Here is a 113958-nt window from a genome sequence, read left to right as displayed (position 1 = left end):
AATAGATAAACATGACTATAGCGGGGTGGGTTCGGGTCGCCGACGCGTGAGCGGGCCACCCGGGAAACCCCGGATGGCCCGCCCGTGTCGCCGATGCGTCAGAGGTTCAGGCTCCAACTGTTGAGGTAGCCGGTGTCCAGGCTCGCCGCGTCCTGCACCCGCAGCCGCCAGGTGCCGTTCGCCGTCTCCGAGGAGAGGTTCACGGTGTACGTCTGGTCGATGTTGTCGGTGCTGCCCCCGGAGCGGTTCTGCAGCGTGTACACGCTGCCGTCCGGGGCGATCAGACTGACCACGAGGTCACCGATGTAGGTGTGCACGATGTGCACCTCGACCTTGCTCGCGGTCGACGGGGTCGCCGCGCAACCGCTGATCACGATGGTGCTCTGCACCGTCGAGTTGTCGGCGATCGGCACGTCGGTGCCGTTGCTGCCGGAGCAGCCCGGCAGCCCGTTCACCGTCACGTTCAGCGTGGTCGTGCGGGCCACCGAGGGGGCGGTGCCCACCACCGTGATCGGCACCGTGCCGCTGCCGGCGGTGGCGGCGGCGGTGACCGTGACGGTGGTCGACCCGCCGGCGGTGACCGAGGCGGGGGAGAACGACACGCTCACCCCGGCCGGCAGCGGGCCGGTCGAGAAGGTGACCGTCTCGGCGGTGCCCCGGATGACCGTGGTGCTGACGGTGGCGGAGCCCGAGGTGCCCGGGTCGAGGGTCAGCGTCGTCGGGGAGACCGCGACGGTGAAGTCGTTGGCGGCGCACGACTCGGTGCCGGTGACGTTCACCGCGGTCCAGGCGGCCATCACGGCCTTGTACTCGGTGCTGCACAGGCCGTACAGGTCGGTGGCGGCCGACAGGGTGTGGATCCGCGCGGTGTTGGTCGGCTGGGCGGTGTTCACGTAGCGGGTGTTCGACACGAAGTACGCGTCCAGCGCCCGGAACCAGATCTTCTCCGCCTTCTCCCGGCCGATCCCGGTCACCGGCGGGGCCGACCCGCACAGCGGCGAGGTGCCGTACGGGGTGACGCCGGAGCCCTCGGCCAGGTTGAAGAAGAAGTGGTTGGCCACGCCCGAGGAGTAGTGCACGTCAAGGCTGTTGGTGCTGGTCGACCAGCAGCCGTGCGACGAGCCGTCCAGCGTCGGGTTGTACATGTAGCGCAGCGGCGCGCCGGTGCCCCGGATGTCGATCTTCTCGCCGACCTCGTAGTCGCCGGGGTCGACCGGGGTGTTCGCGTAGAACTCCACCATGTTGCCGAAGATGTCGCTGGTGGCCTCGTTCAGGCCGCCGGACTCGCCGGAGTAGGTCAGGCCGCCGGGGACCACGTTCTCGGTGACGCCGTGGGACATCTCGTGGCCGGCGACGTCGAGGGCGACCAGCGGCTTGGCGTTGCCCGTGCCGTCGCCGTAGGTCATCTGCGCGCCGTCCCAGAAGGCGTTGACGTACGCGTTGCCGTAGTGCACCCGGCTCGGCACGCCGGTGCCGTTGCCGAAGATGCCGTTGCGCCCGTGCACCTCGGTGAAGTAGTCGAAGGTCGTGGCCGCGCCGAAGTGCGCGTCGACGGCGGCGGACTGCCGGTTCGAGGCCGCGCCGGTGCCCCACACGTTGTCGGCGTCGGTGAAGGTGGTGCAGGTCGACGTGCCGTTGTTCATGTCGCAGGTACGGCCGTTGCCCCGGGTCGGGTCGATCATGCTGTAGGTCGACCCGGACAGGGTGGTGTCGATCGCGACCGGGCCGGCGTAGATGCTGTTGCCGGTGCCGACGACGGACTCGATCTCGTCGTAGGAGCCGATCCGGGCCCCGGTGAGCGCGTCGCTGATCACGTGCAGCTTCGAGGGGGTCTGCCCGTCGGGCGCCCAGCCGGTGACCACGGTCTCCCAGGCCAGCCGTCCGGTCCCGCTGCTGGCGTCGACGAACAGCTCCGCCGCGCCGGTGCCGGTGATCCGGCCGGAGAATGCGGTGGTCGCCGCCTTGCCGGCCTTGGCGGCGCTGACCTTCGGGGTGGTGGCGAGGCTCAGCGGCGCGGCCAGGCCGACCGAGCTGCCGGCGTAGTCGCCGTCGGCCCCGGTGCGGATGACGACGTCGCCGCCGTAGACGCGGAGCCCGTCGTAGGTGCGGGTGTAGCGGACCGCGCCCCGGCCCTGGGCGTCGCGCCTGCTGCTGTGCACGGCGTAGCGGTCCTTCGCCGACGACCTGACGTCGCGGGAGTGCTCCTTGAGCGCGGTGTCGGCGGCGGCGACCAGCGATGGTCCCGCGGTGGAGGGCGGAGCGGCGGACGCGCCCGTGGTGGTGACCACGAGACCACTGCCGACCAGCATGGTGACGCCGGCCAGCGCTAGGGCTGATCTCAAACTGACCTCCCCGATCCGAGATGCTTTCGCATCTTTCGATGACGCGATCATCGTCGGCTGTGGAGAGTCTGGGAAGACGGTTGTCGATGGATAACCATACCGAGTTGTCCATCTTTCCGAGGTGATGGCCGGCGGGTCACCCCCCGGGGTGTTCCGTCCCGGTTACAGCTGGAACACCCCGGCAACAATCGCCGGACCGGTCAGCGCAGACCGGCGAACAGGTCGTCCTCCGGCAGTGCCGCCCCGGTGGTGTCGCGGACCCGGACGAAGGTCTCCCGGCCCATCAGCTCGACGAACCGGTCCCGGCCCATCCGCAGGAAGAAGATGTTCTCGGTCTGGCTGGCGTGGGCGGCCAGCGCGTCGAACTTCTGGTTGCCGTAGCTGCTGGTGTCCACCCAGGTGGTGATCTCGTCGTCGGGCAGGCCGAGCTGCGGCCCCGGTGCGTCCTGCGCGTCCGGCTCGGCCCACTCGACGCCCAACTCCTTCATCACCCGGCCGAACTCCGCGAACGCCGTGCGCGGCACCGTGGTCCAGTAGACCTTCGCCGGGATGTCGGTCATCTCGACGGCGGCCATGGTGATCCGGTGGGCCTGGATGTGGTCGGGGTGGCCGTAGAAGCCGTTCTCGTCGTAGGTGACCACCACGTCCGGCCGGTACCGACGGATCAGCTCCGCCAGCCGCTGCGCCGCCTCCGCCACCGGCGTGGTCCAGAACGCGCCGGGCGACTCGTTGTTCGGCCAGCCCATCATCCCGGAGTCGGCGTAGCCGAGCGTCTCCAGGTGACTGACCTTCAACGCCGCGCAGCTGGCCTCCAACTCGGCCTGCCGCATCGCCACCACCGCCGCCGGGTCGTGCCCCGGCTCGCCCGGCTTGACCCCGCCGGGGCCGTCGCCGCAACCACCGTCGGTGCAGGTCACCAACACCGTCGTGATGCCCTCCGCCGCATACCGGGCCAACACGCCACCGGTGCTCGTCGCCTCGTCGTCCGGGTGCGCGTGCACCGCCATCAGGGTCAGACCTCGCTCTACCATGCCCTCACCCTAGGCGGCCCGGCCGACGACGGTGCGTACCGGCCCGGTGCGGGAGCCGGGGGTCGGCGTCCGCCGGTCCCGCTGTTCCCGGTCGCGCACCGTCACCCGGACGCGCCACCGGGGCGACGCGCGTGGGGGGCCGCGGCGGATAATGGCTGTCATGACCACCACCCGCACCGTCCCGGGTCTGCCGTTCGCCCTGTCACCGTCACCCGAGGCGGCGTGGACGATCGTCGAGGCCGACGGCGTGGTGACCGGCTCGGCAGCCCCGCGCAGCGACATCTTCATCGACCCGGCGGCGGGTGACCCGGCGGTCGGGGCGACCCTCGACGCGGCGACCCTGCTCGGCCTGCCCCCCGACGGTGACTTCCAGTTCAGCGCCCGGGTCACCGTCGACTTCGCGGCCACCTACGACGCCGGGGTGCTGCTGCTCTGGGTCGACGAGCGGCACTGGGGCAAGCTCTGCTTCGAACTCTCTCCCGACGGCGAACCGATGATCGTCTCGGTGGTCGCCCGGGGCGCCGCCGACGACGCCAACGCCTTCGTCGTCGACGCCCGCGCGGTCTGGCTGCGGGTGTCCCGGATCGACCACGCGTTCGCGTACCACGCCTCGGTCGACGGGCGGACCTGGCGGATGGTCCGCTACTTCGGCATCGACGGCGCGGCCACCGCCGCCACGATCGGCCTGGAGGCGCAGTCGCCGACCGGCGACGGCTGCCGGGTCGTCTTCGACAACCTCCGCTTCACCCGCGACCGGCTGGCCGACCTGCGGAACGGCTCCTGACACCGGCCCCGGTCGCGGCGGGCGGCCGGGGACGTTCGACCCGCACGGCGTCGCCCCGGACGAGTTCGTCGTGCAGGCGTCGGCGGGCGGCGGTGACGGCGCGGCCGGCACGCGCGTCACCCTCGGCGAGACGCTGCCGCAGCAGACGCAGCGCGGCGGCGCGGTTGAGGCTGAACTGCCGTTCGCTGTCGACCACCACGACGGTGCCGGAAGGGCGGTGGGTCGCCCGCGCCGCCGTGCTGGCCTTGTTCCGGTGCTGACCGCCCGGTCCCCCGGTACGGCAGGCGACGACGTACACGTCGGCCTCGACGAATGCGGTGCTCGGGGTGTCCACCCGGCACGGTCGGGCGGTGACGTACCAGTTCTTCCGACCGGTCCCCGGCCGGTACGGGCTGGGCGCCTGCCAGCACAGGGTGCCCGTCCACCCGGCGGCGAACGTCGCCGCGTCGGGCCCGTCGAGCCGGAGCAGGACCGACCGGTAGGTGCCCGGTCGGTCGCCGGCGACGGACTCGACCCGATGGCTGTCCACCCCGTGCCGGGCGGCGTCGGCCGCCAACCGGCCCAGCAGCCGGGCCACCGCCCACTCGCACTCCTGTGGACCGCGCCCGGCCGACAGTAGCAGGTGGACGCTCACCTACGACCCCGCCGACGCTCGTCCCGGCGGTCCGGCCCAAGGTCGGGCGTCTTGTAGGTGACCAGCGGGACGGTGCTCGCCACCGGGGTGGCCAGGTCGTGCGCGACGAGGTCGGCGATCACCTGCTCGATGCGTTTGTAGGCCGTCGGCGCCTCCTCGAACAGCAGTTGCCGGTCGCCGCACACCACCAGCGAACCCACCGGCGTACGCCGCAACTGCGCGACGGTGTGCTTGGCACGGCCCCGGCGCAGCGCGTCGGCGCGGGACATCTTCCGCCCCGCGCCGTGCGCCACGGAGTGGTTGGCCGCCGGGCCGGCGTGCCCGGCCACCAGGTACGACGGGGTGCCCCGGGTGCCGGCGACCAGCACGTCCCGGCCGTCGCCCGGGGCCGCCCCCTTGCGGTGCAGGTACTCGCCATCGCGGACCTCGACCAGGTTGTGGCACTGGTCGACGACCGGCTCGGTGGGTTCGGCCCCCAGGGCGTGGGCGACCCGGGCGGCCAGCACACGCCGGTTGAGCGCGCCCCAGCGGACCGCCTCGTCGTGCCGCGCCAGGTAGCCGGCCGGGTCGGGGGCCGGCCCCGCGCCGTGGGCCTCGGTGTGCGCCCGCAGGATCCGCTCGCCCAGGCCCCGCGACCCGCTGTGCACGACGAGCACGAGGTCACCGGCGACGAGCCCGAGCCGGTCCGTGTGGTCCGCCGCGAGGACGGTGTCGATCCGGGCCAGTTCGACGAAGTGGTTGCCCCGACCGACCGTGCCGAGCCCTTCGACGTGACCGGCGGGCGGCCCGCCGGGCGCGACGGCCCAGGCCGGGTCGTCGGGGTCCGGCGACCGGTCCAGGTCCGGGAACCGGGCGGCGATCCGCTCGGGTACGGCCCGCTTCAGGCCGATCGGGAAGACGGCTATGCCGCACCCGATGTCGGAGCCCACCAGGTGCGGGTAGAGCACGGTCGAGGCCATCGCCGCGCCGATCGGGGCGCCCTTGCCCGGGTGCAGGTCGGGCATGGCGGCGACGTGCCGCATGCCGTCGAGTGCGGCCACCTGGTGGCACTGCCGCACGGCGTCGGACTCGATCCAGCTCTCGGGGGAGGCGAAGACGGTGACGGTGGCCGTGGTCGGGGACGGCGGGGAATGCTGTGCGGACACGAATGCTCGTTTCGGGTGACGGGAACGACGGACGGCACGCGGCGGCACGATGGCAGCCGGCGGCACGATGGCGGGCGGCGGCGCGACGGCGCGGTGGCGCGGCACGGGCGTGCGGGATGCGGGGGTGTCCGTCAGTACGTCATGCCCGTCAGCCTGGCCCACCGGACCGCTTCCGCCAACCGGTTTTCGGCCGGCCGCTCAGCCGACCGGCGTCCCCAACGGGTCGGTGAGCAGCCGGGTGAAGCCGAGTTCCGCCGCGCCGACCAGGGTGGCGTCGTCGCCGAGGGCGGACACCCGCAACCGCGCCCGGGTACGCGAGACCGGCAGGACGTTGACGGCGATCCGCTCCCGCACGTGCGCCGCCGAGCCCCGGTACACCTCCCGCAGCATCCCGCCGAAGATCACCATGCCGGGGTTGAACAGGTTGATCACGTTCGCCACCCCGATACCGAGCCAGTCGCCGACGGTCCGCAGCGCCTCCCGGGCCGCCGGATCGCCCCGGTCCGCCGCGTCGACCACCTCGCGGACCGCGTCCCGGCCGATCCGGTCGCGGGGCCGACCGGCGGCGTCGAGCAGCGCCCGCTCGCCGACCTCGGCCTCCAGGCAGCCGCGTGAGCCACACCCGCAGGGTCTGCCGTCGTACGGGTTGACCAGCATGTGACCGACCTCGGAGCCGTACCCGCCGTCGCCGCCGAGCAGCTCGCCGCCCACGATGATCCCGCCGCCGACCCCGACGTCGCCGTGCAGGTAGACCAGGTTGTCCACCCCGACGCCCACCCCGCGCCGGTGCTCGGCCACCGCGCCCAGGTGGGCCTCGTTGCCGACCAGGACCGGCAGGCCGAGATCGAGCCGGCGGGCCAGCTCCGCGCCGAACGCCTGGTCCACCCAGCCCATGTCCGGCCCGAAGCGCACCATCCCGTCGCCCGGCCGGATCATCCCGCAGTATGACGCGCCGATCCCGACGCAGGCCGCCCCCGACGCCGCCGTGGCGTGCAGCTGCCGGCCGAGGTCGGCCAGCACCCGCACGACGGTGTCCAGGTCGACGCCCGCGCGGGCCCGGCGCGCCTCGCGGCGATCCTGGATCGCCCCGCCCAGCCCCACCCGGGCTGCGACCAGCCGGTCCACCGCGATGTCGAAGGCGATCACGTAGACCCGGTCGGCGGCCGGCCGGACCATCAGGGACGGTCGCCCGGCCCGCCCGGTCAGCTCGGCGGAGTCCTCCCGCACCAGGCCGGCCGCGACCAGTTCCGTGGTGAGCGCCAGGACCGTGCTGCGGTTGACGCCCAGCCACTCGGCCAGGCCGGCCCGCGACACCGGGCCACCGAGATGCACCCGCCGCAGCAACGCCCCGAGGCTCCGGCGGCGGCTGTCACCCGGCGACTGCCCGTCCACTGTGGGACTTCTCGGCATCACGGCGGGCCCTGTCGATCGGCTGCTGACTACCCGTCGAGCGTAGTCGCCGACCTGCCGTGCGTCACCCCGCGTGCCGGGGCCGGTGACCGTCCCCACCCACCGGTGCGGGTCCCGCAGGATCGCGGTGCCCGCACCGGGCGGGCGGGTCAGCCGTCGATCCGGGTGATGTTGCGGATCTTGTTGGCCGCGTCCAGGGCGGCGACCTTGTACGCCTCGGACAGGGTCGGATAGTTGAAGACCGTGTCGATCAGGTAGTCGACCGTGCCACCGCAGCCCATCACGGTCTGCCCGATGTGGACGATCTCGGTCGCGCCGGTGCCGAACACGTGCACCCCGAGCAGCCGGCCGTCCTGCGGGGAGACGAGCAGTTTCAACATGCCGTACGAGTCGCCGACGATCTGCCCCCGGGCCAGCTCGCGGTAGCGGGCGATGCCGACCTCGAACGGGGTGGAGCTGTTGGTCAGCTCCTCCTCGGTCTTGCCGACGAAACTGATCTCCGGAATCGTGTAGATGCCGATCGGCTGCAACTCCTGGAGTTCGCGGGCCGGCTCGCCGCAGGCGTGCTGCGCGGCCATCCGGCCCTGCTCCATCGAGGTGGACGCCAACGCCGGGAAGCCGATCACGTCACCCACCGCGTAGATGTGCTCCACGCTGGTGCGGTAGTGCTCGTCCACCGCGATCCGGCCACGCTTGTCGGCCTCCAGGCCCGCCGCGTCCAGGGCCAGGTCGTCGGTCTGCCCCTGCCGGCCGGCCGAGTACATCACCGTGTCGGCGACGATCTTCTTGCCGCTCTTGAGGACGCACAGCGCCGCGTTCTGGTGCTTCTCCACTGCGGCGACCTCCTCGCCGAAGCGGAACGTCACCGACAGGTCACGCAGGTGGTACTTCAGCGACTCGATGATCTCCTCGTCGCAGAAGTCGAGCATCCGGTCCCGGCGTTCCACCACGGTCACCTTCGTGCCCAGCCCGGCGAACATCGAGGCGTACTCCATGCCGATCACGCCGGCACCGACCACCACCATGCTGCGCGGCACGGCCTGCAGGTTGATCACCCCGTCGGAGTCGACGATCGTCCGGTCGTCGAAGTCGACGCTGTCCGGGCGGGCCGGCCGGGTGCCGGCGGCGATGACGGCCTTGTCGAAGGTGATCCGGGTGTCGTGGCCGGAGCCGCCGTCCACCCAGATCGAGTGCGGGTCGGCGAACCGGCCGGTGCCGGTGATCAGCGCGACCCGGTTGCGGGCAAGCTGGTTGCGGATCACGTCGGTCTGCCGCTCGATCACGTGCTGGGTGCGGGCGGCCAGGTCGGCGACGGTGATCTCCTCCTTGACCCGGTAGCTGCTGCCGTACAGGTCCCGCTGGCTCAGGCCGGTGAGGTAGAGCACGGCCTCCCGCAGCGTCTTGGAGGGGACGGTGCCGGTGTTGATGCACACCCCACCGATCATGTCGCGGCGGTCCACGATGCCGACCCGCCTACCGAGCTTCGCGGCGGCGATCGCCGCCTTCTGACCGCTGGGCCCGGAGCCCAGCACCAACAGGTCGTAGTCATACACGGCACCTAGCCTCGCAAGGTGCCGCAACTTCCGCCAGTCGTGATCGTCCCGGTGGCCGGGACGGGGCGCTGTTCCTATCCTGACCCGGTGGAACTGGCGTTCAGCGGTGAACTGTGGTGGTGGAAGGGGCCGGCGCCCTGGCACTTCGTCACCGTCCCCGACGACGAGTGCGCGGCGCTGTCGGCGGCGTCCGCCTCGGTCAGCTACGGCTGGGGCATGGTCCCGGTCACCGCCCGGATCGGGGCCACCAGCTGGCGGACCTCGCTGTTCCCCCGCGACGGGCGCTACCTGGTGCCGGTGAAGACCCGGGTGCGGGCGGCCGAAGGGCTCGCGGTGGGCGACCGGGTGGCCGTGCACCTCACCGTCGACGTCTGAGCACACCGGCAGCCCGCCCCGCGCGGACCCGAAACCCGCGACCGCCAGGCGGGTCGGCGCAGGTCGGCGCTACGGTGGGCCGGTCGCCCCACCGCGCCGGGCCGCCGGGCGACGCCGCACGCGACGAGGGGACAGGTGACGGCGACGTCATGACCGACTACGGACACGAGCTGCTGTTCGGCGGCTTCCTCACCCCGGACGCCCGGCAGCCGGAGCAGGTCGTCGCCCGCGCCCGGCTCTGTGAGCAGGTCGGCCTGGACCTCGTCACCTTCCAGGACCACCCCTACCAGCCGGGTTTCCTCGACACCTGGACGCTGATGTCCTACCTGGCGGCGGCGACCAGCCGGATCAGGTTGGCCGGCAACGTGCTCAACCTGCCGCTGCGGCAGCCGGTGGTGCTGGCCCGCAGCGTCGCCAGCCTCGACCTGCTCAGCGGCGGCCGGGTCGAGCTCGGCCTCGGCGCGGGCGCGTTCTGGGACGCCATCGAGGCCAACGGGGGCCGACGGCGTACCCCCGGGCAGGCGGTGGACGCCCTCGACGAGGCGATCCGGATCATCCGGGAGGTGTGGGCCGCCGACCGGCGCGGCGGGGTACGCGTCGACGGCGAGCACTACCGGGTGGTCGGCGCGAAGCGCGGCCCCGCCCCGGCGCACCCGGTGGGAATCTGGGTCGGCGCGTACAGGCCTAGGTTGCTGCGGCTGGTGGGGCGGACGGCGGACGGCTGGCTGCCGTCCCTGGCGTACCTGCCGAACGGGCCGGCCGACCTGGCCGGGCTCAACGCGCTGGTCGACGAGGGCGCGGCGGCGGCCGGGCGGGACCCCGCCGGGGTACGGCGGTTGCTGAACGTCTCCGGTCGGTTCACCGGCACCGGCGCGGGCTTCCTCGACGGGCCGCCCCGGCAGTGGGTGCGGGAGCTGACCGACCTGGCGTTGGAGCACGGCACCTCCGGGTTCGTCCTCGGCACCGACGACCCCGCCAGCATCCAGCTCTTCGCCCAGGAGGTCGCCCCCGGCGTCCGCGAGCTGGTCGCCGCCGAGCGGGCCGGCTCGACGTCGGCCACCCCGCCGCCGGGGGAGGCGACCGGCACGGCGGGGCCGACCGGGGCGACAGAACCGACCGGTGCGACGGAGCCGACCGGTGCGACGGGACCGGCGCAGGGGCGGCGGGAGACGGTCCGGGCCGGGGGCGTGGCGGGGCTCGCGGTCACCCCCACCCCCGCACCGCAGGTACGGCACAGCGACCACCGGCTCTGGGACGAGTCGACCCGGCCCGTCGCCCCGCCCGCCCCGGCCGGGCACGTCTACTCCCCACAGGCCCAGGCCGTCGGCGGGCACCTGGTCGATGTGCACGACCACCTACGCCGGGAGTTGGGCGAGATCCGCGACCTGCTCGACCAGGTCCGCCGGGGGGTGGTCTCCGCCGGGGACGCCCGGGGCGCGCTCAACCGGATGACCCTGCGGCAGAACAACTGGACGCTGGGGGCGTACTGCGCCGCCTACTGCACGTTGGTCACCCAGCACCACGGGTTGGAGGACGACGCGATCTTCCCGCACCTGCGGCGGGCCGATCCGGGGCTGGTCCCGGTGATCGACCGGCTGGAGCAGGAACACGTGGTCATCCACGACGTCGTGGAGGGCGTCGACCGGGCCCTGGTCGCGCTGATCGGGGACCCGGGGCGGCTGACCGGCCTGCAGCAGGCGGTGGACGTGCTCACCGACACCCTGCTGTCGCACCTGTCCTACGAGGAACGGAACATCGTCGAACCCCTGGCCCGGTTTGGCTTCTTCCCCGGCCAACTCTGACCGCCGCGGCTCGGGTCGTCGGGCAGGTGCACCCGTCGCCCGCGCAGCTGGTCGGGTGCCGGCGGCGGTGACCCCACCACCAGCTCAGCCCGGCGAGTCCGGCCAGGCTCACGGCGACGCCGGGCAGGAGACGGACCGCACCGGCGGCGTGGCCGGTATGGTCGACCGGCCCCCGCCGGTGTGTCGACCGGGCTGGCGGTCAGCAGGCGTCCGGCGGCGGCGCTGGTGGGGCGAGCACCTCGCTGCCGGACCAGTCGATGTACTCCTCGCTGAGGGACCGGTCGGGCTCGCCGTCGTCGTCGAGGGTGCCGTACGAGGCGTAGAACCGACCGAAGCCGTACCCGCAGGTGGTGAAGGTGGCCAGCGCCCACGGTCGGAGGTTGGCGGGCAGCTTCTCCGGATAACGGCGGTCGACGGTGACCTGGACGACGCCGAGCAGGTCGTAGGACTGCTCGAAGGTGCCGGCGTCGAGCACCCGGCACAGCGAGAATGCGTGCGGAACCCGCTGCTGCTGGTGCACCCAGCGACCCACCTGTTCCAAAACCGTTCCTTCCTGATGTTGTCGGCTTGACTTCGAGGATGCACCCGAGTCAACTTGATATCAAGAGTATCGCCATGAATACTCATCGTTGGTACTGCTGGCGGAAGGAGTGGTCATGTCCGGAGGGTCCTCGGCCTCGTTCGACAGCCGAGAAGGGTTGGCGCAGTTGGCGTCCTCACCCGTGGTACAGGCGTGGGAGTTGGGCATGCGGCTGCGTCAGCGCCGAGAGGAGGTCGGCTTCACCGCAGCGGCGGCCGGTCGCGCGATCGGCATCATCCAGGCGTACGTCTCCGGTGTGGAGGCCGGGCGGGTCAAGCTACCGGCCCGCCGGCTGGCCCAGATCGTCGAGGCGTACGAGTTGGAGCCGGAGGACGCCGCCGAGTTGGAACAGTTGCGGGCCGGGGCGGCCCGACGCGGCTGGTGGCACGAGTACTCGCAGCTCTTTCCGGCGGAGTTCCTCCGCTTCCTCGGCTACGAGGCCGGTGCCGACCAGATCCGCAGCTTCCATCCGGAGGCGATCCACGGCCTGTTGCAGACCGAGGCGTACGCCCGCGCGGTGATCCGGGGCGGCACCACCACGATCCGGTTGACCGAGGTGGACCGGCGGGTCGGGGTCCGGATGGCCCGACAGGCCCGGCTCGACGGTGAGCACCCGCTCCGGATCAGCGCGGTGCTCAGTGAGGGCGCGCTCCGTCAACAGGTCGGCGGCCCGGCGGTGATGCGCGCCCAGCTCGACCACCTCGTCCGGCTGGCCACCGAGCGGCCCGAGCAGATCGAGATCCGGGTGCTGCCGTTCACCGTCGGGGCGCACCCCGCCTTCGGCGGCCCGTTCCAGGTGTTGTCGTTCCCGTCGCCCCGGCTGCCGGACCTGGTCTGGCAGGAGAACCTGACCTCCGTCGACATCATCGACCAGTCCGTTCGGGTGACCGACTACGTGGTCACCTTCGCCGAGACCCGGGAGCTGGCGTTAGGCTCGGACGACTCGGTCGAGCTGATCCGCCGGATCGCCAAGGAGATGATGTGACCCTTCCGCAGCGTGACTGGTTCAAGTCGTCCCGCAGTTCCGACAACGCCAACTGCGTCGAGGTGCGGTTCGCCGGTGGCGAGGTGGGCGTACGCGACTCCAAGGACCGCAGCGGCCCCACCCTCGCCTTCACCGGTGGTGCCTGGGCCGGGTTCACCCGGGCGATCAGGTCGGGCGCGGCCCCGGGCCGCTGACCGTTATTCCGCCGTGCTGCCCGGCCAGCCGGGACGCCACTCGGCGGGTGACCGGGTTGCCGGCGGGCCGGCGGTGCAGGGGTGTCGGCGTTCGGTGCGGGGTGCCATAATCGGTGCGGGTGCCCGTGGCTGTCGCCATCGGCTCCGGGGGGCGCCTCCGCACCGCGCGGACGGCGTGGACCGACCCCCCTCGGAGGCCACCGTGGACACCATCTACCTCGCCGATCTCGTCGACCTGCTCGACAGCCTGCTGCAACTCGGCGCGGCGGCGCTCAGTCTCGCCGCCGCCGTCGTGGTCGTCCGTGCTGGCCGGTCGGGTCGGCAGCGCGACGACCGATCCTGACGGGTGCACCGCCCCATTGACACATCTCGTGGTCCACTCCATCGTCGGAGCAACCGCCTCCGCACCGAAGGGTTCACCTGATGGTCGACACCACGCACACGTACGTCATCGTCGGAGCCGGGCCCGCCGGCCTGCAACTGAGTTACTACCTTCAGCAGCAGGGCGCCGACTACCTGACGCTCGAACGTGGCGCCGAGCCGGGGGGCTTCTTCCGGCGGTTCCCGCGCCACCGCCGCCTGATCTCGCTGAACAAGGTGCACACCGACAGCAGCGACCCCGAGATCCGACTGCGGTGGGACTGGAACTCGCTGCTCAACGACGATCCGGAACTGCTGTTCCCGAACTTCAGCCAGGAGTACCTGCCGGCCGCCGACGACCTGGTGCGGTACCTCGCCGAGTTCCAGCGGGTACACCAGCTCCGGGTCCGCTACGGCACCACCGTCGAGCAGATCTCCCGCGACGACGACGGGTTCACCGTCCGTACCGACCGGGGTGTCGTACGGGCGCGGTGCCTGATCGTGGCGACCGGCTGGGGGCGGCCGTTCGTGCCGGACATCAAGGGCATCGAGCACGCCACCGGTTACGAGGAGATGGACGTCGACCCCGACCGGTACGCCGGCAAGCGGGTCCTGATCATCGGCAAGGGCAACTCGGCGTTCGAGACCGCCTCGTCGCTCCTGGGCAAGGCGTCGATGGTGCACCTGGCCAGCCGGCAGCCGCTGCGGCTGGCCTGGAACACCAAGCACCCGGGCGACGTCCGGGGCCAGTACGGCGCGATCCTCGACAGCTACCAGTTCAAGACGCTGCACTCGGTGCTCGACTGCACCATCGACGAGATCCGGCCTGTCGACGGCAGGTTCCGGGTCTCGATCACCTACACCCACGCGCAGGGCGAGACCGCCGAACTCGACTACCACGAGGTGCTGCGCTGCACCGGATTCCGGATGGACACCTCCCTGTTCGACGCCTCCTGCGTCCCGGACATGGTGCGGGACGGCCGGATGCCGGGCCTGCGTCCCGACTGGCAGTCGAGCAACGTCGACGACCTGTACTTCGCCGGCACCATCGCCCAGGCGCGGGACGTGAAGCACGCCTCGTCGCCGTTCATCGACGGGTTCCGGTACAACCTGCGTACCTTCACCCGGCTGCTGCGGGAGCGGTACGACGACGTGCCGCTGCCCGTGGGCACCGTGTCGGGCGAGCCGGCCTCGCTGACCAAGGTGATGCTGGACCGGGTCAACTGGAGTTCGGCGCTGTGGACCCAGTTCGAGTACCTCTGCGACGTCTTCGTCCGCGACGACGCCACGGGCGACTTCCGGCACCACGAGGACCTGCCGGAGGACTACGCCGTGCAGCGGTTCGCCGACTCCCCGCACTGCTACACCCTGGCCCTGCGCTGGGGCCGCGACGACTACGGCGACGTGTTCGCCATCGAGCGGCACCCGACCCCGGACCGGGCCCGGGAGAGCGCCTTCATCCACCCGGTGATCCGGCGGTACCGCCACGGCGAACTGGTGGCCGAGCAGCACCTGCTGGAGGATCTGCTGGCCGAGTGGCGGCGGCCGGACCGGCACGTGGAGCCACTGGTGCGCTTCCTCAGCCGGGACCTCACTGACGGATCATGATCTCGTCAAGCGGTTTGCGGGCCAGGTCGGGCACCCGCGCATCCGGCGCGGGGTACCCGACCGGCAGCACCAGGTTCGGTCGTTCCTCCGGCGGGCGTCCGCACACCTCGTTGAGGAACCGCATCGGGCTGGGTGTGTGCGTCAGGGTGGCCAGACCGACCTGGTGCAGCGCGGTGATCAGCAGGCCGACCGCGATGCCCACGGACTCCTTGACGTAGTACGGCTTGGGGCTGTGCGGCCCCTGGTGCACCTCGAACACGACGATGACGGCGGGTGCGGTCTCCAGGAACGGCTTCTCCCAGTCGGTGCCGAGCGCGGCGATCGCACCCAGCCACTCCTGCGGCGCGCGCCGCTGGTAGAAGTCGCGTTCCTCGGCCTCGGCCGCCGCGCGCAGCCGGCGCTTGCGGGCCGGATCGGTCAGTACGACGAACCGCCACGGCTGCACGTTGGCCCCGCTGGGGGCGGTCGAGGCGGCCCTGATCGCCGCCTCGATCACCCCCTCGGGTATCGGGTCGGGAGCGAAGTCGCGCACCGACCGGCGGCGGGCCATCTGTTCGGCGAACGCCTCCGCCGCGCGGACCATGTCCGCTGCCGGACGGCGTTCGAGTCGGATCGGAACGGTGGGTAGCTGGACCGTGTCGGCCATCTGTCGCCTCCCTGGCAGAGCCGCGGCCGGACCCGGTCGTGTCCCACTCCACAGTGGACGCGGGGACCGCGCGGGCCGGCTGCTCCCAGCATTTCCGAGGCGGGCCGGTTCGTCGTTACGCCAGTGTGCTGTCTTGCCCGCCGGGCCCGTCCGCGGCGGTCGCGGCGACCAGCGCGGCGACCACGTCGGTGAGCCGGCCCCTGGTGGCCGCCGCCGCCCGCTGCCGGGCCGCGCCGTCGCCGTCGACCGCCAGCCCGGCCAGCCACCGTTGCACCCGGGGGCCGTCGCCGGTCTCCTCCAACGCCGGCCGGGCCAGCTCGACCAGTTGCGCGGCGAGCACCCCGGCGGGCAGCAGCCGGCCGGTGCCGACCTCGACGCCGTGGCCGCACATCCCGTCGCGTGCCGCCCGCCAGTACGCCAGCCGCATCAGATCCGGGTCGGTGCGGGGCCCCTCGTCGCCCCGCTCGACGGCCGTCGCGGCGACCATCGCCAGGGCCCGGACCAGCGCCGCGAACCCGGCGGACTCGGCGGCGGTGATCGGCATGTCGGCCACCCGCACCTCAAGGGTGGGATGGCGGGCCGACAGCCGCAGGTCCCAGAAGATCGTCCCCGAGTCGACCATCGCGCCCGCGTCGAGCAGCAGGTCGATGTGTGCGTCGTACTGCCGGGCCGAGGTCAGGAAGGGCGGTGGCCCGGCCACCGGCCAGCGCTGCCAGGTCAGGCTGCGCCAGCTCGCGTAGCCGGTGTCGCGTTCGCGCCAGTAGGGCGAGTTGGCGGTGAGCGCCAGCAGCACCGGCAGGTGCGGACGGAGGTGGTTGCCGACCAGCACCGCCCGGTCGCGGTCCGGCTGCTCCACGTGCACGTGCACCGCGCAGATCGCCAGGTCGTCGTGCAACCCCCGGTAGGTGGCGTTGCCCCGGTCCTGCCGTGGCCCCTGGGTGATCGGCGGCGGCACCGCCGGGCCGAGCACCGGAGAACCGGTGGCGACCACCCGCAGCCCGTCCCGACCCGCCGCCGCCTGCAACGCGCCACGCGCCCCGACGAGTTGCGCGTGCAGCTCCGCCACCGCGTGGCAGGGCTCGGTACGGGTTTCGATCTGCAACTCGGTGATCTCGCCACCCACCCGGCCGCCGAGCTCCGCCCGGGCCCGGTCGACCACCGTGGCGGCCTGCGGCGTCACCTCGCCCCGCTCGGCGTCGACGACGAGGAACTCCTCCTCGACGCCGAGCCGGGGAATGGACGACCCTGACCGCTGTGCCGTGCTCATGCGCGCGTTCGACCCCTGCCCGTCGGTCGCTCGCCGACAGGGGGTAGCCTACGGCCCCACCGGCCGGACCGCGCTCAGGAGTTATCCTTCGTGGACAGTTGGTCGACCAGACCGGCCAGCAGGGCGGTACGCTCCGGCATCCGGTCGAGGCGGACGTACTCGTCGCGGGCGTGCGCCCCACCACCCACCGCGCCCAACCCGTCCAGGGTCGGCACCCCCAGCGCGGCAGTGAAGTTGCCGTCGGACGCGCCCGCCACGTGCGCCCCGGTCAGGGCCGGCAGGCCGAGCCGGTCGGCGACCGACCGGGCGGTCTCCAACAGCGGCCGGGCCAGCTCCGCCGGCATCGGATGACGGCCGATGCGGCCCTCCACCGCCACCGTCGCCTCGGGCAGGAACGGCACCAGCTCGTGGATGGCCCGGTCGATGCGTTCGAGTTCGGCACTGGTCCACGCCCGGACGTCGACCGCCAGACTGGCCAGCTCCGGCACCGTGTTGGTGGTGGTGCCCGCCGCCAGCAGCGTCGGGGTGACCGACGTGCCGCCGCTGTGCCCCGCGCCGAGGGCGCGCAGCGTGAGGATCTGGTGGGCCACCTCGACGGTGGCGTTCACCCCCCGCTGGGGTTCCACCCCGGCATGGGCGGCCCGGCCCTGCACGATGACCCGGTACACCGAGCCCCCCTTGCGGGCCACCTTCACCTCCCCCTGCGGGGTGGCCGCCTCGCAGACCAGCACCGCGTCCGAGCGCAGCGCCTCCCGCTCGATCAGCGGCCGGGACGTGCCGGAGCCGGTCTCCTCGTCGCAGGTGAGCAGCACGCCGACCGTGGAGGTGTCCGCCAGCAGGCCCAACGCGGTGAACATCTGCACGATCCCGGCCTTCATGTCGCACACCCCGGGACCGGTGGCGACGTCCCCGCGTACGGTGAACGGCCGGGACCTGACGGTGCCGATGGGGAAGACCGTGTCGAAGTGGCCGAGCAGCAGCACCCGTTGCCGGGCCGCCGGCCACAGCAGGTGCGGCAGCCCGTCCACGACGACCCGTTCGGCGGGCCGGCCGAGCACCTGCTCGCCCCAGCTGGCGAGCAGGTCGGCGCAGGACTCCAGGTGGGGCAGGTCGCCCGGGGCGGACTCGGCCGCGACCAGGTCCCCCAGCCGGTCCACCATCTCGGCGCGCAGTTTCGTCGCGGCGCCCAGCAGATCGCGCTGATGGTCCATCGAGCACTCCAGGTTCGAAGACGGTGACGGGCCCGGCCAGGCGACCCACCCACCATCGCAGCGTCGCCCGCCGACGGTCATCCGTTGCCGTGCTCACCGTCCCCGGCATCGGTCAGCCGCGCCAGCCGGCCGTACAGGTAGCGCTGGCGGGCGAGGTTCGTCGACCGTCGGGCCGCGTGCGCGTACGCGGTCCGGGCCTCGGCGGTCCTGCCGCAGCGTTCCAGCAGGTGGGCGCGGGCGGCGTGCCGCCGGGGGTCGTCGCCGACGCGGGGGTCGTCGGCCAGCGCGTCGAGCAGCCGCAGCCCGGCGGCGGGACCCCGGGCCATCGCCACCGCCACCGCGTGGTTGAGCGCCACCACCGGGTTGTCCGACATCCCCAGCAGCACCCCGTACAGGGCCTCGATCTGCGCCCAGTCGGTCGCTGCGGCGCTGGCTGCCTCGTCGTGCACCGCCGCGATCGCCGCCTGGAGCTGGTAGGGCCCGATGTCGCCGCGCGGCAGCACCGCGCTGACCAGGGCCACCCCCTCGGCGATCTGGTCGGCCCGCCAGCGGCGGCGGTCCTGCTGCGCCATCGGCACCAGCTCACCGTCCGGGCCGACCCGGGCCGGCCCCCGGGCGTCGGTGAGCAGCATCAACGCCAGCAGCCCGGTCACCTCCGGATCGTCGGGCAGCAACCGGTGCAGCAGCCGGGTCAGCCGGATCGCCTCGGCGGACAGGTCCACCCGGCACAGGCGCGGGCCGGTGGTGCCGACGTACCCCTCGTTGAAGATCAGGTAGAGCACCTGCCGGACGGCGTCGAGCCGGGCTGCGCGCTCGTCGGGTCCGGGCAGCGCGAACGGCAGCCCGCTGTCCCGGATGCGCTGCTTGGCGCGGGTGATCCGCCGGGTCATGGTCGCCTCGGGCACCAGGAACGCCCGCGCCACCTCGGCGGTGCCCAACCCGCCGACGGCGCGCAGGGTCAATGCGATCTGGGCGGCCGGCGGCAGCGCCGGATGACAGCACAGGAACAGCAGCACCAGGCTGTCGTCGCCCGGCTCCCGGTGGTCGGCCGCCGGGGCGGACCACGGCTGCGCCCGGCCGACGTCGTCCTCCCGCCGTCGCCGGGCCTGTTCGGCGCGGAGCAGGTCGGTCAGCCGCCGGGCGGCCACCGTGACCAGCCAGCCTCGGGGCTGCTCCGGCAGCCCCTCGACCGGCCAGCGGGTCGCGGCGGCCAGCAGCGCCTCCTGGACGGCGTCCTCGGCGGCGTCGAAGTGGCCGTACCGGCGGACGACCGCGCCGAGGACCTGCGGCGCGAGCACGCGCAACAGGTCCTCGACGGTGGACGGTCCCATCGCGTGAGGGTCAGCCGTCCAGGTCGTCGATGCCGTCGGCGACCGGCCGTACGTCGACGTACCCGCCCTCGGCGTCCGGGTCGACGAACCGGGCGGCGATCTGGGTGGCCCGGTCGAAGCTTTCGCAGTCGACGATGGTGAACCCGGCGAGCACCTCCTGCGTCTCCGGGTACGGCCCGTCGGTGACCACCGGCGTGCCCTGTCGCAGCCGCACCCGGCGGGCGTGCACCGGCGCGGTCAACCCCTGCCCGTCGACCAGCTCACCGGATTCGGCCAGTTCCTGGTGCACCGCCGCCATGTGCTCGTGCATCGCGGCGACCTGCTCCGGCGTCATCGGCGGCTGGGCCCCGGGGCGGCCGGCCATGGCGTCGTAGTCGCGCTGCGAGCCGTACAACATGATCATGTATTTCACGGGCTCTCCTCTCGGCCGCCGGGTGCGGCCGGACACCCGGGACGTCGGAGCCGCCGGGCCGATCCGGACACCGGCTGCGAGGCTAGTCGCCGACCGGGCGGGTGGCGACGGTCACCTACCGTGGCCTCATGACGACGATGTGGCTCGTGCTCGGGGTGGCGGCCCTGGTGATGATCGGCACGGTCGGCTGGGTCGCCTGGCGCGACCGGGCCCGCACCGTCGGGGCCGAGGACCGCACCGCCGGGCGGGACGCCCAGGCCAGACAGCACCGGTACGAGGCGGAACGCCACTTCGCCCAGAACGACACGATCCATCGGGGCCAGGAGCACCACTGACCGCCCGGCGGGGCCGACCTGGCTCACCCATGGTCAACGGGACGCCGGCCGGGCATGATCGTTCCACGGTCGGGGTACCACCGATCGCAGGACCGGCACGCCTGGGAGGCACACGGTGACGGCAGGCTCGCGACGCCGCTCGCACGGACCACTGCTCGCCGCGTTGACGGCACTGGTGGTGGCGGTCGGTTGCGCGGCCGGCGGGGTGGGGGAGAACGCTCCGCAGGAACCCCGGGAGCCGGCCCCCCGGCAGTCGTCGCGCCCGGCGGCGGCCCCCTCCTCGCCCGAGGCGGAGACCACCCGCGCCGACGGCACCACCAGCGTGGCCGAGTTCAAGAGCGACATCGCCGACGCCGTCACCATCGCCGAACGCTACTGGGCCGCCCAGTTCCGGACCTCCGGCGAGCAGTTCCGCCCGATCAGCCGGATCGTGCCCTACCAGCGTGAGGGCGAGATCTCCTGCGCCGGGCAGGCGTTGCCCCGAAACAACGCGGTCTACTGCTCCCAGGGCGACTTCATCGCCTACGACGTCAACTGGTCGGTGTCGGCGTTCCGGCAGGTCGGCGACGCGTTCGTGTTCTACCTGCTGGGCCACGAGTATGCCCACGGCATCCAGGTCCGCCTCGGCCTGCGCGCCAACTTCACCATCCAGCAGGAGTTGCAGGCCGACTGCATGGCCGGGGCCTACCTCGGCGACTCCGTACGCGACGGCACCCTGCGGCTCGACGCCGGTGACCTCGACGAGTTCCGTGAGGGGCTGCTCGCCGTCGGCGACGACCCCGACCAGCCGTGGTTCGCCGAGGGCTCGCACGGCACCGCCGAACAGCGCACCGACTGGTTCTTCCGCGGCTACGAGCGCTCCCTGGACGCCTGCAACCTGCGCTGAGGAGCAGGTCACGTCCGGCCGGTACGGCGACGGACGGTCCTGGCCCGCCTGGCAGGATCGCCCGGAGACCACCCGCGAGCGCCAGGAGGATTCCGCTGAGCAGCCCACACCCCGCCGCCGTGCTCTTCGACATGGACGGCACCCTGGTCGACAGCGAGAAGCTCTGGGACGTCGCCCTGCACGAGTTGGCCACCGTCTACGGGGGGACGCTCAGCGGCCCGGCCCGGCGGGCGATGATCGGCACCGCGATGGCCGCGTCGATGCGCATCCTCCATGACGACCTCGGCCAACCCGAGCGGGACCCGCAGGCCAGCGCCGACTGGATCAACGCGCGCATCCTGGAACTGTTCCGCACCGGGCTGCGCTGGCGGCCGGGCGCGTTGACCCTGCTGCGGGCGGTCCGCGCCGCCGGCATCCCCACCGCGCTGGTCACCTCCAGCGGCCGGCCCCTGGTCGAGGTCGCCCTGGACACCCTCGGCCGGGACAGCTTCGACGCCGTGGTCTGCGGCGACGAGGTGGACTCGACCAAACCGCACCCCGAGCCCTACCTGACCGCCGCCCGGCTGCTCGACGTGCCGATCGACCGGTGCGTGGCGATCGAGGACTCGCCGACCGGGGTGGCCAGCGCGCTCGCCGCCGGTGCGGCGGTGTTGGCCGTCCCGGCGGAGGTGCCGGTGCCGCCTACCGACGGCGTACACCAGGTGGAGAGCCTCACCTCGGCGGACCTGGAGCTGCTGGCGGCGCTGCTCGGCGAGCCACCCGGCTGAGTCGTCTGACATGACGAGGGGGCCCGCCGGCCGGCGGGCCCCCTCGCGGCGGACGGGATCAGTCGTGCGCGATCGCGCCCAGCACGTTGATCCGGGCCGCCCGCACCGCCGGCAGCACCGCCGCCACCACGCCGATGACGGCCGCCAGCAGCAGGAACAGCCCCATCTGGCCCCACGGCAGGATCAGGTCGGTGATGCCGTCGTCCTTGAGCGCCCGGACCACCGCGGCACCGAGGCCGACGCCCACCACGATCCCGAGCAGCGCCCCGAAGACCGAGATCACCACCGCCTCCACGGTGATCATCCGCATGGTCTGCGCCCGGCGCAGCCCGATCGCCCGCAGCAGGCCCAGCTCACGGGTCCGCTCCAGCACCGACAGGGCCAGGGTGTTCACGATGCCGAGCACCGCGATCACGATGGCCAGCGCCAACAGGATCTGGATCATCGTGAGCAGGCTGTCCAGCGACCCGGTCTGCTGCTCGATGAACGCGTCCCGGTCGGCCACCGACACCTCCGGGCTGTCCGCCAGCAGCGCCTCCACCTGCGGCTGCACGTCCGCCACCCGGGTGCCCGGGGCGAGCTGGATGAACCCCTGGTTGGGCTTCGGGATGGCGAAGTCCTTCACCGCCTGCGGCGGCAACTGCACCGGGCTGGTCAGCTCGGAACTCTCGTAGATGCCGCTGACCGTATAGGTGCGCGGCTCGCCCCGGGAGGCCTGCACGGTCACCGTCGACCCGACCGAGATGTTGCGGGAACGGGCGGCGTCCGAGCTGAACAGCATCTGGTCCGGGCCGAGCCGGCTGATGTCACCGGCGGTCGTCTTGGCCCCGAAGATCCGCTGCAACGCGGTCACGTCGCTGGACGCGGCCAGCCAGGTGACCTTCCCGTCGACCATGCCCATGTCGCCGTACTCGCCGTCGGCCAGCTGCACCCCGGGCAGCGCGGCGACCTTCGTCAGCACCGCCGGGTCGAAGCTCGCCGGGCGCGGACCGGTCGACGCCCCGGAGATCACCAGCTCGGCCTTGATGGTGTCCTGGGCCAGCGCGCCGATGCTGCCCTTCGCCGAGTCCAGGATCACCGTCACCCCGGTCACCAGGGCGATGCCGACCATCAGCGCCGCCGCCGTGATCGCCGTCCGGCGCGGGTTGCGGCCGGAGTTCAACCGTCCCAGCTTGCCCGGCACCGACCAGGCGAAAATCGCCCCCAGCAGGGACACCACCGGGCGGCTGATCAGCGGGGTCAGCAGCGCCACCCCGATGAAGGCGAACAGCACCCCACCCAGGATGACCGCCAGGGTGTTGTCTCCGGCGTTGCCGCTGAGCCCGAGGAACAGCAGCACCGCGCCGATCCCGGTGATCACCCCACCGGTCACGGTGACCCGGGTCAACGGCCGGTCCGGGTTGGCCACGTCCTGCATCGCCGCGATCGGCGGGATACGCGCCGCCCGCAGCGCCGGCAGCAACGCCGCCACCACCGTGATCAGCAGGCCGACCGCGAACGAGCCGACCACCGCCGACGCCGGGACGCCGATCCCGGCCAGCGTCAACCCGCCGGCCAGGTTGCCGAAGACGTACGCCAGCAGCGCACCGATGCCGATGCCGGCGCCCAGCCCCAGCACCGAGGCGATCAGGCCGATCGCCACCGCCTCCAGCACCACCGAACCGATGATCTGCCGGCCGCTGGCCCCGATCGCCCGCATCAGCGCCAGCTCCCGGGTCCGCTGCGCCACGATGATCGAGAAGGTGTTGAGGATGAGGAACGTGCCCACCAGCAGCGCGACGGCGGCGAACCCGAGCAGGATCTTGTTGAAGAAGGACAACCCCTCCTTCAGGCTCGCCGAGGCGTCCGCCGACAACTGCGCGCCGGTCTTGACCTCGAAGCCGTCGCCGAGCGTACGGGCCACGTCGTCGCGCAACGCGGCGTCGTCGACCCCGGCCGCGGCCCGGACCGTGACGTTGGTGAAGGTGTCCCGCTCGCCCAGCAGCAGCCGCTGCGCGACAGGCGTGGTGAAGGCGATCTCGTTGACCCCGCCGATCGAGTCCCGGTCACCGCTGTACCCGAACACCCCGACCAGGGTGAAGGTCTCCTTCGGCACCAGCGGGGTCAGCACCCCGACCCGGTCGCCGACCTTCACCTTGCCCGCCTGCGCCAGCGCCGCGTTGACGACGATCTCGTCGTCCGCCCGGGGCTCCCGGCCCTCCCGCAGCGTCACCAGGTCGCTCTCGCCCTGCCAGTTCGACCCGAGCTGCGGCGGCCCGAACGAGGTGACCACCTTGCCGTTGCTGCCGATCAGCTGGGCGCCGTCGGTGGTGACCACGCCGGTGGCCTCGGCCACCCCGGGCACCCCGGCGATCCGCTGCACCGTCGCCGCCGGCACCGTCGCCGGCACCTGCTCGCCCTGCATCTCGCTGAGCGCCACCTTGGGCTTGCCGGCGACGTTGACGTCGATGCCCTCGTACGCGTCGGCGAAGACCGCGTCGAACGAGCGGCCCAGCGTGTCGGTGAGCACGAACGCCCCCGACACGAACATGACGCCCAGCACCACGGCCAGGCCGGACAGCAGCAGGCGCACCTTGCGCGCCAGCAGACTCTTGAGGGTGGCCCGCAACATCAGCCGGCCACCTCGACCGGGGTGTCCAGCTTCTTCATGGTGTCCAGCACCGTGTCGGCGGTCGGCTCGATCAGCTCGGAGACGATCTGCCCGTCGGCCAGGAAGACCACCCGGTCGGCGTACGCGGCGGCGGTCGGGTCGTGGGTGACCATCACGATGGTCTGCCCGTGCTCGCGTACCGAGTTGCGCAGGAAGTTGAGCACCTCGGCGCCGGAACGGGAGTCCAGGTTGCCGGTCGGCTCGTCGGCGAAGATCACCTCGGGTCGGGCGACCAGCGCCCGCGCGCAGGCGACCCGCTGCTGCTGGCCACCGGAGAGCTGCGACGGCCGGTGCCCCAGCCGGTCCCGCAGACCGACGGTGTCGATCACCGTGTCGTACCAGGCCGGGTCGGGCTTGCGACCGGCGATCGACATCGGCAGCAGGATGTTCTCCTGCGCGGTGAGCGTCGGCAGCAGGTTGAACTGCTGGAAGATGAAGCCCACCTTGTCCCGGCGCAGCTTCGTCAGCCCCGAGTCACCCAGCCCGGTCACCGTGGTGTCGCCGATCTGCACCGTGCCCCTGCTCACCGAGTCCAACCCGGCCAGGCAGTGCATCAGCGTCGACTTGCCCGACCCCGACGGGCCCATGATCGCGGTGAACCTGCCCCGCTCGAACTCGGCGCTGACCCCCCGCAGCGCGGCGACCTGCGCCTCGCCGGTGCCGTACACCTTCCACACGTCGTTCGCCCGGGCCGCGGCCTGCGCATGCCGGCCTACCGTCGCGGTCACGTCATCTACCTCTTCCGTCTGGCTGTGTGTGCCCCCACCGCCCCCGCTGGTCGGTGGGGTCGATCCCATCCTCGGTGCCGGTCGGCGCGGATCCGTCCGACCACGGACTGACCCGGCGCGGATTTCCCGCTGCGGGTCGGCCCGGAGAACGGCTCAGGGTTGACCCTGAGCCGGCGACCGGTCGTGCCACCCCCACCCTGCGGCGGGGCCCGGCATCAAGTTCAGGATCCGACGCCACGACACGGTCAACCGCGCCACGCCGTCTTTCGTCACGGTAGGTGAGCGCGGCAACGCTGCCGTCCCCCCACCGGCCTCACCCTGGGTACGCCCCGAGGGGCACCCGGCGCCGCCCGGCTACGCCTTCGGGCGGACCAGCCCCGACTCGTACGCCAGCACCACCGCCTGCACCCGGTCGCGCAGCCGCAGCTTGGTCAGCACGTGTCCGACGTGCGTCTTGATCGTCGTCTCGCTGACCGACAGCGCGGCGGCGATCTCCGCGTTGGACAACCCCCGGGCCACCTGGACGAGCACCTCCCGTTCCCGCTCGGTCAACGTGCCCAACGCCTTCGGTGGGCTCGCCGCCGGATCGGGCAGCACGGTGGCGAACCGGTCCAGCAGCCGCCTGAGGATGCGCGGCGCCACCACCGCCTCCCCGGCCGCCACCGTCCGGATGGCGGTGACCAGATCGTCGGCCGGCACGTCCTTGGCCAGGAAGCCGCTCGCCCCGGCCCGCAACGCCCCCACCACGTACTCGTCGAGGTCGAAGGTGGTGAGGATGAGCACCCGCACCGGCAACCGGGCGTCGACGATCGCCCGGGTCGCGGCCACCCCGTCCATCCGGGGCATCCGGATGTCCATCAGCACCACGTCGGGCAGCAGCCGGCGGGACAACTCCACCGCCTCCTGCCCGTCGCCGGCCTCGGCGACGATGTCCAGGTCGTCCTCGGTGCCCAGCACCATCCGGAACCCGGTGCGCAGCAACGGCTGGTCGTCGGCGAGCAGGATCCGCACCGGCCGCCCCGGCGGGTGTCCGGCCCGCCCGTCCGGCGCGGACGGCGCAGGGCTGCCGTACGTCTGGCCCATCTGCTGTCCCCGTTCCCCCGTCACGCCGGGACCGTCCCGGCCGGTTCCACCGGAATTCTCGCGTACACCCGGAAGCCGCCACCGGGCCGAGGCCCGATCCGCAGGGTTCCACCGTAGAGCGCCACCCGTTCCCGCATCCCGACCAGACCGTGCCCGATCCGGTCGGGTCCCGGCTCCGGTCCCCGCCCCGTGTCGGTGATCTCCACGGTCAGGCCGCCGCCGTCGACGCCCAACCGGACGGTCGCGGTGGCCGTCCCGGCATGTTTGAGCGCGTTGGTCAACGCCTCCTGGGTGATCCGGTACACCGTCAGCGAGACTCCCTCGTCGACCGTCGGCACCGGCTCGGTGACCTCCAGGACGACCGGCAGCCCCGCCTCGCGTACCTGCTCCACCAGCGCGGTGATGCCGGCCAGGCCGGGCTGCGGGGTGAGGTCGGCGGCGGGCTCCGTGTCGGTGCGCAGCACGTCCAGCAGCCGGCGCATCTCCCGCAGCGTGACCCGGCTGGTGTCCTCGATGGTGGTGATCGCCTCGTCGGCGGCGGCCAGGTCGCGGTGCAGCACCCGCCGTGCCCCGGTGGCCAGCACCCCCATCACGCTGACGTGGTGGGCGACCACGTCGTGCAGTTCCCGGGCGATCCGTCGCCGCTCGTCGGCCACCGCCTGCTCGGCCAGCGCCCGCTGGTTGTCCTCGGCCGCCCGGGCCCGCTCCCGCAGCGCCCGCAGCGAGGTGCGCCGGGCCCGCACCGCCCGCCCCACCGCGTAGGCGAGCAGAGCGGTGAGCAGGTTGTTGAGCACCAGGTACGCCGGACCGACGTCGAGCCCGGTGTCCAGCGGGGTGACCACGTTGAGGGTGGCCACCGGCACCCAGAGCAGCACCGTGGCGACCACCGCCGGCAGCACCGTCCGGTGCACCGCCGTCGTGTACGTCAGCACCAGGAACGTCAGGCTCTGCGTGGTGGGCGCGTGCCCGAGTACCGCCGGCACCGCCAGGGTGGCCAGCGCCGCCACTACCGCCGGCCACGGGGCGATCCGGCGCAGCACCACCGGGGCCGCGCACAGCACGCTCCAGGCCAGCGCGGACGGCAGCTGCCGGGGCCAGAACTCGCGCGGGGTGAGCAGGACGAAGGCGACCTCCACCAGCACCAGCGCGGCGGCGAACAGGGCGTCACCGGCCAGCGGCCGGCGTACCCACCACCGCTCGGGTCCCTCGGTCATACCGCGACGCTAGCCGCCCGCCGGGGCGTCCGGTCGTCGCCGACGGTGAACCTCGTCTCCTCCTCACGGAGGAGCCCGCCTCCGCCGGGCGGGTGCCGGCGCTACTCGTCGGCGCCCGGGGTGGCCGGTCGGGACCGGGCGTCGCGCAGCGGGTCGGCCGCCCCGGCCCGCTGCGGGAACGGTGGCGGGGTGCCGCCGAACGTCGGGCAGTGCGCCTGGTGGTTGCACCAGTCGCAGAGCCGGCTCGGCCGGGGACGGAAATCCTGCCGCGCGGTGGCCTGCTCGATGGCCTGCCAGAGCGCCACCACCGTACGCTCGAACCGCAGCAGCTCGTCGGCGTCGGGGGAGTAGTCGCAGACCTCGGCGTCCTTGAGGTAGAGCAGGCGCAGCACCCGGGGCACCACGCCCCGGGTGCGCCACAGCACCAGCGCGTAGAACTTCAACTGGAACAGCGCCCGCGCCTCGAACGCCTCCCTCGGCGCACCGCCGGTCTTGTAGTCGACCACCCGCAGTGCCCCGTCGGGAGCCACGTCGAGCCGGTCGAGGTAACCCCGGATGAGCAACTCGTCGTCGACCACCGCGGAGATCAGGCTCTCCCGCTCGGCGGGCTCCAGCCGACGCGGGTCCTCCACCGCGAAGTAGCCCTCCAGCAGGGCCGCCGCCGACCTGAGGAACTCGGCGGTGCCCGGCTCGTCGCCCGGGTCGAACAACCCGGCCAGCTCGGGCTGCTCGGTGACCAGCCGGTCCCACTGCGGGCCGACCAGGTCACCGGCGGCCTGCGGGGTGCGCCCGCCCGCCGGCAGGTCGAACAACCGCTCCAGCACCGCGTGCACCAGGGTGCCCCGGGCCTGCTCGACGCTGGGCCGCTCGGGCAGCCGGTCGATGCTGCGGAACCGGTAGAGCAACGGGCAGGTCTTGAAGTCGGCCGCCCGTGACGGCGACAGCGAGGCCCGGACCGTGGCGGGCAGCGCCGCCGGAGGATGCTGCTGGTCGATCACCGGTTCCGCCGTCATGCCCCGAAGGTTAGGACACCGGTGTGACAGGGCCGTGCTCGCCGCACCGGGCATGATCGGGTCGGCGCGTAACATCGGGGCGGTGCAGTCCCGTCCCCGCCCGCCGCGTCGGCCCCGCAGCGGCCTGACCGTCGGCCGGGTGTTCGGGGTGCCGCTGCACCTCAACGTGTCGATGCTGCTGCTCACCCTGCTGGTGACCGTCACCTACGCCGAGTTCGCCCGGGACCGGCTCGGCCTGTCCCCGCTCGGCGGCTACCTGATCGGTCTGGGCTTCGTGGTGTCGCTGCTCGGTTCGGTCCTGCTGCACGAGCTGGGGCACGCGCTGACCGCCAGGCGTCACGGCATCGGTGTGCGCGGGATCACCCTGGAACTGCTCGGCGGCTACACCGAGATGGACCGGGACGCCCCCACCCCCCGGGTGGAGCTGCTGGTCTCGCTGGCCGGCCCGGCCGTCTCGGCGCTGCTCGGCGGGCTCGCCGTGGCCGCCACGCTGGCCACCCCCGACCACACCCTGGCCCATCAGCTCGCGCTGCAACTGGCGTTGAGCAACATCATCGTCGCCGTGTTCAACGTGCTGCCCGGCCTGCCCCTGGACGGCGGCCGGGCGCTGCGCGCCGTGCTGTGGCGGATCACCCGCGACCGGCACCGGGCCACCGAGGTCGCCGGCTGGGTCGGGCGGGCCGTCGCGGTGGGCACCGCCGGGCTGGTCGTGCTGCTCACCGTGCAGCGGGTGCTGGTGCCGCTGGCGCTGCCGCTGATGCTGCTGGTCGCGGTCACCCTCTGGCGCGGTGCCGGACAGTCGATCCGGTACGCCCGGATCAGCCGCCGGGTGCCGCTGCTCGACCTGGCCCGGCTGGCCCGCCCGGTCGTCGCCGTACCCACCGGCACGCCGCTGGCCGAGGCGCAGCGCAGGCACGCCGAGCAGGGCCCGCCCGGGTCCGCCGTGCTGGTCGTCGACGGCGCGGGCCGGCCGGTCGCCCTGGTCGACCCGGCCGCGGCGGACGCCGTACCGGTGCACCGGCGGCCCTGGCTCGGGGTCGACGCGGTGGCCCGGCCGCTGGCCGCGCTGCCGGCGGTGCCGCTCGGTCTCGACGGCGAGCGGCTGATGGCGGCCGTCCAGGCCCACCCGGGCGCACGCTACGTGGTGACGTCAGGCGAAGATGTGGTCGGCGTTCTGCACACCGCGGATCTCGCCCAGGTCCTCGAACCCACACGGAAGACGAACAGGTGACCGCAGCACATCCCCCCACCCTCCCGGCCCGCAACGGCACCCCGCCGCCCCCCGCCGTCGCGGAACTCCCCCCGGTGCACCGGGGCCCGTTCCGCCCCGGTGACCGGGTGCAGCTGACCGACCCGAAGGGGAGGATGCACACCGTCACCCTGGAGCCCGGCAAGGAGTTCCACACCCACCGGGGCATCCTGTCGCACGACGCGCTGATCGGGCGGCCCGACGGCAGCGTGGTCAGCACCGCCGGCGGCGGGACGGCGTTCCTGGCGCTGCGTCCGCTGCTGTCGGACTATGTGCTGTCCATGCCGCGCGGCGCCCAGGTGATCTATCCGAAGGACTCGGCGCAGATCGTCGCCATGGGCGACATCTTCCCCGGCGCCAAGGTGCTGGAGGCCGGTGCCGGCTCGGGGGCGCTGAGCTGCTCCCTGCTGCGCGCCGTCGGCACCGGCGGTGAGCTGCACTCCTACGAGGTGCGCGACGACTTCGCCCAGATCGCCCGGCGCAACGTGGAGGCGTTCTTCGGCGCGCCGCACCCCGCCTGGCGGCTGCACGTCGGCGACGTCGCCGACTGCCCGGAGACCGGTTTCGACCGGATCATCCTGGACATGCTCACCCCCTGGGAGACCCTCGACATGGTCGAGCGGGCGCTGCTGCCCGGCGGGGTGTTCATCGGCTACGTGGCGACCACCCCGCAGCTGTCCGAGCTGGTCGAGGCGCTGCGCGAGCGGGGCGGCTGGACCGAGCCGCGGGCCTGGGAGTCGCTGGTGCGCGACTGGCACGCCGAAGGGCTCGCCGTCCGCCCCGACCACCGGATGATCGCGCACACCGCGTTCCTGGTCTCCGCGCGTAAGCTCGCTCCGGGCGTCACCGCGCCGCCGCGCCGCCGCAAGCCCAGCAAGGGCGCCGAGGCGTACGCGGAACGCAAGCAGGCGCTGCGGGAGGCGGCGGCGGCCCGGGAGGCGGCGGCACAGGCCACCGCCGCCGCGTCGGCCACCGCAGCCGACGGGGTGGACCGGCCGTGACGGCGGATCGGAGCTGCTGGGCGTGAACGGGCAGAACCCGACGGCCGGTGCGGGCCGACGGTGTGACCGCAGGGAGTGCGCATGAGTCGGCCGGGCTTCGGCGGCGGTGAGCTGCCGGCCGTGTTCCCCGACTGGTCGCCGTACCAGGATCTGGAGTCGGCGGCGCGGGCCTACCTGCGTGACCCGGACATCGCCCTGGAGGCGCTCGGCGGCGTGCTGCGGGGCGCCTCGGTGCTCGGCTTCACCCTGGAACGGTTCGTCAACGAGGTCAACGGGGTGTGGCAGGAGGTCGTCGTCTGCGACGGCAGCCGGCTGGTGCTCTGGCACGGCGAGGACGTGCCGCCGGGGGAGGGGCCGCCCGGGTCGATGACGTCGTCGCTGCGGGTGGTGCCGGTCTCCACGGTCACCGAGGTGGGCTGCCGGCGGCGGCTCACCCGGGCCGAGAACGGCGAGGTCCGGGTGGACAGCATCGACGTCTACCTGCTGCTCACCTCGCTGGACGAGGCCCCGCCCGGCGACGACATAGTCGGCGCGCCCCGGCACGACGCGCTACGTTTCGGCAAGACCCTCGACGACGGCGGGGCCGGGCAGATCGCCCGGCTGGAGGAGTTCGCCCGGCTGGTCGCCTCGGTGGTCGGCCGCCCGCTGCTGTAGCGCCGTGACCGGGCCGGGGGCGACGCCGGGGCCACCCCGGCCCGGGAGCCGGTCGTCGTCGGCTCAGTCGTCCTCGGCCTCCGGGCCGGCGACCTCGACGCCGTCGCTGCCACGCACCACGTGGATGCACTCGCCCGGGCACTCCTTGGCGGAGTCGATCACCTCCAGCCGCAGGTGTTCCGGCACGTCGACCCGGCTGCCGGGGGCGAGCCGCAGCTCACCGTCGACGCCCTTGACGTACGCCAGGCCGTCGACGTCGAACTCGAAGACCTCCGGTGCGTACTGCACGCAGAGCCCGTCACCCGTGCAGAGGTCCTGGTCAACCCAGACCTGCAACTGGTCGGTAGCGACGTCGGTCACCCGGCACCCCCCATGTTCTCCCGTCCCACTCCCCGACGGTACCCGAACGGCCGGACCTGCCCCTCAGGCGTCCCGTGGCGATCAAGGTTCGGTGACGAGGGCGTTGCGTGGGACCGAATCGGCCTCATAGCGGCTAGTGTTAGGGCAGAACGTTCAAGCCCCCCGGGGAGGTGGGACGTGGCACGCAGTGACGACGCGGACTCGCGCGCCGCACGGTGGGAGAAGGAGGCCCACGATCTCTCCACGCAGGTCGCGTTCCTTCAGGAGGAACTCGCTCTGGTGCGGCGCAAGTTGACCGAAAGCCCCCGACACGTCCGGCAGCTCGAAGAGCGGCTGGCGGCCACCCAGGCACAGTTGGCGCGGCTCACCGAGAACAACGACCGGCTCGTGAGCACCCTCAAGGAGGCTCGCGCGCAGATCGTGACGCTCAAGGAGGAGATCGACCGGCTGGCACAGCCGCCGTCCGGTTACGGCGTCTTCCTCGCGCGACACGACGACGGCACGGTGGACATCTTCACCGGCGGACGGAAGCTCCGGGTAGCCGTCTCACCCTCACTGGACGCCGAGGAGTTGCGGCGCGGCCAGGAGGTCCTGCTCAACGACGCGCTCAACATCGTCGACGCGTTCGGCTACGAGCGGGTCGGTGAGGTGGTGATGCTCAAGGAGATCCTCGCGGGTCCCGAGGGCGCTCCGGGTGACCGGGCGCTGGTGGTCTCGCACTCCGACGAGGAGCGCATCGTCCATCTGGCCGACACCCTGATCGGCTCCGCGATCAGGGCCGGCGACTCGCTCATGATCGAGCCCCGCTCGGCGTACGCCTACGAGCGGATCCCGAAGAGCGAGGTCGAGGAGTTGGTGCTGGAGGAGGTGCCCGACGTCGACTACACCGACATCGGCGGCCTCCAGTCGCAGATCGAGCAGATCCGCGATGCGGTGGAGCTGCCCTTCCTGCACGCCGATCTGTTCCGGGAGCACCAGCTCCGGCCGCCGAAGGGCATCCTGCTCTACGGTCCGCCGGGCTGCGGCAAGACGCTCATCGCCAAGGCGGTGGCCAACTCGCTGGCCAAAAAGATCGCCGAGCGGTTGGGCAAGGACCGGCACACCAGCTTCTTCCTCAACATCAAGGGCCCGGAGCTGCTCAACAAGTACGTCGGCGAGACCGAGCGGCACATCCGGCTGATCTTCCAGCGGGCCCGGGAGAAGGCCGGGGAGGGCACCCCGGTCATCGTGTTCTTCGACGAGATGGACTCGATCTTCCGGACCCGTGGCTCCGGTGTCTCCTCCGACGTGGAGAACACCATCGTCCCGCAGCTGTTGAGCGAGATCGACGGCGTCGAGGGCCTGGAGAACGTGATCGTGATCGGCGCCTCCAACCGGGAGGACATGATCGACCCGGCCATCCTGCGCCCCGGCCGGCTCGACGTGAAGATCAAGATCGAGCGTCCGGACGCCGAGGCGGCCAAGGACATCTTCTCCAAGTACATCCTCGCCGGGCTGCCGCTGCACGCCGACGACCTGGCCGAGCACGGCGGTGAGCCGCAGGCCACCGTCGCGGCCATGATCGACGCGGTCGTCCTGCGGATGTACTCGGAGACCGAGGAGAACCGCTTCCTCGAGGTCACCTACGCCAACGGCGACAAGGAGGTCCTGTACTTCAAGGACTTCAACTCCGGCGCGATGATCCAGAACATCGTCGACCGGGGCAAGAAGATGGCGATCAAGGAGTTCCTCACCTCCGGACGCAAGGGGCTGCGGTTGCAGCACCTGCTCGACGCCTGCGTCGACGAGTTCCGGGAGAACGAGGACCTGCCCAACACCACCAACCCGGACGACTGGGCCCGGATCTCCGGCAAGAAGGGCGAGCGGATCGTCTACATCCGTACGCTCGTCTCCGGCGGCAAGGGCACCGAGGCCGGCCGTTCCATCGAAACCGCGAGCAACACCGGCCAGTACCTCTGACCGGACGACCGGACGGGCCCGCGACGCGACGCGTCGCGGGCCCGCTGGCGTCGGCGTCACCCACTGTTAACCGCGCCACCCCGCGCCGGGCGGGTGGAATGCCGGACTCGTCGCTAGACTTCCCCCACCGCTAGTCGACTCCGAGGAACCGCGTGCCGCCCGAGCTGTCCGTCGCCGATCCGCCGCTGTCCCCGGCAGTGGATCGCACGCCCCCCACCGTCCCGACGCCCCGGCGGGGCCGCAGCTGGCGGTGGATACCTATTCTGCTGGCCGCCCTCGTCGCCGCCTGGGCCGTGCCCGTCGCCGGGCACGCCCTGCACCGGGAGTGGCTGCTCCCGCCGATCGTCCTGGTCGCCACGGCCAGCCTGCTGCGCGGTGGCCGCACCCTGCTCGACCGGCTGATGCTCGCCCTGGGCCTGCTGCTCGGCCTGACCACGATCGCCGGCCTGGTCTTCCCGGTCTGGCCCTGGGGGATGCGGCCGGTGCCGCTCACCGGGACCGCCCTCACCGCGCTGGTCCTCGCCGCCGCCGCGCTACGCCGCCGTCCCCGGCTGCCCCGACCCGGCTGGGCCGACCTGTTCCCGCTGGCCGGTGCCGCCGCCATGGTGTTCTACCTGCGGCAACCCTGGCAGCGGGCCACCGACCTCGCCGACCGGCTCACCGTCCTCGGCGCGGGCGAGGACAACTGGCGGCACCTGGCGCTGTTCGACGCGATGGGCCGCCTCGACGGCTACACCTTCGTGGACCCGGCCGCCGCCCGGGAGCAGATCACCGCCCAGCTCGTCTACTACCCGCAGGGCTGGCACCTGGCCACCGCCCTGCTCGACGGTTTCCTGACCCCCACCGGGCCGCGCGTCGACGATCTCGTCGCCCACTACTTCGGCTGGACCGTCGCCGGCTTCGGACTGTTCACCCTCGTGCTGATCTGGGCGGCCCAACGGCTGGCCGGCCCGATCCACCTGCTGCACCGCACGGTGCTCACCGTGGTCGTCGGCGCGCTGGTGCTCGGCACCCAGCTGCCGCGACTGCTCAACGCCGGCTACCCCACCGAGGTGCTCGGCCTGACGCTGACCGTCCTGATCGCCACCCTGGTCGCCCGCCCCGTGCCCGGCACCCGGGAACAGGTCGTGCTGCTGTGCGCCCTGCTCGCCGCCGTCGGGTTCACCTACTACCTGTTCCTGCCGGCCGCCGCCGTGCTGGTCCTGTGCTGGGTGCTCACCCACTGGCGGGAGGCGCTGCGCCGGTGGTTCACCGTGCTGACGGTCGGCCTGGCCGGGGCCGCGCTGGCCCTGATCGCCCCGCTGCTCGGCGTGCTGCGGGCCGGGCAGACCGAGGCGCTGGTCATCGGCTCGTCCCAGGCCGTCGAGGGCTGGCGGGCGCTGATCTGGCTCGGCGGCATCGTCGGGGTGGCCCTGCTCGTCCAGGTCGCCCGCGCCGATCCGGCGTGGCGGCGCTGGCTGCTGGTCTGCGTCGTCGGCGCGGCCCTGCCGCTGACCATCGCGCAGATCAACACCGACGCCGGGGTGACCCCTGGCTACTACTTCGTCAAGGGCACCCACCTGGCCACCGCGTTGCTCATCGTCGGCACCGCCGGGGTGGTCCGGCTGCTGCCGGTGCCCCGACCCGCCCTGAGCTGGCGAGGGGTCGGCAGCACCACGGCGGGGGTGCTCGCCGCCGCGCTCACCATGACGGTCGCGGTGGCACTGTGCGGGGTGACCGGCTGGCACCGCAGCCTGCTGGTGGTCGACGAGCAGACCTGGGCGCAGCGGTGGGTCCACCAGGACCTCACCCTGCCGTCCCGGGTGGCCTGGGTGTGCGCCGACGCCCAACAGCGCTATCCCGAGGTGCCGGGCACCACCACCCTGGTCATCGACCGGGGGCCGATGCGGTCCTACCTGATCTCGCTGTGCCTGTCGGCGTTGCACGGCACCACGGCGGCCACCGATCCGGGCATCTACAGTCTGCCGTTCCTCGAACCGGACCGCACCGACATCATCGTCCGCCGGGTGGCCGGCCCGATCCGGTTCATCACCTCCGACCCCAAGGGTGAACGTCGGGTGCACCGTATGCTGCGCGACGAGCCCGCCCTGCGGCACCGGTTGAGTTGGGTGCCGTTGACGGTCCCCGAGTGCGACGTGGCCCCCTCCGACGAGCCGCCTCCGCCGACCCTGGAGACCGCGACTCCCGACCCGGCCGAAGCGGCGTGCCCCCTTCCCCGGTGAGGCGGACTACGCTCGACGTGACGGCGGACCGGGTGAGGCGAGCGGAGCAGGTAGGTCGATGAGCGTCAGAAGGATCATGGGCACCGAGGTCGAGTACGGGATCTCCGTGCCCGGTCAGGCCGGAGCCAACCCGATGGTCACCTCGTCGCAGGTGGTCAATGCGTACGGTGCGCGCCCGGAACTCAACCGGGGCGGCCGGGCCCGGTGGGACTACGAGGAGGAGTCGCCGCTGCGCGACGCCCGGGGGTTCACCTACTCCGGGGCCGCCTACGACCCGGCGGAGGCGCTCGCCGACGAGGATCTGGGCCTGGCCAACGTGATACTCACCAACGGTGCCCGGCTCTACGTCGACCATGCCCATCCGGAATACTCCACCCCCGAGGTGACCACCCCCCTCGACGTGGTCCGGTGGGACAAGGCGGGGGAGCGGGTGATGGCCGAGGCGGCCCGGCGGGCGGCCACCATCCCCGGCACCCAGCCGATCCACCTCTACAAGAACAACACCGACAACAAGGGTGCCAGCTACGGCGCCCACGAGAACTACCTGATGCGGCGGCAGACCCCGTTCGCCGACATCGTGGCGTACCTGACGCCGTTCTTCGTGACCCGGCAGATCGTCTGCGGCGCCGGTCGGGTCGGCATCGGGCAGGACGGCGGCCAGAGCGGCTTCCAGATCTCCCAGCGGGCGGACTTCTTCGAGGTCGAGGTGGGGCTGGAGACCACCCTCAAGCGACCGATCATCAACACCCGCGACGAGCCGCACGCCGACGCCGACAAGTACCGCCGGCTGCACGTCATCATCGGCGACGCCAACCTGTCGGAGATCTCCACCTATCTCAAGGTGGGCACCACCGCGCTGATCCTCACCATGATCGAGGAGAAGGCGCTCGGTGCCGACCTGGGCATCGCCGATCCGGTCGCCGAGCTGCGCGCGGTCAGCCACGACCCGTCCCTGACCCACCGGATGCGGCTGCGCGACGGGCGTCGACTGACCGCCCTGGACCTCCAGTGGGCCTACTACGAGCGGGCCCGCTCCTTCGTGGAGGAGCGGTACGGCGCGGACGCCGACGCGCAGACCCTGGACGTGCTGGAGCGCTGGGAGCGGGTGCTGGACCGGTTGGGCCGCGACGTGTTCCTCTGCGCCGACGAGTTGGACTGGGTGGCCAAGCTGCGGCTGCTGGAGGGCTACCGGGAGCGGGAGAAGCTGGGCTGGGGTTCGCACAAGCTCCAACTGGTCGACCTCCAGTACTCCGACGTCCGGCCGGAGAAGGGCCTCTACCACCGGCTGGTGACCCGGGGCTCGATGAAGACCATGCTGGACGACGAGCAGACCCGCCGGGCGATGACCGAGCCGCCGGAGGACACCAGGGCCTACTTCCGGGGCCGTTGCCTGGCCCAGTACGCCTCCGAGGTGGTCGCGGCGAGCTGGGATTCGGTGATCTTCGATGTGGGCCGGGAGTCGCTGGTCCGGGTGCCGATGATGGAGCCGGAGCGGGGCACCCGCAAACACGTGGGCGCGTTGTTCGACAGGTGCGACACCGCCAAGGACCTGCTGGAGACGTTGACCGGCGGCTGATCCGACAGGTGCCGGTGGCCCGTCGTGCGTCGGATGCCGGCGCGCGGCGGGCTTTTCGTCGCCTCCGCGAGGTAAGTTCATCGCAGGCGATCGTGGAGGAGGCACCGAGATGGCTTCACAAGAGGGCGGCCAGTCGCAGGCGGGCAAGTCGCACCAGGCCGAGGAGATCGAGGACGTCACCACCGAGGCCAACCCCGAGGTGGCGGAACGGCACGCGGAGATCACCGAGGACGTCGACGACCTGCTCGACGAGATCGACTCGGTCCTGGAGGAGAACGCCGAAGAATTTGTGCGCGGCTACGTACAGAAAGGGGGTGAATAGGGCTTAACGGGTTAAATCGGACATGCCCTATCCGCTCGACGATCGAGACGGACACCGTCGTTGCCGAGACTGCGGCGAGTGGAAGTTGCTCGATGAGTTCTGCGTGAACAGCCGTCGGCCCGATGGCCGGGGCAGCTATTGCAAGCCTTGCTTCAACCTGCGTTCCAAGGTGAGCTATGCCAAGCGGACGAGGGAGAAGCACGGCCGGGAGGTTCGCCAACCACCTGTGGTTCCGGATGGCCACCGTCGCTGCCCGACGTGTGGTGAGACGAAAGCGCTCGACGACTTTCCCCGTAACCGGTCGGGGCGCGGCGGCTACGGCCGATACTGCAAGCCCTGCCACAACGAGAAGGGTAGGGAGAGCAAGCTCCGGTTGTACGGCGGCAGTCGCGAGTACCACCTGCGTCGCCGCTACGGGATCGGCGAGCAGGAGTTCCGGGAGCTTCTCGCCGAGCAGGAAGGGGTCTGCGCCGTTTGCGGCGCGGAAGATCCTCAACATGTGGACCACGATCACCGCACCGGATGGGTGCGCGGGATACTCTGCTTCAACTGCAACGGTGGTCTTGGCCAGTTCCGTGACAGTCCCACGAGGCTGGCCAGGGCGATCACGTACCTGAGAGGAACCACGTGGCAGCGGGCTTTGATCCATCCGGGCGTCTACCAGATGTGTTCACCAACGCGGGGACGTCCTCCTTCACCTCGTTCCTGAGCAGGGTGGCCCCCGAGATGCTGCCCGGCCGACGGCCGCTGCCGCCGGGCATGGCCGCCGACCTGGCACCCCACGCCACCACCATCGTGGCCATCTCGGCCACCGGGGGTGTGGTGCTGGCCGGCGACCGCCGGGCCACCATGGGCAACCTGATCGCGCAGCGCGACATCGAGAAGGTGCACCCCGCCGACGCGTACTCGCTGGTCGGCATCGCCGGCACGGCGGGCATCGGCATCGAGTTGATGCGCCTGTTCCAGGTCGAGCTGGAGCACTACGAGAAGATCGAGGGCGCGATGCTCTCCCTCGACGGCAAGGCCAACCGGCTCGCCGCGATGATCCGGGGCAACCTCGGTGCCGCCATGCAGGGGCTCGCGGTCGTCCCGCTGTTCGCCGGCTTCGACCTGGCCGCCCGGGACCCCGCGCGGGCCGGGCGGATCTTCAGCTTCGACGTCACCGGCGGCCCCTACGAGGAGACCGGCTACGACGCGATCGGCTCCGGTTCGCTGTTCGCCAAGTCGGCGCTGAAGAAGCGCTACCGGGCCGGCCTGTCCATCGACGACGCGACCCGGCTCGCCGTCGAGGCGCTCTACGACGCCGCCGACGACGACACGGCCACCGGTGGGCCGGACCTGACCCGGCGGATCTACCCGGTGGTGATGACGGCGACCGCCGAGGGCACCCACCGGCTCACCGAGGCCGAGACGGCCACCATCGCCGAGGCCGTCGTCGCCGGGCGGATGGAGAACCCGGGCGGCTGACGCCGTCCCCACCCCCACCAGCCCCAGTCGTCAGCACAGCGCCAGAAGGAGAACCGCCGCCGTGGCCATGCAGTTCTACGCCTCGCCCGAGCAGATCATGCGCGACCGCTCCGAGCTGGCCCGCAAGGGCATCGCCCGGGGGCGCAGCGCGGTGGTCCTGAGTTACACAGGCGGGGTGCTCTTCGTCGCGGAGAACCTCTCCAGCGCCCTGCACAAGGTCAGTGAGATCTACGACCGGATCGGCTTCGCCGCCGTCGGTCGGTACAACGAGTTCGAGAACCTGCGCCGCGCCGGGGTGCGGATGGCCGACCTCAACGGCCTGAGCTACGACCGGCGGGACGTGACCGGCCGGGCGTTGGCCAACGCGTTCGCGCAGACCCTCGGCGCGATCTTCACCGAGCAGTCCAAGCCGTTCGAGGTGGAGATCTGCGTGGCGCAGGTCGGTGCCACGGTCGAGGAAGACGAGCTGTACCGGCTCACCTACGACGGCTCGGTCAACGACGAGCCGGGCCGGATGGCGATGGGCGGTCAGGCCGAGGCGATCACCGGCGTGCTCAAGTCCGAGCACCGCCCCGACCTGTCGCTCAGCGAGGCGGTCAGGGTGGCCATGAAGGCGCTGAGCAGCGTCGGAGGCGAGGGTGGTGCGGCCCGGACGATCGCCCCCAACCAGTTGGAGGTGGCGGTCCTGGACCGCGGCCGGGTGGGGCGTACCTTCCGACGGATCACCGGCGCGGCGCTGACCGCGCTGCTGGAGGGCGACGCGGCAGGTGACGCCGCGCCGGCCGACGGCCGGGCCGCGACCCCGACGGTGCCGACCGAGGAGGCGCACAAGCCCACCACCTCGGCCGGCTCGGCCGACCTGGAGGGTCAGCCCCAGGAGAAGCCGGAAGCGTGACGGTGACACGGGTCGGGGCCGGGGTGACGAGAACCCCGGCCCCGACCCGTGGATGCCATCCGCCATCCGCGCCGACGCACCGCCGCCCGCCCACCGGTGCCGGCACCGGCACGCACCGGTGGCGGCGGGTCGACGGTCAGGCCCTGCGCAGCAGCGGCTTCGCCAGCGCCCAGTAGCCGGCGGCGATGACGTTGAAGATGCCCATGCCGGGCGGCGACTCGACGTTCGACGGGTCGACCGTGGCGGTCATCAGCTCGGCGATGACGCCGTCGGGGACGATCCGCTCCTGCTGGAGGCGGCGACGCCGGGCCCGCACCCAGGCCCGGTTGGTCCACAGCCACCCCCAGCCGCGCGTCTTCTCCCGGCTCCAGCCGCCGAGCAGCGCCGCCACCAGCATCGCCGCCTCGGTGAGCAGCAGTATCGGGGCCAGCACCACGAGCGTCCGCGTCTCGTACGCGGTGAGCAGCGAGATCAGCCGGTTGCGTTCCAGCAGGTAGTGCTTGAGCTTGTTACGGGAGAACTCGTAGTGGTGCACCACCACGGCGTCCGGGACGTACTCCTGGCGCAGTCCGCGCTGCCACAGCCGCAGGCTGATCTCGGTGTCCTCGTGGTAGGCGAAGTACTCGGCGGCGAAGCCGTCCAGCTCCTGCCAGAGCGCCCGGTTGATCACGAAGCAGCAGCCGCTGATCGACGGCACAGTGGTACGCCGGGCGTGCGCGCTGGCCGGTTGGCCGTTGCCGCCGGCCCAGGACAGCCCGATGTAGTGCAGCGGGTTGCCTGACGTGTTGATCAGGTCGGGGTTCTCGGCGAGCCGGATCGAGGCCATCACCGCGCCCACACCCGGCTCACCGGCCACCGCCACCGTACGGGCCAACGCGTCGGGGGCGACGACGGCGTCGGAGTTGACGAAGGCCAGCCACTCGCCGGTGGCCTCGGCGGCACCGACCCGGCAGCCGCCGGAGTAGCCGGTGTTCTCCTCCGGCCGGACCACCCGCACCCCGGCGAGGCCCTTGACCACGTCGATGCCGTCACCGGTGCAGCCGTTGTCCACCACGATCAGCTCGATCTCGACGTCGACGCTGGCCAGCACGGCGCGGGCGGCGTCGACCAGGTAGGGCTCGGCGCCGTAGGCGAGCATCACCGCGGACACCTGGGGGCGGGACATCTACAGACCTCCGGAGACGCCGGCGGCCACCACGTCGTCGAGCGGCCGGCCGGGGGTGGGGGTGGCCGGGCGGGCGCCCCGGCGCAGCAGCAGGACGGCCATGGTGGCGGCCACCACGACGGAACCGACGGCGTAGGCCAGCTCGACGCGGAGCGCGACCGGGGCCGGGACGGCCGTGACGGCGAGCAGGGCGGCCACCCCGATCGTCCACGACACCGCCTGGGCGCGGTGCCTGTCGAGGGCGAGCAGCGCCTGACCGAGCACCATCGCCCACAGGTAGGCGAGGGTGCCGACGGCCAGCCAGGCGAAGTCGCCGTGGCCGAGCACGCCGGGGGCGTCGAAGAGCCGGTGCACCAGCCACGGGCCGAGCGCCACCGCGCCGACCGCCCCGGCGACGCCGAGGGCGGTGACCACGCCGAGCGCCCGGCGCAGCAGGCGGCGGAAACCGGTCACGTCGCCGGTGGTGGCGGTGGTGGCCAGGCCGGGCAGCAGCGACGCCTGCATGGAGCCGAAGACGAACAGCGGGATCCGGACCAGCACCAGGGCGGAGAGCAGCGCACCGGCGGTCGCCACGTCGGCCGGGTCGAGCAGCCGGGCGTTGATCACGCCGACGTTGACCACGACCTGGGAGAGCAGGCTGGAGACGGTGAGCAGGCCGAGGCCGCGCAGCAGGGTGCCCCAGGCCACCGGGACGCCGCCGCCGACGGCCCGCAGCACCGGCGGCAGGGTCACCAGCACCGACAGCAGCGGGGCGACGACCAGCACCGCGCCGTACCAGACCGGGTCGGTGACGCCGCTGACGCCGAGGCCGGCGACCAGCGCGATGCGTACCCCGCCGTCGACCCCGAGCTGGGTGCCGTACCAGGGGAAGAGTTGCAGGCCGGACAGCACGCCCCGGGTGGTGTACGCCACGGCCATCGCGACCAGCGCGCCGATCAGCACGGCGACCATCGTGGCGTCACCGGCGAAGAGCCGGTCGGTGAGCGCCTGGCGGCCGACGAGGGTGGCCACGACCAGCAGCGCCAGCACGACGGCGGCGACGGTGGCTCCCCTGGCCAGCACCGGGCCGGGGGGCAACCCCTGGCTGCGGCGGGCGGCGACGACGCGGGCGACCTCCTGCTCGACGGGGATGAACACGCCGATGCCGAGGGTGAACACGATCGACCAGAGCACCGACAGCGAGGAGTAGTCGGCGCGGTCGAGGGCGTGTCCGGCGACCGCGAGGTGCACGTAGGAGGCGAGCCCGAGCAGGGCGAGCCCGCCTCCGACGGCGAGGGTGCCGGGCGGGACGAGGTGGAGCAGCCGCCGCATCACCGGCGGATGAGCGCCAGCGTGAGTACCGCGAAGGCCCGGCCCAGGTAGATCATCGCCTTGGCGGGGGAGTGGCTGGGGGTGCCGGCCATCCGTTTGCGCATCGCCACCGGCACCTGACGGATGCGGTAGCCGCGCCGGGCGGTGTGCACCAGGGTCTCCACCGTGTCGCCGAGGTACTCGGCCGGGTACCAGCCGGCGAACATCTCGATGACCCGCCGGTTGGCGGCCCGGAACCCGGACGTGGTGTCGGTCAGCCGGGTCTTGGCCACCCGGGAGAGCACCCCGGACAGCATGACCATCGCCCAGCGGCGGGGCCCGCGCACGGAGTAGTCGCCCTCACCGGCGAACCGGGCACCGATGACCAGGTCGTTGTCGTCGAGCAGGTCGACCAGCTTGGGCACGTACCGGGGGTCGTGCTGGCCGTCGGCGTCGATCTGGATCGCCACGTCGTAGTCGTTGTCTCGGGCGTAGCGGTAGCCGAGCCGCATCGCCCCGCCCACCCCGAGGTTGTACGGCAGCTTCGCGACCCGGGCCCCGGCGGCGGCGGCCACGGCGGCGGTGCGGTCGGTGGAGCCGTCGTCGACCACCAGCACGTCGACGCCGGGCAGTTCGCCCCGGACCTCGCCGACGACGTCGGCGATCGACCCGGACTCGTTGAGCGCCGGGATGATGATCAGGACGCGCTTGCCGTTAACCATCGTGGGACACCAGTTCGTCTCGGGTGGCTGCGGTGAGCTGGGCGCCGTCGGCGAGCCGGGCGGCGCGCTCCGCGTCGATCTGCGCGCGGAGCAGGGCGAAGTCCTCGGCCAGGGTCCGGGTCTCCTCCTCCAGCGCGCTGACCTCCCAGCTCAGGTGCACGCAGACCAGCAGCAGGAAGACGATGCCGAGGAAGAGCACCAGGCTGACGCCGGAGACCACGCCGAAGAAGCCGGCCACGTTGTCCAGCAGGCGGGGGAACAGCGACAACGGGATGACGATGACCAGCACGCCGAGCCAGAGCATGCCGTACTTCTCGCGGAGCTGCCGGCGGCGCAGCAGCTCGACGATGGCGGCGAGCAGGATCAGGCCGGTCAGACCGGTGACGAGGGTGAGCTTCATGCGACCTTCCACGGGGCGGGTGCAGTCGGGGAGGCGAAGGCGTCGGACAGCGCGTCGTGCCAGTCCGGCGGCGGGGGCAGGCCGGCCTCGGCCCACCGGTCGTGCCCTAGCACACTGTACGCGGGTCGCGCGGCGGGACGGGGAAACCGGTCGCTGGTGGTGGGTCGGATCCGGTCCGGGTCGAGCCCGGCCAGCGTGAAGGCGGCGCGGGCCAGCCCGTACCAGGTGGTCTGGCCGGTGCAGGTGCCGTGATAGATCCCGGCGGGTGCCCGGTCGGCCAGGGCCGCGTCGGCGAGCGCCACCAGCCGGGTGGCCAACGCGTACGACCAGGTGGGCTGGCCGTGCTGGTCGTCGACCACGTCGAGGTGCTGCCGGGTGGCGGCCAGGTCGAGCATGGTGGTGACGAAGTTGCGTCCGTGTGCGCCGTAGAGCCAGGCGGTCCGCACCAGGTAGCCGGTTTCGGGGAGAAATCGGACCACGGCCCTTTCCCCGGCGAGCTTGCTGCGGCCGTAGGCGTTGACCGGGTCGGTGGGGGCGTCCTCGGCGTACGGGGTGTCGGCGTCACCGGCGAAGACGTAGTCGGTGGAGACGTGCAGCAGCCGCGCACCGTGCCCGGCGCAGGCGCGGGCCAGGTGGGCCACGCCGTCGCCGTTGATCGCGGTCGCCGCCGCCTCGTCGCGTTCCGCGCCGTCGACGTCGGTCCACGCCGCGGCGTTGAACACCACGTCGTGCCCGGCGACCGCGGCGTGCACCGCCCCGGCGTCGGTGACGTCGAGGTCGGCGCGGGTGGCGGCGGTCACCTTGAGGTCGCCCCGGGTGGCCAGCACGGCGAGCAGGTCCCGGCCGAGCATGCCACCCGCGCCGGTGACGAGGACCCGGGTCATGCGGCCGGTGCCGTCTTCAGCGGCTCCCACCAGGCCCGGTTGTCCCGGTACCAGGCGACGGTCCGGGTCAGGCCCTCGTCGAGGCCGATGCTCGGGGCGTACCCCAGCTCGGTGTTGATCTTGCTGATGTCCAGCGAGTAGCGGCGGTCGTGGCCCTTGCGGTCGGTCACCGGGACGACCCGGTCCCAGCCGGCGTCGCACGCCTCCAGCAGCCGCCCGGTCAGCTCCTTGTTGCTCAGCTCGGTGCCGCCGCCGATGTGGTAGACCTCGCCGGAGCGGCCGGCGTGCGCCACCATCGCGATGCCCCGGCAGTGGTCGTGCACGTGCAGCCAGTCCCGCACGTTGCCGCCGTCGCCGTAGAGCGGCACCGTCCCGCCGTCGAGCAGGTTGGTCACGAACAGCGGAACGACCTTCTCCGGGAACTGGTAGGGCCCGTAGTTGTTGGAGCAGCGGGTGACCACCACGTCCATCCCGTGGGTCCGGTGGTAGGCCAGCGCCAGCAGGTCGGAACCGGCCTTCGAGGCCGAGTACGGCGAGTTCGGGGCCAGCGGCCAGGTCTCCGTCCAGGACCCGGAGTCGATGGAGCCGTACACCTCGTCGGTGGAGACGTGCACGAACCGGCCGGTGCCGTGCCGCAGCGCCGCGTCCAGCAGGGTCTGGGTACCCAGCACGTTGGTGGTGACGAACGGCGCGGCGCCGGCGATCGACCGGTCGACGTGCGACTCGGCGGCGAAGTGCACGACCACGTCCTGGCCGGCGACGACCTCGTCGACCGTCGCCGGGTCGCAGATGTCGCCCCGGACGAACCGCAGCCGGGGGTCGTCGCGCACCGGGGCGAGGTTGTCCAGGTTGCCGGAGTAGGTCAACTTGTCCAGCACGGTCACCGTCGTGGGCTCGATCGCGGGCACGCCGGACGCGTCGCCACCGGGCACGCCCAGCAGCATCCGTACGTACTCCGACCCGATGAATCCGGCTCCGCCGGTGACGAGAATCCTCACGGGGACGGAAGTGTACGCGCATCGGCCCGCAGCTCCGGGGACCGTGACCCCGGTGTCCGGTTCGCGCCGGTCCCGGTAGGCTCCCCCAGTGCGTGGAATCCTTCTCGCTGGTGGCACCGGGTCCCGGCTGTGGCCGATCACCCGGGCGGTGTCCAAGCAGCTGATGCCGATCTTCGACAAGCCGATGGTCTACTACCCGCTGTCGACGTTGGTGATGTCCGGGGTGCGGGAGATCCTGGTGATCACCACCCCGGAGGACCAGGAGCAGTTCCAGCGGCTGCTCGGCGACGGCAGCCAGTGGGGGCTGCGCCTGGAGTACGTCGCCCAGGCCCGCCCGGAGGGCATCGCGCAGGCGTTCGTGCTCGGCGCGGACTTCATCGGCGACGACTCGGTGGCGCTGGTGCTGGGCGACAACATCTTCCACGGCGTCGGCCTCGGCCGGCAGTTGGCCGACAACGGCGACCTGGTCGGCGGGCGGGTGTTCGCCTACCCGGTGGCCAACCCGCAGGCGTACGGCGTGGTCGACTTCGACGGCGACGGCCGGGTGCTGTCGATCGAGGAGAAGCCGGCCCGGCCGAAGTCCCGCTACGCCGTGCCCGGCCTGTACTTCTACGACAACCGGGTGGTCGAGATCGCCGGCAAGCTCACCCCCAGCGCCCGGGGCGAGCTGGAGATCACCGCGGTCAACGAGGCGTACCGGGAGGCCGGCGAGCTGTCGGTCACCGTGCTGGACCGGGGCACCGCCTGGCTGGACACCGGCACCTTCACCTCGATGATGCAGGCCGGCGAGTTCGTCCGGGTGATCGAGGAACGGCAGGGCATGAAGATCGGCTGCGTCGAGGAGGTCTGCTGGCGGGCCGGCCTGATCGACGACGGGCAGCTGCGCGCGCTGGCCGAGCCGCTGACCAAGAGCGGTTACGGTGACTACCTGCTGGGTCTGCTGGCCGACAAGCACGACGAGGCGGTGCTGCGCGCGGCACAGTCGGGAACGGAGGGGGCGCGGTGAAGATTCGTCCGCTGAGCATCGAGGGCGCCTGGGAGGTCACCCCGCAGCAGCACGGTGACCCACGCGGCCTGTTCATGGAGTGGTACCGGTTCGACCAGCTCGCCGAGGCGGTCGGCCATCCGCTGCGGCTGGCCCAGGCCAACCTGTCGATCTCCGGACGGGGTGTGGTGCGCGGCATCCATTTCGCCGACGTCCCGCCCGGGCAGGCCAAGTACGTCACCTGTGTGCGGGGCGCGGTGCTCGACGTGGTGGTGGACCTGCGGACCGGTTCGCCGACCTTCGGCCGTTGGGAGGGCGTCCGGCTGGACGACACCGACCGGCGGGCGGTCTACCTGGCCGAGGGGCTGGGGCACGGCTTCTGCGCGTTGACCGACGACGCGACCCTCAACTATCTCTGCTCGACCACCTACAACCCGACCGGGGAGCACGCGGTGCACCCGCTCGACCCGGAGCTGGGCATCGAGTGGCCCGCCGAGGTGCCGCAACTGTCCGCCCGCGACGCGGCGGCGCCGACGTTTGCGCAGGTCAGGGCGGCAGGGACGCTGCCGGACTACGCCGCCTGCCGGGAGTTCGTGGCCGGGCTGGGGCCGGACGGAATGTCGTACTCGGACGGGATCTGAGCGACCGGAGCACACTACCTGTGCTGTGACAGTGACGAACCGGCCCTCCGGGCGGCTAGTGTCACATCATGGAGCGGCGAATCTTCGGCCTCGAGACCGAGTACGGCGTCACCTGCACCTATCGCGGGCAGCGGCGGCTGTCCCCAGACGAGGTCGCCCGGTACCTGTTCCGCCGGGTGGTGTCGTGGGGCCGGTCGAGCAACGTGTTCCTGCGCAACGGGGCCCGGCTCTACCTGGACGTCGGGTCGCACCCGGAGTACGCCACTCCGGAGTGCGACTCGGTCACCGACCTGGTCGCCCACGACCGGGCCGGTGAGCGCATCCTGGAGGGCCTGCTCGTCGATGCGGAGAAGCGGCTGCACGACGAGGGCATCGCGGGTGAGATCTACCTGTTCAAGAACAACACCGACTCGGCCGGCAACTCGTACGGCTGCCACGAGAACTACCTGGTCTCCCGGCACGGTGAGTTCGGTCGGCTGGCCGACGTGCTCATCCCGTTCCTGGTCACCAGGCAGCTGATCTGCGGGGCGGGCAAGGTGTTGCAGACCCCGCGCGGGGCGGTCTATTGCCTGTCCCAGCGGGCCGAGCACATCTGGGAGGGCGTCTCCTCGGCGACCACCCGCAGCCGGCCGATCATCAACACCCGCGACGAGCCGCACGCCGACGCCGAACGCTACCGGCGGCTGCACGTCATCGTCGGGGACTCCAACATGAACGAGGTCACCACGCTGCTCAAGGTCGGCTCGGCCGACATCGTGCTGCGGATGATCGAGGCGGGCGTGGTGATGCGCGACCTGTCGCTGGAGAACCCGATCCGGGCCATCCGGGAGGTGTCGCACGACATCACCGGCCGGCGTAAGGTGCGGCTCGCCTCCGGCAAGGAGGTCAGCGCGTTGGAGATCCAGCAGGAGTACCTGGCGCGGGCCACCGAGTTCGTGGAGCGTCGCGGCGGCGACCAGACCGCCAAGCGGGTGGTGGAGCTGTGGGGGCGGGTGCTGAACGCGGTGGAGAGCGGCAACCTGGACCCGGTGGCCCGGGAGATCGACTGGGTGAGCAAGCTCCGGCTGATCGAGCGCTACCAGCGCAAGCACGACCTGCCGCTGTCGCACCCCCGGGTGGCGCAGATGGACCTGGCCTACCACGACCTGCGTCGGGGCCGGGGCCTGTACGGGCTGCTGGAACGGCGTGGCCAGGTGGACCGGGTGGCCACCGATCCGGAGATCTTCGAGGCCAAGGAGACCCCGCCGCAGACCACCCGGGCCCGGCTGCGTGGCGAGTTCATCAGGCACGCCCAGGAGAAGCGGCGTGACTTCACCGTCGACTGGGTGCACCTGAAGCTCAACGACCAGGCGCAGCGCACCGTGCTCTGCAAGGACCCGTTCCGGGCGTACGACGAGCGGGTGGAGCGGTTGATCGCGAGCATGTGACCGGTGGGCCGGCGGTCGGTGACGGCCGCCGGCCCACCGGTACGCTGGCGGGGCGATGAACGATTCCGAATCCGCCGACCGCGAGCGCGGCGACACCCAGCGGCTCAACTGGATCGACCGCCGCCGGGCGAAGATCCGCGACGAGATCGCCCGCAACCGCCGGGGCGAGTACACCGTGCCGACCTGGGTGTTGACCGTGGCGCTGGTGGTCATCGTGGTCGGCTGGCTCGCGTTGATCTTCCTGGTCGGCTGACGCGGGGCCGTCGCGGTCCCCCGCCGTGCACCGCCCGGTGGGGTCGCCGCCGACCGATCGAGCAATCTGGAAGATGAGCCGGCCGCCCGGTGCTGGCACCCTGGTGCGACGGCGGCCCGTCGGAGGCGGCCGACGAATCAGGGGGTGCCGGTGGCGCATATCGATCTTGGTCTCGACGAGAAGGCGTTCCCGGGGATCACCGGGCCGATGCGCTACCGGCCGGAGACCGCGAAACCGCTGAACGAGCTGGCCGAGGTGCTGTTGCGCGCCCCGCACCCGACGCTGACGCCCGGCGAGCGGGAACTGATCGCCGCCTACGTCTCCGGGCTCAACGAGTGCCGGTTCTGCTGCGCCTCCCACTCGGCGTTCGCCGCCGCCCAGCTGCCCACCGGGATGACCCTGGTCGACCAGGTGCGGGCCGACCCGGACACCGCGCCGATCAGCGCGAAGCTGCGGGCCCTGCTCCGCATCGGCGCGGCGGTCCAGGCCGACGGGCGACAGGTCACCACCGAACTGGTCGAGGCGGCCCGCGCCGAGGGCGCCACCGACCTGGAGATCCACGACACGGTGCTGATCGCCGCCGCGTTCTGCATGTTCAACCGGTACGTCGACGGGCTGGGCACCTACGCCCCCGAGGGTGAGGGCTACGAGGCGACGGCCGCGCGGATCGTCGAGCACGGCTACACGGCCTGACCACGGGGTCGACCGCCCCGGCGGGCGGTGCCGGGACCGGTCAGCCGAGCAGCGCGGCGGCGTGCCGGCCGGCGGCGGCCGCCGCGAGGAAGTAGGCGTGGTCGGCGTCCAGACCCCGGCCCATCGTGGACAGTCGCACGGGCAGGGCGCGCAGCGCGGCGTCCAGGCCGGTGGTGCCGACCCGGACCAGGGTGTGCCGGTCGGCCAGCGGGGCCAGCGCGGTGTCCACCTGGGCCGCCAGCTCCGGTGGCAGGCCGTCCGGCACCACCAGCTCCGCCGGGGCCAACGCCACCCGGCCGTACGCGGTGAGGCTGTGGTGCGACACCCCCTGGTGCCGGGGGCGGGCGTCGGCGTCGGAGATCCGCAGCGAACCGACAGGCCGGCCACCCAGCACCGCCACCGCGTTGACCGCCTCGCCGACGGCGACGCCGGAGAACCCCCACCGGGTGCCGGTGCCCAGGTTGCCCGGCCCCTGCGCGACGATCGCCACGTCGGCGCGGAGCACGTGCCGGGCGGCCAGCAGGCCGGTGTGCAGGGTGGCCGCCTCCAGGTCCCCGCCGAACGCCTGCCCGACGCTGACCGTGCCGACCAGCGCGTCGCGTAGCCCGTCGAGGGTGCGGGAGAACCAGGCCGGCAGCGCGCCCCCGTCGGTGAGCAGGTAGGCCACCCGGGCCCGGGGGGCGTCGGCGTGGATGCCGGCGAGGATCGCCGGCAGGGCGGAGTGCAGGTCGGCGGTGACCACCGGCAGCCCGTCCAGGTCGTCGACGGCGGCGAGCAGCGCGTGGTGCGGCGACGCCTCCTCGTCGACCCCCAGCATGATCGGCTGCAACGGGGTGTACCGGGCCTTGACCAGGTGACCGGCGTCGCGGGTGTCGCCGGCCTGCGGCGGGTCGGCGGGCAGCCGGTCGGGCAGGGCGACCACCAGGGAGTACCCGCCGGTGCCCAGGCCCATCAGCAGCGCGCCGGCGTTGAGCAGCACCCGGTCGCCGGGGACGGGGTCGCCGACCAGCTCCGGGTAGGCCAGCGCGCGCATGCTGGCCCCGTCGGGCAGGGCGACGTCGAGTTCCACCGCGCCGGCCCACCGTCGCCGTACCGCCGTGACCGTCCCGGACCGCCATCGCACCATGCCCGGCACGCTATCGCCGACCATCCGGCCGGCCGCGTCCGGGGCCGTGGCCGGTCAGCCCCGCCCGTCCGGCTCCTGATCGGACGGCCCGTCGGCCGGTCGCGTGCCGCCGGCCGGGCCGGGGTACGCCGTGCCCAGCGGTGCGTCGCCCACCGGGCCGGGTTCCTGCTGGGTACGCCGGGCGTGGCGGCCGGTGACACCGGGCAGCGACGGGGTGGGATCGAGGAAGACGTACCCGATCTCCGGGTAGCGGTCGGTCAGCCGCCGTTCGGCCTCGTCGGCGGCGGCCTCGATGTCGGCCCCGGTCGCCTCGTCCCGGAAGTCGACCTTGGCGGCCACCAGGATGTCGTCCGGGCCGAGTTGCATGGTCAGCAGGGTGTCGACCCGGTCCACCGTCGGCAGGCCGGCCAGCTCGCGTTCGATCTCGCGGTGCAGCCGTTCGGGCACCGCCCGGCCGACCAGCAGCGAGATGTTGCTCCTGGCCAGGATGGCGGCGACCACGAGCAGCAGCAGGCCGATCAGGATCGAGGCGATGCCGTCGAACAGCTCGTCGCCGGTCCACTGCGACAGACCCAGCCCGACCCCGGCGATGAGCAGGCCGATCAGGGCGGCGCTGTCCTCCAGGAACACCGCCTTGACGGTGGTGTCGGCGGTCAGCCGCAGGAACCGGCGCGGGGTGGTCCCCCAGCGGCGGGACTCGCCGCGCACCTGGCGGACCGCGCGGGCCAGCGACACCGACTCGATGGCGAAGGAGACCGCCAGCACCACGTACGAGATCAGGTAGTCGCCGCTGTGTTCGTGGACCAGGATGGTGGTCACCCCGTGGGTGATGGCGAAGCCGGCACCGGCCACGAAGGTGAACAGCGCGGCCAGGAACGCCCAGACGTAGCTCTCCTTGCCGTACCCGAACGGGTGCCGGACGTCGGCGGGCCGGGCCCCCCGGCGCAGCGCCAGGTAGAGCAGCACCTCGGTGGTGGTGTCGGCGACCGAGTGGGCCGCCTCGGAGAGCATCGCCGCGGAGCCGGAGAGGATCCCGGCGACCAGTTTCGCCACCGCGATGGCGAGGTTCGCCGCCCCGGCCACCACCACCGTGCCGACGCTCTCGTTCTTGACTGCGGCTTCCGACATGCGGTCACCGTAGTTGCGTGAACCCGCCTCCGCCCGCAGCGGCCGGCGGGTCGTGCCCCGGTGATCAAGAGCTTTACGTCAATTTGATCTTTACGGATGACGCGAACCTCTTGATCACCGCAGCTGGACGGGGCGGGTGGGGCAGGACGGGGCGGGGTGGGGCGGGGATCGTGGTCGGGTGGGGCGGGCCCGGTCCGGCGTGGGTGCACGGGTATCCCGTCCGGGCTGCTAGCGTTCACCCCGTGTCGCGGAGTCGTACCGAACGCCTGGTCAACCTGGTGATCTGTCTGCTGTCCACCAGGCGGTTCCTGACCGCCGCGCAGATCGCCGCGACCGTGCCCGGCTACGAACACGATCCGGACGACGCCCGGGAACACGAGGCGTTCCAGCGTAAGTTCGAGCGGGACAAGGCGGAACTGCGCGAGCTGGGGGTGCCGCTGGAGACCGGGACGGCCAGCGTGTTCGACGCCGAGCCCGGTTACCGGATCGCCCACCGGGAGTACGCCCTGCCCGACATCCCGCTCGAACCGGACGAGGCCGCCGCGGTGGGCATCGCCGCCCGGTTGTGGCAGCACGCCGGGCTGGCCGCCGCCGCCTCCTCGGGGCTGGCCAAGCTGCGCGCGGCCGGCGTGGACGTCGATCCGCAGGCCACCCTCGGGTTGGAGCCGATGGTCACCGTCGACCCGGCGTTCGCCCCGCTCACCGCCGCCGCCCGGGACCGCCGCGAGGTCGCCTTCGACTACCGGGTGCCCGACCGGGACGCGCCGACCCGCCGCCGGTTGCAACCGTGGGGCGTGGTCTGCTGGCGGGGCCGCTGGTACGTGGTGGGCCACGACCGGGACCGGGCGGCCACCCGCTGCTTCCGGCTGTCCCGGGTGACCGGCGCGGTGCGCGTCACCGGTGCGCCGGGCGGCTACGAGCCCCCGGCCGGCGTCGACCTGATCTCGCACGTGGCCGCCTGGTCCGGGCCGGTCGAGCGGACCGGTCGGGCCACCGTGCTGGCCACCCCCGGGCGGGCCGCCGGGCTGCGCCGGTGGGCGGTGCAGTGCGTGCCCGGCCCCGACGGTGACCGGTTGGTGCTGCCCTATGCCGATCCGGAGTCGCTGGCCGGACACCTGGTCGGATACGGCCCGGACGTCCGGGTGCTGGACCCACCCGAGGTGCGCGACGCGGTGATCCAGCGGCTCAAGGAGATCGCCGTGCGGCACGACGAGTTGGCCGTGGCCGGGGGTGCCAGGTGACCCGCCCCGCCGCGCGTACCTCCGCCGACCGGCTAGCCCGGCTGCTGAACCTGGTGCCCTACCTGCTGGCCCGGCCGGGCATCGAGATCGCCGAGGCGGCCGGCGACCTGGGCGTCACCGAACGGCAGCTGCGCGAGGACCTGGAGCTGCTCTGGGTCTGCGGGCTGCCCGGCTACGGCCCGGGTGACCTGATCGACATGGCCTTCGACGGCGACCGGGTGACCATCACCTACGACGCCGGCATCGACCGGCCGCTGCGGCTCACCCCGGACGAGGCGCTGGCCCTGGTGGTGGCGCTGCGGATGCTCGCCGAGACGCCCGGGGTGGCCAACCGGGAGGCCGTCGAACGGGCCCTGGCCAAGATCGAGAACGCGGCCGGTGACCTGGTCGGCGCCCCGGTGGCCGTCCGGCTGCCCGGCGAGGGCCAGCGGGTGCAGGAGCTGCGGGCCGCGGTCGAGCGACGGCGGGCGCTGCGGATCACCTACTACACCGCCGCCCGGGACGAGAGCACCGACCGCGTCATCGACCCGCTGCGGATGCTGATGGTCGACGGCCGGGCGTACGTCGAGGCGTGGTGCCGCCGCGCCGAGGCGGTCCGGTTGTTCCGGGCCGACCGGATCGACGCGGTCGTCGAGCTGGACGAGCCGGCCGTGGTGCCGCCGCAGGCCCGCCCGCACGACCTGCGGCAGGGGGTGTTCCAGCCGTCTGCGGACCTGCCGCTGATCACCCTGCGGATCGGGCGGGGGGAGCGGTGGATCACCGAGTACTACCCGTGTGAGCGGGTCGAGGTCGACGGTGACCACTGGCTGGTGTCGCTGCGGGTGACCGATCTCGACTGGGCCCGCCGCTTCGTGCTCGGGCTGGGCCCGGACGTCACCGTCCTCGCCCCGGTCGAGCTGGCCACCCAGGTCCGCGCCCAGGCCACCGCCGCGCTGGAGGCGTACGCGACGCCCGCCCCGGCCGGCCCGGCGGGCGCGGTGACGTCCCGGTAGGCTGACCGCCGTGGTGAAGTGGATCGTGCTGGCGGTGCTGCTGTTCGCGCTCGTCGTGTTGGCCCTGGCGGTGCGCCCGGTGCTGGTGCGGCTGCCCCGGCTGCGCCGGGCGGCGGTGGGGTTGCAGCGTCGTCAGGCCGACGCGGAGGCGTTGCGGCACAGCGCCGAGGCGTTGCAGGAGCGGGCCGAGGCGTTGCAGCGGCAGACCGAGACGACCCAGCAGCGGCTCGAACTGATCAAGGCCAAGCGCGGGAACTGACCGGGGTCGAGGGCGCGAACCGATCGATGCCAGGCGCGGAGAGTGATCGACGCCGGTCGGTGAATCGCGTGCCCGCCGTCCGCCCGGCGTCCGTTTCACGCGGCTCTGCACCCGTACAGGTGGTTGACGGGACACTCAGCGGTGGTCAAGACTTCACCGGCCGGGCCGCATCAGCGGTGGCCCGGCGGGTGGCAGCAGCCCGTCGCGCACGTACGATGGGCGACGACCCCACCCTTCGACACAGAGCGACTGGAGCTTCCCATGGGTGCCCTCAAGCCGTGGCACATCGCCGTACTCGTGGTCGTGCTGATCCTGCTGTTCGGCGCGAAGCGGCTTCCCGACGCGGCCCGCTCGCTCGGCCGTTCGTTGCGGATCATCAAGGCGGAGACCAAGAGCCTGGCCGACGACGACCGCGACCTGGCCGAGAAGGCCGACGCGCAGGCCGGCTACCAGCCGCTGCCGCCCCAGCAGCAGCCCGTGCAGCAGCAGCCGTACGCGCCGCAGCCCCAGCAGCAGTACGCCCAGCAGCCTCAGCAGCAGTACGCCCCGCCGCAGCCCCAGCAGCAGCCGCTCGCCCCGCCGGTCGACCCGGTGCAGCGCGTCCGCGACAACTGACCGAAGGGCCCGATCACCGTGGCCTTCGCACTCCGTAAACGTGGCCCCAGCACCTTCGAACGGGCCTCCGACGGTTCCATGACGCTCATGGAACATGTCCGCGAGCTGCGGAACCGGCTGTTCCGCGCCTCGCTGGCGATCGTGGTGGGGCTGATCGTGGGCTTCTGGCTCGCGCAGCCCGCGTTCAATCTGCTCAAGGAGCCGTACTGCCAGCTGCCCGGTGCCCTCGACGCGGCGGGCGAGTGTCAGCAGTTCCTCCAGCTGTCACCGGCGGACGGCTTCATCCTCAAGCTGAAGCTGGCGCTCTGGATCGGCCTGATCGTCGGGGCACCGGTCTGGCTCTACCAGCTGTGGGCGTTCATCGCGCCCGGCCTGCACCGGCACGAACGCAAGTGGGCGTACGTCTTCGTGTCGATCGCGGCGCCGCTGTTCGCTGCCGGGGCGGTCCTGGCCTACCTGGTGGTGGACAAGGGCCTCGCGTTCCTGATGGAGTCCGGTGTCACCGGGCTGTCGACCCAGCTCGAGGTGACCCGCTACATCTCGTTCGTCACGAACATGATCCTGCTGTTCGGGGTGGCGTTCGAGTTCCCGCTGATCCTGTTGATGCTCAACTTCACCGGCGTGGCGAGCGCGAAGCGCCTGCTGAGCTGGTGGCGGGCGGTCATCTTCATCTGCTTCGCCTTCGCCGCGATCGCCACTCCGGACCCGGGTCCGTTCGGCATGACGCTGCTGGCCCTCTCGCTGTCGCTGCTGTACTTCGTCGCGGTCGGGGTGGCGTTCATCAACGACCGGCGCAGGAAGCGGCGCGACGGCTCCTACGCGGGGTTGAGTGACGACGAGGTGTCGCCGCTGGAGTTGGACGACGACCCGGTGGTGGCCACGCCGGAACTGGCGTTGTCCGAGCCGGTGCACGCCTCCGAGCCGGTAGCCCCGCCCAAGCCGATCGACCGCCGCTACGACGACATGACCTGACCGCCGGGTCATCCGTACCATCCGACGCCGCTCCCGCCCTGCCGGGAGCGGCGTCGCCGTCTCAGAGCACCTGGGACAGGAAGCGGCGCAGCCGGGGGTGCTGCGGTGCCTCGAAGACCGCCTCCGGTGCGCCGGCCTCCAGCACGACACCGTGGTCCATGAACGCAACGGTGTCGGCGACCGAGCGGGCGAAGCCCATCTCGTGGGTGACCACCACCATCGTCATGCCCCCGGCGGCCAGCTCGGCCATCACCCCGAGCACCCCCTTGACCAGCTCGGGATCGAGCGCCGAGGTGGCCTCGTCGAAGAGCATCACCTCAGGTTGCAGGGCCAGCGCGCGGGCGATGGCGACCCGCTGCTGCTGCCCGCCGGAGAGGTGGGCGGGTCGGGACTCGGCCTTGGCGGCGAGGCCGACCAGCGCCAACTGCGTCCGGGCCCGCGCGACCGCCTCCTCCTCGGGCAGCTTCTTGAGCCGGCGCAGGGCCAGGGTGATGTTGCGCAGCACGGTCATGTGCGGGAACAGGTTGAACTGCTGGAAGACCATCCCGACCCGTTGCCGCAGGGCGTCCGGGTCGTCGCGCAGCACGCTGCGCCCGTCGAGCAGGACGTCACCGGCGTCCGGTTCGATCAGCCGGTTGACGGTGCGTAGCAGGGTGGACTTGCCGGAGCCGGACGGGCCGATGACGCACGCCGTCGCGCCCCGGGCGACGTCCAGGTCGACGCCGCGCAGCACCCGGTTCGCCCCGAAGGCCAGGTGCACGTCGCGGACGGCGAGGCTGACCGGGGTGGTGGTCGCGGTGCCGGCGGTCATCGGGGATCCTTCCGGGTGGGACGCGGTCGCGGTAGGGCGGTCTCGCCGGCCAGGGCCAGCCCGCCGTCGTCGTCGGGGTCGGGGTCGACGGTGACCGTCCGGCCCCGGCGCAGCCGGCGGTCGATGGCGTTGACCGCATGGGTCAACGGGACGGTCAGCAGCAGGTAGCACAGGCCGGCCAGTAGCAGCGCCGACTGGTTGCCGGTGTTGGCCGCGTAGTCCTGCCCGATCCGGAACAGTTCCCGCTGGCTGGCCAGCAGGCCGAGGAAGTAGACCAGGCTGGAGTCCTTGATCAGCGCGATCAGCTGGTTGACCCAGGCGGGCAGCACCCGGCGTACCCCCTGCGGGACGATGACCAGGCGCATCGCCTCACCCCAGGAGAAGCCGAGCGCGCGGGCCCCCTCCAGCTGCGCCGCCTCCACGCTCTGGATGCCGGAGCGGAAGATCTCCCCGATGTACGCGGCGGCGATCAGCGACAGCGCCAGGATGCCCAGCGGGTACGGGTTGGGGCCCCACACCTGCATGCCGAGCGGGGCCAGGCCGACACCGATCAGCAGGATGGTGGCGGCGGCCGGCAGGCCCCGGAACACGTCGGTGTAGACCCGGGCCGGCCACCGCAACCAGCGGGTACGGGAGATGCCCGCCACGGCCAGCGCCATGCCCAGCACCGAGCCGAGCAGGGCGGCGGAGACCGCCAGGATCAGCGTGTTGGGCAGCCCGACGGTCAGCATCTCGGGCAGCGCCTCGCGCATGGACTCCCCGTCGAAGAACGTCTCCCACAGGGTGCTCAACGGATCCATCGGCTTCTCCTACCGCCCCGCTCGCTGGTCTGGTCGTACCGTCAGGAGGTGGCCGACGCCGACGGTGCCGCCGCGCCCGGGGCGGTGACGTCGCCGCTGCCGGGGGTGAAGCCGGCCGGGATCGGCCGCCCCGGGTAGTACTGCTGCTGGAGCCGGGTCCAGGTGCCGTCGGCGATGACCTCGTCGAGGCCCTTGTCCAGCGCCTCGCGCAGCGCGTCGTTGCCCTTGGCGACGGCGTACGCGGTGGGGGCCGGGCTCAGTTCGGTGGCCGCCACCGTGATCTTGCCGTTGCTGTCGGCGGCGGACTTCTCGCCGATTTCGGCGGGGGCGATCCAGGCGTCGGCGGTGCCGGCCTTGAGCTGGTTGATCGCCCCGTTGTAGTCGGGCACCCGCACCGGGTCGAGCTTGCGCGAGGTGGCGTAGTCGTCCTGCACGGTGCCCTGCACGACCACCACCCGCTTGCCGGCGAGCTGGTCGAAGCCGGTGAGCGGGGAGCCGGCCGGCACGTCCAGGCCGAAGTAGCCGAAGTCGTACCCGTTGCCGAAGTCGACGGTCTTCTTCCGGGCCTCGGTGACGGTGATCGAGGAGCTGCCGACGTCGAACTTGCGGTTGTTGACCTGGGAGAGCAGCGCCGAGAAGTCGGTGCCGACGAACTCGACCGTCAGCCCGACCTTGCCGGCGACGGCGACGAGCAGGTCGTTGTCGAAGCCGGTGAACCTGCCGTCCTTGAGGTAGACGTTCGGTGGGGCGTCGGTGAGCGTGCCGGCGCGCAGCACCCCCGGCTGGAGCAGGCCGTACGGGTTGTCGGCCGACTCGGAGTCGCCGCCGCAGGCGGTCAGCGCGGTGCCGGCGAGCAGGGCGGCGACGCCGAGCGCGGCGACCCGCGTCCAGGTGGCGCGGAGCAGTCGGGGGGTGGGCAGGGCAGGAAGGAATCGCACGGGTGTCTCCGGAGGTGGTCGGGCGGCGGCGGACGCGCGCCGCCGACGGGATGCCCACCGGGCATCCCGCTGAGGTGTCACGGGAAGAGGGGTTCGACTAGCGGCGACAGGAGTCGCTGTGTACCCGCATGAGGTCGACGTGTCGCCGCCTGACCAGCCGTACGCCGACGGACCGGACGCCGGGTCGGGTCACGACGGTGACGCCGTCGTCGGGCGGGGCGGGTGAATGGTTCGACACGGGTTCTCCCTGATCGGTGTCGACCTGGGTGACCAGGCCACGCTTGCACCGGGCCGTTCACCGGTGCCTGGTCCTCACCCGGAGCACCCCACCGTGGCGGAGGGTTGCCGGCCAGCGAGCCGGGGCTTGACGCTGGCGCTCATGACCTGCCCGAAATCTAGCAGCAGCGCCCCGCCGGTCGTCCACCCGTTATGACGGCCCTCACGTCCGCCCCTTACCGTCGGGCGGGTCGCGTGGTGGCCGGTGGGCGGCGCAGGACCTCGGCGTCGTAGCGGACCCGGGCGGCCTGTACGTCGGCGAGGTGGGTGGTGGCCCAGGCTTCCAGGCCGGAGAGCAGGTCGAGCAGGCTGTGGCCCAGGTCGGTGAGGGCGTAGTCGACCCGGGGCGGGACGCTGGCGTGCACGGTGCGGGTGACCAGGCCGTCGCGTTCCAGCCCGCGCAGGGTCTGGGTGAGCATCTTCTGGCTGATCCCGTCGATGTGTTCGGCGAGTTCGCCGTAACGCCGCTCGCCGTCGGCGAGGGTGAGCACGACGAGCACGCTCCACCGGTCGCCGATCCGGTCGATGACCTGCCGGCTGCCGCAGTCGCGTTGGAACGGGTCGGGTCGCATCCCCTTACTCTCCATCAGTGCGTCACAAACTTCAAGGTGCCTACTCTCCGTCGGGAAGTATCGGCTCCCACCTGCGTGTTGGCCAGTACGACAAGAACACGTCATCCGAAGGAGAGCGCCATGTCCGTCGTCGTCACCGGAGCCACCGGCCACCTGGGTCGCCTGATCGTCGAATCCCTGCTGCGTCGGGGCGTACCTGCCGGGCAGATCGTGGCCCTCGGCCGCACCGTGGACCGGCTCGCCGACCTCGCCGACCGGGGTGTCGTGGTCCGGGCGGCCGACTACACCGACCCCGACTCGCTGCGCGCAGCCTTCACCGACGCCGAGAAGCTGATGTTCGTCTCCGGCAGCGAGGTCGGCCAGCGGGTGCCGCAGCACCACAACGTGATCGAGGCCGCCCGACAGGCCGGCGTCGGTCTGGTCGTCTACACCAGCATCGCCCACGCCGACACCTCCGACCTGCTGCTGGCCGCCGAACACCGGGCCACCGAGGAGGAACTGCGGGCCTCGGGCCTGCCGTACGTGCTGCTGCGCAACAGCTGGTACCTGGAGAACTACACAGGTCAACTGGCCAACTACCTGGCCCACGGGGTCGCCGGGTCGGCCGGCGACGGCCGGGTCAGCGCCGCCACCCGGGCCGACTACGCCGAGGCCGCCGCCGAGGTGCTCACCACCGAGGGCCACGCCGGTCAGGTCTACGAACTGGGCGGCGAGGCGTTCACCATGACCGAACTGGCCGCCGAGGTGTCCCGCCAGAGTGGACGCGACGTCCGCTACACCGACCTGCCGGTGCCGGCGTACACCGAGGTGCTCGTCTCCGCCGGGCTGCCCGAGCCGTACGCCGCCACCCTGGCCGACGCCGACCGGGGCATCGCCCACGGGGCGTTGTACGTGCCGGTGGAGCACCTGGAGAAGCTGCTCGGTCGCCGGCCCACCACCCTCGCCGAGGCGCTGCGCGTCGCCGGCTGACCCGGCGGCGACGGGCGGGCACGGCACCGGATAACCGGTGGAGCGGGCCCGCCACCGGCCCGACAATGCTCGACATGGATCACCACACGCTGGTGCGGACCAGCAAACGGATCGCACTGGCCCTGCGCCACCGACCCGCCCGGTTCGGACTCGCTCCCGACCCGGGCGGGTGGGTGGCCGTCACCGACCTGCTGGCCGCCCTGCGGATCGACCGGTCCACCCTCGACGCCGTGGTCGCCGACAACGACAAGCAACGGTTCGCGGTGACCCGGGACGCCGACGGGGTGGACCGCATCCGGGCCAGCCAGGGCCACTCCTACCCGGTCGATCTGGGGCTGACCGGGCAGCCGCCACCCGCCCGCCTCTACCACGGCACCGGGGCCGCGGCCCTCGACTCGATCCGGGCCACCGGGCTCAACCGGGGCGCACGGCACCACGTACACCTGTCGCCGGACGTGTCGACGGCCCGGCGGGTCGGGGCCCGCCGGGGTGGTGCGGTGGTGGTGCTGACCGTCGACGCGGCGGCCATGGCCCGCGACGGCCACACCTTCTACCGCAGCGCCAACGGCGTGTGGCTCACCGACGCGGTGCCGCCCGCCTACCTGGCCTGACCGGCCCCTGCGGGTCACCGGTCAGTGGTTCGTGCGGAGGCGGCCGGCTCCGGGTGCGGGTATGGTGCGGATTGTCGCGCACCCCGGTGCGCCGGGCCCACCGTCGGGCCGGGGGCCGACGCGCCACGCGTCCCCGCCACCGCGGCGTGGGGACGTCCGCCGGAAAGGAGTCGCGTGATGGCAGCGCCCCCGCTCTCCCCGCACGACGCCCTGACCCGACTCGGTCGGATCCGCCTCGACGAGGTGGGGGTGGACGAGGTGTTGGGGATGATCGCCGACCTGGCCTGCCGCAGCCTGCGTGGGGTGTCCGAGGTGTCGGTGACCCTGCTGCGCGGCGGCAGCCCGCAGAGCGTCGCCGTCACCGGCGACAACGCGCTGCGGCTCGACGAGTGGCAGTACCGGCAGGGCCACGGGCCGTGCCTGGACGCCTCGGTCACCGGCGACACCCTCGTCGTGTCCGACACCGGCACCGAGGAACGCTGGCCGGGCTGGGCGATGCGGGCCGTCGACGCCGGCGTCGGCAGCGTGGTCGCGATCGGCCTGCCGATCCAGGAGGCGGTGGTCGGCGCCCTCAACCTCTACGGCACCCGGCCGCACGCGTTCGACGCCGAGACGGTGGAACTGGCCCGGACGTTCGCCGCGTACGCGGCGGTTGCCCTGGCCAACGCCCACCTCTACGCCAGCACCGCGACCCTGGCCGACCAGATGCGCTCGGCGATGGAGAGCCGGGCGGTGATCGAGCAGGCCAAGGGCATCATCATGGGGCAGCGCCGGTGCACCGCCGACGAGGCCTTCGGCATCCTCGCCAAGCTCTCCCAGGACTCCCACCGCCGGCTGCGCGACGTCGCCGCCGCCCTCGTCGGTCGGGCCACCGCCGGTAGCCGCTGAACCGTCCTGTGTCAGCGGTCGGCGGCGGTGGGCTGACCGGGCACCGGCCGGGTGACCTGCCGCACCAGCGCCTCCGCCACGTCCCGCAGCTTGCGGTTGGAGTTCTGTGACACCCGGGCCAGCAGCGCGAACGCCTCGTCGGCCGTGCACCGGCGTTGCCCCATGATGATGCCCTTGGCCTGCTCGATCACCGCCCGGTTGCGCATCGCGTCCTGCATCTGCCCGGCCAGGGTCGCGGTGCTGTCGTAGAGGTGGGCGTTGGCCAGGGCCACCGCGGCGTGGTCGGCGAACGTCCGGGCCGGTGCGGCCAGCGGGCCGAACGCGTGCGGCCGGGTGCCGTAGAGGTTGAGGGCACCCACCACCGCCTCCTGGATCGGCAGGCCCAACGACATCGACGAACACACCCCCACGGCGTGCGCCCGGGCCGCCCACTCCGGCCAGCGTCGTTCCTCGGTCATGTCCGCCACGATCAGCACCGTGCCGGTGGTGGCCGCGTCCAGGCTCGGGCCACGGCCGTGTTCGAACTGCCACCTGTCGAGCTGGAGCGCGAGCTCGCCGGTGTGGGCGGCGGTGGTCGCCTCGGTGCCGTGCACCAGGGTCACCGTCACCTCGGCGGCGTCCGGGATGCTCTCCAGGGCCACCTCGGTGATCCGGGACAGGACGGCGTCGAGGCCCATCTCGTCGTGGCGGATGGACCCCAACTGGAGGACAGCCTCGGTGAGGTCGAGCGGTGACTGCGGCATGGCGTCTGACGTCCTTGCGAACCGGCGCGAAACCACCGGCCGGAGCCGGCGGCGCGTGATGATCGGTCCATGCCGGTGGGCCGCGGGTGCAGCCGCCGGGACGGGCCGGGGACCGCGCCGCTGCTTGACGCTCACGCACGACACCCGGTGGGGGCGTCGGATGCGGAGCACCACTGTACCGGTCGGCCGGCCCGCACCGGCGATGGACACCACCCGCCGCGTCGACTTCTCGGCTGGTGTCCGGGTCGGACAGCGGGGGATGATGGGCGTCCGACAACGACAGGGGAGCGGACGGATGACGGTGGAGATCCCGCGCGACGGCCGGGTGTTGTTCATCGGCGACAGCATCACCGACGCCGGACGGGACCGCAGCGATCCCGCCGACCTCGGGGTGGGCTGGGCGATGATGGCCGCCGCCTGGTTCACCGCGCGGCACCCGGGGTGCCGGGCGACCTTCCGTAACCGGGGTGTCGGCGGTGACCGGGTACGCGACCTGCGGGCCCGCTGGGCGGACGACTGCCTGGCACTGTCCCCGCAGGTCGTGTCGGTGCTGATCGGCATCAACGACACCTGGCGGCGGTACAGCAGCGGCGAGACCACCACCGTCGAGGAGTTCACCGCCGACTACCGGCACCTGCTGGCCGGTGCCCGCGACGCGTTGCCCGGCGTCCGACTGGTGCTGATGGAACCGTTCCTGCTGCCTGTCGACGATGACCAGCGGCGTTGGCACGAGGACCTGGACCCGAAGATCGACGCGGTACGCAAGCTGGCCGCCGAGTTCGACGCGACGCTGCTGGCGGTGCAGGCGCGGTTCGACACCGCCGATGTCGACGACCGGGTGTGGACCGACGACGGGGTGCACCTGACCCCGTCCGGTCACGCCGTGCTGGCCCAGCAGTGGCTGGCGGCGGTCACCCCGGGCACCTGACCCCCGGCTGTCCCGCCCGGGGGTCAGCCGTGCCGCTGCCGCAGCCGGCGGCGGGACGGCTCGACACCCCGGCTGCGGGTTCGTGGCGCTTGCGGCCGACCCGTCCGGGCACGCCTGCGGAACGGGTCGGGCCGGCGGGGCGTTGCCACGGCCCGGGGTGATCCTCTACCGTCGGACCAGCGGTTGGCGGTGCGGTCCTTCCCAACCACCACCGCCGAGTGGCCCCGTGGCGGGCCGGGGCCGGTGGGGCCCCGGAGCCTCCTGCCGGTGGCCCGTCGGCGGTCCCGTGTGTCCTCCTGCCCTGTGCCCGTTCCGCGCCCCTGGCCCGGTTCCGGCCGTTACGGTGGGAAACACGCCGAGCCGCCCGGGAGATCCCGTGTTCCTCACGCCCCACGAGCAGGACCGCCTGCTCGTCCACGTCGCCGCGGACGTCGCCCGCCGCCGGCGCGAGCGCGGACTGCGCCTCAACTATCCCGAAGCCGTCGCCCTGATCACCGCCTTCCTGCTGGAGGGCGCCCGGGACGGCCGGACCGTCACCGACCTGATGGCCGCCGGCCGGACCGTGCTCGGCCGCGACGACGTGCTGGACGGAATCCCCGAGATGCTGGGGGAGGTGCAGGTGGAGGCGACCTTCCCGGACGGCACCAAGTTGGTGACGGTGCACCACCCGATCCCGTGATCCCCGGGGAGATCCTGCCCGGCGACGGGCCGGTCGAGATCAACGTGGGGCGGCCGGTGACCACCCTGCTGGTGGTCAACACCGCCGACCGGCCGATCCAGGTCGGCTCGCACTACCACTTCGCCGAGACCAACCCGGGGCTGCGCTTCGACCGTGCCGCCGCGTACGGGCAGCGGCTCGCGGTGCCGGCGGGGACGTCGGTGCGCTTCGAGCCGGGCGTCAGCCGTACCGTCGACCTGGTGCCGCTGGGCGGGGCCCGGATCGTGCCGGGGCTGCGCGGCGAGGTCGCCGGCCCCCTCGACCCGGGGCCGGACGCCGACGGGTCCGACCCGCGCGACGCGGAGGCGGGACGATGAGCACCGTGGACCGGCGACGCTACGCCGACCTGTACGGCCCGACCACCGGCGACCGGATCCGGCTGGCCGACACCGACCTGCTGATCGAGGTGGAGGTCGACCACTGCGTCGGCGGGGACGAGGCGGTCTTCGGCGGCGGCAAGGTGATCCGTGAGTCGATGGGCCAGTCCCGGGCCACCCGGGCCGAGGGCGCCCTGGACACGGTGATCACCGGCGCGGTGGTGCTGGACCACTGGGGGGTGGTGAAGGCCGACGTCGGGCTGCGCGACGGGCGGATCGTGGCGCTGGGCCGGGCCGGCAACCCGGACACCATGCCCGGCGTCCACCCGGACCTGGTGATCGGCCCGTCCACCGAGGTGATCGCCGGCAACGGGCGGATCCTCACCGCCGGGGCGGTGGACACCCACGTGCACTTCATCTGCCCGCAGATCGTCACCGAGGCGCTCACCTCGGGCATCACCACCCTGGTCGGCGGGGGCACCGGCCCGGCCGAGGGCACCCGGGCCACCACGGTCACCCCGAACGCCTGGCACCTGGCCCGGATGCACGAGGCACTGGACGCCTTCCCGGTGAACGTGCTGCTGCTGGGCAAGGGCAACACGGTCTCCACCGAGGCGCTGTGGGAGCAGTTGCGGGCCGGTGCGGGTGGCTTCAAGCTCCACGAGGACTGGGGGACCACCCCGGCGGCGATCGACGCCTGCCTGCGGGTCGCCGACGCGTCCGGGGTGCAGGTGTCCATCCACACCGACACCCTCAACGAGGCCGGGTTCGTGGCCGACACGTTGCGCGCCATCGCCGGGCGGGCGATCCACTCGTACCACACCGAGGGGGCGGGGGGTGGGCACGCGCCGGACATCATCACGGTGGCCGGGGAGCCGAACGTGCTGCCGTCGTCGACGAACCCGACCCGGCCGTACACCCGCAACACCCTCGCCGAGCATCTCGACATGCTGATGGTCTGCCACCACCTCAACCCGTCGGTGCCGGAGGACCTGGCTTTCGCCGAGAGCCGGATCCGGCCGTCCACGATGGCCGCCGAGGACCTGCTGCACGATATCGGGGCGATCTCCATCATCGGCTCGGATTCGCAGGCGATGGGGCGGGTCGGCGAGGTGATCACCCGGACCTGGCAGAGCGCGCACGTGATGAAGCGCCGGGTGGGCGCGCTGCCCGGCGACGGCCCGGCCGACAACCACCGGGCCCGCCGCTACGTGGCGAAATACACCATCTGCGCGGCGATGGCCAACGGGCTGGAACGGGAGATCGGCTCGGTGGAACCGGGCAAGCTCGCCGACCTGGTGCTCTGGGACCCGGCGTTCTTCGGCGTCCGGCCGCACCTGGTGGTCAAGGGCGGGATGATCGCGTACGCGCAGATGGGCGACGCGAACGCCTCCATCCCCACCCCGCAGCCGATGCTGCCGAGGCCGATGTTCGGCGCGTACGGCGTGGTGCCGGCCGCGACCAGCGTGACGTTCGTCGCGCCGGCCGCGCTGGAGGCGGGCCTGCGGCTGGACGTGCGCCGCCCGCTGGTCCCGGTGGCCGACGTGCGCTCGCGGGGCAAGACCGACCTGCCCTGCAACGGCGCGCTGCCGCGCATCGAGGTCGACCCGGACACCTTCACCGTCCGCATCGACGGGGTGGTGGTCGACCCGGAACCGGTCGTCGAACTGCCCATGGCCCAGCGGTACCACCTGTTCTGATGACCCCGTCGAGCTTGGTGCTGCTGCTGGCCGACGGCAGGTTCCCCGCCGGGGCGCACGCCCACTCCGGTGGCCTGGAGGCCGCGGTGGCGGCCGGCCTGGTCACCGACCCGGCCACCCTGGCCGGGTTCCTGCGCGGCCGGTTGGCCACCGGCGGGCTGGTCGCCGCCGCGTTCGCGGTGGCGGCGCACCGGGCCGCCGGGGTGGTCGACCGCAGGGCGACGCTGGCCCGACTGGACGCCGAACTGGACGCCCGTACCGCCGCCCCGGCGCTGCGGGCGGTCTCCCGCCGGCAGGGCCGGGCGCTGCTGCGGGCCGGGCGGGAGATCTGGCCCGGCGGCGGATTCGACGCCCTGCCCGCCGACCCGTCCGGGCCACACCAGCCGCTGGTGCTCGGCCTGGTCGCCGCCGCCGCCGGCCTGGACCCGGTGGCGGTGGCGACCGTCGCCGCGTACGGCTCGGTCACCGGACCGGCCAGCGCGGCGGTACGACTGCTCGGGCTCGACCCGTACCGGGTGCACGCGGTGCTGGCGGCGCTGGCCGTCGACTGCGACGCCACGGCGGCCCGCGCGGTCGCCACCGCCGACGATCCACCCGAGTGGCTGCCGGCCCCGTCCGCCCCGCTCACCGACATCCACGCCGAAGTCCACACCACCTGGGAGGTGCGTCTCTTTGCGTCCTGAAACCGTATCGCCGACCCCGCACGCGTCGATCCCGCACGACGAGACCGTGCCGCACACCCACCCCGAGCCGGGGGTCGACCCGCACGCCCCGCTGCCGCCCACCGCCCGCCCGCTGCGGGTCGGCATCGGCGGGCCGGTCGGGTCGGGCAAGACCGCGCTGGTCGCGGCGCTGTGCCGGGCGTTCGCCGACGAGCTGCGCCTGGGCGTGGTCACCAACGACATCTACACCACCGAGGACGCCGACTTCCTGCGCCGGGCCGGGGTGCTCGACCCGGCGCGAATCAGGGCGGTGGAGACCGGCTGCTGCCCGCACACCGCGATCCGCGACGACATCGGCGCGAACCTCGACGCCATCGACGAGTTGGTCGACGGGGTCGGGCCGTTGGACCTGGTGCTGGTGGAGAGCGGTGGGGACAATCTCACCGCCACCTTCAGCCGGGGGCTGGTCGACAGGCAGATCTTCGTGGTCGACGTCGCCGGTGGCGACAAGGTGCCCCGCAAGGGCGGGCCCGGGGTGACCGCCGCCGACCTGCTGGTCATCAACAAGACCGACCTGGCCCCGCTGGTCCGGGCCGACCTGTCGGTGATGGACCGCGACGCCCGGGCCCGGCGGGGGGACCTGCCGACGGTGTTCCTGTCCATCGTGGGCGACCCGCTGGCCACCGGGGTGGCCGACTGGGTCCGCCACGAGTTGGCCCACCATCGCGGCCGGCTGGCCGTCGCGTGATGCGCGCGGTCGCCCGGGTGGTGGCGGTGGCCGACGGCCGGGGCCGCACCGTGCTGCGCGAGCTGCGCGGCGAGTCGCCGCTGCTGCTGCGCCAGGCCGCCGCCGAACAGGGCGTCCCCACGGTGTACGTCGTCGGCGGCGCGGCCGGTCCGCTGGCCGGTGACGACCTGCGGTTGAGCGTCGAGGTGGGGCCGGGGGCGACGGTGCGGGTGCGTACCGTCGCCGCGTCGGTGGCCCTGCCCGGCCGGGCAGGGGCGGTCTCCCGGATGCGGGTCGACGCGGTGGTGCACGACGGGGGCACCCTGCACTGGCTGCCGGAGCAGTTGGTCGCGGCGGCCGGCTGCGACCACGTCGCCGAGTCCCGGGTGACCCTCGCCGAGGGGGCCCGGCTGCTCTGGCGCGAGGAACTGGTCTGCGGCCGGTACGGCGAACCCGCCGGTGACGTCGTGGTGGCCACCTCGGTCGACCACGCCGGCCGGCCGCTGCTGCGCCAGTCCCTGGCGGCCGGCCCGGCCGCTCCCGGCTGGGCCGGGCCGGCGGTGCTGGGCGGGGCGACGGCGACCGGTTCACTGCTGGTGGCCGGTCCCGCCGCCGCGTCGGGACCGGCCACCGTGGACGGCGGCGGTCAGCCCCGGGGCCGGGTGCTCCCCGCCGGCCCCGGGGCGTCCGCCGCCTGGCTGCCGCTGGCGGGCGGCCCGGCGGCCCTGCTCACCGCCACCGCCGTCGACGCGCACACCCTGCGTACCCTGCTCGCCTTCCCGGCCGACGCGCACATCCCGCCTGCCCTGCTCACCAACCCGGCCGACGGGCACAGCCCGCCCGGGGGCGTAGCCGCAGCGGGGGTGCCGGGGGCAGGTCCGCGTCGGCCCACCGCCCGCACCGGGACCGACGTGGTGCCGGTCGCCTAGCAGCCCGCACCCCGCACCTGTCACCGGCCGGGCCCCTGTCTCGCTTCCGCCCTCGGCCCGGGCGGCGCGGGGTGCGGTGGTGTCGACCGCGAGGGCTTCCTGCCGGGCGTCGCTGCCGCCCGGCGAGCGGGTCGGCGACCTGTCGTGTCGGCACCCGCGCCGGATCGCCGCCGGCCATGCTCCAGGCGGAATCCCTGGTGGACCGGGTCGTTCCGGTCAGCCGGCCCGGACCGGCTGCCGGCGGGGGTCGAGCCGGGCGACCAGGTCGACGAGCTGCCCGGTCAGCTCCGCGTCATCGATGATCCCGGCCAGCTCGACCCGGACGAGGGCGTCGATGCGCTCGTGTTCGCGCCGGCCCCGGGGGGTCAGGTAGGCCCGGATGCGTCGCCTGTCGAACGGGTCGATCCGGCGGTGCACCAGGTTCTGGTCGACGAGCTGGTCGACGATCTTGGTCAGGGTGCCCGGCGGTAACGACTCCTCGGTGGAGACCTCGCTCATCGGGTGGCCCTGCCCGTCGGCGAGGCGGCAGAGCACCCGCCACGCCTCGACGGTGAGCCCCTCGGTGGTGAGCACCGCGCCGACCCGGCGGGCGAGCAGCCGTTCGGCGCGGGTCAGCGCGCGCATCAGGTCGACGGGCGTCGTGGGATCGTCGGCCATGTCTCTCCCCGTTCGGTGGGTTGCCATGTTACCGAAGCGTCCCGGTTTTCGGTCGGGTCTGGTGGCCCGCCAGGGTTGCCGGCAATCATGTCAGCATGTCCGTGCCGGTGCCCGGCCCCCACGGCGTGCCGGAGCCGTCGCCCCGCCCGGGCGGCCCGGCCGGGGCGGCCCCCTGGTTGACCGTCGACCGGTCGGTGGTCAGTGTCGCGCTGGTCTTCCCGATGCGCGGCCCGGCCGGCATGTTCGGCCCCACCTGTGAGCTGTGCGCCCAGTTGGCGGTGGAGGAGGTCAACCGGGCCGGTGGGGTGCTCGGCCGGGAGCTGCGGCTGGTGCCGGTCGACGGCGGTGCGCCACCGGCGCAGGTCGCCGCCGAGGTGGAGGCATTGGTGTCCACGGGCGCGGTGCAGGGGGTCACCGGCTGGCACATCTCGTCGGTCCGGCAGGCGGTGGCGCCCCGGATCGCGCACCGGGTGCCGTACGTCTACACCGCGCTGTACGAGGGCGGGGAGCGTACCGAGGGGGTGTTCCTGACCAGCGAGACGCCCGACGCCCAGCTCCGGCCGGCGATGCGGCTGCTCGCCCGGGAGCAGGGGGTACGCCGCTGGTACCTGGTGGGCAACGACTACGTCTGGCCGCGCCGCACCGCGCAGGCCGCCCAGCGGTACGCCCGCGACGACGGGGCGCGGGTGTGCGGGCGGGCGTTCCTGCCGCTGGGCACCGAGGACTTCGGGCCGGTGCTGCGGGAGATCGAGCGGGCCGAGGCCGACGCGGTGCTGATGCTGCTGGTCGGCGCCGACGCCGTCCGGTTCAACCGCGCCTTCGGCCGTTCCGCACTGGACCAGCGGTGCCTGCGGCTGAGCACCCTGATGGACGAGAACATGCTGCTGGCCAGCGGTGTCGGCGGCACCCGCCGGCTGTTCAGCACGGCCGGGTTCTTCGCCGGCCTGGTCACCCGGGAGAACCTGGACTTCCACGGGGCGTTCGCCAGCCGGTTCGGGGTGGACGCGCCGCCGCTGGGCAGCCTGGGGGAGTCCTGCTACGAGGGCGTGATGCTGCTCGCCGCCCTGATCGCCCGCGCCCGCACCCTGGACGTCCGCGCCATCGGGGCGACGGCGGACGCGGTCACCTACCACGGCCCCCGGGGCGAGTTGCAGCTGCGCCGCCGGCACGTCCGCCAACGCATCTACCTCGCCGAAGCCGACGGCCTCGACTTCACCGTCCTGGCCGAACTCTGACCCCCGCGCTCCCCCTCCCGCCCGTCCCGCCCCCGGTTGTCCCCGCTTGTCCCGGTTGTTGTCCCCGGTGATCAAGAGGTTTACGTCAGTTCCAGCGCCACGGCTGACGCAAACCTCTTGATCACGCGGGCGGGGGATGGGCGGGGCGCGGGGCGCGGGGGTGGGGTGGGGGAGCGCGGGGTGGGTGGGGGAGTGGGGGGTGTTGACAGGGGGGTGGGTGGGGGTTCTAGGATGCTTCCTGCGTGAAGTAATCGCCATTCCTGCGTATTGTTGGGTTAGTCTGGTGTTGGGGTTCCGCCCCGTGTCGGGCGGGCTTTGCGCTTTTTGTGATCGGTCATCGTGCATTGTGCGGTGGCCTTTTTTGTGTGTGTCGAGATCGGTCCGGGAAACAGTCAATTAAGGGCCGGGAAACGTGGCGGCAATCAAGTGGGCAGAGGCTTTTGCTGCCCGGAAGTCCACTGCGGACCGCCGCCGTGACGCCCCACCCGTCGCGCGACGAGGCCGCCGACGTGCACCGCGACCGCACCGCCTACCAATCATTGACAGCAATATCTGCCGGCCAGTGTGGGCCGGCACGGAAACTATCCGGCGAACATCGCTCCGCAGGGAGAATGAATGTCACAGTTCCGGGGCCGCCGCATCCTGGCGGGCGCCATGACACTGATTGCCGCCGCCGCGCTCGCCGGTTGTGGCAGCAAGACCTCCGACGAGAAGTCGACAGCCGGGGTCAGCGCCGACGTGTCCGGCGACACCGTCAAGGTCGGCCTGCTCAATTCGCTCTCCGGCACCATGGCCATCAGCGAGGTCACCGTGCGGGACTCCATCATGCTCGCCGTGGAGGAGATCAATGCCGCCGGCGGCGTGCTGGGCAAGAAGATCGTCCCGGTCGGTGAGGACGGCGCGTCCGACTGGCCCACCTTCGCCGAGAAGGCCGAGAAGCTGATCTCCCAGGACCGGGTCGCCGCCGTCTTCGGCTGCTGGACGTCGGCCAGCCGCAAGGCCGTCAAGCCGGTCTTCGAGAAGAACAAGGCGCTGCTGTTCTACCCGGTGCAGTACGAGGGGCTGGAGCAGTCGCCGTACATCTTCTACACCGGGGCCACCACCAACCAGCAGATCGTGCCCGGCCTGGACTACCTCAAGGCGCAGGGTAAGAAGTCGGTCTACCTGGTGGGCAGCGACTACGTCTTCCCGCGTACCGCCAACAAGATCATCAAGGCGTACGCGGCGGCGAACGGGATGACCGTGCTCGGCGAGGACTACGCCCCGCTCGGCTCCACCGAGTTCGGCACCATCGTCAACAAGGTCCGCTCGTCCAAGGCCGACGCGGTGTTCAACACCCTCAACGGCGACAGCAACGTGGCGTTTTTCAAGGAGTACACCTCCGCCGGGCTGACCGCCGCGAGCATGCCCGTGGTGTCGGTGTCGATCGCCGAGGAGGAGGTCAAGGGCATCGGCACCCAGTACCTCAAGGACCAGCTGACCGCCTGGAACTACTACCAGACCACCCCCGGCGCGGCGAACCAGAAGTTCGTCGCCGCGTACAAGGCCAAGTACGGCGCGGACAAGCCGACCAGCGACCCGATGGAAGCCGCCTACGTCGCGGTGTACCTGTGGAAGGCGATGGTCGACAAGGCCGGCACGTTCGAGGTGGAGAAGGTCCGGGCCGCCTCCGGCGGCATCACCTTCGACGCCCCGGAGGGCCTGGTCACCGTGGACGGCCCCACCCAGCACATCGCCAAGACCGCCCGGATCGGCAAGGTCGGCGCGGACGGGCTGATCACCGAGGTGTGGAACTCGGGCCAGCCGATCACGCCCGACCCGTACCTGAAGAGCTACCCCTGGGCGAGCGGCCTGAGCTGACCGATCCCGGCCCGGGCGGGAGGCACCCCCGCCCGGGCCGACCCACCACTTCGGAGCGCGAACGTGACAGTCCTCTTCGGTCAGCTCTTCACCGGCATCAGCATCGGCGCGGTGCTGCTGCTCATCGCCCTCGGCCTGGCGCTGACCTTCGGCCAGATGAACGTGATCAACATGGCGCACGGCGAGTTCATCATGGCCGGCGCCTACACCACCTACGTGCTCCAGCAGACCGTGACCGCCGCCGGCTGGTCGCTGCTGGTGGCGCTGCCGGTCGCCTTCGTGGTGGCCGGCGTCATGGGCGTGCTGCTGGAGGTGCTGCTGATCCGCCGCCTCTACGCCCGCCCGCTGGACACCCTGCTGGTCACTTGGGGCGTCTCGCTGATGCTCCAGCAACTGGCCCGGGACGTCTTCGGCAGCCCCAACGTGCAGACCCGGGCCCCGGCGCTGCTGACCGGCAACATCTCCCTGCCCGGCGGGCTGACCGTCGCCAACAACCGGCTGTTCATCCTGGCCCTCGCGCTGGCCGCCGTGCTGGCGCTGACCCTGGCGCTGCGGCTCACCCCGCTCGGGCGACGCATCCGCGCGGTGGTGCAGAACCGCGACCTCGCCGCCGTCTCCGGCATCCCCACCGCCCGGGTCGACCGGACCACCTTCTTCATCGGCTCCGGGCTGGCCGGCGTCGCCGGGGTCGCGCTGACCCTGCTCGGGCCGATCGGCCCGACGATGGGCACCAACCTGATCATCGACGCCTTCCTGGTCGTCGTGGTCGGCGGCATCGGCCAGCTCAAGGGCAGCGTGATCGTCGCCTTCGCGCTCGGCGTGCTCCAGGCCACCGGCGAGTACCTCACCACGCTCAGCGTCGCCAAAGTGATCGTCTTCGTGGCGATCGTGGCGTTCCTCCAGTGGCGGCCCCAGGGGCTGTTCACCCTGCGTACCCGGAGCCTCGCATGACCGCCGCGCCGCTGGTCGGCACCGATCCGGCCAGCGCGGCCGGCACCCCGGCCGGCGGCCGGCGGGGCCGCCGGTTCGAGGGCCCGGCCCGGACCGCCGTCGGGTTCGCCCTCGGCGCGGCGCTGCTGTTCGCCGTGGCTCCGCTGACCCTGTCGGACTTCCGGCTGTCGCTGCTGGCCAAGTACCTGTGCGTGGCGATGGTCGCGGTCGGTATCGGCATCGCCTGGGGCCGGGGCGGCATGCTCACCCTCGGCCAGGGGGTGTTCTTCGGCCTCGGCGGCTACGCGATGGCCATGCACCTCAAGCTCGCCGACGCCGGCCCTGGCGAACTGCCCGACTTCATGCAGCTCTACGGCCAGCTCGACGAGTTGCCGCTGTGGTGGCGGCCGTTCGCCAGCCCGTGGATCGCGCTGCCGGCCACCGTGCTGCTGCCGATGGCTGTCGCGTTCGGCCTCGGCTCGCTGGTCTTCCGCCGCCGGGTGCGCGGCGCCTACTTCGCCATCCTCAGTCAGGCGCTCGCCGCCGCGATGGTGATCCTGCTCGTCGGCCAGCAGGGCACCACCGGCGGCACCAACGGCCTCACCGACATCCAGGGCTTCTTCGGGTACGACCTGGACGACCCGGTCAACCAGCGGATGGTCTACTTCATCATCGCCGCCAGCCTGCTCGCGCTGCTGGCCCTGGCCCGGCAACTCATCCGCAGCCGCTACGGCGAGTTGCTGGTCGCCGTCCGCGACGGCGAGGAACGGGTCCGCTTCCTCGGCTACGACCCGGCCGGCGTCAAGCTCGTCGGCTACGTGATCGCCGCCGGGATGGCCGGTCTGGCCGGGGCGCTGTTCGTCCCGGCGGTGGGGATCATCTCGCCCGCGCTGATCGGGATCGTGCCGTCCATCGAGTTCGTCATCGGCGTCGCGGTGGGTGGCCGGGCCACCCTGCTCGGCCCGGTGCTCGGCGCGGTGGCGGTGGCCTGGGCGCGGACCGCCCTGTCGGAACGGTTCCCGGGCACCTGGACGTACCTGCAGGGGTTGCTGTTCGTGCTGGTGGTGGCGTTCCTGCCGGGCGGCCTGGCGTCGCTGTGGGTGCTGGCCCGCAAGCGCCGGTCGGACCCGGCCGGCGCGCGGTGGTGGCGGCGGTCCCGGCCGGCGGACCCGGCCGAGGCCCGGACGGAGGTGTCGGCGGCATGACCGGTACGCAGCTCGACGGCCTGTGCGTACGCGACCTGCGGGTCACCTTCGACGGGTTCACCGCCGTCGACGGGGTCGACCTCGACGTGCCGCCCGGGGACATCCGGTTCCTGATCGGCCCCAACGGGGCGGGGAAGACCACGGTGGTCGACGCCGTGACCGGGCTGGTCCGGGCCACCGGCTCGGTCCGCTTCGGCGACCGGGAACTGCTCGGCCGGGACGTGCACCGCATCGCCCGGCTCGGCATCGGCCGGACCTTCCAGACCGCCTCGGTCTTCGAGGAGCTGACCGTGGTGCAGAACCTCGACATCGCCGCCGGGGCCACCCGGAGCTGGTGGACGCTGGCCCGCCGGCGCAACCGGATCCCCGACGAGGTGGCCGCCGCGCTGGAGACGATCGGGTTGGCCGACCGGGGTGACCAGCCGGCCGGCGCGCTGGCGCACGGGCAGAAGCAGTGGCTGGAGATCGGCATGCTGCTGGTCTCCGACGCCCGGCTGCTGCTGCTCGACGAGCCGGTCGCCGGGATGAGCCACGAGGAACGCGACGCCACCGGCGTCCTGCTGGAGACGGTCAGCCGGGACCGCACCGTGGTGGTCATCGAACACGACATGGACTTCCTGCGCCGCTTCGCCCGCAGCGTGACCGTGCTGCACGCCGGGAAGGTGCTCAGCGAGGGCACCGTGGCCCAGGTCCAGGCGGACCCCCGGGTGCAGGAGGTCTACCTCGGCGTCGACACCGCACCGGAGGCGTGATGTTGGAGTTGCGTGGGATACACGCCGGCTACGGCCGCAGCGAGGTGCTGCACGGGGTGGACGTGGCCGTCCCCGCCGACGGGGTGGCCGCCGTGCTCGGCCACAACGGCGCGGGCAAGAGCACCCTGCTGCGGGTCGCCGTCGGGCTGCTGCGCCCCCGCGCCGGCACGGTCACCCTCGACGGGGAGGACGTCACCCGGCTCGCCCCGCACCAGCGGGTCGCCCGGGGCCTCGCGTACGTGCCGCAGGGCCAGCAGTGCTTCCCGCACCTGACGGCGGCGGAGAACCTGCGGCTGGTGGCCGACGGCCGGCGCGACGGGGCCGCCGCCACCGCCGAGGCGCTGGACCTGTTCCCGGCGTTGCGGAGTCTGCTGCGGCGGCGGGCCGGGTTGCTCTCCGGCGGCCAGCGTCAGCAGTTGGCCATCGCCCGTGCGCTGGTCACCCGGCCCCGGCTGCTGCTGCTCGACGAGCCCACCGAGGGCATCCAGCCGTCGGTGGTCGCCGAGATCCAGGACCGGATCGTCGAGCTGACCACCGGGGCCGGGATCCGGGTGCTGCTGGTGGAGCAGCACCTCGGTTTCGCGTTGCGGGTGGCGACCCGGCACTACGTGCTGGAGTCCGGCCGGGTCACCGCCACCGGCGACGGTGGCCGGGACGCCGAACGGTCGGTCCGCCAGGCGCTCGCGGTCTGAGAGTGCCGGACTGATCACCGAAAGTGACATCCCCTGTAACATTGGCGTGCGTAGATGGATCGGAGTGTGCTCCAGCCGCCCGTGACGCAGGGGAGTGACTGTGCGGAATCTGCCGGCCCGGGTCCTGGGCGTCGTGACCGCGATCTCGCTCGGGGTGGTCGGCGGCCCGTCGCCGACCCCGGCCCGGCCGGCCGGTGCGCCGGCCACCGCCGCCCCGGCGGCGGACCCGGCCGACGAGCTGACCGGCGACATCGTCTTCTCCGTGCCGAGCGGCACCTTCCGGGACGCGTTCGCGGTCTCGTTGCGCACGACGGTGGCCGACGCCGAGATCCGCTACACGACGGACGGGTCACTGCCCCGCGCGGACTCCCCACGCTACGACGACACCCCGCTGACCGTCTCCGCCACCACCCAGCTACGGGCCGGGGCGTTCGTCGACGGGGTGGCGACCGGCGACCCCGGCACCGCCCTCTACGTCGAGCGGGCCGTGGACGTCAGCCTCGACCTGCCGATCCTGCTGATCGACGGGTACGGCCAGGGTGCGCCGGGACGGGAGTTCGTCGACGCCGCCGCGCTGCTCTTCGCACCGACCGGCGGACACGCGTCGCTCTCCACGCCGCCCACCCTCGCCACCCGGATCGGTTACCACCTGCGCGGCACGTCGAGTTCCCTGTTCGACAAGGCGCCCTACCGGGTCGAGTTCCGGGACAACGAGGACGACGACGTCGACCTGCCGGTGCTCGGGATGCCGGCCGAGTCCGACTGGGTGCTGCGCGGGCCCTACACCGACAAGGCGTTGATCCGGGAGGCGTTCACCTTCGACCTGGCCCGCGAGATCGGATTCCAGGCGCCCCGGTACGCCTTCGTCGAGTTCTACCACAACGTCGCGGACCGGCCGGTGGCCGCCGAGGACTACCAGGGCGTCTACCTGATCGTCGAAACCATCAAGAACGCCAAGAACCGGCTCGACCTCAAGGAGCTCGACCCCGACGACGTCACCCTGCCGGCCATCACCGGTGGGTACATCGTCAAGTTCGAGTGGCTGACGGCCGAGGAGCCCACCCTGGAGTGCCAGGGCCGGCCCGCGACCTGCTGGCACTACCTGGAGGTGGTCGACCCCTCGCCGCTGCAACCGGAGCAGCAGGCCTGGCTGACCGGGCACCTCCAACAGTTCAACGACCTGATGCAGTCCCGCGACTTCGCCGATCCGGTGACCGGCTATCCCGCCTGGATCGACGTGGGATCGTTCGTCGACTCGTTCATCCTCAACGAACTGACCCGCAACTTCGACGCCTACGCCCGCAGCTCGTACTTCTACAAGGACCGGGGTGGCAAGATCACCGCCGGGCCGCTGTGGGATCTCGACCTCACCTACGGCATCGGCGGCGGGGACAACCTGGAGACCACCGGCTGGCAGTACGAGCAGCCCCGGTGGCCGAAGCCCAACAACTGGATCAACCGGTTGGTCACCGACCCCGGGTTCATGGCGCTGGTCCGGGCCCGCTGGGCCGAGCTGCGGCGGGGCCCGCTGTCGGCCGCCGGGCTCGACGCGCGCCTCGCCGCCCTCACCGCGCCGCTCGCCAACGCCGCCGGCCGCAACTTCCAGCGGTGGCCGAACCTGACCACCGAGAAGATCGGCCCCATCGTCACCCCGACCGCCGACACGTGGCAGGGGCAGCTCGACTACCTGCGGGACTGGCTGGACCGGCGGATGGCGTGGCTGGACTCGGCCCTCTAGGCCAGCCGGATGTCGTCGCCGTCGACGGTCACCGCCCGGGGCGGCAGCGGGCTCCCGGCCGGGCCGCTGCGCACCGCGCCGTCGGCGATGCCGAAGACACTGTTGTGGCAGCCGCAGACGATGGTGCCGTCCTTGACCGAGGTGACCGTGCAGCCCTGGTGGGTGCAGGTCGCCGAGAACGCCTTGATGGTGCCCGCGGCCGGTTGGGTCACCACCACGCCCTCGGCCTTGAAGATCTTGCCGCCCCCGACCGGGATGTCCGCCACCGCGGCCAGCGCCGCCGGGGCGGGCGGCTGCTCGCCGCCCCCGGCGGGGGAGCCGCTCGCCCCGGCGGACGGCCCGGCCGGTGCGCTGCCGCCCGGCGAGGCGTCGGCCGGCGCGGCGGCCGATCCGCCGGTCTGCGGCGCCGCGGCCGGCGTGGTCGGCTCGCCATACGTCTGGCAGCCGGTGAGCAGGGCGGTCACGCCCACCCCACCGGCACCGGCCAGCACCGCCCGCCGGGACGCACACCCGGTCCCACGCTCGTCGCACATCTGCCCGTCGTTCCTCTCCCGTGCCCCGAGCCCGTCGCGCGTCACGTGCCCACCCCGAAGGTGGTGAAGTACCACAGCGACGAGGTCACCCAGATCCCCATCAGGACGGTGAAGACCAGCCCACCGACGACCGGCAGCACCCAACCGGCCAGCCCCCGCTTGGGCAGCGCCAGCATCTTCATGGTGAACACCCCGAAGAAGAGGCAGCCGAGCAGCGAGTGCAGCAGGGTCCGCAGGTCGTAGTCGGCGAAACCCAGCGCGTAGAGGCAGTGCACCGCCACCGGGACGGTCAGCAGGAACGCCACCCGGCCGCTCCACCGGTGCAGCCCACCCGCCCAGGAGGGCGAGAAGCCACCGAGCCGGCCCCACATCGCCAACGCGCTGAGCAACTGCACCACGGCGAAGAAGGCCGCTCCGGTGCCCAGCCAGACCTTGACCGTCTGGGGGCTGGAGAAGCCGGCCACGTTGACCGCGATCCCGGTGGGCTGGTGCATCCGGCCGTACGCCCCGAGGGCCACCGCGACCGCCGCCCCGACCAGCAGCGGCACGAGCAGCGAGGCGGGCGGGGCACCGGAGCCGGTGGACGGCACGCCGATCGGGGCGGGCGGGGTCACGGCGGGTGGGGGGTCGGACAGGACCCGGACGGGCGGCCCGTCGTCGAGGTCGCGTCCCACGTCGATCTCGAACCTGCGGCGTGCCGTCGTCATCACGCACCGGACCCCGGGTCGGCCACGACCGGTGACGCGGTGACGGTCCGGCCGTCGAGGATGGTGGTGCCGAACGCGGGGTCCAGCGGCGGGGCCGACACGGGCACACCGTCGCGGGTGACCACCCCGATCTGGCTGCCGTCGGGCAGCATGATCCAGCCGCCGTCGACGCCGGCGCGGCGCTGCTGGGCGGTGGCCCGGTAGAGCACCGGGTCGGGCTTGCCGGTCTGCTTGGCGGTGAACTTCCACCGGCGCTGACCCACCACCATCTCGCCGGAGGCGACGCCGTCGCCGAACGACCCGGTGAGCACCTCGCCCTTCTTGCCGGTCAGCTTCATCCGGCCGTCGGCGGCGGTGCCGTTGAGCCACACCTCCAGCTTCTTGCCGTCGCAGACGTACGCCACCGCCTTGCCGTCGGTGACGGTGATCGCGATGGTGGCGCCGCCGTCGAGTCGGCCGGTCCAGTTCGAGTCGGCCTGCTTCGCCGGTGGCGGCGTGGTCGGCGGCGTGGTCTGCGCCGGGCCGGGCTGGCCCCCCGCCGGCGCCGCCGGGGTGGCGTCCGGCTCGGCCGCCGGGTCGGCGTCCGGCTCCGCGGCCGGGGCGGCGGGCGACACCACGGCGGCCTCGGGCGGGCTCGTCGCGGGCGCGGCCGCACCGGCATCGACCGTACGCGGTGCCGCCTGGGCGCTCATCGCGAACAGGACGGCGGCCATGCCCGTCCCGGTCAGCAGGGTGAGCAACGGGGTCGTGCGCTTCATGAGCAGCTCCCTTCGCCTGGTGGTACGAAGCCGGGGCGCTGGTCGTTCAATGTCGGGACGAGAACCTGCGATCGCCGGCGGCCGGGTGCCCGGTCCATCACCGACGGTCACCGTCCCGGGTGGCCGATAGGGTGTCGGGATGGCCGCCACGATCCCGTACCGCCCCGGGGCCGGGTGACAGGTGCCGTCCGTGCCCGTCCCCACCCGACGGCGTCCCGCCGATCCGCCGCCCGTCCGCCCCGCCGGTCTCGCCCAGCGGTGTGCCCGGATCACCCGCTCGCGCCCGTTCGAGGCGGCGATCGTGGTACTCATCATGGCCAACGCGGCGGTGCTCGGGGTGGAGACCTACCCGGATCTCGGTGCGGCCCGACCTGCGCTGCACTGGCTGGAGCTGAGCTTCCGGGCCGCCTTCGTCGCCGAGATCGCCGTCCGGGTGCTGGCGTACGGGCGTCGGCCGCAGGACTTCCTGCGGCACGGCTGGAACGTGTTCGACCTGGTGGTGATCGCGGCGATCTTCCTGCCCGGGCTGCACGGCGACTCGGCGTTGCTGCGGGTCGTCCGGGTGGCCCGGGTGCTGCGCCTGGTGCGTTTCTCGCCGGGTCTGCGCACCATCGTGGCCGCGCTGTGGCGCAGCCTGCCCGGTGTCGGCGGGTTCCTCGCGCTGGCCATGGTGACCCTCTACGTCTACGGCATGGCCGGCTGGCTGATCTTCGGGCGGGCCTACCCGGAGCAGTACGGCGACATCGGCAGGTCGCTGCTGACCCTGTTCGTGCTGCTGTCCCTGGAGACCCTGCCGGACCTGGTCGAGCAGGGGTTGGCGCTGTCCCCGTGGACCCTCGTCTACTACGTCAGCTACGTGCTCATCACGGTCAACCTGCTGCTGAACATCCTGATCGCGGTCATCGTGAACTCGATGGAGGAGGCCCGCCGGTTGGAGATGACCGAGCGGCTGGCGCCCGGCTACGACGCCGACGGCGACGGGGTGCCCGACGAGGTGGACCGGATCGCCCTGACCCAGCGCCTGGACGACCTGCGGGCGGTCATCGCCGAACTGGAACGGGAGCTGCGCATCGACCGGGACGAGCCGGCGGCCCGTCACCGGCCGACCGCCGAGCGCACCGACGCCCGGTGACCGGGCGGCCCGCCCTCCGGCGGTCGTCCCCGGGCGTCGGCCGTCGATCCCGGCACTGTCCCGACGTCGCCGTCTCCCACTGGTCGGGACGGTGGCGGTGGGCGATCACGCCCTGATCATGATAGGGATGAAGGGGCGCGCGGCCGTTACCGGCCGGACGCCCCTTCGGTGATGGGCGAGGGAGGTAGGCATGCGGTTCGAACGGACGGTTCTTCCCGGGGTCGGACTCTGCCAGCGCTTCGCCACCACGAACGGCCAGTGGGCCAGCGTCATCTCCCATCCGGGCGGTCGGCGCGACATCGTGATCTACCACCCGGAGGACGGCGACACCGCCCTCGCCACGCTGGTGCTCGACCAGTCCGAGGCGCAGGCCGTCGCCGCCGTGCTCAACCAGGCGGTCACCGTCGACCACCTCGCCGAGCTGGAACGCCAGCTGCCCGGCGTCACCGTGGTGCGAATACCCGTCGCCGTGGACAGCGTCGGTGACGGAAAACGCTGGCGGGACACCGGGTTGTCCGGTCGACCGCTGTCGCTGTTGGCGGTGGTCCGCGCCGGCCGGGTCGTCCCGACCCCCGGTGACGACGTCGTCCTGCTCGCCGGGGACGAGGTGGTCGTCGCGGGTACGGAGGCGGCCACCACCTCCGCCGCGGACGTGCTCGCCGGTCACTGACCGGACCCCACGACAGACCGAACGACCAACCAGGGTGACGCCACCGTCGCGGTGGCCGCGCGACCCGGGGACGCCCGTCCCCGCGCCGCCGGTCCCGCGCAGCCCCGAGCGGGCGGGCGAGACCCGACACCGAACTTCGAGGAGGGTATGTGCTGGTCCTGGTGGCGGTCCACGCACTGGCAGCCGTGGTCGCCCCGGGGCTGGTACGCCGCTTCGGACGCCGGGCGCTCTACGCCGTCGCGCTGGCCCCGGCCGCCACGCTGGTCTGGGCGCTGACCCGTACCGGTGGGGTGCGGTCCGGTGAGCCGGTGGTGGAGACCTGGCCGTGGGTGCCCCGGATCGGCCTGGAACTGGCCCTGCGGATGGGCACCCTGTCCTGGCTGATGGTGGTGCTCGTCGGCGGGGTCGGCGCGCTGGTGCTGGCGTACAGCGCCAGGTACTTCCGCTCCGACGACCCCGGGCTGGGTCGCTTCGCCGCGGTCTTCGTCGCCTTCGCCGGCTCCATGCTCGGCCTGGTCGTCTCCGACGACCTGCTGCTGCTCTACGTGTTCTGGGAACTCACCACCGTCTTCTCGTACCTGCTGATCGGCTACGACCCGGCGAAGCGGGCCAGCCGGCGGGCCGCCATGCAGGCGCTGCTGGTCACCACCCTGGGCGGGCTGGCCATGCTGGCCGGGTTCGTGATGCTCGGCCAGCACGCCGGCAGCTACCGCTGGTCGGTCGTCGCCACCGACCTGCCCGGCGGCGGCTACCTGGTCACCGCGCTGATACTGATCCTGCTCGGCGCGCTCAGCAAGTCGGCGATCGTGCCGTTCAGCTTCTGGCTGCCCGGTGCGATGGCCGCCCCCACCCCGGTCAGCGCCTACCTGCACGCCGCCGCGATGGTCAAGGCCGGGGTGTTCCTGGTCGCGCTGCTCGGCCCGGCGGTCGCCGACGTCACCGCCTGGCGGGTGGTGCTGCTGTGCACCGGCCTGGCCACCCTTCTGCTCGGCGGCTGGGTGGCGCTGCGCCAGACCGACCTGAAGCTGCTGCTCGCCTACGGCACGGTCAGCCAGCTCGGACTGCTGATGGTGATCCTCGGGGCCGGCACCCGGGACGCCGCACTGGCCGGCGCGGCCATGGTGCTGGCGCACGCCCTGTTCAAGGCCACCCTCTTCCTCGTCGTCGGGATCGTCGACCACACCACCGGCACCCGGGACCTGGACGAACTCAGCGGGCTCGGCCGGCGCGCGCCGGCGTTGGCCGGGGTCGCCGTGCTGGCCGCCGCGTCGATGGCCGGGCTGCCGCCGATGGCCGGGTTCGTCGCCAAGGAGGCCGCCCTCGACGCGTTGCAGCACGGAGGCCCGGCGGACCTGCTGGTGCTGGCGGGGGTGGTGGCCGGCTCGGCCCTGACCGTGGCGTACACGCTGCGGTTCCTGTGGGGGGCGTTCGCCGCCAAGCCCGGTGTCGCGCCGACCGAAGCGCATCCGGCGGGCTTGTCGTTCCTCGCCGCCCCGGCGCTGCTCGCCGTCGCCGGGCTGGTCGTCGGTGTCGCCGCCCCGGCCCTCGACGGGCTGCTCGCCCCGTACGCCGACGGGTTCTCCACCGCCGGGCCGGGTTACCACCTGGCGCTGTGGCACGGCCTGACCCCGGCCCTGGGGCTGTCCGCCCTGGCGGTGGCGGCCGGTGCCGGGCTGTTCCTGCTGCTGCACCGGGGTCGGCTGCGGGCGACCCGGTGGACGCCGCTGGACGGCGCGGCCGGCTACGAACGGCTGGTCGCCGGGGTGGACCGGCTGGCGGTGGAGCTGACCGGCGCGACCCAGCGGGGCTCGCTGCCGTTCTATCTCGGGATCATCCTGGTGGTGCTGGTCGTGCTGCCCGGCGGGGCGCTGCTCACCGGCGGCCCGTGGCCCCGGCAGTTCCGCGCCTGGGACACCCCGTTGCAGGCCGTCGTCGCCGCCCTGGTGATCGTGGCCGCCGTGATGGCCGCCCGCGCGCTGCGCCGGCTCACCGCGATGATCCTGGTCGGGGTCGCCGGCTACGGCACCGCGCTGATGTTCGTCCTGCACGGCGCACCGGACCTGGCGCTGACCCAGTTCCTGGTCGAGACCGTCACCATCGTCATGTTCGTGCTGGTGCTGCGTCGGCTGCCGGTGAAGTTCTCGGCCCGGCCGATCCGCCGCAGCCGGCGCGGCCGGATCGCCCTCGGGGTCGCCGTCGGCGCGGTCGTGTCCGGGATGGCCTGGGTCGCGTCCAGCGGCCGGCTGGCCATCCCGGTCTCCGAGCGGTTCCCCGACGAGGCGGTCTCCTACGGCGGCGGCAAGAACGTGGTCAACGTGACCCTGGTCGACATCCGGGCCTGGGACACCATGGGCGAGATCGCGGTGCTGGTGGTGGCCGCCACCGGGGTGGCCAGCCTGATCTTCCGCCGCTCCCGGGACCTGGACCGGCGCAGCGCCGTCCCCGGCCCCCGACCGGCGACCACCGGCGGGCCGCGCTGGCTGACCGCCGGCTTCGAGGCGCACCGGCACTCGGTGATCCTCCAGGTGGTCACCCGGCTGCTCTTCCACGCCATCGTGCTGTTCTCCGTCTACCTGCTCTTCTCCGGTCACAACGCCCCCGGCGGCGGGTTCGCCGCCGGGCTGGTCGCCGGCCTGGCCCTGGCCGTGCGTTACCTGGCCGGTGGCCGGCGGGAACTCAACGCCGCCGCGCCTGTCGACGCCGGGGCGGTGCTCGGCGCGGGGCTGTTCCTCGCCGTCGGCACCGGCGTGGTGGCGATGCCACTGGGCGGGGATTTCCTGCAGAGCGCGGTGCTCGACCTGCACCTGCCCCTGCTCGGCAAGGTCCACTTCGTCTCGTCGGTCTTCTTCGACGTCGGCGTCTACCTGATCGTGGTCGGCCTGGTGCTGGACATCCTGCGCAGCCTCGGCGCCGAGATGGACCGCCAGCAGGAGGACGCCCACGACGACGTACGGGACAAGGAGCTGGTGTGACCCCCAACCTCACCTACATCGTGGTGGTCGGTGTGCTCTTCGCCGCCGGGGTGACCCTGCTGCTGGAACGCAGCCTCACCCGGGTGCTGATGGGCGTCATCCTGCTCGGCAACGGGGCCAACCTGCTGCTGCTCACCGGTGGCCGGGCCGGCGGCCCGCCGATCGTCGGCACCACCGACGCCGACGAGATGAGCGATCCGCTGCCTCAGGCGATGGTGCTCACCGCCATCGTCATCACCCTCGGGATGACCGCGTTCCTGCTGGCGCTGTCGTACCGCAGCTGGCACCTCAACGGCCACGACGAGGTGCAGGACGACGTGGAGGACCGCCGGATCATGGACCTGGCCGACCGGGACGAGGGGCCGGGCACCGACGACGCCGACCAGTCCGACTCCGACGACCAGCCCGACGGCGACGGCCGGCCCGACCCGGACAGCCGACGGCCTTCGCCGGCCTCAGTGGCGGCGACGGCCGGCGAGCGGGGGAGGGACGCGTGAACTACCTCGTCCCACTGCCGGTGGTGATGCCGCTGCTCGGCGCGGCCCTGACCCTGCTGCTGGCCAGCCGCCCCCGGGCCCAGCGGTGGGTCAGCCTCACCGTGCTCACCGCGACCGTGGCGGTGGCCGCCACCCTGCTCGTCCGTTCCTCGATCGACGGGCCGCTCGTCGTCGAGGTCGGCGGCTGGGTCGCGCCGCTGGGCATCGTGCTCGTCGCCGACCAACTCGCCGCGCTGATGCTGGTGGTGTCCGCCGCCGTCACCCTCTGCGTGCTGGTGTACTCCATCGGGCAGGGCATGGCCGACGGGCACGAGGACACCCCGCTGTCGGTCTACCACCCCACCTACCTGGTGCTCACCGCCGGGGTGTGCAACGCGTTCCTCTCCGGCGACCTGTTCAACCTCTATGTCGGCTTCGAGATCCTGCTGGTCGCCAGCTACGTGCTGCTCACCCTGGGCAGCACCGAGACCCGGATCCGGGCCGGCACCACGTACGTCGTGGTCAGCCTGCTGTCGTCGCTGATCTTCCTGGTGGCGATCGGGCTGGTCTACTCGGCCACCGGCACCCTCAACCTGGCGCAGCTCGTCGACCGGCTCGACGCCCTCCCCGACGACCTGCGGCTGGTGCTGCAGGGGATGCTGCTGCTCGCCTTCGGCATCAAGGCGGCGGTCTTCCCGCTGTCGGCATGGCTGCCCGACAGCTACCCCACCGCGCCCGCGCCGGTCACCGCCGTCTTCGCCGGCCTGCTCACCAAGGTCGGCGTGTACGCCATCATCCGCACCGAGACGCTGCTGTTCCCCGGTGGCCGGACGGCCGACCTGCTGCTGGTGGTGGCGGCCCTGACCATGCTGGTCGGCATCCTCGGCGCGGTCGCCCAGTCCGACATCAAACGACTGCTGTCGTTCACCCTGATCAGCCACATCGGCTACATGCTGTTCGGGGTGGGGCTCAGCTCGTCGCTGGGGCTGGCCGCCGCGATCTTCTACGTGGTGCACCACATCACCATCCAGACCACCCTGTTCCTCGCCGCCGGTCTGGTCGAACGCCGGGGCGGCAGCGCCGCGCTGGACCGCCTCGGCGGGCTGGCCCGGCTGTCGCCGCTGCTCGCCGTGCTGTTCTTCGTGCCCGCGCTGAACCTGGCCGGCATCCCCCCGTTCTCCGGTTTCCTGGGCAAGCTCGGCCTGGTCCAGGCCGGCGTGGACGACGGCGGCCCGCTGGCCTGGGTGCTGGTCGCGGGCGGGTTGCTGACCAGCCTGCTCACCCTGTACGCGATCGCCCGGGTGTGGAACCTGGCGTTCTGGCGTCGCCCGCATCCGGACATGCCCGAACCGCAGGACAGCGTGCACACCGTGCGCACCGACGGGGTGGAGCAGCCCTACCGGGGGCCGGACCGCGACGCCCACCCGGGCGCGATGCTGCCCCGCCTGATGATCGCGCCGACGGTCGCTCTGGTGGTGCTGGGGCTGGGGTTGACCGTGGTGGCGGGACCGCTGTTCGACCTCAGCTCCGACGCCGCCGACGACCTGCTGCGGCGTACCCCGTACGTCGAGGCCGTCTACCCCGGGGGGACCCCGTGAGCCACGATCCGCCGCCGCAGCGCCGCCCGGACCGGTCGCCGCCGCCCGGGGAGCCGTCGCCGCCGCTTCCCGGGGGTGGGCCGGCCCCGGATCATCCCGAGGACCGGCCGCTGACCCGGGCGGCCCGCCGCCGCAACCGGGCCGTCGCGATGATCGTGCTGGTCACCGTCTGGGTGCTGCTCTGGGGGACGCTGAGCTGGGCCAACGTGCTCGGCGGGCTGGTCGTGGGGCTGGTGGTGCTGACCGTCTTCCCGCTACCCCCGGTGACCTTCGCCGGGCGGGTGCACCCGCTGCCGCTGCTGCGCTTCACCCTGCGTTTCCTGCGTGACCTGGTGGTGGCCAGCGTCCAGATCGCGGTGCTGGCGCTGCGGTTCGGGCACCCCCCGCTGGGCGCGATCATCGCGGTGCAGTTGCGGGTCCGCTCCGACCTCAACCTGACCCTGACCGCCGAGGCGCTGTCCCTGGTGCCGGGCAGCCTCATCGTCGAGGTCGACCGGGACGCCGGCATCCTCTACGTCCACGTGCTCGGGGTGCGCGACCGCGCCGAGGTCGAACGCTTCCGCGACGGCGTGCTGGAGCTGGAGGCCCGGTTGATCGCGGCGATCGGTTCGGCGCAGGAGCAACGGCTGGTCCGGGAGCACACACCGTCCACCCTGGAAGGGAGTTCGAGATGACCGCTGTCGCCGTGATCGTCACCGTGCTGCTGGCGGTGGCCGGTGCGCTCACCCTCACCCGGATCGTCCGGGGGCCGTCGGTGCTCGACCGGGCGGTCGCCACCGACGTGCTGCTGGCGATCGTGGTGGCCGCGGTGGCGACCGAGGCCGCCTACAGCCGGGACGCTACCGCGCTGCCGATCCTGGTGGTGCTGGCCATCCTCGGTTTCGTCGGTTCGGTCAGCGTCGCCCGCTTCGCCACCCGCCGGGACGACAGGTGAGCGTCGACGCGGTGCTCGACGTGGTGGCCGCGGCCTGTCTGCTGGGCGGCGCGCTGCTCAGCCTCGCCGCCGGGGTCGCCCTGGTCCGCTTCCCCGACCTGCTGTCGCGGATGCACGCCGCCGCCAAGCCGCAGGTGCTCGGCCTGCTGCTGGTGCTGCTCGGCTGCGCGCTGCGGCTGCGGACCGGGGTGGACGTCACCACGCTGGTGCTGGTCGGGGCGTTCCAGCTGGCCACCGCGCCGGTCGCCGCGCACATGATCGGCCGGGCCGGCTACCCGCACGACCGGATCCGCACCGACCTGCTGGTCACCGACGAACTCGCCGCCCACCTCGACCGGCTGCACGCCGACCGGCGGCCCTGACCGGCGTACCCCCGGCCGTCGCGGCCGTGGTGCCCCCGGACGACGCCGGATCGTCGCGGTCCGGGCCGGGGGCGACGCCGCGGGGTCAGGGGGCCTCGACGACCTCCCGGCCGAGCGGCCAGAACGCCGCCGGGACGAGCTTGAAGTTGGCGATGCCGAACGGGATGCCGATGATCGTGACGCAGAGCGCGATCCCGGCGAGCAGATGGGACAGCGCCAGCCACCAGCCGGCCAGCAGCACCCACAGCACGTTCGCCAGCCCGGACGGCACGCCGGCCCCCGGCTTGGTGACCAGGGTACGGCCGAACGGCCACAGCGAGTACGACGCCAGCCGCAGCGACGCCACCCCGAACGGGATGGTGATGATGAGGACGAAGCAGACCACCGCCGCGACGAAGTAGCCGAGCGCCAGCACGATTCCGCCACCGAGGATGAGCCACAGCAGGTTCAGGACGAAGCGAATCATTACTCCATAGTGACCGGCGCGTGCCACCGCGTCACCGTTCCATGATCTGATGTTCCCATGATCACTCCCACTCCTCTCATGCAACTCGTCGCCGGCGTCTGGGGCTTCAAGACCCTCGCCGTCGGCGTCGAGTTCGGCCTGTTCACCCGGCTGGCCGGCGGACGGACCGTCACCGTGGCGCAGGCCGCCGCCGAGTTCGGGCTCGACGAACGCCCCGCCGACCTGCTGCTGTCGGCCAGCGCGTCGCTGGGGCTGCTGGAGCGGGCCGGCGACGGCTACCGCAACTCCGCGCTGGCCGAGCAGTTTCTGGTCGAGGGGCAGCCGTACTACTTCGGCGCCCAGGTGCGCTATTCCGACCTGCGCACCTACCTGCCCTGGCACCGGGTGGGCGAGGCGCTGCGCGGCAACCGGCCGCTCACCTGGGACCCGCAGCAGCAGGACTCGCTGTTCGACACCACCGACCCGGAGCTGGTGGCCCAGTTCTGGGACGCCATGTTCGCCACCTCCCGGTTCACCGCCCGCGCCCTGGCCGACGCGTACGACTTCGGCGCGCACCGGCGGCTGCTCGACGTCGGCGGCGGCGCGGGGGCGTTCCCGATCGAGTTCTGCCTGCGGCTGCCGCAGCTGCGGGCGACGATCCTGGACCTGCCGCACGTGTGCGTACGGGCCGGCGAGCGGATCGCGGAGGCCGGCCTGACCGACCGGATCGGCACGGTCGCCGGTGACTTCCTCGCCGACCCGGCCCTGCCCGACGGGCACGACGTGATCCTGCTCAGCATGATCCTGCACGACTGGGACGAACCGACCAACCGGGCGCTGCTGGCCAAGTGTTTCGCCGCGCTGCCGCCCGGCGGGGTGATCGTCATCAGTGAGCTGCTGCTCAACGACGAGCGCACCGGCCCGCCGGAGGCCGCCCTGATGGGCATGAACATGCTCGTCGAGACCGAGGGCGGCAAGAACTACTCCGGTGCGGAGTACCGGGCCTGGCTGACCGACGTCGGCTTCGTCGACGTGCGCACGGTGCCGTTCGAGGCCCCCGGGGCGAACGGCGCGGTGCTGGCCCGCCGCCCCTGACCGGCCCGGCCGGCGGGCCAGCACGGTCCGCCGGCCCGGCCGCCGGTCACCCCGGCTTGTACGCGGTGACCAGTTCCCACCCGCCGGGCAGCACCCCTACCCGGGTGAAACCGACCTCGGCGAGCAGCCCGGTGTAGAACTCGACCTCCCGCAGCCGGCTGACGCAGCTGTCCACCCCGATCAGGAAGTAGCTCCAGAAGAACTGCACGGCCAGCCGGTCCGGGGTGCGGAACTCCTCGGCGATCAGCAGCAGCCCGCCCGGCTCCAGTGCCGCGTACGCCTGCTCGACCAGGCGGCGGGCGACGTCGTTCGGCCAGTCGTGCAGCACCCGGACGAACGCCATCGCGTCGTAGCCCGTCGGCAGCGGCCCGGCCAGGAAGTCGCCGCCGACGAAGCCCAACCGGTCGGGATGCCCCCGGTCGACCCGGGTGGCCGCCACCAGGGGCGCCACCGCCGGTAGGTTGAACACGTCGGCCCGCAGGCCGTCGGCGGTGTCGAGGATGTGCGCGGCGAGCGTGCCGTCGCCACCGCCGACGTCCAGCAGGCGTCGCCGGTCCGACCAGAGCCGGTCGGCGTGCCGGCGCAGCGTCTCGATCACCGGGCCGAGCCCGGCGGCCATGCTGCGTTCGAAGTCGGCGGTCTGCGCGTCGGTCTTCGGCGGCCAGGCGAAGTCGTCGTCGGTCATGCCGACCTCGCCACGCAGGCTCTCGGCGAGCCGGCCGTGCAGCAGCCGCCACGGGTAGCGGTCCCGGTCCCGTTCGATCGCGTCCGGGCCGACCACCGCCAGCACGGCGTCGCGCAGCCCCGGCACCGCCCGGTAGCTGGCCCCGGCGATGTCGTCGTCGGGTTCGTGGCGGGTGACGCAGCCGAGGCTCTCCAGGCAGTCGAGGAACTTGTAGAGCCGCAGCGGGCGCACCCCGAACCGGTCGGCCAGCGCGTCCAGGCGTACCGGACCGGGGTCCAGCGCGTCGAGCAGGCCGAGGGTCAGCGCGGTCTCCAGCACGTCGACGGCCTTGGGACCGTTGACGAGCAGGCTCATCAGCGCCCGGGGGGACAGGGTGACGCTCACCGGCCCAGTTCCTCGGTCAGCGCGTCCATGAACGTGTCGACCTCGTCGAGGGTGTTGTAGACGTGTGGCCCGACCCGCAGCCAGCCCCGCCAGCTGCAGATCATGTTCCGCGCGGCCAGCCGCCGCTTGACCTGCTCGCCGTCGGGGACGTCCAGGCAGACCACCCCGCCCCGGCGCTGCGGGTCGGTGGAGCTGACCACGGTGATGTCGGCCGCCGCCGCCCGGTCCAGGACCCGCTGGGTCAGCGCCAGCGAGTGCGCCCGGATCGCCCCGATCCCGACGCCCGCCAGCAGGTCCAGGCCGACCTGGGAGATCAGCGAGGTCAACGGGTACGGCGTGCCACCGGCGAAGCGTTGCGCCCCCGCCGCCCACCCGGTCGACACCCGGAAGGTCAACGCCCGGTCGCCGGCCTGCCATCCGGTCGCCGCCGGTGCCAGCCGCTCGACCAGGTCGGGGCGGACGTAGAGGAAGGCCGTGCCGGCCCCGCACAGCCACTTGTGCGCGCCGCCGAGGACGATGTCGACGCCGAGCGCGGTGACGTCCAGCGGGACCGCCCCGACGGTCTGGAACGCGTCCACCACCACCAGCGCGCCGACGTCGTGGGCGCGGGCCACCAGCCGGTCCAGGTCGATGGTGGCCCCGGAGGAGAAACTCGCATGGGGTACGCACACCAGCAGCGTCCGCTCGTCGATGCGGGCCTCGAGGGCGTCCTCGTCGAACCGGGGTCCGCCGGTGCCGACCACGTCGAGCCGCGCGCCGTAGCGGCCGAACGCGGTGCCGATGAACGGCACCGTCGGGTACTCCAGGTCGGTGGTGACGATCCGGTCGCGCGGCGGACGGTAGTCGAAGCAGGACAGCACCCGGGCCAGCAGGGTGCTCAGGTTCGCGTCGGTGACCACGCTGCCCGGGGGCGCGCCGAGCAGCGCGGCGACCGCGTCGGCGTACCGGTCGAGGCCGACGTGCCAGCCCTGCCACACGTCGTCGCGCCAGTCGCGCAGGGTCGCCCAGTAGTCGGCGAGCACCCGTTCGACGCCCCGGGGTGCCGCGCCGGTGGAGTTGTTGTTCAGGTAGACGCAGGTTTCCAGCACCGGGAACTCGGCGCGCAGGGCGGCGTGTGCGGTGCTGTCCAGGCAACGCGCCGGGTGGGTTGCGGGTGCGCTCACTCGCAGCAGCCTCCGATCGGTTCGGTCCGGGGTGGACGGTTCTCGGTGGACACGGTGGTGAAGACCGGGACGGCGCGGACGGCCGCCAGGTAGGGGGTGCCCTCGGTGTAGCCGGTGCCGGAGCGGGCGCCGAGCATCCGGATCGCCAACCGGTGGTGGGTGCGACGCCAGGTCAGCACCGCCTCGGCGAAGGCGGCCATCTGCTGCCGTACCCGGTCGAGGTCGGGCCCGCGCAGCGATCCGGCGTGGACCGCCGCGCGGTAGGCCCGGTCGATCGACGGCTGGCCGGCCCGCACCACCTCGCGTACCTCAGGCACCGACAGGTACGCGGCGGAGTCCAACCGCTCCGCCTCCGGTGTTCGGCACAGCGACTCCATGATCTTGTACGAGCGGGACTGGATGGCGCTGGCCCCCTCGGTGTACTCGCGGAAGGTCCGGAACGCCGCCGGTTGCATGGTGGCCAGCAGGGAGAACAGCCCGCCGGCACCGCTGATCAGCTCCCTGGCGTACGCCAGCCGGCTGGCGGCCGGGCGGGGCCGGCCCGTGTCCAACGCGACGATCGCGCCCCACAGTTCCTCGGCGACCCCGGCGAAGACGCACTCGTACGCCTGGAGCACCCGGATGAACAGGTACTCGTCGTGGGAGACGTAGACCGGCAGCATGCTCAACCGCAGGGCGCGTTCCCGGCCGGGGTCGCGGCCGGTGACGGCGAGCCGGTGCAGCGCCACCGCTGCCGCGACCGGGTCCTGCCCGGTGCCCGCCCCGGCGTGACCGAGCCGGGCCAGGGCTGCCGCGACGGCGCGTACCCCGAGCCGGCACCGCTTGGCCGCCAGCGCCGGGCCCGGCCGCTGCTCGGGGAGCAGGTCGATGGCGTCGGTCGAGGCGGCCAGTTCGAAGGCGAGGGCGTCGGCGACGAGGTCGACCAGGAGCCTGTCGCGTTCCCACCGCCCGCTGCCCGGCCCGGCCCGGTCGACCTCGTCGGCCGCCCGCCCGACCGGTCCGGTCTCCGGGGACGCGGTGGGCAGGGGGAGCAGGGGCAGAGCCAGATAGCTGCGGTAGTCGTATCGGGCGTCCCACTTGTCGAGCGCCACGTCGAGGAAGGCGGACAACTCGCGGGCGGGGGTGGCCCGGGCGTTCACCCGGGCGCGGGCCTGGTCCAGCTGGACGAGAAGTTGCTTTTTGACGAAGTGTTTACCGACGCGATGAAATTCGGTGACCACTGCATGGTAGGGAAATTGCTCGGGATCGGCCGTACCGGACGACCAGCTCGTCAGCTCATGCACGAACCGCACCTCGGAGGGGTATGTGTCAGGGGGAGCGCCGACGATTTCTTCGAGTGGCGCGGCTCGTCATGCCTCGGTGGTGCCCGAATGCGCCGACACCGGGACGCCGACGCCCGTCCGGCCCGGGTGCAGCTCGGGGAAGAACCGGTGCCCGAGGAGCTTGGCGAGCACGGTCGCCGCGCTGCCCGGGGTGCCGTCGGGGGCGTGCCCGCCGACCTGTAGGGCGACCTCGTAGTGACGCGCCCGCCACCGGTGGACCTGTTCGTCCCAGGCGATCATCGCGGCGGCGAGCCGCCGGGTCGGGTCGTCCGGGGCCAGCGCGTCGAGCCGGCCGCCCCGGGTGGCGAGGTGCCCGGCGAAGGCCCGGCCGAGCTGTCGGCTCACCGTCGCGGCCTGCCGCCAGCCGGGCGACTCGGCACCGGATCCGTTGCCCAGCGCGGGTTGCATCGTCTGGAAGTCGACAGGCGACAGGTGCCGGAACATCTCCAACTGGTCGGTGACCAGCCGCACCGCGAGCGTCGCGCGGGCCAGCAGCGCCGCCGCCCCGGCCGGGTCGGCGGCCCCGGTCCGCCCGACGGCGGCGGTCAGCTCGGCCCCGGCCAGCTTCAGCCACAGCTCGGCGGACTGGTGCACCACCTGGAAGAGCAACTCGTCGCGGTGGAGCACCTCCTCCGGGCGGCGTTGCAGGGCGAGCAGCTCGTCGGTGCGCATGTAACGGGCGTAGTCCGTGGAGCCGTCGCCCGGCAGCACCGGTGACTGGTCACGTTTCACGGCTGTCCCTTCGGTAAACGCCGGCGCGCACCGGGATCGGCACTCGACAACGGCAATTATTCAACGACGAACAGCAATGTGTCACCCCCTGTTCCACAAATAGTGAGCCTCGGCCTGCCGAGCAAAAGTCCGCCTTTGCCGCCGGGCATGGGTGTGCTAACAGAACAAATTACGTGAGTCAATACCGGGGGATGCCTGACGCGTCACAGGTGTGACCGCCCTGGATGCGGTGGCCGATCGCCGGTGGTTGGGCGCGGTATTCCGGTGTCGCCGTTGCGGTGTCGCCGTCGGCGCGCGGGGGCTTGCGGCGGGAAGATTGCTCCGGGTGCTCGTTTGCGTACTTTCCGAAGTTGTGGTGAGGTCTGCCTGACTCGTCGCCGACGGTGTCGTTTCGACAGCGAAAAGTGACGGCCCGGTCGGGCCCGTCGCCCGGAAGGAGTGCCATGACCACCACGCCGACCTCCACCTCGTGCCGGGTCGACGGGTTCGGAGAGGTGTCCATCCGGCCGGTGGACCCCGACCGGGACGTCGCGGTGATCCACGACTGGGTGACCCGGGAGCGGTCCCGGTTCTGGGGCATGGGCGGGGCCAGCCGGGAGCGGGTCCGGGAGATCTACGCGTACCTCGACTCACTGACCACCCACCATGCCTACCTGGTCCACCGCAACGGCCGGCCGGCGGCGCTGTTCCAGACCTACGAGCCGGCGGCCGACCCGGTCGGCCACTGCTACGACGTACGCCCCGGTGACTTCGGCATCCACCTGCTCATCGGCCCGCCGGACGGTGGGCGGGAGCCCGGCTTCACCGGGGTGCTCCTCGACGTCTTCCTGGCGTTCGTGCTGGCCGACCCGACCCGGCTGCGGATCGTGGCCGAGCCGGACGCCCGCAACGCCCGCGCCATCGACCGGCTGGTCCGCGCCGGCTTCGTGCCGGGGCCGGAGATCGACCTGCCGGAGAAGCGGGCCCGGTTGCTCTTCCTCGACCGCGCCACCGGGGCCCGCTGACCAGGGTCGGGGCTGCCCGGTGGGGTGGCGACGTGCCCCGAACGGGGGGTGGGTGACCCGGGTCGCCATTCATCTTCCTGGTTAGGTTAGCCTCGCCTATGTGATTGGTGATCGAGTTCGCCCGGCAGGGGAGCGGCACCGCCCCACCGGCACCGCGACCCTGCCCGTCGCCCCCTGGCGGCTGTTCGACGTGCAGGTACGCGCGGCGCGTCGGCTCAGCCCGTCGTTCCTGCGGGTCACCTTCACCGGCCCGGACCTCGACCGGTTCGCCGACAACGGGTACGACCAGCGGATCAAGCTGGTGCTGCCGCTGCCCGGCCGACCCGGTGTCCACCTGCCCGGCGGCGACGACTGGTACACCCACTGGCGCGCCCTGCCCGAGCAGGAGCGCTGGCCGATCCGCACGTACACCGTCCGGGCGGTCCGGCCGCACCTGGCCGAGGTGGACGTGGACCTGGTGCTGCACGGCGACCACGGCCCGGCCGGCCGGTGGGCGCTGCGGGTCCGCCCCGGCGACGAGGCCGGTCTGCTCGGACCCGACGCCGGCTACGACGGCGAGCACGGCGGCATCGAGTTCCGCCCGCCGCCCGCCGGCCGCCTGCTGCTGGCCGGTGACGAGACCGCCGTGCCCGCGATCAGCGCCATCCTGGAACGCCTGCCCCTCGACGCCCGGGGCGAGGTGCTGCTGGAGGTGCCGGACCCGGCCGACGTCCTGCCGGTGTCCGCCCCACCCGGCGTCACCGTCAGCTGGCTGGCCCGGGCCGGCGGCGGACACGGCAGCCGGCTGCTGCCCGCCGTGGCCGCGGCGGCACAGCGGCTGCTGACCCGCACCGCCACGGTGCCCGCCGCAGCGGTCGTCGACGTCGACGTCGACGTGGCCCCGCTGTGGGAGGTGCCGACCCCGACCGCGCCCGTGCCCGTCTACGCCTGGCTGGCCGGGGAGGCCGGTGTCATCCGCGCCCTGCGCCGGCACCTCGTCGCCGAGCGGGGCATGGACCGCCACGCCGTCGCCTTCATGGGGTACTGGCGGCAGGGGCGCGTGGACCCGGCCTGAGCCGTGACCATCGGCTGTGACCCGCGTTACCTCTCGGTGGAGCGGGAATCAGACCAGCGGGTCCGGATTTGAAGCCAGGTGTGACAGTCGTACCGTCTCACGCCCGGCCGCACCACGACCGGGCGGAGCTTCCCCGATGACCGACCTCGCCCACGACCGGCTGGCCAAGGTCGCGCCGACGCCCGGAGACCTGATGACCCGCCGGCAGCGGGTCCGGCTCGTCCTCGTCCTCGGCTCGCTGATCGCCATCGGCCCGCTGACCATCGACATGTACCTGCCGGCGCTGCCCGCCATCGCCGCCGACCTGATGACCACCTCGGCGGCGGTCCAGCTGACCCTCACCGGCACGCTGGCCGGGCTCGCCCTCGGTCAACTGCTGATCGGGCCGCTCTCCGACGCCGTCGGCCGCCGGGGCCCGCTGATCGCCGGCCTCGCCCTGCACGTCGTGGCGTCGGCGCTCTGCGTCGTCGCCCAGCACATCGTCGTCCTCGGCGCGCTGCGGGTGGTGCAGGGCCTCGGTGTCGCCGCCGCCACGGTGGTCGCGATGGCGGTGCTGCGGGACCTGTTCAGCGGCACCGCCTTCGCCACCCTGCTGTCCCGGCTGCTGCTGGTGATGGGCGCCGCCCCCGTCCTCGCCCCGACCCTCGGCGGCGGGGTGCTGCGCTGGACCGACTGGCGGGGTGTCTTCGTGACCCTGGCCGTCTTCGGTGTGCTGCTCGTCGTGGTCGCCGTGATCGGCCTGCCCGAGACCCTGCCCGCCGAGCGCCGCCAACGCGGCGGCGCGTGGTCGACGGTGAGCCTGTACGGCTCGCTGCTGCGCGACCGGACCTTCGTGGGGCTGGTCGTGGTCGCCGGGCTGGCCATGGCGGCGCTGTTCGCGTACGTGGCCGGCTCGTCGTTCGTCCTCCAGGAGAGGTACGGGCTCGACGAGCAGCAGTTCGGACTGGCGTTCGGGGCGGGAGCGGTGGGCCTGATCGGCGCCGCCCAGTACAACGTACGGCTGCTGCGCCGCTACTCGCCGCAGCGCATCCTGGTCACCTCGCTGAGCATCGGGACCCTGGCCGGGCTGGCCCTGCTGGCCTTCGCCGCGACCGGGTTCGGTGGGCTGCCCGCCCTGCTGGTGACGCTGTGGGTGGTGCTCGCGGCGGCCGGACTGGCGATGCCCAACGCCCCGGCGCTGGCGCTGTCCCGCCACGGTGAGGCCGCCGGCACCGCCTCGGCCCTGCTCGGCGCGGTGCAGTTCGGCGTCGGCGCGGTGGCCGCCCCGATGGTGGGGGTGCTGGGCAACGGCGCGGTGGCGATGGCGCTGGTCGTGGCCGGGGGCATGGTGGCGGCGCTGGCGGTGCTGTTCCTCGTGGTCCGCCCGTCGCGGCTCGCCGACCTGGAACCGCCCTCGGCGGTCGTCGTCGTGCACTGACGAGGCCGGCCGGACCATTCGCCCCGTTGCCCGGTCGCGAACGAGGCGGTCGGGGCGGGGACGGTCACGGGGTGTGCGGAGGGCCGGGGACCTCGCAGAGCCGGTGGCTGTCGAAGATCTCCGTCACCCGGCGCAGGCTGACGTCGTCCCGGGCCAGTTCGACGGCGACCTGCTCCACGGCGTACAGGAAACCCCTGATGTCGGCGGGGGCGAGCAGGGCGGTGTCGGCCATCAGCGACAGGTGGATCCGCTCGGCGGTGCCGCTCGCGTCGACGTACAACGGCATCGCCTCGGCGGCGGCCCGCTGCGGCCACGCGAAGGTGGTCGTCGCGGCCAGCCCGGCCAACACCTGCGGGTCCGGCACCGGGCCGGCGGGTCGCGGTTGCAGCGACCACCTGTCGTTGAACTGCCCGCCGACCGGCAGGGGCCGCCCGGCGGCCTCGGCGGCGGCGCGGGCCACCTGAGCGGCGGCCCGGCCGTCGTGGCGGGCGTGCCGCATCGCCGCCCCCATCGCGGCACGGGCGTGCCCGACCAGGTCACCGACGCTGTCGCCGGAGACCTCCATGGCGGTACGGACCGCCTGGTTGAGGCTGGTCACGGTGTATCGCAGCTCCGGTTCCACCCGGTTGCTCTGCATGATGTCCAGCGGATAGACCGGCGTGGCGCAGAACGTGCGCACCAGCGCGTTGACGACGGCCAGCAGGGTGACCGACGTGGTGGTGCGCAGCCGTCGGGCGGCCAGCCGCAGGGCCACAGCGGCGGCGTCGGAGGCGAGTTCACCGCGCCAGTACCGGGGGCCGGCCGGGGTGACCCGCCCGGGCAGCGGATCCGCCGGCAGGCGGCGGAGCTGCTGACGCAGGTGCGCCAGCGCGTCGACGTTGAGGCGTTGCCCGTCCGGGGAGCGTTCGAAGACGGCCAGGTCGACCGGCTGCACCGCCGGTCGGGCCGGCGGCGGGGCGTCGCCGTCGGTCCTGGCCCGCAGCAGCGCGGCCAGCTCGGCGGCCAGCAGATCCGCGCCGAGGTGGTCCGCCGCCAGGTGGGACACGGCGAACATCAGCAGCACGGGGATGCCCTCGTGGGTGGCGACCGCGAACCGGATCGGCAGCTCGGTGTCGTGGGCGAACGGCCGGGTGCCGGCCCGGCCCAGACAGTCGGTGACGATGTCGGCGAAGCTGACCGGGTCACCGTCGGGCCGGTCCACGACCTCGACCTCGACCACGCCCTCGCCGAGGACGTGCTGGCTGCCCTGGCCGTCGACCCCCGGCGGGAAGAGCGTCCGCAGCGACTCGTGCCGCTGGAGCAGGTGGGAGAGCTGCGCCAGCACGTCGTCGACCTCCAGCAGCAGGGGTACGTCCAGCCACCGGGTCAGCACGAAGAACGGCTTCATCTCCGGCAGCCACTGTCGCAGGACGTCCCAGGTGCCCTGCTGGCCCCAGGTCAGGTGGGCGGTCCGGCTGCGGCCCGCGTGGAACGTCACCTCGGCGGTGCGGTGCGTGATCAATGGGGGTCCTCACGGGCGGGGATGGGCGGGGCATCAGGTCGCGGCGGGCACCGCCGCCGGCGCGGGCCGGACGAACAGCACCCGCCGCAGGCAGAACACGCTGTAGGTCAGCCCGGCCGTCCAACTGGCCACCACCGCCCACATCACGGCGTCGATGCCGAACGGTCCGTTGAGCAGCCAGGCGAACGGGATCTGTACGGCGACGAAGGCGATGAGCGTGCAGATCAGCGGTGCGGTCGTCCGGCCGGCACCGTTGAGGTAGCCGTGGATGACCACCATGGCGGTGTAGAGGAGCAGGAACGGATAGATGATCGCCAGGTAGCGTCCGGTCAGCTCCCGGGTGGCCGGATCGTCGGTGAACAGCGCGGCGAGCGGGGCGCGGGCGACCAGCACCACCCCGGCGACCAGCACCGACAGCACGGCCGTCAACCGCAGCGTGCGCAGCAGCCCCGTGCGGGCCCGGGCCAGTTCCCCCGCGCCGAGGTTCTGCGCGGCGAAGGCGGTCACCGCCCCCGAGAAGTCGAGGAACAGGATGCCGGTGAACAACTCGATCCGGGAGACGATCGTGAACGCGGCGAGGACCACCTCCCCGTAGGACTGGATGATCCCGACCAGCACCATGATCCCGACGGCGAGCACGATGTGCTGACTGGCCAGGGGCAGGCCCAGCCGGGCGGCGTCGACGAGTTCCCGGCGCAGGGCCGGCCGTGGCCCGCCGCGCCGCACCGGATGGGCGCGCGCCGCCCAGACCAGCCCGACCACCAGGGCCACCGTGCTGGCCACGGCGGTGGCCAACGCCGCGCCGACCACACCCCCGTCGAGGACGGCGACGAAGACCAGCACCAGGACGACGTTGGCGATGCTGCCGACGCCCTGCACCCACATCGCCGACCGGGAGTCACCCAGCCCACGGAAGTAGGCGCTGACCGCGGCGCTGCCGAAGATCCCGGGGAAGCCGAGCGCCAGGGTGCCGAAGAACCGGGCCGAGTCGGCGGCGAGCCGTCCGTCGATGCCCATCACCGCCAGCGCCGGATCGACCAGCAGCGTCGCCAGGATCACACAACCGACGGACCAGACGACCGTGAGCAGGGTGAGAGCGGCGACCACGTCGCGGCGACGGTCGACCTGCTGACCGCCGGTCAGGTGAGCCAACCGGATGGTGAACGCCGTGCCCAGCCCGATGAACATGGCGTTGAGCAGATAGAACAGGGGCCCGCAGGCGCCCACCACGGCCAGCCCCTCGACTCCGACGTAACGGCCGACGACGACGCTGTCGACCAGCAGGTAGCCCTGTTGCAGCAGGTTCGCCGCGGTCAGCGGCAGGGCGAAGCCGACGATGCGCCGCAGCGCCGGCCCGGTAGTCATGTCCGACATGCCACCCTCCGATCGGTGTCGTTCAGGAGGCGGTTTCCGCGAAGGCGACCAGGTCCTCGACGTGGTACGCGATCTCGGCGACGGTCCGGTCGGCGAGCAGGTCCGCGACGTCGTACTGCACGTCGTGCCGGACGGCGATGGTGTTGGCCACCGAGGCGGCCATGATGGAGTCGCCGCCCAGGTCGAAGAAATCCGCCTCGATGTCGAGCGTCGGATAGCCGAAGGCGAGGGCGAGACACTGCGCGACGGACCGCTCGACGTCGGTGTACCCGCCCTCCGGCCGGCCCGCCAACTCGACGCCCACCGCGTCGACGGTGGCCCTGATCTTGTCGGCGGCCTGTCGCAGCCGCTGCTCCAACGCCTGCATCTCCTTCTCGACCTTCGCGTCGATTTCGGTGGAGAGCCGTACGTCGTAGGAACGCAGCAGGTGGATCAGCTCCCCCCGGTAGTGCAGCTCCCCGGCGAAGAGTCGGGACCGGCCGGAGCGCAGGCCCGCGTCGAGGACGTCCAGCGCGACCCGGGTGGGCAGGGCCCGGAACATGGTGTCGCCGCTGGTGCCGTGGTCGACGGCCATGCCGATCTCCTTCCACGCGACCCAGTCCAGCGCGATCACGTGGGTCGGCCCGCCGGCCCGGCTGCGGGCCACGTTGTCCAGGTAGTAGTTGGCCGCCGCGTAGTCGGCCTGGCCGGGGGCGGGGAACACCGAGGCCACCGACGAGAAGTGCACGACGAAGTCCGGCCGGTCGTCGCCGGTGAGCTGGTCGAGCAGGAACGCGGCGTGCAGCTTCGCCCGGACCACCGCGTCGAAGTCGGCGAGGTCCCGGAACATGACGGTGCTGCCACCGGGTAGGCCGGCGGCGTGCACGATGCCGTCGATGCGGCCGTGTTCGTCCCGGACGTCGGCCACCGCGGCGGCCAGCGCGTCCGGGTCACCGGCGTCGGCGGCCACCACCCGCACCCGCGCGCCGAGTTCCTCCAGCTCCCGCACCGCGCGTACCCGTGTCGCGCGGGCGTCGCCGGCCGGCGCGGCCAGCAGCTCCCGCCACTGGTCGCGGGGCGGCAGACCGGAGCGGCTGAGCAGCACCAGGGTCACGTCGGGCTGCCGGGTGGCGAAGGCGTGGGCGACGGCCAGGCCGAGCGCGCCGGTGCCGCCGGTGACCAGGTAGGTGCCGCCCGGCCGCAGGTAGCTCTGCGGACCGTCGGTGTCGACCTGCGGCACCTCCACGAAGACCTCGTGCAGGCGTCGCCCGTCGCGCCACAGGAACACCCCGTGTTCGGGGGAGAGGATCTCCGCCCGGACCGCGTCGGGCGACACACCCGGGTCGACGTCGAGGTGGGTGACCCCGAGGTACGGGTACTCCCGGCCGATCACCTTGCCGAAGCCGACCAGCGCGCCGTTCTCCACCACCACGTCGGGTTCCCCGTCGTGGGCGCAGACCGCGCGTCGGGTGAGCACCGTCAGCTCCAGCTTGACGCCGGCCGCCATCAACGCCTTGGTCAGCTGGAACAGGCTGTGCAGGTTCTTGCCGGTCCGCAGGTCGAGCCCGGCGAGGTCGGCGGCGGGGTTGGCGTCGAAGCCGAGCGCGTGCACCAGGTGGGTGACGCCGTCGTCGTCGACCAGCTGGGCGATCTCGGCGAAGGACTCCACCGAGCGGGCGTCGAAGGGCGCGCCGCCGGGGCGTACCGGCTCGCCGAGCCGCAGCACCCGCAGGTCGTCCAGTCCGGCCGCGGCGAGCAACCGCCCGGCGTCGGTGTCCGGGTCGACCAGGGCCAGCACCCGTGCCCCGGACGTCGCCGGAACCGGGTCGGGGGCGGGGGCGAACACGACGTCGTGGGTGACCGGGTGCTCCTCCTCGACGGTGCCCAGGGACAGCTGCGCCCGCCAGGTGTCGGGGAACTGCACCCACGCGGGGGTGGTGTCGAAGGCGTACCCGGGAAGCCTGACGATCCGGCGGTTGCCGTCGGCGAGTCGACGCCAGTCCACCGGCGCGCCGGCCAGGTAGCGGCGGGCCTCGTCGCCCAGCGGGCCGTCCGGCGGCGGCGACGCCCCGTCGGCCAGCGAGGCGACCAGTTGCCGGCGCAGATCGGCGACGTCGTGGACGACGAACGCCGCCCGGTGCCGGTGCCCGCTGCGCGAGACCTGGCTGGTGTGGCAGACGTCGGCGATGTCGACGCCGTCGAGGCCGGCGGCGTCGATGAACCGCACGTACCGCTCGCCGAGGCGGACCAGGGACTTCAGGGTGGCCGCGCTGAGGGTGAACAGGAACGGTCCCGGGCCGGCGGGGGCCGCCGGTGCCTGCGCGACGTACTCCTCCAGCACGACGTGGGCGTTGGTGCCGCCGAGGCCGAAGGCGCTGACCCCGCAGCGGCGTGGGCCGTCGGGGGACTCCCACGGCCGCAGGCTGGTGGAGACGTACAGCGGCCCGGCGGCGAAGTCGAGCTTCGGGTTGGGGTTCTTGAAGTTGGCCTGCGGCGGGATCATCCGGTTGCGCAGCACCGCGATGGCCTTGATCAGGCCGATCACCCCGGAGCCCTCGAACAGGTGCCCCACGTTGGCCTTGACGGTGCCGACCGCGCAGAACCCCCGGTCGCCGGTGTACCGGGCGAAGGCGCGTTTCATCCCCTCGTGCTCGATCGGGTCACCGACCCGGGTGGCGGTGCCGTGGGCCTCCAGGTAGCCGAGGGTCCGGGGGTGCACGCCCGCGTTGCGCCAGGCGGCGTCGAGCAGGTCGGCCTGCGAGTCGGAGTCGGGGTTGGTGATGCCCTCGGTGTTGCCGTCGTGGTTGACCGCGCTGCCCTTGATCACCGCGTAGATCCGGTCGCCGTCCGCGAGCGCCTGCGACATCCGCTTGAGCACGACCGCACCGGACCCCTCGCCGAAGCCGGTGCCGTCGGCGGCCTCGTCGAAGGTGCGGGTGACCCCGTCGGAGGACTCGATGCCGATGTTGGAGTGCGGGTGCTTGACGGGGGAGAAGACGATCCGGGCGCCGCCGACCACCGCCATCTCGCAGTCGCCGGCGAGCAGCGCGTTCTTGGCCTGGTGCACGGCGACCAGGGTGGCCGAGCAGGCGGTGTCCACCACCAGGCTCGGGCCGCGCAGATCCAGCAAATGCGACAGCCGGTTCGCCAGCATCGCCGGGATGTTGCCGGTGATGGCCTGCTGGCCGTTGTTCGGGTCGACCCGGCAGATGTAGTCCAGATAGGTCGAGCCGGGGTTGACCGCGAAACCGACGAACACCCCCGTCCGGCTGCCGCGGAGCCGGTCGAAACCGTAACCGGCGTCCTCGAAGGCGAGGAACATGGCCCGCATGACCATTCGATGGTGCGGGTCGGTCAGCGTGGCCTGTCGGGGATTCATTCCGAACACGGTGTGGTCGAAGGTGTCGACCTCGTCGAGGAAACAACCGTTGTGATATTCGACGTCCGGCTCGTTCACCGGTTCGATGCTCGTCGCCCGGAGATATTTGATGTATTCGGCCAGCTTTTCCCGGCGGTTCGTGGGAAACGGTCGGGTGAGACTCGCCCCGGAACTGATGATCTGCCAGAAGGTGTCGAGGTCGTCGGCCCCGGGCACCTCGACCGACAGGCCGACGACCGCGATATCCGTGTCCATGCGGTGAATCACCTCTCCGCGATGCGGGTGAGAAATGCGCTGAGGGTCTTGCCGTTGACCTCGTCGAACCCGGTGACGCCGGCCGCGCGCAGGGTGGTGACCGCCCGGACCCACTCCACGGGGGTGGACAGCTGCCGGGCGAGCAGTTCGGCGGCGCGGTCGGTGTCGAAGACGTCCCCGGTGACCCCGGAGACCACGGGGGTGTGCCCGGGGGCGAAGTCGCAGCCGTCCAGGACGGCCCGGAACCGTTGCTCCGCCGCCGCCATCAGCGGGGTGTGGAAGGGGCCGCTGACGTTGAGCGGGACGACCCGGGCCCCGGGCAGCGCGCCGATCGCCTTGGCGGCGACGGCCAGTTCGGCGCGGTCCCCGGCGATCGTGCTCTGGGTGTCGGCGTTGAGGTTCGCCACGAACACCCGGGGCAGGCCGGTCTCGGTCAACGCCCGCCTGACGAACGACACCGGCAGGCCCTGCACCGCCGACATGCCCCCGCCGGTGACCTGGGACATCAGCTCGGCTCGCCGGTCGACCAGCCGCAGGGCGACGTCGAGGTCGAGCACCCCGGCCGCGACCAGCGCGTTGTACTCGCCGAGGCTGTGGCCGGCGAAGTACCGGTAGTGCCCGGGTCGTTCAGTGATCACCTGCTGCGCGAGCAGGGCGTTGACGAAGAACACCGCGGGCTGGGCGTAACGGGTGTCGCGCAGGCGTCGGTGCGGGTCCCGGGTGCACAGCTCCTCGATGGACCAGCCGAGGATCTCGTCGGCCCTGGCGGTGGCCTCGGGGAACAGGCCGAACAGGTCGGCGCCCATGCCGCGGCGCTGCACCCCCTGGCCCGGGAACAGTAGACAGTGCACGTGGTGTCCTTTCACGGTCGCCGGGAGGCTCGTCGGATCGACTCGAAGCGCAGCGTCCGGCCGCCGAGGCACTCCCTGGTGAACCGGCGGGCGGCGGGGCCGGGGCCACAGTCCAGCACGGTGGTGATGCCGGCGTCGGTGACGGCGTGGACGCTGGCGGTCGCCCAGTCGACCGGGCGGACCAGCACCTGCTCGACGAACTCGTCGAGCAGGTCGGCGTCGGGCGGCAGGGTCCGGGGGGCGTCCGCCGCGTACACGGGTATCCGCAGCTCACCGGCGGCGGGCAGGGGGCCGACGAAGGTCCGGTCCCGGCGTACCTGGTCGGCGGCGGCGGCCAGGTGCGGGCTGTGGAACGGCAGGGTGTTGGTGAGGAACGTCCACGTCGCCGCGCCGCCGCGGAACACCGCCTCGTGGTGGGCGTGGAAGTGCAGCAGGTCCTCGGTGTGCCCGCTGAGCACACCGGTGGTGGGGGTGTTGACCAGGCCGACCGCTACCGACCGGCCGGTGTCGCGCCGGTAGCGGTCGACCAGGGCGGCGAGATCCGCCCGGGAGGGGCCGCTGACCAGCGCCATCGGTCCGGGTCGCTGCCGTGGGTCGCCGGTGGTGGCGTACTGCTCGGTCAGCTCGGTGGGCACCTGGCGGCCGGTGGTGGCCTGGTGCCCCCGGGCGAGGCTCAACGCGACCAGCTTGAGCGAGGTCTCGGCCAGGGCGAGGAAGGCGTCCGTCCGCTTCGGTCGCAGGCCGGCGACGATGGCCGCCTGGAGCCCGATGCTGTGCCCGATGGCGGCGGTGACGGTGTCGAGGGCGGCCCGCCGGGGTTGCAGGTCGCACAGCTGGATCAGGTGGACGCAGATCCCGGCGACGACCGAGTCGTCGGTGCCGGTGGGCGGCGCGGTGGCGGGGGCGGTCAACCACCGGCGCAGCCGGCTCCCGGCGGGGACGACCGGTTCGGGTACGGGGCCCAGATGCTCCCGCAGGTCGTCGAGGGCCCGGAACATGCGGTCGAAGAAGAGTGCGTTCTCCGGTTGCGCGTGCAGCGTGCCGAGGAGGGGGAGCAGGTTTCCCTGGTGGCCACCTATTCCGTCGAAAAGGGCCAGGGTGCGCCAGGAAGGGGTGAGTATTTCCACGGGGATTCCTTGTGGGTCGGGTGGAATGCGTGCGCGGTTGACCCGACACGACGGGCAGCGGAAATGCTGCGTCGATTGCCGACGGCTGGCGGCTGATTCTGGCGGTGTTTATCTCGTCGGTGGAACTTGCACCGGGAACAATATGCGACCCATCGCGCATGGTCAATAGCTCGGTCATGTAGTGCGAACCGCCTGCCGGTGAACGGCCGTTTTTGCAGCTCAGTCGGCTTTGTGTGGCCCGAGGTGACCCGGTGTGACGAAACAATTGTCAGGCAGGAGTGTTTTGTCCCGCCGGTTCTTGTATGTGTGGCGAACCCCGTACGAATTTAACTGTCGCGTCACCGTTCATAAACTTGGTTGTGCCTACGGTGACCGGTTTCCGGGGTGCGCGGGCGGGCCGGCCCGCCCGCCGGGGGTGCGGGCCGGGAGCGCAGACGACGAACGGGGCGGGCCCGAAGGCCCGCCCCGCCGCTTGTTGGCGACTACCAGAGGATTTGAACCCCTAGACCACATCTGCAATCCGCAACCGCGCTAAGTGGCAGTCACCGAAAGCGTAGGCCCGGCTACCGGGCCGACGCAGTCGCCCTCGCGACACTCAACTGACGTTGCCGGTGCTGCGCGCACCCCCGCCCACCTGGATGGAGCCGTTGAGCGAGACGTTGTCGGTGACCGACCACAGCCGCTTCGCCGGCGCCCCCGACCAGGACGGGTTGCACAGGATCGCCGGCTCGCAGTTCTGCACCAGGTTGTCGCGGATCGCCATGATCGGGCCGCCGGCGGCGAAGGCCCAGATGCCGACGCCCGTTCCGGCGGCCACCGAGATCCGGTTGTCCGAGACGAACACGTTGCGGACACTGCCGATCTTGATGCCCCGGATCGTGCCCGCGTTGCGCCACCACGCCTTGTAGAGGTGGATGTCGTTGCCGGTGACCCGGATGGTGCGGGCCTGGATCGGCGGTCCCTTGTGGTAGGACACACCGATGTGCACGCCCTCGGCGATCTGGTCGATGCGGCAGTCGGAGACCTCGACGTCACCGACGACCGTGCCACCGCCGATCACCACCGCGCAGGCCCCCACCGACACCTCCGCCGCAGCGGTCAGCTCCTGCCGGTAGCCGCCGGCGTACCTCTCGCCGAAGGCCGGCTCCAGCAGGATCCGGTCGGCGACGCTGCGCAGGTGCCGGGCCGCCGCCGACGGGGTCTGCACCGGACGCGACGGGGGCGACGCCGCCACCGCCGCCTCCCAGGCGCCCTGGCTCAACGCCGAGTCGAACCGCAGACTCGCCCCCGGCACGGGCAACGCCACCTCGCGGCGGTCCCGGGCGATCCCGTCGGCCTCCCGCACGTCGATGCCCTCACCGACCAGGTAGTCCCGCAGCGTCTTGCGGCCCTCGTCGGTGTCGAAGATCCGCCCGGCGTTCTGCCCGAGCCGCCCCTTGAGCGAGGTGAGCTGCCGCCGGTACGAGGGCAACTGGGCCGGATCCTCGGTGGCCACGTCCGCCAGCCGCAGCACGTACGCCCCGGCGCCCTGCGCGGTACGCAGCTCCTCCTCGGTCGGTGGGCGCAGCGTGGACAGGGTCCTCCACTCGCTCAGCGGGACCATCGAGTTCATCCGCACGCCCCACCGGCCGACCCGCAACGCCGTGTTCCACTCGCCCGTCTCCAGCCGGTCGTCCCGGTCCAGGGCGAGCCGCCCCACCAGCTGGGTGGCGAGCTGACCCCGGAACTTCTCGTCCTTCACCAGCTCGGCCAGGGTCAGCGAGGCCGGCCGGGGCGGGCAGGAGAACCGGCACCGGGTGACCACGGCGTGGTCCGGGTTCACCAGCAGCACCCCCTGCTGGCCGTGACCGACGAGGAAGTCCGAGTCGAGCACCCGGACCTTCCCCGGCGCGGTGCCCTGGTCGTTGCGGACGGTCAGGCAGGTGCTCCGCGGCGACGCGCCGGCCACCCCGGTGAGCTGGCACTGGTCGATCGTCACGTCGGCGCAGTTGATCGCCGAGACCGGCCCGAGCCGCCCCGGTACGTCGGCCGGGCCGGGGGTCTCCACCGCCAGCTGCGCCACCGACACGGTGCCGCAGTTGACGAACATCAGTGCGTACTCCTGCCCCTGCACCCGGATCCGGCTCGCCGGCCCGCTGCCCAGCACCCGGATGTTGGCCCGGCCGGTGAAGGTGACCGGCACGGTGCTGGTGTAGAGGCCGGGGGCGAAGCAGATCAGCACGTCCCCCGGGGGCAGCGTGCTGAGCGCCTGCACCCAGTCGATGCCGGGTCGGATGGTGATCGTCGCCCAGCCACCGGTGGCGGACGCGGCGAGCTGGTTGATGGCGGCCTGCACGGTGGTCGCCCCGGCCAGCGACGGCCGCCCGGTCGGGTCGTACGACACCCGGTCGGCACGCGACAGCGCGCCGGTGAACGTCACCGGCAGGTGGGCCGGCTGCCCCGCCTCGTCCAGGAGCTGGGCGGTGACCTCCTGGGTGGCGGCGGCGGAGTCGAGCTGCCAGGCGCACCTGGCCCGCCCGTCGGCACCGGTCTCCACGGTGACGGTGGCGGCGGTGACCGCCCCGGCGGTGAGCCGGCCCGCCCCACCGGTGACGGTGAACCGGACCCGCGCCTTGGCGACCGGCTGGCCGCCCACGGCCACCCCGGCCACCAGGTCGTGCCCCAGCGGCACCAGGGTCGCCGGGCTGCCCGGCACCGGCACCGCCTCCTGGCCGTCCCCGCCGAGCAGGCTCAGGGTGGCCTGCCCGGTCAGCGGGGCGAACACCGGCCGGCAGTCGCGCAGCACGCTCCACTGGCTGCCGTCCCAACTGACCACGCCGATCCGGCCGTGCGCCCGACGCGGCCCGTGCGGGGTCTGCGCCACCGGTGTGGTGCCCACCCGGGGCCACTGCACGTCGTGCAGCGCCGAGCGGGCCGGAAACGACCACCAGTCACCGGTACGGAAGGTGCCCGCCGCCGAGAACCGGATCCTGATGCCGAGTTCCAGGTCCAGTTCGCCACCGCCGGCCGGCACGGTGCCCCGGCCGTCCCAGCGACGCACCCGGGGACGGGACGGGAAGTCGGCCCGGTCGAGACTGCCGGTGGCGGTGCCCGGCCGGATCACGATCCGGTCCCCCTCCACCCGGTCGACCTGCACCAGCGTGCCCGGCAGGGCGTTCTGCTCCCGGCCGTCGTCGGTCAGCTCCACCCAGGAGCCGTTGGTGAAGCCGGCGCTGCCGTCGCGGCCGGGGACCTTCACGGTCAGCACGTCGACGTCGATGCTCTCCCACGTCGCCACCGTGGCGGCGTTGTCCCGCGACCAGACGTAACCGGCCGTGCCGGGCGTCCCGCCGGTGAGGATCTCCACCCGGTAGAACTGGTTGTCCAGCCCGGTGTACGGCGAGCCGGTCGGGATCACGCAGTCCCCGCCGGAGCTGCCCGTCGGATCGGCGCGGACCGCGAGGGTGCCGGTCGAGGCGGCGGTCAGCTCCGCCCAACCGGGCGGGGTGTCCGCGCAGCCGACCGGGGTGTTCGGCGGCCCGGCCTGCAACAGCCGCACCTGCCACACGCTCCGCAGCCGGGTGGTGGTGTCCGGCCCACCGAGGGCCACCTCCCGCAGCGCCGGGTCCTCGATCGCCGTCACGTGCTGCGACCACACCTGGAGCCACGCCGCGTACACCCCCGGCGGCACCGGGGCGCCGGCGGCCAGCCAGGTGCCGTCGGTCTTGCGGACGAACGGCCCGGCCGCCGGCAGGTCCGGCTGGGCGGACACGGAGACCGCTGTGTCGTTCTCGCAGAGCACCCCGTCGAGGTAGTAGCGGCCGGCCGACAGCGTCAGGTCGGCCCCGCCGGTCAATCCGAACGCCCCGCCGACCAGCGGCGCGCCGGCCGCGCCGACCACGTCGGTCAGCGCGGTGGCCCGCAGGTGCGCCTGGATGTCCTGCTGTTCGTTCCAGTCCGCGTCCAGGTCGACCCGGCCCTGCTGCTTGCGGACGCTCGTCGCGTGCCGCCGCCGGTCGAACGTGACGCGGCTGATGTCGCCCTTCATGGTGTGGTTCCTCCGGTCGGCAGGACGGGCAGGGCAGCGGCCACCCGCCCCAGCGGCAGGTACTCCGCCAGCGCGAGGGTGAGGTTGTGCAGACGGTGCGGGGTCAGGGCACGGCGGAACGCCCCCAGCTCGGCCCCGGACTCCGCCCCGGTACGTAGCTCCGGGGCGGCGGTGGCGGCCAGCCGGCCGTAGGTGGCGTCGCCGTAGCGGGTGCTCGCCCACGCCGGACCGACCCGGGTGGCCACGTCCGGGTCGTCGGGGCGGGCCTGCTGGGCGAGATCCGGCTGGCAGCGGTAACGGCGCGGGGTGACCGACCCGGGCCGCAGGTAACTGAACCGGACGTACCCCTGCTGCCGGCGGGCCACCGTCACCGGCTGGTCGAACAGGCAGTCGGTGGCGGTCAGCACCCGCGCCGTGGTGGCACCCAGCACCGTCACCCCGGTCAGCTCCGCCGCCGCGTCCCCGGCGGCGATCGTGCCGTGCACCAGCGAGTCGGTCACGGTCAGCGGCCCGTCGGTCGTGGTCAGCGCCCCGGTCACGCAACGGTGCACCACCACCCGGGTCCGGTCGTTGCCGGCGGTGACGCCGAGCCCGGTCGCCGCCGGCCCGAGGGTGCAGTGCCGCAGCTCGACCAGACCCAGGCCCGGTCCGCCGTCATCGGGCGCGGTGACGGTCACCGCCCCGGCGACCAGCAGCCCGTCGACGGCCAGCTCACCCGGGCGGTCCCCGACGCCGACGCCGGTGACCGCGACCCCGCCGAGCAGGCAGGGCCGCACCCCGACCGGGTCGAGGTCGGTCTGCCGGCGGGGCCGGTCCGGCGGCCGGGGCCACTGTGCGGCCAGCACGCTCAACCGGCTGCCCTGCCCCACCCGCACCGACAGGTTCTCCCGGTAACGGTGGCTGTCCAGCACCACGATCCGGCCGGTGCCGCCCGGATGCGCGGCCTGGAAGTCGTGCCAGGCGGTCACCGCCTCACCCAGCGAGGCGACCACCTCCCCGGCGCGCGGCGGCTCGGTCACGCTCACCGCGAGCTGCCAGTCCACCGGCCCGTCCGCCGACCCCAGGTCACCCCGGCGCGGGTACGGGCCGGCGCCGACGTCGGCGCTGAACGCGTACCACCAGGAGACCGCGAGGCGGTGCACCGGGCGGCCGGCGGCGACGGTGATCCGGCCGCGCACCGGGTCGACCCGCACCACGCTGCCGGTCGGCAGCTCCCAGCCGGCCAGGTCGCAGATCCGCAGCAGGTCCAGCGGCACCGGGCGCAGCTCGTCGGCCGGGGTGGGCTGGATCCACACCACGAACGACGGGTCGTCGTCGCGGAACCAGCGCCGCTGCTCCGCCGACGGCGGGCTGTCCGAGGCCAACGCCGCCAACTCGTCGCGTAGCGGCCGGCGACGCAGCGGACCGGGCACGTTCGCCTCGTCGGCCCGGTGGTCGATGTCCGGCTCGGTCACCGTCGGCCCGGTCAACTGCCGGCCCACCCCCACCGGGTCGATCCACCACCTGCCGTCCGCCGGCGTCACCACAGGCGCGGCCGTCGCCCGGTCCAGCCGGTACGACGGCAACGGCCACACGTACAGGCCGATGTGCCCGATGTTGGGGCGGCCGGTACCGGTGTCCATCGCCCGCACGTCCACCGTCCGGCAGACCGTCTCGAACGGCCCACCGACCAGCTCCAACGGCGCGGCGGCCCGGATCGACGCGGTGGCCGGCGCGGCGCGGACGTGGTTGACGTGCTGGGTGGCGACCAGCCGTTCGAAGAACTCGACGACGGCGGCGCTCCAGCCGGTGTTGGCCCGGGTCAGCTCCTCCAGGGCGGCAGCGGTGCCCTTGCGCCGGCGGAACCGGATCGTGTCGGCGACCCGGGCCCGGTCGGACAGTCCGCCGCCGTCGGCCAGCGGATGCAACCGACCCGCCCCCACCAGCTCACCGAGATAGGGCACCACCCACTCGGCGCAGGTCTCCACGAACCAGTCGTCGGTGAGCTGGTCGATGTCGGTGTCCAGCACGGCGGCCTGGTCGGCCAGCACCTCCACCAGGGCGCGCAGCATCCCGCCGGCCGCCTCGTCCCGGCTGCGCAGGGCGGCCGGCAGCAGGTCCCAGATCTCCTCGACCCTCACGATGCCTCCAGCAGGGTGACGTCACCGGTGTCCACGGTGAGCAGATCGGCGGGCAGCAGCACGTCACCGACCCGACGGGCCGGCGCTGCGGTGATCACGTCGAGCCGGGACGGCGACTGCCCGGCGTCGTACAGCAGCTCCAGCACCACCGCCGCGACACCCGGCACCCGGTGCAGCAGCGCCTGCACCTCGCTTGCGCGCACCGGCTGGGCGTAGTCGCGGGCGTCGAAGCTCAACCCGGCGACCAGCGCTGCGCGGGCGGCTGCCGAGACTGCCGCGAACCGGTACCCGGGGGCCAGCAGCAGCCGCGCGGTCACCGCCACCCGGCGGCGGTGGTGGCCGAGGATGCGCACCGGCACCGTCGCCTGGCGGGCGGCGTCCAACGCCCGCAGCAGGTCGGCGCGGACCGCCGCGTCCGGCGGGATCTCCGCCCCGTCCGGGCCGGCGACGGTGAGCAGGACGAGCTGCCGGGCGTCGTCCCAGACCAGGTCCGCGCGGGCCTTGCCGATCCCGGCGAACGCGCGGGCGAAGTCGGCGTGGTCGTCCAGCGAGACGACCCGGCCCAGGGTGCGGACCGCCAGCGGCGCGTTACGGCGGGCCCGGTCCACCCCCTCCGGGTCGTCGGCCCCGGCGGCCGGCACCGGGTTGCCCACCTCCATCAGACCCAGCGGCCGCGACAGCGGGATCGTCAACCGGCCCGGCGCGAGGTCGGCCGACCGCCCGATGCCGCTGCGGTAGGTGGCCACCACGTTGTCCCGTCCGGTCGGCAGCCGGGCCCCGGTCAGGCCGTCGCCGAAGGTGACCGTGACGACGCCGTCGTCGGCCCGGCGCACGGTGTAGACCCGGGCGGCGGGGGCCTGCCCGAGCAGGACCGGCACCTCCTGCCAGCGCACCCCGTCCACCCAGACCGCGAGGGTGGTGCGGGAACCGCTGGCGGTCGCGGCCGGCACGTGGGTCAGCGGCGCGTGCCGCAGGGTGAACCGGGGGAACGCCTGCCGCGCGTCGCCGCTGCCCAGCACCTCGGCCCGGCTCTCGCCGTGGGTCGCCGGTGTCACGTTGCCCAGCACCCGGACACTGTCGCGCCGGTAACGCCGGGTCACGTTCGCGGTGAGGTCCACGGTGGTCGCGTCCCGCACCCGCAGCACCGTCACCACCTCGCCGACCGGCCCGCCGTCCGGTTCGACGCCGGTGAGCACCAGCGGCCGGCCCGGTTGCAGTCCGGGCATCGGCCGGGCCAGCTCCAGGGTCGCGGTCGCGGCCAGCGGGGCGGTCAGCGGCGCGGCGGCCGTCGGGAGCAGCCGGCTGCCGCCGAGCACGGTGGTGGTCCGCCGGGAGAACGTGTTCGAGTCGCCGCCGACCACGGTGACCCGGGTGGTGCGGGCGGCGATGCCGAAGTCGGCGACCGGCGACTCCGTCACCGCGTCGACCCGACGCACCTGCGGCACCCCGGCGGTCTCCAGCACCAGCCACGACCCGGCCACGACCGACGGGTATGACTGGTCCAGGTGCAGCGTCCGCTCGTCGGAGCCCAGCGCGGCGTCCACCCAGGTGTCCTTGCGGGTGGCGTACGCGCCCGGCAGCACCTGGTTGGTGCCCGGGTTCAGCTCGCCGACCCGCAACGCCACCGGCAGCGCCGACCACGGCTGCGCCTGGTGGCCGAAGAGCGCCGCCCGCTGCGTCAGCAGGTGCACCTGCACCTCGCGGCCCGACTGGCGCAGTTCCGTGCCGAGCTGCTGGGCGGTCACCGCCGCGTCCAACCCGACCACCGTGTACGCCGGCACCACCGCGCCGCCGTCGGACGCGGCCACCACCGCCGGCAGCACCGCCGTCGCCGAGCGGACCCGGCGCACGTCGTACCAGTCGGGGCCGAGCACCAGCAGCGCGGTGCCCGGGGTGAGCACCGTGTCGACGCCGGCCAGGTGCAGGGTGTCGTCACCGGGCCGGGGCGGGCGGGGCGCGGTGACCCGCAGGCCCACCGCGTTCAGCTCCGGGCGGGCCAGCAGCGGGGCCACCGTCTCGAAGACCTGCGGCAGCTCGCCGGGGCCGGGCACGCTCTGCGCCTGGCTGCCCACCGGGATCGGCACCCCTTCCGGGGCGCCGGGGGTGGCGGTGACGGTGAACGACAGCCAGGTCGTCGCGGCCACCCCCGGGCGTAGCTCGTAGCCGATCGCGCGGGCCAGCATCAGCACCGAACCGCGTTCGGTCGCGGTGCCGAGGAAACCCTCGTTGGCGATCCGCTCCTGGTAGAAGGCGAGCACGTCCAGGGTGGTCGCCCAGGCGTGCAGCAGCGCCACCGCCGGGTCGTCGACCTCCCGGGTGGTCAGCCCGGCCAGCTCCGGCCGGCCGGAGAGCCGGTCGACCAGCTCGGCGGCGAAGTCCGCCTGCCGGCCCAGCCGGTAGCC

107 protein-coding genes and 1 riboswitch (1 of these 108 running past the window's edge) are annotated in these 113958 nt (G+C 72.9%); of the genes, 59 read left to right on the top strand and 48 right to left on the bottom strand.

The window, feature by feature from the left end:
• Positions 1–98 precede the first annotated feature (98 nt).
• Positions 99–2342 carry a M4 family metallopeptidase gene (locus ACWCHM_RS13335; protein ID WP_454222617.1) on the bottom strand — a complete coding sequence of 748 codons (2244 nt, stop codon included), beginning with the start codon at positions 2340–2342 and terminating at the stop codon, positions 99–101.
• A 200-nt stretch (positions 2343–2542) separates the two neighbouring features.
• A complete protein-coding gene (locus tag ACWCHM_RS13330) occupies positions 2543–3373 on the bottom strand; it encodes a PIG-L family deacetylase (protein WP_204960184.1) in 831 nt (276 codons plus the stop codon).
• Between the two features lie 160 nt (positions 3374–3533).
• Between ACWCHM_RS13330 and ACWCHM_RS13325 the strand changes: the two genes are divergently transcribed.
• Positions 3534–4157: a DUF1349 domain-containing protein gene (locus tag ACWCHM_RS13325; protein WP_454222616.1), complete on the top strand. Its 624-nt coding sequence runs from the start codon at positions 3534–3536 to the stop codon at positions 4155–4157.
• Here ACWCHM_RS13325 and prfH read toward each other — a convergent pair.
• From prfH to sthA, 4 genes are all read right to left on the bottom strand, one after another.
• A complete protein-coding gene (prfH, locus tag ACWCHM_RS13320) occupies positions 4117–4791 on the bottom strand; it encodes a peptide chain release factor H (protein ID WP_454222615.1) in 675 nt (224 codons plus the stop codon). The two genes, ACWCHM_RS13325 and prfH, sit on opposite strands and share 41 nt — an antisense overlap.
• The gene (locus ACWCHM_RS13315) at positions 4788–5936 is read right to left on the bottom strand and encodes an RNA ligase RtcB family protein (protein WP_454222614.1); all 1149 of its coding nucleotides are present in this window, start codon (positions 5934–5936) and stop codon (positions 4788–4790) included. Before ACWCHM_RS13315 ends, prfH begins: the two co-directional genes overlap by 4 nt.
• 198 nt (positions 5937–6134) lie before the next feature.
• A complete protein-coding gene (locus ACWCHM_RS13310; RefSeq protein ID WP_454222613.1) occupies positions 6135–7346 on the bottom strand; it encodes an ROK family protein in 1212 nt (403 codons plus the stop codon).
• A 149-nt stretch (positions 7347–7495) separates the two neighbouring features.
• Positions 7496–8899: a Si-specific NAD(P)(+) transhydrogenase gene (sthA, locus tag ACWCHM_RS13305; RefSeq protein ID WP_204960179.1), complete on the bottom strand. Its 1404-nt coding sequence runs from the start codon at positions 8897–8899 to the stop codon at positions 7496–7498.
• An 87-nt stretch (positions 8900–8986) separates the two neighbouring features.
• On the opposite strand from sthA, the gene ACWCHM_RS13300 reads away from it, so the two are divergent.
• Both ACWCHM_RS13300 and ACWCHM_RS13295 read left to right on the top strand, forming a co-directional pair.
• Positions 8987–9274: a DUF1905 domain-containing protein gene (locus ACWCHM_RS13300; RefSeq protein WP_454222612.1), complete on the top strand. Its 288-nt coding sequence runs from the start codon at positions 8987–8989 to the stop codon at positions 9272–9274.
• Positions 9275–9423: 149 nt separating this feature from the next.
• Positions 9424–11076 carry an LLM class flavin-dependent oxidoreductase gene (locus ACWCHM_RS13295; protein WP_454222611.1) on the top strand — a complete coding sequence of 551 codons (1653 nt, stop codon included), beginning with the start codon at positions 9424–9426 and terminating at the stop codon, positions 11074–11076.
• Between the two features lie 199 nt (positions 11077–11275).
• On the opposite strand, the gene ACWCHM_RS13290 is transcribed toward ACWCHM_RS13295, so the two are convergent.
• Positions 11276–11617, bottom strand: coding sequence for a hypothetical protein (locus ACWCHM_RS13290; protein ID WP_454222610.1), 342 nt, complete (start codon positions 11615–11617; stop codon positions 11276–11278).
• A gap of 115 nt (positions 11618–11732) precedes the next feature.
• On the opposite strand from ACWCHM_RS13290, the gene ACWCHM_RS13285 reads away from it, so the two are divergent.
• From ACWCHM_RS13285 to ACWCHM_RS13270, 4 genes are all read left to right on the top strand, one after another.
• Entirely contained in the window at positions 11733–12641 is a 909-nt protein-coding gene (locus ACWCHM_RS13285) for a helix-turn-helix domain-containing protein (protein WP_454222609.1), read from the top strand.
• Positions 12638–12835 carry a DUF397 domain-containing protein gene (locus ACWCHM_RS13280; protein ID WP_454222607.1) on the top strand — a complete coding sequence of 66 codons (198 nt, stop codon included), beginning with the start codon at positions 12638–12640 and terminating at the stop codon, positions 12833–12835. Before ACWCHM_RS13285 ends, ACWCHM_RS13280 begins: the two co-directional genes overlap by 4 nt.
• Positions 12836–13037: 202 nt before the next feature.
• On the top strand, positions 13038–13178 hold the full coding sequence (locus tag ACWCHM_RS13275) for a hypothetical protein (protein WP_454222606.1): 141 nt from the start codon (positions 13038–13040) through the stop codon (positions 13176–13178).
• An 80-nt stretch (positions 13179–13258) separates the two neighbouring features.
• Positions 13259–14803: an NAD(P)-binding domain-containing protein gene (locus ACWCHM_RS13270; RefSeq protein WP_454222605.1), complete on the top strand. Its 1545-nt coding sequence runs from the start codon at positions 13259–13261 to the stop codon at positions 14801–14803.
• On the opposite strand, the gene ACWCHM_RS13265 is transcribed toward ACWCHM_RS13270, so the two are convergent.
• The 5 genes from ACWCHM_RS13265 to ACWCHM_RS13245 all read right to left on the bottom strand — a co-directional run bounded on the left by ACWCHM_RS13265 (position 14787) and on the right by ACWCHM_RS13245 (position 19661).
• A complete protein-coding gene (locus ACWCHM_RS13265) occupies positions 14787–15386 on the bottom strand; it encodes a nitroreductase family protein (protein ID WP_239485903.1) in 600 nt (199 codons plus the stop codon). The two genes, ACWCHM_RS13270 and ACWCHM_RS13265, sit on opposite strands and share 17 nt — an antisense overlap.
• A gap of 178 nt (positions 15387–15564) precedes the next feature.
• Entirely contained in the window at positions 15565–16716 is a 1152-nt protein-coding gene (locus ACWCHM_RS13260) for a carboxylate-amine ligase (RefSeq protein WP_421488497.1), read from the bottom strand.
• A gap of 74 nt (positions 16717–16790) precedes the next feature.
• On the bottom strand, positions 16791–17927 hold the full coding sequence (locus ACWCHM_RS13255; protein ID WP_421488496.1) for a M20 family metallopeptidase: 1137 nt from the start codon (positions 17925–17927) through the stop codon (positions 16791–16793).
• Positions 17928–18004: 77 nt separating this feature from the next.
• A complete protein-coding gene (locus tag ACWCHM_RS13250; protein WP_204960169.1) occupies positions 18005–19258 on the bottom strand; it encodes an RNA polymerase sigma factor in 1254 nt (417 codons plus the stop codon).
• A 10-nt stretch (positions 19259–19268) separates the two neighbouring features.
• The gene (locus ACWCHM_RS13245; RefSeq protein WP_421490407.1) at positions 19269–19661 is read right to left on the bottom strand and encodes a YciI family protein; all 393 of its coding nucleotides are present in this window, start codon (positions 19659–19661) and stop codon (positions 19269–19271) included.
• A 137-nt stretch (positions 19662–19798) separates the two neighbouring features.
• Between ACWCHM_RS13245 and ACWCHM_RS13240 the strand changes: the two genes are divergently transcribed.
• The 3 genes from ACWCHM_RS13240 (at position 19799) to ACWCHM_RS13230 (ending at position 21658) form a co-directional block, all read left to right on the top strand.
• The gene (locus tag ACWCHM_RS13240) at positions 19799–20005 is read left to right on the top strand and encodes a hypothetical protein (protein ID WP_204960167.1); all 207 of its coding nucleotides are present in this window, start codon (positions 19799–19801) and stop codon (positions 20003–20005) included.
• A 115-nt stretch (positions 20006–20120) separates the two neighbouring features.
• On the top strand, positions 20121–20891 hold the full coding sequence (locus tag ACWCHM_RS13235; protein ID WP_204960166.1) for a neutral zinc metallopeptidase: 771 nt from the start codon (positions 20121–20123) through the stop codon (positions 20889–20891).
• Between the two features lie 119 nt (positions 20892–21010).
• Complete coding sequence (locus ACWCHM_RS13230) at positions 21011–21658, top strand: HAD family hydrolase (RefSeq protein WP_204960165.1); 648 nt, start codon at positions 21011–21013, stop codon at positions 21656–21658.
• Between the two features lie 58 nt (positions 21659–21716).
• Here the strand turns inward: ACWCHM_RS13230 and ACWCHM_RS13225 are convergent, their stop codons facing one another.
• From ACWCHM_RS13225 to ACWCHM_RS13205, 5 genes are all read right to left on the bottom strand, one after another.
• Positions 21717–24269, bottom strand: a complete 2553-nt coding sequence (locus ACWCHM_RS13225; RefSeq protein ID WP_454222604.1) for an ABC transporter permease — start codon at positions 24267–24269, stop codon at positions 21717–21719.
• Complete coding sequence (locus ACWCHM_RS13220; RefSeq protein ID WP_088646672.1) at positions 24269–25036, bottom strand: ABC transporter ATP-binding protein; 768 nt, start codon at positions 25034–25036, stop codon at positions 24269–24271. The genes ACWCHM_RS13225 and ACWCHM_RS13220 overlap by 1 nt, the downstream gene beginning before the upstream one ends.
• Positions 25037–25390: 354 nt before the next feature.
• Positions 25391–26119, bottom strand: a complete 729-nt coding sequence (locus ACWCHM_RS13215; RefSeq protein ID WP_454223074.1) for a response regulator — start codon at positions 26117–26119, stop codon at positions 25391–25393.
• A gap of 20 nt (positions 26120–26139) precedes the next feature.
• Entirely contained in the window at positions 26140–27333 is a 1194-nt protein-coding gene (locus tag ACWCHM_RS13210; protein WP_281897939.1) for a sensor histidine kinase, read from the bottom strand.
• A 101-nt stretch (positions 27334–27434) separates the two neighbouring features.
• Positions 27435–28346 (bottom strand): RecB family exonuclease, encoded by a 912-nt coding sequence (locus ACWCHM_RS13205; protein ID WP_204960162.1) that lies wholly within the window; start codon positions 28344–28346, stop codon positions 27435–27437.
• A 139-nt stretch (positions 28347–28485) separates the two neighbouring features.
• On the opposite strand from ACWCHM_RS13205, the gene ACWCHM_RS13200 reads away from it, so the two are divergent.
• The 3 genes from ACWCHM_RS13200 to ACWCHM_RS13190 all read left to right on the top strand — a co-directional run bounded on the left by ACWCHM_RS13200 (position 28486) and on the right by ACWCHM_RS13190 (position 31250).
• A complete protein-coding gene (locus tag ACWCHM_RS13200) occupies positions 28486–29577 on the top strand; it encodes a site-2 protease family protein (protein ID WP_281903071.1) in 1092 nt (363 codons plus the stop codon).
• A 74-nt stretch (positions 29578–29651) separates the two neighbouring features.
• Entirely contained in the window at positions 29652–30596 is a 945-nt protein-coding gene (locus ACWCHM_RS13195; protein ID WP_454223073.1) for a tRNA (adenine-N1)-methyltransferase, read from the top strand.
• 81 nt (positions 30597–30677) lie between these two features.
• A complete protein-coding gene (locus ACWCHM_RS13190; RefSeq protein ID WP_454222603.1) occupies positions 30678–31250 on the top strand; it encodes a hypothetical protein in 573 nt (190 codons plus the stop codon).
• A gap of 63 nt (positions 31251–31313) precedes the next feature.
• On the opposite strand, the gene ACWCHM_RS13185 is transcribed toward ACWCHM_RS13190, so the two are convergent.
• Positions 31314–31610, bottom strand: coding sequence for a ferredoxin (locus ACWCHM_RS13185; protein ID WP_088646668.1), 297 nt, complete (start codon positions 31608–31610; stop codon positions 31314–31316).
• Between the two features lie 177 nt (positions 31611–31787).
• Here ACWCHM_RS13185 and arc point away from each other — a divergent pair, with 177 nt between their 5' ends.
• From arc to prcA, 7 genes are all read left to right on the top strand, one after another.
• A complete protein-coding gene (arc, locus tag ACWCHM_RS13180; protein ID WP_204960159.1) occupies positions 31788–33569 on the top strand; it encodes a proteasome ATPase in 1782 nt (593 codons plus the stop codon).
• Positions 33570–33721: 152 nt separating this feature from the next.
• Entirely contained in the window at positions 33722–35791 is a 2070-nt protein-coding gene (locus ACWCHM_RS13175) for a hypothetical protein (protein ID WP_454222602.1), read from the top strand.
• Positions 35792–35849: 58 nt separating this feature from the next.
• Positions 35850–37367 carry a depupylase/deamidase Dop gene (gene dop / locus ACWCHM_RS13170; protein ID WP_372446003.1) on the top strand — a complete coding sequence of 506 codons (1518 nt, stop codon included), beginning with the start codon at positions 35850–35852 and terminating at the stop codon, positions 37365–37367.
• 109 nt (positions 37368–37476) lie between these two features.
• Complete coding sequence (locus ACWCHM_RS13165; RefSeq protein WP_204960157.1) at positions 37477–37689, top strand: ubiquitin-like protein Pup; 213 nt, start codon at positions 37477–37479, stop codon at positions 37687–37689.
• Positions 37690–37711: 22 nt separating this feature from the next.
• Positions 37712–38398 carry an endonuclease VII domain-containing protein gene (locus ACWCHM_RS13160; protein WP_454222601.1) on the top strand — a complete coding sequence of 229 codons (687 nt, stop codon included), beginning with the start codon at positions 37712–37714 and terminating at the stop codon, positions 38396–38398.
• Complete coding sequence (prcB, locus tag ACWCHM_RS13155) at positions 38317–39156, top strand: proteasome subunit beta (protein WP_204960155.1); 840 nt, start codon at positions 38317–38319, stop codon at positions 39154–39156. The genes ACWCHM_RS13160 and prcB overlap by 82 nt, the downstream gene beginning before the upstream one ends.
• 61 nt (positions 39157–39217) lie before the next feature.
• Positions 39218–40051 (top strand): proteasome subunit alpha, encoded by an 834-nt coding sequence (gene prcA, locus ACWCHM_RS13150; RefSeq protein WP_421488491.1) that lies wholly within the window; start codon positions 39218–39220, stop codon positions 40049–40051.
• A 136-nt stretch (positions 40052–40187) separates the two neighbouring features.
• Here prcA and ACWCHM_RS13145 read toward each other — a convergent pair whose 3' ends face one another.
• From ACWCHM_RS13145 to rfbB, 6 genes are read right to left on the bottom strand one after another with little or no spacing between them, the layout of a single operon-like run.
• Positions 40188–41216 (bottom strand): glycosyltransferase family 2 protein, encoded by a 1029-nt coding sequence (locus ACWCHM_RS13145; RefSeq protein ID WP_454222600.1) that lies wholly within the window; start codon positions 41214–41216, stop codon positions 40188–40190.
• Positions 41217–42527, bottom strand: a complete 1311-nt coding sequence (locus ACWCHM_RS13140; protein ID WP_454222599.1) for a polysaccharide biosynthesis protein — start codon at positions 42525–42527, stop codon at positions 41217–41219.
• A complete protein-coding gene (locus tag ACWCHM_RS13135) occupies positions 42527–43228 on the bottom strand; it encodes a glycosyltransferase family 2 protein (RefSeq protein ID WP_145920205.1) in 702 nt (233 codons plus the stop codon). The genes ACWCHM_RS13140 and ACWCHM_RS13135 overlap by 1 nt, the downstream gene beginning before the upstream one ends.
• On the bottom strand, positions 43221–43628 hold the full coding sequence (locus ACWCHM_RS13130; protein WP_454222598.1) for a DUF2304 family protein: 408 nt from the start codon (positions 43626–43628) through the stop codon (positions 43221–43223). The genes ACWCHM_RS13135 and ACWCHM_RS13130 overlap by 8 nt, the downstream gene beginning before the upstream one ends.
• The gene (gene rfbD, locus ACWCHM_RS13125) at positions 43625–44512 is read right to left on the bottom strand and encodes a dTDP-4-dehydrorhamnose reductase (protein WP_454222597.1); all 888 of its coding nucleotides are present in this window, start codon (positions 44510–44512) and stop codon (positions 43625–43627) included. The genes ACWCHM_RS13130 and rfbD overlap by 4 nt, the downstream gene beginning before the upstream one ends.
• Positions 44509–45510 carry a dTDP-glucose 4,6-dehydratase gene (rfbB, locus tag ACWCHM_RS13120; protein ID WP_204960149.1) on the bottom strand — a complete coding sequence of 334 codons (1002 nt, stop codon included), beginning with the start codon at positions 45508–45510 and terminating at the stop codon, positions 44509–44511. The genes rfbD and rfbB overlap by 4 nt, the downstream gene beginning before the upstream one ends.
• 88 nt (positions 45511–45598) lie before the next feature.
• Between rfbB and rfbA the strand changes: the two genes are divergently transcribed.
• The 5 genes from rfbA to ACWCHM_RS13095 all read left to right on the top strand — a co-directional run bounded on the left by rfbA (position 45599) and on the right by ACWCHM_RS13095 (position 49509).
• On the top strand, positions 45599–46516 hold the full coding sequence (rfbA, locus tag ACWCHM_RS13115; protein ID WP_204960148.1) for a glucose-1-phosphate thymidylyltransferase RfbA: 918 nt from the start codon (positions 45599–45601) through the stop codon (positions 46514–46516).
• Positions 46513–47136 carry a dTDP-4-dehydrorhamnose 3,5-epimerase gene (rfbC, locus tag ACWCHM_RS13110; protein WP_204960147.1) on the top strand — a complete coding sequence of 208 codons (624 nt, stop codon included), beginning with the start codon at positions 46513–46515 and terminating at the stop codon, positions 47134–47136. Before rfbA ends, rfbC begins: the two co-directional genes overlap by 4 nt.
• A 68-nt stretch (positions 47137–47204) precedes the next feature.
• Positions 47205–48563 (top strand): Pup--protein ligase, encoded by a 1359-nt coding sequence (gene pafA / locus ACWCHM_RS13105; RefSeq protein ID WP_088646860.1) that lies wholly within the window; start codon positions 47205–47207, stop codon positions 48561–48563.
• A gap of 55 nt (positions 48564–48618) precedes the next feature.
• On the top strand, positions 48619–48816 hold the full coding sequence (locus tag ACWCHM_RS13100; protein WP_088646859.1) for a hypothetical protein: 198 nt from the start codon (positions 48619–48621) through the stop codon (positions 48814–48816).
• A 150-nt stretch (positions 48817–48966) separates the two neighbouring features.
• Positions 48967–49509: a carboxymuconolactone decarboxylase family protein gene (locus tag ACWCHM_RS13095; protein ID WP_204960146.1), complete on the top strand. Its 543-nt coding sequence runs from the start codon at positions 48967–48969 to the stop codon at positions 49507–49509.
• 40 nt (positions 49510–49549) lie between these two features.
• Here ACWCHM_RS13095 and ACWCHM_RS13090 read toward each other — a convergent pair whose 3' ends face one another.
• Together ACWCHM_RS13090 and ACWCHM_RS13085 are read right to left on the bottom strand one after the other, a co-directional pair.
• Positions 49550–50635, bottom strand: coding sequence for a DUF3866 family protein (locus ACWCHM_RS13090; protein ID WP_454222595.1), 1086 nt, complete (start codon positions 50633–50635; stop codon positions 49550–49552).
• A gap of 54 nt (positions 50636–50689) precedes the next feature.
• Entirely contained in the window at positions 50690–51763 is a 1074-nt protein-coding gene (locus ACWCHM_RS13085; RefSeq protein WP_454222593.1) for a cation diffusion facilitator family transporter, read from the bottom strand.
• A 242-nt stretch (positions 51764–52005) separates the two neighbouring features.
• On the opposite strand from ACWCHM_RS13085, the gene ACWCHM_RS13080 reads away from it, so the two are divergent.
• The 5 genes from ACWCHM_RS13080 to tatC all read left to right on the top strand — a co-directional run bounded on the left by ACWCHM_RS13080 (position 52006) and on the right by tatC (position 55842).
• Positions 52006–53004: a helix-turn-helix transcriptional regulator gene (locus ACWCHM_RS13080; RefSeq protein WP_454222592.1), complete on the top strand. Its 999-nt coding sequence runs from the start codon at positions 52006–52008 to the stop codon at positions 53002–53004.
• The gene (locus ACWCHM_RS13075; protein ID WP_204960142.1) at positions 53001–53996 is read left to right on the top strand and encodes a helix-turn-helix transcriptional regulator; all 996 of its coding nucleotides are present in this window, start codon (positions 53001–53003) and stop codon (positions 53994–53996) included. The genes ACWCHM_RS13080 and ACWCHM_RS13075 overlap by 4 nt, the downstream gene beginning before the upstream one ends.
• A gap of 10 nt (positions 53997–54006) precedes the next feature.
• Complete coding sequence (locus tag ACWCHM_RS13070) at positions 54007–54255, top strand: hypothetical protein (protein WP_204960141.1); 249 nt, start codon at positions 54007–54009, stop codon at positions 54253–54255.
• A 261-nt stretch (positions 54256–54516) separates the two neighbouring features.
• Positions 54517–54870 carry a Sec-independent protein translocase subunit TatA gene (gene tatA / locus ACWCHM_RS13065; protein ID WP_281897911.1) on the top strand — a complete coding sequence of 118 codons (354 nt, stop codon included), beginning with the start codon at positions 54517–54519 and terminating at the stop codon, positions 54868–54870.
• An 18-nt stretch (positions 54871–54888) separates the two neighbouring features.
• Positions 54889–55842 carry a twin-arginine translocase subunit TatC gene (tatC, locus tag ACWCHM_RS13060; protein ID WP_281897909.1) on the top strand — a complete coding sequence of 318 codons (954 nt, stop codon included), beginning with the start codon at positions 54889–54891 and terminating at the stop codon, positions 55840–55842.
• Positions 55843–55903: 61 nt separating this feature from the next.
• Here tatC and ACWCHM_RS13055 read toward each other — a convergent pair whose 3' ends face one another.
• The 4 genes from ACWCHM_RS13055 to ACWCHM_RS13040 all read right to left on the bottom strand — a co-directional run bounded on the left by ACWCHM_RS13055 (position 55904) and on the right by ACWCHM_RS13040 (position 59239).
• Positions 55904–56653: an amino acid ABC transporter ATP-binding protein gene (locus ACWCHM_RS13055; protein ID WP_454222591.1), complete on the bottom strand. Its 750-nt coding sequence runs from the start codon at positions 56651–56653 to the stop codon at positions 55904–55906.
• Positions 56650–57453, bottom strand: coding sequence for an amino acid ABC transporter permease (locus tag ACWCHM_RS13050; RefSeq protein ID WP_454222590.1), 804 nt, complete (start codon positions 57451–57453; stop codon positions 56650–56652). Before ACWCHM_RS13050 ends, ACWCHM_RS13055 begins: the two co-directional genes overlap by 4 nt.
• Positions 57454–57494: 41 nt before the next feature.
• Complete coding sequence (locus ACWCHM_RS13045) at positions 57495–58391, bottom strand: ABC transporter substrate-binding protein (RefSeq protein ID WP_454222589.1); 897 nt, start codon at positions 58389–58391, stop codon at positions 57495–57497.
• Positions 58392–58663: 272 nt separating this feature from the next.
• Positions 58664–58776: riboswitch (SAM riboswitch) on the bottom strand.
• A 67-nt stretch (positions 58777–58843) separates the two neighbouring features.
• Positions 58844–59239 (bottom strand): winged helix-turn-helix transcriptional regulator, encoded by a 396-nt coding sequence (locus tag ACWCHM_RS13040; RefSeq protein ID WP_454222587.1) that lies wholly within the window; start codon positions 59237–59239, stop codon positions 58844–58846.
• A 120-nt stretch (positions 59240–59359) separates the two neighbouring features.
• Here ACWCHM_RS13040 and ACWCHM_RS13035 point away from each other — a divergent pair, with 120 nt between their 5' ends.
• The 3 genes from ACWCHM_RS13035 (at position 59360) to ACWCHM_RS13025 (ending at position 61707) form a co-directional block, all read left to right on the top strand.
• Positions 59360–60208, top strand: coding sequence for an SDR family oxidoreductase (locus tag ACWCHM_RS13035; RefSeq protein WP_454222586.1), 849 nt, complete (start codon positions 59360–59362; stop codon positions 60206–60208).
• A gap of 74 nt (positions 60209–60282) precedes the next feature.
• The gene (locus ACWCHM_RS13030) at positions 60283–60819 is read left to right on the top strand and encodes an RNA 2'-phosphotransferase (RefSeq protein ID WP_454222585.1); all 537 of its coding nucleotides are present in this window, start codon (positions 60283–60285) and stop codon (positions 60817–60819) included.
• A gap of 177 nt (positions 60820–60996) precedes the next feature.
• Entirely contained in the window at positions 60997–61707 is a 711-nt protein-coding gene (locus ACWCHM_RS13025; RefSeq protein ID WP_454222584.1) for an ANTAR domain-containing protein, read from the top strand.
• A gap of 11 nt (positions 61708–61718) precedes the next feature.
• Here the strand turns inward: ACWCHM_RS13025 and ACWCHM_RS13020 are convergent, their stop codons facing one another.
• A complete protein-coding gene (locus ACWCHM_RS13020; RefSeq protein ID WP_454222582.1) occupies positions 61719–62450 on the bottom strand; it encodes a GAF and ANTAR domain-containing protein in 732 nt (243 codons plus the stop codon).
• 295 nt (positions 62451–62745) lie between these two features.
• Between ACWCHM_RS13020 and ACWCHM_RS13015 the strand changes: the two genes are divergently transcribed.
• The 7 genes from ACWCHM_RS13015 (at position 62746) to ACWCHM_RS12985 (ending at position 68431) form a co-directional block, all read left to right on the top strand.
• On the top strand, positions 62746–63378 hold the full coding sequence (locus ACWCHM_RS13015) for an SGNH/GDSL hydrolase family protein (RefSeq protein ID WP_454222581.1): 633 nt from the start codon (positions 62746–62748) through the stop codon (positions 63376–63378).
• 376 nt (positions 63379–63754) lie between these two features.
• A complete protein-coding gene (locus ACWCHM_RS13010) occupies positions 63755–64057 on the top strand; it encodes an urease subunit gamma (protein ID WP_145920177.1) in 303 nt (100 codons plus the stop codon).
• The gene (locus tag ACWCHM_RS13005) at positions 64054–64413 is read left to right on the top strand and encodes an urease subunit beta (protein ID WP_204960130.1); all 360 of its coding nucleotides are present in this window, start codon (positions 64054–64056) and stop codon (positions 64411–64413) included. Before ACWCHM_RS13010 ends, ACWCHM_RS13005 begins: the two co-directional genes overlap by 4 nt.
• Positions 64410–66113 (top strand): urease subunit alpha, encoded by a 1704-nt coding sequence (locus ACWCHM_RS13000; RefSeq protein WP_454222580.1) that lies wholly within the window; start codon positions 64410–64412, stop codon positions 66111–66113. The genes ACWCHM_RS13005 and ACWCHM_RS13000 overlap by 4 nt, the downstream gene beginning before the upstream one ends.
• The gene (locus tag ACWCHM_RS12995; RefSeq protein WP_454222578.1) at positions 66113–66796 is read left to right on the top strand and encodes an urease accessory protein UreF; all 684 of its coding nucleotides are present in this window, start codon (positions 66113–66115) and stop codon (positions 66794–66796) included. The genes ACWCHM_RS13000 and ACWCHM_RS12995 overlap by 1 nt, the downstream gene beginning before the upstream one ends.
• Positions 66786–67523, top strand: coding sequence for an urease accessory protein UreG (ureG, locus tag ACWCHM_RS12990; protein ID WP_088647759.1), 738 nt, complete (start codon positions 66786–66788; stop codon positions 67521–67523). Before ACWCHM_RS12995 ends, ureG begins: the two co-directional genes overlap by 11 nt.
• Positions 67523–68431 carry an urease accessory protein UreD gene (locus tag ACWCHM_RS12985; RefSeq protein WP_454222577.1) on the top strand — a complete coding sequence of 303 codons (909 nt, stop codon included), beginning with the start codon at positions 67523–67525 and terminating at the stop codon, positions 68429–68431. The genes ureG and ACWCHM_RS12985 overlap by 1 nt, the downstream gene beginning before the upstream one ends.
• A 216-nt stretch (positions 68432–68647) precedes the next feature.
• Here ACWCHM_RS12985 and ACWCHM_RS12980 read toward each other — a convergent pair whose 3' ends face one another.
• On the bottom strand, positions 68648–69088 hold the full coding sequence (locus ACWCHM_RS12980; RefSeq protein ID WP_204960122.1) for a MarR family winged helix-turn-helix transcriptional regulator: 441 nt from the start codon (positions 69086–69088) through the stop codon (positions 68648–68650).
• 95 nt (positions 69089–69183) lie between these two features.
• Between ACWCHM_RS12980 and ACWCHM_RS12975 the strand changes: the two genes are divergently transcribed.
• The 7 genes from ACWCHM_RS12975 to ACWCHM_RS12945 all read left to right on the top strand — a co-directional run bounded on the left by ACWCHM_RS12975 (position 69184) and on the right by ACWCHM_RS12945 (position 77500).
• On the top strand, positions 69184–70323 hold the full coding sequence (locus ACWCHM_RS12975) for a substrate-binding domain-containing protein (RefSeq protein ID WP_454222576.1): 1140 nt from the start codon (positions 69184–69186) through the stop codon (positions 70321–70323).
• A gap of 654 nt (positions 70324–70977) precedes the next feature.
• A complete protein-coding gene (gene urtA, locus ACWCHM_RS12970; RefSeq protein ID WP_239485763.1) occupies positions 70978–72183 on the top strand; it encodes an urea ABC transporter substrate-binding protein in 1206 nt (401 codons plus the stop codon).
• 63 nt (positions 72184–72246) lie between these two features.
• A complete protein-coding gene (urtB, locus tag ACWCHM_RS12965; protein WP_454222575.1) occupies positions 72247–73134 on the top strand; it encodes an urea ABC transporter permease subunit UrtB in 888 nt (295 codons plus the stop codon).
• Positions 73131–74318, top strand: coding sequence for an urea ABC transporter permease subunit UrtC (gene urtC, locus ACWCHM_RS12960; protein ID WP_454222574.1), 1188 nt, complete (start codon positions 73131–73133; stop codon positions 74316–74318). Before urtB ends, urtC begins: the two co-directional genes overlap by 4 nt.
• Positions 74315–75070, top strand: coding sequence for an urea ABC transporter ATP-binding protein UrtD (gene urtD, locus ACWCHM_RS12955; protein WP_281897887.1), 756 nt, complete (start codon positions 74315–74317; stop codon positions 75068–75070). Before urtC ends, urtD begins: the two co-directional genes overlap by 4 nt.
• Entirely contained in the window at positions 75070–75762 is a 693-nt protein-coding gene (gene urtE, locus ACWCHM_RS12950; protein ID WP_281897885.1) for an urea ABC transporter ATP-binding subunit UrtE, read from the top strand. The genes urtD and urtE overlap by 1 nt, the downstream gene beginning before the upstream one ends.
• A gap of 100 nt (positions 75763–75862) precedes the next feature.
• The gene (locus ACWCHM_RS12945; RefSeq protein ID WP_454222573.1) at positions 75863–77500 is read left to right on the top strand and encodes a CotH kinase family protein; all 1638 of its coding nucleotides are present in this window, start codon (positions 75863–75865) and stop codon (positions 77498–77500) included.
• Here ACWCHM_RS12945 and ACWCHM_RS12940 read toward each other — a convergent pair.
• The 3 genes from ACWCHM_RS12940 to ACWCHM_RS12930 are packed head-to-tail and all read right to left on the bottom strand — an operon-like array spanning position 77497 to position 79498.
• Positions 77497–78078, bottom strand: coding sequence for a Rieske (2Fe-2S) protein (locus ACWCHM_RS12940; protein ID WP_421488475.1), 582 nt, complete (start codon positions 78076–78078; stop codon positions 77497–77499). The two genes, ACWCHM_RS12945 and ACWCHM_RS12940, sit on opposite strands and share 4 nt — an antisense overlap.
• Positions 78075–78740, bottom strand: a complete 666-nt coding sequence (locus ACWCHM_RS12935) for a DUF6529 family protein (protein WP_307821357.1) — start codon at positions 78738–78740, stop codon at positions 78075–78077. Before ACWCHM_RS12935 ends, ACWCHM_RS12940 begins: the two co-directional genes overlap by 4 nt.
• Positions 78740–79498 carry a hypothetical protein gene (locus ACWCHM_RS12930; RefSeq protein WP_204960103.1) on the bottom strand — a complete coding sequence of 253 codons (759 nt, stop codon included), beginning with the start codon at positions 79496–79498 and terminating at the stop codon, positions 78740–78742. The genes ACWCHM_RS12935 and ACWCHM_RS12930 overlap by 1 nt, the downstream gene beginning before the upstream one ends.
• 190 nt (positions 79499–79688) lie before the next feature.
• Here ACWCHM_RS12930 and ACWCHM_RS12925 point away from each other — a divergent pair, with 190 nt between their 5' ends.
• The 8 genes from ACWCHM_RS12925 to mnhG all read left to right on the top strand — a co-directional run bounded on the left by ACWCHM_RS12925 (position 79689) and on the right by mnhG (position 87642).
• Entirely contained in the window at positions 79689–80630 is a 942-nt protein-coding gene (locus ACWCHM_RS12925) for an ion transporter (RefSeq protein ID WP_281897879.1), read from the top strand.
• A 190-nt stretch (positions 80631–80820) separates the two neighbouring features.
• Positions 80821–81300 (top strand): cation:proton antiporter regulatory subunit, encoded by a 480-nt coding sequence (locus tag ACWCHM_RS12920; protein ID WP_204960098.1) that lies wholly within the window; start codon positions 80821–80823, stop codon positions 81298–81300.
• Positions 81301–81449: 149 nt separating this feature from the next.
• A complete protein-coding gene (locus ACWCHM_RS12915; protein WP_454222572.1) occupies positions 81450–84272 on the top strand; it encodes a Na+/H+ antiporter subunit A in 2823 nt (940 codons plus the stop codon).
• Complete coding sequence (locus ACWCHM_RS12910; RefSeq protein WP_454222571.1) at positions 84269–84769, top strand: Na(+)/H(+) antiporter subunit C; 501 nt, start codon at positions 84269–84271, stop codon at positions 84767–84769. Before ACWCHM_RS12915 ends, ACWCHM_RS12910 begins: the two co-directional genes overlap by 4 nt.
• On the top strand, positions 84766–86346 hold the full coding sequence (locus ACWCHM_RS12905; protein ID WP_454222569.1) for a Na+/H+ antiporter subunit D: 1581 nt from the start codon (positions 84766–84768) through the stop codon (positions 86344–86346). The genes ACWCHM_RS12910 and ACWCHM_RS12905 overlap by 4 nt, the downstream gene beginning before the upstream one ends.
• On the top strand, positions 86343–87020 hold the full coding sequence (locus ACWCHM_RS12900) for a Na+/H+ antiporter subunit E (RefSeq protein WP_454222568.1): 678 nt from the start codon (positions 86343–86345) through the stop codon (positions 87018–87020). The genes ACWCHM_RS12905 and ACWCHM_RS12900 overlap by 4 nt, the downstream gene beginning before the upstream one ends.
• The gene (locus tag ACWCHM_RS12895; RefSeq protein ID WP_088645903.1) at positions 87017–87280 is read left to right on the top strand and encodes a monovalent cation/H+ antiporter complex subunit F; all 264 of its coding nucleotides are present in this window, start codon (positions 87017–87019) and stop codon (positions 87278–87280) included. The genes ACWCHM_RS12900 and ACWCHM_RS12895 overlap by 4 nt, the downstream gene beginning before the upstream one ends.
• The gene (gene mnhG, locus ACWCHM_RS12890; protein ID WP_145920159.1) at positions 87277–87642 is read left to right on the top strand and encodes a monovalent cation/H(+) antiporter subunit G; all 366 of its coding nucleotides are present in this window, start codon (positions 87277–87279) and stop codon (positions 87640–87642) included. Before ACWCHM_RS12895 ends, mnhG begins: the two co-directional genes overlap by 4 nt.
• A gap of 85 nt (positions 87643–87727) precedes the next feature.
• Here mnhG and ACWCHM_RS12885 read toward each other — a convergent pair whose 3' ends face one another.
• Complete coding sequence (locus tag ACWCHM_RS12885; protein WP_281897869.1) at positions 87728–88108, bottom strand: YccF domain-containing protein; 381 nt, start codon at positions 88106–88108, stop codon at positions 87728–87730.
• Positions 88109–88165: 57 nt separating this feature from the next.
• Between ACWCHM_RS12885 and ACWCHM_RS12880 the strand changes: the two genes are divergently transcribed.
• On the top strand, positions 88166–89182 hold the full coding sequence (locus ACWCHM_RS12880) for a methyltransferase (protein ID WP_454222566.1): 1017 nt from the start codon (positions 88166–88168) through the stop codon (positions 89180–89182).
• A 46-nt stretch (positions 89183–89228) separates the two neighbouring features.
• Here ACWCHM_RS12880 and ACWCHM_RS12875 read toward each other — a convergent pair whose 3' ends face one another.
• The 4 genes from ACWCHM_RS12875 to ACWCHM_RS12860 are packed head-to-tail and all read right to left on the bottom strand — an operon-like array spanning position 89229 to position 93468.
• The gene (locus ACWCHM_RS12875; RefSeq protein ID WP_454222565.1) at positions 89229–90251 is read right to left on the bottom strand and encodes a methyltransferase; all 1023 of its coding nucleotides are present in this window, start codon (positions 90249–90251) and stop codon (positions 89229–89231) included.
• Positions 90248–91414: an aminotransferase class V-fold PLP-dependent enzyme gene (locus ACWCHM_RS12870; protein WP_454222564.1), complete on the bottom strand. Its 1167-nt coding sequence runs from the start codon at positions 91412–91414 to the stop codon at positions 90248–90250. The genes ACWCHM_RS12875 and ACWCHM_RS12870 overlap by 4 nt, the downstream gene beginning before the upstream one ends.
• The gene (locus ACWCHM_RS12865; RefSeq protein WP_454222563.1) at positions 91411–92706 is read right to left on the bottom strand and encodes a tryptophan 2,3-dioxygenase family protein; all 1296 of its coding nucleotides are present in this window, start codon (positions 92704–92706) and stop codon (positions 91411–91413) included. The genes ACWCHM_RS12870 and ACWCHM_RS12865 overlap by 4 nt, the downstream gene beginning before the upstream one ends.
• 57 nt (positions 92707–92763) lie before the next feature.
• Complete coding sequence (locus ACWCHM_RS12860) at positions 92764–93468, bottom strand: tryptophan 2,3-dioxygenase family protein (RefSeq protein ID WP_454222561.1); 705 nt, start codon at positions 93466–93468, stop codon at positions 92764–92766.
• A 443-nt stretch (positions 93469–93911) separates the two neighbouring features.
• Here ACWCHM_RS12860 and ACWCHM_RS12855 point away from each other — a divergent pair, with 443 nt between their 5' ends.
• The 3 genes from ACWCHM_RS12855 to ACWCHM_RS12845 all read left to right on the top strand — a co-directional run bounded on the left by ACWCHM_RS12855 (position 93912) and on the right by ACWCHM_RS12845 (position 96943).
• On the top strand, positions 93912–94472 hold the full coding sequence (locus ACWCHM_RS12855; RefSeq protein ID WP_454222560.1) for a GNAT family N-acetyltransferase: 561 nt from the start codon (positions 93912–93914) through the stop codon (positions 94470–94472).
• 103 nt (positions 94473–94575) lie between these two features.
• Entirely contained in the window at positions 94576–95526 is a 951-nt protein-coding gene (locus ACWCHM_RS12850) for a siderophore-interacting protein (RefSeq protein WP_454223071.1), read from the top strand.
• A 193-nt stretch (positions 95527–95719) separates the two neighbouring features.
• Positions 95720–96943, top strand: coding sequence for a multidrug effflux MFS transporter (locus ACWCHM_RS12845; protein ID WP_204960331.1), 1224 nt, complete (start codon positions 95720–95722; stop codon positions 96941–96943).
• 64 nt (positions 96944–97007) lie between these two features.
• Here the strand turns inward: ACWCHM_RS12845 and ACWCHM_RS12840 are convergent, their stop codons facing one another.
• From ACWCHM_RS12840 to ACWCHM_RS12805, 8 genes are all read right to left on the bottom strand, one after another.
• Positions 97008–98444 carry a condensation domain-containing protein gene (locus tag ACWCHM_RS12840; RefSeq protein ID WP_454222559.1) on the bottom strand — a complete coding sequence of 479 codons (1437 nt, stop codon included), beginning with the start codon at positions 98442–98444 and terminating at the stop codon, positions 97008–97010.
• Positions 98445–98477: 33 nt separating this feature from the next.
• On the bottom strand, positions 98478–99818 hold the full coding sequence (locus tag ACWCHM_RS12835; protein ID WP_454222558.1) for an MATE family efflux transporter: 1341 nt from the start codon (positions 99816–99818) through the stop codon (positions 98478–98480).
• Between the two features lie 22 nt (positions 99819–99840).
• A complete protein-coding gene (locus ACWCHM_RS12830; protein WP_454222557.1) occupies positions 99841–103431 on the bottom strand; it encodes an SDR family NAD(P)-dependent oxidoreductase in 3591 nt (1196 codons plus the stop codon).
• Between the two features lie 8 nt (positions 103432–103439).
• Entirely contained in the window at positions 103440–104282 is an 843-nt protein-coding gene (locus ACWCHM_RS12825; protein ID WP_204960069.1) for an ACP S-malonyltransferase, read from the bottom strand.
• An 11-nt stretch (positions 104283–104293) separates the two neighbouring features.
• Entirely contained in the window at positions 104294–105409 is a 1116-nt protein-coding gene (locus tag ACWCHM_RS12820) for an ACP S-malonyltransferase (RefSeq protein WP_204960067.1), read from the bottom strand.
• Positions 105410–106004: 595 nt separating this feature from the next.
• Entirely contained in the window at positions 106005–109436 is a 3432-nt protein-coding gene (locus tag ACWCHM_RS12815; RefSeq protein WP_454222556.1) for a DUF6519 domain-containing protein, read from the bottom strand.
• The gene (locus ACWCHM_RS12810; RefSeq protein ID WP_454222555.1) at positions 109433–111556 is read right to left on the bottom strand and encodes a hypothetical protein; all 2124 of its coding nucleotides are present in this window, start codon (positions 111554–111556) and stop codon (positions 109433–109435) included. The genes ACWCHM_RS12815 and ACWCHM_RS12810 overlap by 4 nt, the downstream gene beginning before the upstream one ends.
• Positions 111553–113958: the 3' portion of a putative baseplate assembly protein gene (locus tag ACWCHM_RS12805; protein WP_454222554.1), read on the bottom strand. The gene runs 51 nt beyond the window's last position; the window shows 2406 of its 2457 coding nt (coding positions 52–2457); the start codon falls outside the window, past its right edge; its stop codon occupies positions 111553–111555. The genes ACWCHM_RS12810 and ACWCHM_RS12805 overlap by 4 nt, the downstream gene beginning before the upstream one ends.

It is taken from the genome of Micromonospora sp. SCSIO 07396, from assembly GCF_053667945.1.
Note: the sequence above shows the minus strand (reverse complement) of the source record. Positions and strands in the feature narration are given on the sequence as shown.

Bases quoted from the DNA above. Each gene is read 5' to 3' on its own strand.
- ACWCHM_RS13330 (WP_204960184.1), bottom strand. From the start codon at position 3,373: ATGGTAGAGCGAGGTCTGACCCTGATGGCGGTGCACGCGCACCCGGAC.
- ACWCHM_RS13325 (WP_454222616.1), top strand. From the start codon at position 3,534: ATGACCACCACCCGCACCGTCCCGGGTCTGCCGTTCGCCCTGTCACCG.
- ACWCHM_RS13310 (WP_454222613.1), bottom strand. From the start codon at position 7,346: ATGCCGAGAAGTCCCACAGTGGACGGGCAGTCGCCGGGTGACAGCCGC.
- ACWCHM_RS13295 (WP_454222611.1), top strand. From the start codon at position 9,424: ATGACCGACTACGGACACGAGCTGCTGTTCGGCGGCTTCCTCACCCCG.
- ACWCHM_RS13285 (WP_454222609.1), top strand. From the start codon at position 11,733: ATGTCCGGAGGGTCCTCGGCCTCGTTCGACAGCCGAGAAGGGTTGGCG.
- ACWCHM_RS13270 (WP_454222605.1), top strand. From the start codon at position 13,259: ATGGTCGACACCACGCACACGTACGTCATCGTCGGAGCCGGGCCCGCC.
- ACWCHM_RS13265 (WP_239485903.1), bottom strand. From the start codon at position 15,386: ATGGTCCGCGCGGCGGAGGCGTTCGCCGAACAGATGGCCCGCCGCCGG.
- ACWCHM_RS13260 (WP_421488497.1), bottom strand. From the start codon at position 16,716: ATGAGCACGGCACAGCGGTCAGGGTCGTCCATTCCCCGGCTCGGCGTC.
- ACWCHM_RS13255 (WP_421488496.1), bottom strand. From the start codon at position 17,927: ATGGACCATCAGCGCGATCTGCTGGGCGCCGCGACGAAACTGCGCGCC.
- ACWCHM_RS13250 (WP_204960169.1), bottom strand. From the start codon at position 19,258: ATGGGACCGTCCACCGTCGAGGACCTGTTGCGCGTGCTCGCGCCGCAG.
- ACWCHM_RS13245 (WP_421490407.1), bottom strand. From the start codon at position 19,661: ATGATCATGTTGTACGGCTCGCAGCGCGACTACGACGCCATGGCCGGC.
- ACWCHM_RS13240 (WP_204960167.1), top strand. From the start codon at position 19,799: ATGACGACGATGTGGCTCGTGCTCGGGGTGGCGGCCCTGGTGATGATC.
- ACWCHM_RS13225 (WP_454222604.1), bottom strand. From the start codon at position 24,269: ATGTTGCGGGCCACCCTCAAGAGTCTGCTGGCGCGCAAGGTGCGCCTG.
- ACWCHM_RS13215 (WP_454223074.1), bottom strand. From the start codon at position 26,119: ATGGGCCAGACGTACGGCAGCCCTGCGCCGTCCGCGCCGGACGGGCGG.
- ACWCHM_RS13210 (WP_281897939.1), bottom strand. From the start codon at position 27,333: ATGACCGAGGGACCCGAGCGGTGGTGGGTACGCCGGCCGCTGGCCGGT.
- ACWCHM_RS13205 (WP_204960162.1), bottom strand. From the start codon at position 28,346: ATGACGGCGGAACCGGTGATCGACCAGCAGCATCCTCCGGCGGCGCTG.
- ACWCHM_RS13190 (WP_454222603.1), top strand. From the start codon at position 30,678: ATGAGTCGGCCGGGCTTCGGCGGCGGTGAGCTGCCGGCCGTGTTCCCC.
- dop (WP_372446003.1), top strand. From the start codon at position 35,850: ATGAGCGTCAGAAGGATCATGGGCACCGAGGTCGAGTACGGGATCTCC.
- ACWCHM_RS13165 (WP_204960157.1), top strand. From the start codon at position 37,477: ATGGCTTCACAAGAGGGCGGCCAGTCGCAGGCGGGCAAGTCGCACCAG.
- ACWCHM_RS13160 (WP_454222601.1), top strand. From the start codon at position 37,712: ATGCCCTATCCGCTCGACGATCGAGACGGACACCGTCGTTGCCGAGAC.
- ACWCHM_RS13145 (WP_454222600.1), bottom strand. From the start codon at position 41,216: ATGTCCCGCCCCCAGGTGTCCGCGGTGATGCTCGCCTACGGCGCCGAG.
- ACWCHM_RS13140 (WP_454222599.1), bottom strand. From the start codon at position 42,527: ATGCGGCGGCTGCTCCACCTCGTCCCGCCCGGCACCCTCGCCGTCGGA.
- ACWCHM_RS13135 (WP_145920205.1), bottom strand. From the start codon at position 43,228: ATGGTTAACGGCAAGCGCGTCCTGATCATCATCCCGGCGCTCAACGAG.
- ACWCHM_RS13130 (WP_454222598.1), bottom strand. From the start codon at position 43,628: ATGAAGCTCACCCTCGTCACCGGTCTGACCGGCCTGATCCTGCTCGCC.
- rfbD (WP_454222597.1), bottom strand. From the start codon at position 44,512: ATGACCCGGGTCCTCGTCACCGGCGCGGGTGGCATGCTCGGCCGGGAC.
- pafA (WP_088646860.1), top strand. From the start codon at position 47,205: ATGGAGCGGCGAATCTTCGGCCTCGAGACCGAGTACGGCGTCACCTGC.
- ACWCHM_RS13100 (WP_088646859.1), top strand. From the start codon at position 48,619: ATGAACGATTCCGAATCCGCCGACCGCGAGCGCGGCGACACCCAGCGG.
- ACWCHM_RS13090 (WP_454222595.1), bottom strand. From the start codon at position 50,635: ATGGTGCGATGGCGGTCCGGGACGGTCACGGCGGTACGGCGACGGTGG.
- ACWCHM_RS13085 (WP_454222593.1), bottom strand. From the start codon at position 51,763: ATGTCGGAAGCCGCAGTCAAGAACGAGAGCGTCGGCACGGTGGTGGTG.
- tatA (WP_281897911.1), top strand. From the start codon at position 54,517: ATGGGTGCCCTCAAGCCGTGGCACATCGCCGTACTCGTGGTCGTGCTG.
- ACWCHM_RS13055 (WP_454222591.1), bottom strand. From the start codon at position 56,653: ATGACCGCCGGCACCGCGACCACCACCCCGGTCAGCCTCGCCGTCCGC.
- ACWCHM_RS13050 (WP_454222590.1), bottom strand. From the start codon at position 57,453: ATGGATCCGTTGAGCACCCTGTGGGAGACGTTCTTCGACGGGGAGTCC.
- ACWCHM_RS13040 (WP_454222587.1), bottom strand. From the start codon at position 59,239: ATGCGACCCGACCCGTTCCAACGCGACTGCGGCAGCCGGCAGGTCATC.
- ACWCHM_RS13035 (WP_454222586.1), top strand. From the start codon at position 59,360: ATGTCCGTCGTCGTCACCGGAGCCACCGGCCACCTGGGTCGCCTGATC.
- ACWCHM_RS13030 (WP_454222585.1), top strand. From the start codon at position 60,283: ATGGATCACCACACGCTGGTGCGGACCAGCAAACGGATCGCACTGGCC.
- ACWCHM_RS13025 (WP_454222584.1), top strand. From the start codon at position 60,997: ATGGCAGCGCCCCCGCTCTCCCCGCACGACGCCCTGACCCGACTCGGT.
- ACWCHM_RS13020 (WP_454222582.1), bottom strand. From the start codon at position 62,450: ATGCCGCAGTCACCGCTCGACCTCACCGAGGCTGTCCTCCAGTTGGGG.
- ACWCHM_RS13015 (WP_454222581.1), top strand. From the start codon at position 62,746: ATGACGGTGGAGATCCCGCGCGACGGCCGGGTGTTGTTCATCGGCGAC.
- ACWCHM_RS13000 (WP_454222580.1), top strand. From the start codon at position 64,410: ATGAGCACCGTGGACCGGCGACGCTACGCCGACCTGTACGGCCCGACC.
- ACWCHM_RS12995 (WP_454222578.1), top strand. From the start codon at position 66,113: ATGACCCCGTCGAGCTTGGTGCTGCTGCTGGCCGACGGCAGGTTCCCC.
- ACWCHM_RS12985 (WP_454222577.1), top strand. From the start codon at position 67,523: ATGCGCGCGGTCGCCCGGGTGGTGGCGGTGGCCGACGGCCGGGGCCGC.
- ACWCHM_RS12980 (WP_204960122.1), bottom strand. From the start codon at position 69,088: ATGGCCGACGATCCCACGACGCCCGTCGACCTGATGCGCGCGCTGACC.
- ACWCHM_RS12975 (WP_454222576.1), top strand. From the start codon at position 69,184: ATGTCCGTGCCGGTGCCCGGCCCCCACGGCGTGCCGGAGCCGTCGCCC.
- urtA (WP_239485763.1), top strand. From the start codon at position 70,978: ATGACACTGATTGCCGCCGCCGCGCTCGCCGGTTGTGGCAGCAAGACC.
- urtC (WP_454222574.1), top strand. From the start codon at position 73,131: ATGACCGCCGCGCCGCTGGTCGGCACCGATCCGGCCAGCGCGGCCGGC.
- urtD (WP_281897887.1), top strand. From the start codon at position 74,315: ATGACCGGTACGCAGCTCGACGGCCTGTGCGTACGCGACCTGCGGGTC.
- urtE (WP_281897885.1), top strand. From the start codon at position 75,070: ATGTTGGAGTTGCGTGGGATACACGCCGGCTACGGCCGCAGCGAGGTG.
- ACWCHM_RS12935 (WP_307821357.1), bottom strand. From the start codon at position 78,740: ATGACGACGGCACGCCGCAGGTTCGAGATCGACGTGGGACGCGACCTC.
- ACWCHM_RS12930 (WP_204960103.1), bottom strand. From the start codon at position 79,498: ATGAAGCGCACGACCCCGTTGCTCACCCTGCTGACCGGGACGGGCATG.
- ACWCHM_RS12920 (WP_204960098.1), top strand. From the start codon at position 80,821: ATGCGGTTCGAACGGACGGTTCTTCCCGGGGTCGGACTCTGCCAGCGC.
- ACWCHM_RS12895 (WP_088645903.1), top strand. From the start codon at position 87,017: ATGACCGCTGTCGCCGTGATCGTCACCGTGCTGCTGGCGGTGGCCGGT.
- ACWCHM_RS12885 (WP_281897869.1), bottom strand. From the start codon at position 88,108: ATGATTCGCTTCGTCCTGAACCTGCTGTGGCTCATCCTCGGTGGCGGA.
- ACWCHM_RS12880 (WP_454222566.1), top strand. From the start codon at position 88,166: ATGATCACTCCCACTCCTCTCATGCAACTCGTCGCCGGCGTCTGGGGC.
- ACWCHM_RS12855 (WP_454222560.1), top strand. From the start codon at position 93,912: ATGACCACCACGCCGACCTCCACCTCGTGCCGGGTCGACGGGTTCGGA.
- ACWCHM_RS12845 (WP_204960331.1), top strand. From the start codon at position 95,720: ATGACCCGCCGGCAGCGGGTCCGGCTCGTCCTCGTCCTCGGCTCGCTG.
- ACWCHM_RS12835 (WP_454222558.1), bottom strand. From the start codon at position 99,818: ATGTCGGACATGACTACCGGGCCGGCGCTGCGGCGCATCGTCGGCTTC.
- ACWCHM_RS12830 (WP_454222557.1), bottom strand. From the start codon at position 103,431: ATGGACACGGATATCGCGGTCGTCGGCCTGTCGGTCGAGGTGCCCGGG.
- ACWCHM_RS12815 (WP_454222556.1), bottom strand. From the start codon at position 109,436: ATGAAGGGCGACATCAGCCGCGTCACGTTCGACCGGCGGCGGCACGCG.